The 90,738-nt window shown below is 47.7% G+C and carries 70 protein-coding genes, 2 tRNA genes and 4 pseudogenes; 49 read left to right on the top strand and 27 right to left on the bottom strand.

All coding sequences use genetic code 11. The features are described 5' to 3' along the window. Nucleotides 1-122: pseudogene (locus NC996_RS17610) on the bottom strand (photosystem II D2 protein (photosystem q(a) protein)); the annotation flags it as partial. A 428-nt stretch (nt 123-550) separates the two neighbouring features. Here NC996_RS17610 and NC996_RS17605 point away from each other — a divergent pair. From NC996_RS17605 to NC996_RS17585, 5 genes are all read left to right on the top strand, one after another. Next, nucleotides 551-817 carry a hypothetical protein gene (locus NC996_RS17605; RefSeq protein ID WP_190411751.1) on the top strand — a complete coding sequence of 89 codons (267 nt, stop codon included), beginning with the start codon at nt 551-553 and terminating at the stop codon, nt 815-817. A gap of 23 nt (nt 818-840) precedes the next feature. Further along, entirely contained in the window at nt 841-1,518 is a 678-nt protein-coding gene (locus NC996_RS17600) for an ABC transporter ATP-binding protein (protein ID WP_190411754.1), read from the top strand. A 121-nt stretch (nt 1,519-1,639) separates the two neighbouring features. After that, complete coding sequence (locus NC996_RS17595) at nt 1,640-2,188, top strand: NYN domain-containing protein (protein ID WP_190411750.1); 549 nt, start codon at nt 1,640-1,642, stop codon at nt 2,186-2,188. Nucleotides 2,189-2,298: 110 nt separating this feature from the next. Next, nucleotides 2,299-2,370, top strand: a tRNA-Asn gene (locus NC996_RS17590). 29 nt (nt 2,371-2,399) lie between these two features. After that, the gene (locus NC996_RS17585) at nt 2,400-3,647 is read left to right on the top strand and encodes an aminotransferase class V-fold PLP-dependent enzyme (RefSeq protein ID WP_190683709.1); all 1,248 of its coding nucleotides are present in this window, start codon (nt 2,400-2,402) and stop codon (nt 3,645-3,647) included. A gap of 524 nt (nt 3,648-4,171) precedes the next feature. Here the strand turns inward: NC996_RS17585 and NC996_RS17580 are convergent. Next, entirely contained in the window at nt 4,172-5,500 is a 1,329-nt protein-coding gene (locus NC996_RS17580; protein ID WP_190683706.1) for a tetratricopeptide repeat protein, read from the bottom strand. Nucleotides 5,501-5,650: 150 nt separating this feature from the next. Between NC996_RS17580 and NC996_RS17575 the strand changes: the two genes are divergently transcribed. Both NC996_RS17575 and NC996_RS17570 read left to right on the top strand, forming a co-directional pair. After that, nucleotides 5,651-6,829 carry an esterase-like activity of phytase family protein gene (locus NC996_RS17575; protein WP_339380219.1) on the top strand — a complete coding sequence of 393 codons (1,179 nt, stop codon included), beginning with the start codon at nt 5,651-5,653 and terminating at the stop codon, nt 6,827-6,829. Nucleotides 6,830-6,948: 119 nt separating this feature from the next. Continuing rightward, on the top strand, nt 6,949-7,329 hold the full coding sequence (locus NC996_RS17570; RefSeq protein ID WP_190527540.1) for a surface-adhesin E family protein: 381 nt from the start codon (nt 6,949-6,951) through the stop codon (nt 7,327-7,329). A 171-nt stretch (nt 7,330-7,500) separates the two neighbouring features. Here NC996_RS17570 and NC996_RS17565 read toward each other — a convergent pair whose 3' ends face one another. Further along, nucleotides 7,501-8,415, bottom strand: a complete 915-nt coding sequence (locus NC996_RS17565) for an ADP-ribosylglycohydrolase family protein (RefSeq protein ID WP_190683700.1) — start codon at nt 8,413-8,415, stop codon at nt 7,501-7,503. A gap of 82 nt (nt 8,416-8,497) precedes the next feature. On the opposite strand from NC996_RS17565, the gene NC996_RS17560 reads away from it, so the two are divergent. From NC996_RS17560 to NC996_RS17540, 5 genes are all read left to right on the top strand, one after another. Next, nucleotides 8,498-9,088: a chromophore lyase CpcT/CpeT gene (locus tag NC996_RS17560; RefSeq protein WP_190411745.1), complete on the top strand. Its 591-nt coding sequence runs from the start codon at nt 8,498-8,500 to the stop codon at nt 9,086-9,088. Nucleotides 9,089-9,176: 88 nt separating this feature from the next. After that, entirely contained in the window at nt 9,177-9,362 is a 186-nt protein-coding gene (locus NC996_RS17555) for a hypothetical protein (RefSeq protein ID WP_190411744.1), read from the top strand. Nucleotides 9,363-9,401: 39 nt separating this feature from the next. Then, nucleotides 9,402-10,556 carry an NAD-dependent epimerase/dehydratase family protein gene (locus NC996_RS17550; RefSeq protein WP_190683698.1) on the top strand — a complete coding sequence of 385 codons (1,155 nt, stop codon included), beginning with the start codon at nt 9,402-9,404 and terminating at the stop codon, nt 10,554-10,556. Between the two features lie 241 nt (nt 10,557-10,797). Then, nucleotides 10,798-11,907, top strand: a complete 1,110-nt coding sequence (locus NC996_RS17545; protein WP_190437605.1) for a glycosyltransferase — start codon at nt 10,798-10,800, stop codon at nt 11,905-11,907. A gap of 386 nt (nt 11,908-12,293) precedes the next feature. After that, nucleotides 12,294-14,990, top strand: coding sequence for a GAF domain-containing protein (locus tag NC996_RS17540; RefSeq protein ID WP_190683695.1), 2,697 nt, complete (start codon nt 12,294-12,296; stop codon nt 14,988-14,990). A 56-nt stretch (nt 14,991-15,046) separates the two neighbouring features. Here NC996_RS17540 and NC996_RS17535 read toward each other — a convergent pair whose 3' ends face one another. Further along, entirely contained in the window at nt 15,047-15,310 is a 264-nt protein-coding gene (locus NC996_RS17535; RefSeq protein WP_190411740.1) for a hypothetical protein, read from the bottom strand. A 401-nt stretch (nt 15,311-15,711) separates the two neighbouring features. Between NC996_RS17535 and purC the strand changes: the two genes are divergently transcribed. The 6 genes from purC (at nt 15,712) to lpxB (ending at nt 22,914) form a co-directional block, all read left to right on the top strand. Next, nucleotides 15,712-16,452 carry a phosphoribosylaminoimidazolesuccinocarboxamide synthase gene (gene purC, locus NC996_RS17530; RefSeq protein WP_190683692.1) on the top strand — a complete coding sequence of 247 codons (741 nt, stop codon included), beginning with the start codon at nt 15,712-15,714 and terminating at the stop codon, nt 16,450-16,452. 89 nt (nt 16,453-16,541) lie between these two features. Further along, nucleotides 16,542-19,049, top strand: a complete 2,508-nt coding sequence (locus NC996_RS17525; protein WP_190683689.1) for a BamA/TamA family outer membrane protein — start codon at nt 16,542-16,544, stop codon at nt 19,047-19,049. 79 nt (nt 19,050-19,128) lie between these two features. Further along, nucleotides 19,129-19,974, top strand: a complete 846-nt coding sequence (gene lpxC / locus NC996_RS17520) for a UDP-3-O-acyl-N-acetylglucosamine deacetylase (protein WP_190683686.1) — start codon at nt 19,129-19,131, stop codon at nt 19,972-19,974. A 66-nt stretch (nt 19,975-20,040) separates the two neighbouring features. Next, nucleotides 20,041-20,577, top strand: coding sequence for a 3-hydroxyacyl-ACP dehydratase FabZ (fabZ, locus tag NC996_RS17515; protein ID WP_190411736.1), 537 nt, complete (start codon nt 20,041-20,043; stop codon nt 20,575-20,577). Nucleotides 20,578-20,829: 252 nt separating this feature from the next. Next, nucleotides 20,830-21,636, top strand: coding sequence for an acyl-ACP--UDP-N-acetylglucosamine O-acyltransferase (gene lpxA, locus NC996_RS17510; RefSeq protein ID WP_190535668.1), 807 nt, complete (start codon nt 20,830-20,832; stop codon nt 21,634-21,636). Nucleotides 21,637-21,759: 123 nt separating this feature from the next. After that, a complete protein-coding gene (gene lpxB / locus NC996_RS17505; RefSeq protein WP_190683684.1) occupies nt 21,760-22,914 on the top strand; it encodes a lipid-A-disaccharide synthase in 1,155 nt (384 codons plus the stop codon). A gap of 145 nt (nt 22,915-23,059) precedes the next feature. Here the strand turns inward: lpxB and NC996_RS17500 are convergent, their stop codons facing one another. After that, on the bottom strand, nt 23,060-23,269 hold the full coding sequence (locus tag NC996_RS17500; RefSeq protein ID WP_190527586.1) for a hypothetical protein: 210 nt from the start codon (nt 23,267-23,269) through the stop codon (nt 23,060-23,062). 69 nt (nt 23,270-23,338) lie between these two features. Here NC996_RS17500 and NC996_RS17495 point away from each other — a divergent pair. Together NC996_RS17495 and NC996_RS17490 are read left to right on the top strand one after the other, a co-directional pair. After that, nucleotides 23,339-23,644, top strand: a pseudogene (locus NC996_RS17495) (glycosyltransferase). 230 nt (nt 23,645-23,874) lie between these two features. Beyond that, nucleotides 23,875-26,346 carry a PAS domain-containing protein gene (locus NC996_RS17490; RefSeq protein ID WP_242037481.1) on the top strand — a complete coding sequence of 824 codons (2,472 nt, stop codon included), beginning with the start codon at nt 23,875-23,877 and terminating at the stop codon, nt 26,344-26,346. A 167-nt stretch (nt 26,347-26,513) separates the two neighbouring features. Here the strand turns inward: NC996_RS17490 and NC996_RS17485 are convergent, their stop codons facing one another. The 6 genes from NC996_RS17485 to yidD form a co-directional block, all read right to left on the bottom strand. After that, entirely contained in the window at nt 26,514-27,242 is a 729-nt protein-coding gene (locus tag NC996_RS17485; protein ID WP_190411733.1) for a response regulator transcription factor, read from the bottom strand. Nucleotides 27,243-27,449: 207 nt separating this feature from the next. Continuing rightward, nucleotides 27,450-29,774, bottom strand: a complete 2,325-nt coding sequence (locus tag NC996_RS17480; protein WP_190683682.1) for a hypothetical protein — start codon at nt 29,772-29,774, stop codon at nt 27,450-27,452. A gap of 422 nt (nt 29,775-30,196) precedes the next feature. Then, on the bottom strand, nt 30,197-31,222 hold the full coding sequence (locus tag NC996_RS17475) for an ABC transporter permease (RefSeq protein ID WP_190412954.1): 1,026 nt from the start codon (nt 31,220-31,222) through the stop codon (nt 30,197-30,199). 150 nt (nt 31,223-31,372) lie between these two features. Next, the gene (locus NC996_RS17470; RefSeq protein ID WP_190683680.1) at nt 31,373-33,022 is read right to left on the bottom strand and encodes an ABC transporter substrate-binding protein; all 1,650 of its coding nucleotides are present in this window, start codon (nt 33,020-33,022) and stop codon (nt 31,373-31,375) included. 85 nt (nt 33,023-33,107) lie between these two features. Beyond that, on the bottom strand, nt 33,108-34,124 hold the full coding sequence (locus tag NC996_RS17465; protein ID WP_190412956.1) for a TOBE-like domain-containing protein: 1,017 nt from the start codon (nt 34,122-34,124) through the stop codon (nt 33,108-33,110). Nucleotides 34,125-34,405: 281 nt separating this feature from the next. Further along, the gene (gene yidD / locus NC996_RS17460; protein ID WP_190437572.1) at nt 34,406-34,882 is read right to left on the bottom strand and encodes a membrane protein insertion efficiency factor YidD; all 477 of its coding nucleotides are present in this window, start codon (nt 34,880-34,882) and stop codon (nt 34,406-34,408) included. Between the two features lie 183 nt (nt 34,883-35,065). Here yidD and chlP point away from each other — a divergent pair, with 183 nt between their 5' ends. Beyond that, nucleotides 35,066-36,286: a geranylgeranyl reductase gene (gene chlP, locus NC996_RS17455; protein ID WP_190412958.1), complete on the top strand. Its 1,221-nt coding sequence runs from the start codon at nt 35,066-35,068 to the stop codon at nt 36,284-36,286. Nucleotides 36,287-36,487: 201 nt separating this feature from the next. Here the strand turns inward: chlP and NC996_RS17450 are convergent, their stop codons facing one another. From NC996_RS17450 to mnmA, 7 genes are all read right to left on the bottom strand, one after another. Beyond that, the gene (locus NC996_RS17450) at nt 36,488-37,291 is read right to left on the bottom strand and encodes a phytanoyl-CoA dioxygenase family protein (RefSeq protein ID WP_190683678.1); all 804 of its coding nucleotides are present in this window, start codon (nt 37,289-37,291) and stop codon (nt 36,488-36,490) included. Between the two features lie 171 nt (nt 37,292-37,462). Next, on the bottom strand, nt 37,463-38,485 hold the full coding sequence (locus NC996_RS17445) for a hypothetical protein (protein WP_190683676.1): 1,023 nt from the start codon (nt 38,483-38,485) through the stop codon (nt 37,463-37,465). 300 nt (nt 38,486-38,785) lie between these two features. Continuing rightward, the gene (locus NC996_RS17440; protein WP_199302961.1) at nt 38,786-41,251 is read right to left on the bottom strand and encodes a caspase family protein; all 2,466 of its coding nucleotides are present in this window, start codon (nt 41,249-41,251) and stop codon (nt 38,786-38,788) included. Nucleotides 41,252-41,353: 102 nt separating this feature from the next. Continuing rightward, the gene (gene sat / locus NC996_RS17435; RefSeq protein ID WP_190683674.1) at nt 41,354-42,568 is read right to left on the bottom strand and encodes a sulfate adenylyltransferase; all 1,215 of its coding nucleotides are present in this window, start codon (nt 42,566-42,568) and stop codon (nt 41,354-41,356) included. Nucleotides 42,569-43,079: 511 nt separating this feature from the next. Continuing rightward, complete coding sequence (locus NC996_RS17430) at nt 43,080-44,219, bottom strand: hypothetical protein (RefSeq protein WP_190683672.1); 1,140 nt, start codon at nt 44,217-44,219, stop codon at nt 43,080-43,082. Beyond that, a complete protein-coding gene (locus tag NC996_RS17425; protein ID WP_199302959.1) occupies nt 44,216-44,737 on the bottom strand; it encodes a DUF4365 domain-containing protein in 522 nt (173 codons plus the stop codon). The genes NC996_RS17430 and NC996_RS17425 overlap by 4 nt, the downstream gene beginning before the upstream one ends. A 266-nt stretch (nt 44,738-45,003) precedes the next feature. Continuing rightward, the gene (gene mnmA, locus NC996_RS17420) at nt 45,004-46,059 is read right to left on the bottom strand and encodes a tRNA 2-thiouridine(34) synthase MnmA (RefSeq protein WP_190683670.1); all 1,056 of its coding nucleotides are present in this window, start codon (nt 46,057-46,059) and stop codon (nt 45,004-45,006) included. A 246-nt stretch (nt 46,060-46,305) separates the two neighbouring features. On the opposite strand from mnmA, the gene NC996_RS17415 reads away from it, so the two are divergent. The 3 genes from NC996_RS17415 to NC996_RS17405 all read left to right on the top strand — a co-directional run bounded on the left by NC996_RS17415 (nt 46,306) and on the right by NC996_RS17405 (nt 49,351). Continuing rightward, entirely contained in the window at nt 46,306-47,127 is an 822-nt protein-coding gene (locus NC996_RS17415) for a hypothetical protein (RefSeq protein ID WP_190683665.1), read from the top strand. Nucleotides 47,128-47,223: 96 nt separating this feature from the next. Continuing rightward, on the top strand, nt 47,224-48,819 hold the full coding sequence (locus NC996_RS17410) for an NAD(P)H-hydrate dehydratase (protein WP_190683663.1): 1,596 nt from the start codon (nt 47,224-47,226) through the stop codon (nt 48,817-48,819). A gap of 46 nt (nt 48,820-48,865) precedes the next feature. After that, the gene (locus NC996_RS17405) at nt 48,866-49,351 is read left to right on the top strand and encodes a gluconokinase (RefSeq protein WP_190683660.1); all 486 of its coding nucleotides are present in this window, start codon (nt 48,866-48,868) and stop codon (nt 49,349-49,351) included. Between the two features lie 51 nt (nt 49,352-49,402). On the opposite strand, the gene NC996_RS17400 is transcribed toward NC996_RS17405, so the two are convergent. Both NC996_RS17400 and NC996_RS17395 read right to left on the bottom strand, forming a co-directional pair. Beyond that, nucleotides 49,403-50,005 carry a hypothetical protein gene (locus tag NC996_RS17400; RefSeq protein WP_242028977.1) on the bottom strand — a complete coding sequence of 201 codons (603 nt, stop codon included), beginning with the start codon at nt 50,003-50,005 and terminating at the stop codon, nt 49,403-49,405. 189 nt (nt 50,006-50,194) lie between these two features. After that, nucleotides 50,195-51,022 carry a fasciclin domain-containing protein gene (locus NC996_RS17395; RefSeq protein WP_190535695.1) on the bottom strand — a complete coding sequence of 276 codons (828 nt, stop codon included), beginning with the start codon at nt 51,020-51,022 and terminating at the stop codon, nt 50,195-50,197. Nucleotides 51,023-51,721: 699 nt separating this feature from the next. Here NC996_RS17395 and NC996_RS17390 point away from each other — a divergent pair. From NC996_RS17390 to NC996_RS17370, 5 genes are all read left to right on the top strand, one after another. Then, nucleotides 51,722-51,991: a GlsB/YeaQ/YmgE family stress response membrane protein gene (locus tag NC996_RS17390; RefSeq protein WP_190412970.1), complete on the top strand. Its 270-nt coding sequence runs from the start codon at nt 51,722-51,724 to the stop codon at nt 51,989-51,991. Between the two features lie 355 nt (nt 51,992-52,346). After that, nucleotides 52,347-53,147: a glutathione S-transferase family protein gene (locus NC996_RS17385; RefSeq protein ID WP_190412971.1), complete on the top strand. Its 801-nt coding sequence runs from the start codon at nt 52,347-52,349 to the stop codon at nt 53,145-53,147. Between the two features lie 144 nt (nt 53,148-53,291). After that, nucleotides 53,292-55,031 carry an ATP-binding protein gene (locus tag NC996_RS17380; RefSeq protein ID WP_190412972.1) on the top strand — a complete coding sequence of 580 codons (1,740 nt, stop codon included), beginning with the start codon at nt 53,292-53,294 and terminating at the stop codon, nt 55,029-55,031. A gap of 563 nt (nt 55,032-55,594) precedes the next feature. Then, nucleotides 55,595-56,584 carry an RNA polymerase sigma factor, RpoD/SigA family gene (locus NC996_RS17375; RefSeq protein WP_190412973.1) on the top strand — a complete coding sequence of 330 codons (990 nt, stop codon included), beginning with the start codon at nt 55,595-55,597 and terminating at the stop codon, nt 56,582-56,584. A gap of 570 nt (nt 56,585-57,154) precedes the next feature. Then, entirely contained in the window at nt 57,155-57,673 is a 519-nt protein-coding gene (locus NC996_RS17370; protein ID WP_348260008.1) for a hypothetical protein, read from the top strand. A gap of 142 nt (nt 57,674-57,815) precedes the next feature. On the opposite strand, the gene cobO is transcribed toward NC996_RS17370, so the two are convergent. Then, complete coding sequence (gene cobO, locus NC996_RS17365; protein ID WP_190412975.1) at nt 57,816-58,490, bottom strand: cob(I)yrinic acid a,c-diamide adenosyltransferase; 675 nt, start codon at nt 58,488-58,490, stop codon at nt 57,816-57,818. 207 nt (nt 58,491-58,697) lie between these two features. Here cobO and NC996_RS17360 point away from each other — a divergent pair, with 207 nt between their 5' ends. Both NC996_RS17360 and NC996_RS17355 read left to right on the top strand, forming a co-directional pair. Beyond that, nucleotides 58,698-60,302 carry an ATP-binding protein gene (locus NC996_RS17360; protein ID WP_190683654.1) on the top strand — a complete coding sequence of 535 codons (1,605 nt, stop codon included), beginning with the start codon at nt 58,698-58,700 and terminating at the stop codon, nt 60,300-60,302. A 212-nt stretch (nt 60,303-60,514) separates the two neighbouring features. Next, the gene (locus tag NC996_RS17355; RefSeq protein WP_190527486.1) at nt 60,515-61,606 is read left to right on the top strand and encodes a response regulator; all 1,092 of its coding nucleotides are present in this window, start codon (nt 60,515-60,517) and stop codon (nt 61,604-61,606) included. A 200-nt stretch (nt 61,607-61,806) separates the two neighbouring features. Here the strand turns inward: NC996_RS17355 and NC996_RS17350 are convergent, their stop codons facing one another. Next, nucleotides 61,807-62,247, bottom strand: coding sequence for a hypothetical protein (locus NC996_RS17350; protein WP_190437524.1), 441 nt, complete (start codon nt 62,245-62,247; stop codon nt 61,807-61,809). A gap of 68 nt (nt 62,248-62,315) precedes the next feature. On the opposite strand from NC996_RS17350, the gene NC996_RS17345 reads away from it, so the two are divergent. From NC996_RS17345 to NC996_RS17310, 8 genes are all read left to right on the top strand, one after another. Continuing rightward, entirely contained in the window at nt 62,316-62,834 is a 519-nt protein-coding gene (locus tag NC996_RS17345; protein WP_190683651.1) for an O-acetyl-ADP-ribose deacetylase, read from the top strand. Between the two features lie 272 nt (nt 62,835-63,106). Beyond that, the gene (gene speY, locus NC996_RS17340; protein ID WP_190412981.1) at nt 63,107-64,300 is read left to right on the top strand and encodes a deoxyhypusine synthase; all 1,194 of its coding nucleotides are present in this window, start codon (nt 63,107-63,109) and stop codon (nt 64,298-64,300) included. Between the two features lie 354 nt (nt 64,301-64,654). After that, nucleotides 64,655-65,872: a response regulator gene (locus tag NC996_RS17335; protein ID WP_190683646.1), complete on the top strand. Its 1,218-nt coding sequence runs from the start codon at nt 64,655-64,657 to the stop codon at nt 65,870-65,872. Between the two features lie 29 nt (nt 65,873-65,901). After that, the gene (locus NC996_RS17330; RefSeq protein WP_190412983.1) at nt 65,902-66,267 is read left to right on the top strand and encodes a response regulator; all 366 of its coding nucleotides are present in this window, start codon (nt 65,902-65,904) and stop codon (nt 66,265-66,267) included. A 35-nt stretch (nt 66,268-66,302) separates the two neighbouring features. After that, nucleotides 66,303-66,890 (top strand): chemotaxis protein CheW, encoded by a 588-nt coding sequence (locus NC996_RS17325; RefSeq protein ID WP_190437513.1) that lies wholly within the window; start codon nt 66,303-66,305, stop codon nt 66,888-66,890. A gap of 122 nt (nt 66,891-67,012) precedes the next feature. Next, the gene (locus NC996_RS17320; RefSeq protein ID WP_190683643.1) at nt 67,013-72,436 is read left to right on the top strand and encodes a GAF domain-containing protein; all 5,424 of its coding nucleotides are present in this window, start codon (nt 67,013-67,015) and stop codon (nt 72,434-72,436) included. A gap of 213 nt (nt 72,437-72,649) precedes the next feature. Next, on the top strand, nt 72,650-76,477 hold the full coding sequence (locus NC996_RS17315; RefSeq protein WP_190683641.1) for a response regulator: 3,828 nt from the start codon (nt 72,650-72,652) through the stop codon (nt 76,475-76,477). A 111-nt stretch (nt 76,478-76,588) separates the two neighbouring features. Beyond that, nucleotides 76,589-77,146 (top strand): chemotaxis protein CheW, encoded by a 558-nt coding sequence (locus NC996_RS17310; protein ID WP_190683638.1) that lies wholly within the window; start codon nt 76,589-76,591, stop codon nt 77,144-77,146. Between the two features lie 158 nt (nt 77,147-77,304). Here the strand turns inward: NC996_RS17310 and NC996_RS17305 are convergent, their stop codons facing one another. The 3 genes from NC996_RS17305 to NC996_RS17295 all read right to left on the bottom strand — a co-directional run bounded on the left by NC996_RS17305 (nt 77,305) and on the right by NC996_RS17295 (nt 79,818). Then, nucleotides 77,305-77,937, bottom strand: a complete 633-nt coding sequence (locus tag NC996_RS17305) for a hypothetical protein (protein ID WP_242032559.1) — start codon at nt 77,935-77,937, stop codon at nt 77,305-77,307. Nucleotides 77,938-78,000: 63 nt separating this feature from the next. Next, on the bottom strand, nt 78,001-78,405 hold the full coding sequence (locus NC996_RS17300) for a hypothetical protein (protein ID WP_190527464.1): 405 nt from the start codon (nt 78,403-78,405) through the stop codon (nt 78,001-78,003). 15 nt (nt 78,406-78,420) lie between these two features. Next, on the bottom strand, nt 78,421-79,818 hold the full coding sequence (locus tag NC996_RS17295; RefSeq protein WP_190683635.1) for a hypothetical protein: 1,398 nt from the start codon (nt 79,816-79,818) through the stop codon (nt 78,421-78,423). Between the two features lie 282 nt (nt 79,819-80,100). Between NC996_RS17295 and NC996_RS17290 the strand changes: the two genes are divergently transcribed. Together NC996_RS17290 and NC996_RS17285 are read left to right on the top strand one after the other, a co-directional pair. Then, nucleotides 80,101-81,450, top strand: coding sequence for an inorganic phosphate transporter (locus NC996_RS17290; RefSeq protein WP_190414760.1), 1,350 nt, complete (start codon nt 80,101-80,103; stop codon nt 81,448-81,450). A gap of 640 nt (nt 81,451-82,090) precedes the next feature. After that, the gene (locus NC996_RS17285; RefSeq protein WP_190683632.1) at nt 82,091-83,848 is read left to right on the top strand and encodes an EamA family transporter; all 1,758 of its coding nucleotides are present in this window, start codon (nt 82,091-82,093) and stop codon (nt 83,846-83,848) included. Nucleotides 83,849-84,152: 304 nt separating this feature from the next. Here NC996_RS17285 and NC996_RS17280 read toward each other — a convergent pair. Further along, nucleotides 84,153-84,237 (bottom strand) — tRNA-Ser (locus tag NC996_RS17280). A 63-nt stretch (nt 84,238-84,300) separates the two neighbouring features. Between NC996_RS17280 and NC996_RS17275 the strand changes: the two genes are divergently transcribed. From NC996_RS17275 to NC996_RS17240, 8 genes and pseudogenes are all read left to right on the top strand, one after another. Continuing rightward, nucleotides 84,301-84,669: a 2Fe-2S iron-sulfur cluster-binding protein gene (locus tag NC996_RS17275; RefSeq protein ID WP_190414758.1), complete on the top strand. Its 369-nt coding sequence runs from the start codon at nt 84,301-84,303 to the stop codon at nt 84,667-84,669. Continuing rightward, on the top strand, nt 84,659-85,216 hold the full coding sequence (locus NC996_RS17270) for a thermonuclease family protein (RefSeq protein WP_190527456.1): 558 nt from the start codon (nt 84,659-84,661) through the stop codon (nt 85,214-85,216). The genes NC996_RS17275 and NC996_RS17270 overlap by 11 nt, the downstream gene beginning before the upstream one ends. Nucleotides 85,217-85,276: 60 nt before the next feature. Then, the gene (locus NC996_RS17265; RefSeq protein WP_190683630.1) at nt 85,277-86,101 is read left to right on the top strand and encodes an inositol monophosphatase family protein; all 825 of its coding nucleotides are present in this window, start codon (nt 85,277-85,279) and stop codon (nt 86,099-86,101) included. Between the two features lie 113 nt (nt 86,102-86,214). Continuing rightward, nucleotides 86,215-87,189 carry a J domain-containing protein gene (locus NC996_RS17260; protein WP_190683626.1) on the top strand — a complete coding sequence of 325 codons (975 nt, stop codon included), beginning with the start codon at nt 86,215-86,217 and terminating at the stop codon, nt 87,187-87,189. A gap of 140 nt (nt 87,190-87,329) precedes the next feature. Beyond that, complete coding sequence (locus NC996_RS17255) at nt 87,330-88,553, top strand: ATP phosphoribosyltransferase regulatory subunit (protein WP_190534162.1); 1,224 nt, start codon at nt 87,330-87,332, stop codon at nt 88,551-88,553. 178 nt (nt 88,554-88,731) lie between these two features. Next, nucleotides 88,732-88,956, top strand: a complete 225-nt coding sequence (locus NC996_RS17250) for a 4Fe-4S dicluster domain-containing protein (protein ID WP_190414753.1) — start codon at nt 88,732-88,734, stop codon at nt 88,954-88,956. 90 nt (nt 88,957-89,046) lie between these two features. Beyond that, nucleotides 89,047-89,775 carry an ABC transporter ATP-binding protein gene (locus NC996_RS17245; RefSeq protein WP_190534160.1) on the top strand — a complete coding sequence of 243 codons (729 nt, stop codon included), beginning with the start codon at nt 89,047-89,049 and terminating at the stop codon, nt 89,773-89,775. Nucleotides 89,776-90,153: 378 nt separating this feature from the next. Beyond that, nucleotides 90,154-90,570: pseudogene (locus tag NC996_RS17240) on the top strand (M67 family metallopeptidase); the annotation flags it as partial. 69 nt (nt 90,571-90,639) lie between these two features. On the opposite strand, the pseudogene NC996_RS17235 reads toward NC996_RS17240, so the two are convergent. Beyond that, nucleotides 90,640-90,738: pseudogene (locus tag NC996_RS17235) on the bottom strand (IS982 family transposase); the annotation flags it as partial.

The following is a 90,738-nucleotide window of genomic DNA, read 5'->3' as shown; positions in this document are numbered from 1 at the left end:
GCGCAGGGGAATAGCAGTAGGCCGGACCAGCCGACAAATACGAAGCGATCGCGCTTGAGCCAGTCGTCAATGGCGTCAAACCACCCTCTTGAACTTGGCGCGCGTCCGACTGCGATAGTCATGACAGCAAATCTCCAAACAGGTTAGTTATAAGTACAGTCATCGCGATTTCTGCTGGCTCCACCTGTAACTAGATGGGCTACGCAGAAAACAAACTAGGATGTCAATCTAGTTTACGATTCTTTACTGAGTTTAATCTTATTATGTCCAAGTTGCACAGTTTTGGGTAAATTTATTTAACTCATTTTAATATTTAGCGGTAGGGGCGACAGATGCGATCGCAGATGTTCATCACTCGCGACAGTTCAGGAAGTGTGTGCGCTTAAAGTCCAGGCTAGGAAAGGAATTGCGAAACTTACCAACGCCAAGATAGAGGCGAAGATGAAATCCTTTCTCCCCTGCTCAACGAATTTTCCCATCGGGCAGCAACTGGCTCGCGTCTGAGATACTAGGGATGTGGAGCCGATATTTAATTGCAATTGCTTAACTCATGTTTACAATCGACCTAATTTTGAAAAATACGCCGATGTCGTTGTCGGTGCAACGGAAGTCAGACGAAGATGCCCAAAGCGTTTACCAAGAAATTCTGAATGCAATCCGCTCTGGCAACGCGCAACTGTTAGAACTCACTTGCGAACGCCAGCCGGAGAAAAAAATCGGCATTCTCAGTAGCGAGATTGTTGCCGTTCAGATATCTCAGAAATCCAGCACAGCATCGGCTGGAAGACCTCCCGGCTTCTTCGCCCTCGCTGAATGAACACGTTTCCTGCTGGTGTCGAAATGGTCAAGCCTGCCATTCAAGTCAAAGACCTTTGCTTCAACTGGCCTAAAGGGGAGAAAGTCTTAGATTCCTGTTCTCTGGAGGTGCCCAAGGGTGAATTCTGGATGCTTTTGGGCACCAACGGCAGTGGAAAATCAACATTGTTGAGATTACTGGCTGGGCTGTTGCGTCCCCAAGCAGGAGAAATTCAGATATTAAACCCAATTGGCTTTGTCTTCCAGAATCCCGATCATCAGTTGGTGATGCCGACAGTCGGGGCTGATGTTGCCTTTGGGCTGGTGGAGGAAAATCTCTCGCCCGCTGAGATACGCGGGCGGGTGGAGCAAGCACTGGCAGCGGTTAATTTACTCGCGCTGGAACGACGCCCCATCTATGCTCTGAGTGGGGGTCAGAAACAGCGAATTGCCATTGCCGGTGCGATCGCCCGCCGATCGGAAGTCTTACTATTAGATGAACCCACCGCCCTGCTCGATCCGGATTCTCAGTTGGATTTAGTCGCGCAAGTGCAAAGCTTGGTGAAAAGCCGGGGTCTGACTGCCCTTTGGGTCACGCATCGATTAGATGAGTTAAATTATGCCGACGGGGCATTCTTACTAGAGCAGGGCTGCGTAGTGGATCGAGGAGAACCCAAACGCTTAAGACAACGCCTCCTGCAAACCCAAGATTCCTCCTTGTAACCAAAAACTATTTTTGGGCAGGCTTTGCCTAGTTCTGCAAAAAGGACGACAGAACTGACTTGACTATATTGTTAAGATGATGAAATAGTTATTTTCACCTAAAAAATCTTGGCTTAAAACAATGCAACGCCCATCCCCGCAGGCTGTTTTGCTCGTTGACGGCTACAACGTCATTGGACTATGGTCTTACCTGCAAAGAACCCGCGATCGCAATGGGCTAGAAGCCGCTCGTCTTGAATTAATTGAGGCTTTGGTCAATTACAGCGCTTTTAAGGGCTTTGAAACTCAAGTTGTATTTGATGCCCAGTATCAAGACACACGCAGTAATTGTGAATCTATCACCCACGAGCTATCAGTCTATTACACGGATTTTGGGCAGACAGCAGATACTTACATCGAAAAAACCTGTGCCTCCTTTCGTTACAATCCCTACAGATCGGCACGGCGCTTGATTGTCGCTACATCAGATCGGGCGCAGCAATTAACAGTAGTGGGGTATGGCGCAGAATGGATGTCAGCGCAACAGCTGGGTTACGACGTAGAATTAACCGCTCGTGCGGTTATACGCAAAAATAGACCCAAGAAACATTCGTCGGGGCGTTTTTTAGCGAATTCCCTGGATGCTAAAGCTCGCGAGCGTCTGGCTGAGTGGCGTTTGAACCAGAAATAACTGAACATCCATTCGGCTCAAAAAAATTTCTCAGAAAACTATAAAAGGGCTTGACAAGTTATATTGGCACTCGCTAATATTAGTAACTGTTGAAAAGATTGAGTGAACGATCCTCAGTAGCTCAGTGGTAGAGCGATCGACTGTTAATCGATTGGTCGCAAGTTCGAATCTTGCCTGGGGAGTTTAATTAATTTAATTGTAAGGATGAAGCATGAAAGAGAAAATTTCAGACTTCATCCTTCGCCATTCAGAATTTCAGAAGTTATGGTCGCTTGACCCAGCCGTAACGTTCCTGAATCATGGTTCGTTTGGTGCTTGTCCGCTGCCGGTTCTGGAAGCCCAACAACGCTACCGGGCGCAACTGGAAAGGGAACCTTTGCGATTTTTTGTGCGCGAGTTTGAGCCGCTGCTGGATGCTGCACGGGATGAGTTAGCTCAGTTCGTGGGTGCCGATCCAGAAGAGTTGGTATTTGTCCCGAATGCGACAACTGGAGTGAATGTGATATTGCGATCGCTTGGCTTAGCCGATCCGAGCGATGCATCGCTTGCTTTCTCCCCAGACGACGAATTACTGACAACAGATCAGGAATACAATGCCTGCCGCAATGCGCTCAATTTCATTGCCAGTCGGACTGGGGCGCGGATAGTGGTGGCGACAGTACCTTTTCCCATCACATCGCCAGAACAAGTCATCGAAGCCGTGATGGAACAGGTTTCACCCAGAACAAAGCTAGCGCTGCTAGATCATGTAACCAGCCAGACAGGGCTAATTTTTCCTATCCAGCAACTCGCTCACCAACTGGCAGAGCGCGGCGTCGATACACTGATAGACGGTGCCCATGCGCCAGGGATGCTGCCGCTGAATCTGCGGGAAATCGGAGCGACTTATTACACTGGCAACTGTCATAAGTGGTTGTGTTCCCCGAAAGGAGCCGCATTTTTATATGTGCGGCGCGACAAGCAATCGGCAATTCGTCCGCTAACGATTAGTCATGGTGCCAACTCGCCCCGAAAAGAGCGATCGCGCTTTCATCTAGAATTCGACTGGATGGGCACCGACGATCCCAGCGCTTATCTGTGTGTCGCAGAGGCAATTCGGTTTTTGGGTTCGCTGTTGCCGGGGGGATGGCGCGAATTGATGGCGCGTAACCGAGCAATGGCATTAACAGCACGACAACTACTTTGCGAAACGCTACAGGTGTCGCTACCGTGTCCCGATGAGATGATTGGTTCGATGGCAACCGTGCCATTGCCGGATGAAATACCGGACAGCCCAGGAGAAATGCAAATAACGCCGCCACTACAAGATGCGTTATGCGATCGCTTTGGGATTCAGGTACCGGTGATTTATTGGCCTGCACCTCCTAAACAGCTGATTCGGATTTCAGCTCAACTTTACAACACTCCGGCGCAGTATGAATATCTAGGTAAAACGCTTGTGGAATTACTGTCTAGCTGACGAAAGACAACTGATGTAAGCCACTAAAACATCCAGAAAACCTTCCTGGAAGATAGAAATTAACCTTACCTTTACAGTTTTTTTCTTGATTTCTATAACCGTGACTTAACTCACGCTTGCATTTTTACAAAAGTAAGATGTACTCTTTTTGTGATAAAAAAACGAACCAAGCATTTCTACTTGGCTCTAAGAGCAAACACCAAATCACAGAAGTCTATAACCAAGGGAGAAAGACTATCTCAGGAAGGGAGATAATTTTGATAGCAGTTCTAATATTTAATATTTAGGCTCAGAACCGCGCTGTCTTTATGTTTATAAAGTTATCAATTTCCAAAACAAACAGAATCAATCTTCGGTGGGAAACTTCCTGAGGTCTTAGCTCTCTCTGAAGGAATATAAAACTTTCTGTTTTGCTGGGACAAACGCCTGTAAGGGCAGAATGCCCAGTTGACCATTTTTGATTGGGGATTGGAAATGCTTGCGGCTTATAGATAACAAGAGATCGCTTTTCTCTGAACCGATATCTACTGCGAACCTTGCTGAGTCACTCGCACTAGCTGATTGGCAAAGTAAGTTTCCTGATACTTTAACGACTTTGCTAATTCCAACCCTTGTTCAAACGCTGCTTTTGCTGGCGCTAAGTCCCCGCGTTCTAGATAAATCTGACCGATTTGGTCGTAGGTTTTCATCAAGTTATAGTAATCGTAGGACTGCCGCTCTACCTGCAAAAGAGTTTGATAAACCTGCAAAGCATATTCAGGTTGTTTATAAGTTCGGTAGAGATCTCCTAGTTTTTTCAAAGCTTCGCTGGCAGAAGCGAACTGCTGTAAAGACCACGCTATATTATAGGCTTCTTGGTAGTTTTTACTCGCTTCGTCTGGTTGTTTGAGAGCTTCGTAATCAGTAGCGATCGCTATCTTCAACGCTGGTATCTGAGTTAAATCATTAATGGCGAGGTAACTTTCTGCCAGCCGTTGCTTCACTTTTAAAGAATTTTCCGGTTGCTTCGCCTTGTCGTAAATGTAAGTCAGCTGTTGCAGATAAACCACTTGGTTGACCGTATCGCCCTGTTGAGTGGCAAAACTCAGCAATTCCTCATAAGTTGCCGCTGCCTTAGGATAATCAAACCAGTTCAGGTGCAATTGGGCAATGATTTTCAGCATTGCCTCTTCTGTGGCTTTATCTTGGCGCTGCCGTGCATCAGCCAGCAACAGCTGATAATCCTCCAGCGCGGGGGCTGGCAGTCGTATCTGCTGGTAAGCTTGACCCAAAGCTTGCAACAGCTTTATGTCCACTGCCGAGACAGGGGAAGACAAAACAATTTCTTCAGTTTTGCCTCCATTCAGGTTTGTTTGCTGGCGCGGCGTTTTGCCTTTCGGCTCTGGTGTCCTGCCAAAAGCCCGATCCTGAATTGCTTGCAGACGCTTGGTGATGATTTGCAAATCAAGTTTTTGATTATTTTCCCACGCGATCGCGCCAACCCGTCCTAGCGCTTCTACCTCTTCCACCGTCCCTAGCGATCGCCGCAATCGCAATTCCCGATACCAAATTTCAAACGCTGCCGGTGCATTACCGGCTTTAAGCTGAGCAGCTGCCTGAGCATTTAATTCATCCAGAGCCTGCCTGAATTGGCTGATTTCTCCAGGAGTCAGGGGACGATCTACTTGCGGCTGCGGCAGCAGCGGATCGGGTGTCGTTATCTCTAAGGGGTTGGGTTTGGGTTTATTATCCGCCGCAGTTGCTGCCCATCCGGCAGAACCAGAACACAGTAGGAACAAAACGGCAGCAATTCCCAGTCCTAAAGCGCTTGAGCGACGTTGCTGCAACCACAGACGAGCAAGCAAATTCTGCATAATATTTTTAGCGCGAGCAGTTTAAATTGTTAATAACAAACTATACAAGCAGACCTGGTTAATATCAGAAGTTGTAGCGTTTCTCACCCACCTGACTGCTACAGTAAAGCGATAGTTTCCGCGCTTGTTGTGAAGTTTAGGAGAAAGCTGGTGAACGGTGGGCAATTTAGACCGCGATCTTGGGTGCTGGGGATAGCGATCGCCTTATTGACTTTTGTCACTTCCTGCGGAGTCCAGCCAGGAATGACACAAGATCGAGTTTTTCTGGATCTATCCCTCGACTTTTTAGGGGAATACCAGCTACCCAAGACGAAATTTAAGGATACACCTGTTTCTGGCTTATCGGGGCTGACCTACGACCGGAAGCAGAACCGTTTTTACGCAATTTCAGATGACCGCAGTAAGTTTGCCCCAGCCCGGTTCTACACTCTCAACATGGTTATCGATGACGCCAGCGATGGCAAAATTGGCATCCAGAAAGTAGAAGTTGAGAACGTTACCTTTCTAACCAAGGAAGATGGCAACACCTATCCCAAGAGTACGGTGGATACGGAAGGGATTGCTCTGTCTCCTCAACAATCGGTATTTATCTCTAGCGAAGGGGTCGCCCGCGATGGCATTGCCCCCTTTATCGGGGAGTTTGACTTAAAAACTGGACGTCTGCGGCAGAACTTACCCATCCCGGAACGCTATCTTCCCGACGTCAGTGGCAATACAACCCAGACTCGTGGCATCCAGAATAACCTGGGGTTTGAAGCCCTGACCCTCAATCCCGTCGGTACTCTCCCAGCAGCCGGGGAACCGTTTCGTCTATTTACTGCCACTGAGTCATCATTGATGCAGGATAGCGAAGCAATTAGTTCAAAGCAGGGAGCAAAATGTCGGATCTTGCACTATTTGCTCAGCGATGGCCCACCGCTGTTGATTGCCGAACATTTATATGAAATGGAACCGCCTCCAAGTGGGGCACTCAAAGATGGCTTGCCGGAATTTTTATCTTTAGATGCAGGGGGGCACTTCCTCACCTTGGAACGTTCTTTGAGCCTGTTAGGTTACAGGGTGAGAATTTATCAGGCAGCAATGGGCGGGGCAACAGATATTTCTAGTGTTCCCAGCCTTAAAGGTGAGCTTACCGGCATTGAGCCAGTGAAGAAAAAGTTGCTGTTGGACTTGGATGAAATAGGCATTCCGTTGGGCAATTTGGAAGGCATGACTTTTGGCCCCCGCTTGCCGGATGGCAGCCAAAGTTTACTTCTAGTCAGTGATGATAATTTCCAAGATAAACAGACGACTCAGTTCCTATTGTTCCGACTCAAAAGTAAGCGTTAAAAACAGTTGACGCTTGCATTTATCACCCTTTAATTCATCTCGATAATCTTTGCAATCCCATGACTAAGTTGTTTACCTTTCAACATTCGCGTCTCGCTATAGTATCCGGGATCAGCTTGATGACAATGATTGCTACGTCAAGAGCGATCGCGGCTTGGGTGCCCGTAAGCAAAACCCTCGACAACACCCCTATCTATATCGACGATGCGCGGATTGTGCGTCAGGGAAATCTTGTAGAATTCTGGCGACGGAATCTGTTTCAAGCTCCGGAAGCAGATGGTGCGATTGGGGTGGACAATTATCATGCAATAGAGTGTAAAAAAGGCTTATTCCGATGGCGTCGGTCTATTCGTTTTGACCAAAGCGGTCGGATTGTCGGGGATATCGATGTAGGTAAAAACGACAAGCTGCTAGAAGCAAAAATTCAATCGGGAAGTATCATCGGGGATTTTTATCAAGCAGTGTGCCCAGCCCAGATAGAGGAACCTAAAAAAAAATAACAAAAAGGGAATTTTTTCTTCAGCTTAAACCTATTTGAATGCGATAAGAAAAACTTCACACTTAGCCACTCGACCTTCACGGAGAGGGGAGCAAGAAAATCTTGTGTGTATCTCCTGTGCATCTACCTAAAACGGGTAGCGCGTTCAGTTTTTTAACTTGATTTTGCATTTTTAATAACTTTCGCCAGCAAAAATGCTTGAAAAATTATCTGGCAACGGTTCCCTCGCCTGAATCCACGGGGTAGGGACTCCTTTTTGGCGTGCGGAAAGGGCAACAATCCCGCCTACAATGGCGCAGTTTGTGTCCATGTCGCCTAAACCGCTAATTGTCGCCCAGAAAGCTTCCTGGTAGTCTTCCAAATGATGGGCAGCACACCACAGGGCAAAAGGCACCGTATCTTGAGCTGAAATTTTGTAGCCGGAACCCAGTTGTTGCGCTACCACAGGTGGAGAGCGATCGCTCGGAATATCTATCGCTTGCCGAATGCTGCTCTGAATCTCGCTTTCCGGGACATTCAGAGCAACCTGTTGGAGAAATTGCTCTCCAGACATAAATTCACCTTCACCCACCCTGTAAGCGATCGCAGCAGCAACTGCAACAGCGATCGCTCCAGCAATTCCCTCTGGATGAGCGTGTGTTGGTTGCGCTGAGAGTATCGCGTTTTCTCTCACTGCGTCTAGATCGTGAGCAAAATAAGCGCCTAATGGTGCCACCCGCATCGCCGCACCATTGCCATAAGAACCAGTACCTCCGAACATCTCTGAAGCTTCTGTGCGCCAGTCTGCGCCCCATTGCAGCCTTGTCAGCAGCTGCTGCGCCCCTGCACCATAGCCGCGAGAAAGGTTGAAGCGTTCGGCAAATGCTGCGGCAAGGGCATCGGGATCGATTCGTCCGTAGCGCCACAGCGTCTCCACAATAGACAGTGCCATCTCGGTATCGTCACTGTAGCGCCAGAGTTTTGGAGGAATTTGACGCCTTTGTATTCTTTCGCTTAGGTGCTCTCCCAACCCAAAAAACCTTTCACCCAAGGCATCTCCGACAGAAAGCCCCGTCAAAGACAACTGCATTCGTTCTAATGGCTTCATCGTTTCAAGAAACTTTAGGAGGAGCGATCGCGCATCTTAAAATAAGGGGGATCATTTCTCAACAACGGCATTTTAATAAACAATGACGCATTCTACTGATATTGCTACCTTAGCTCGCTGGATGGCAGCAGATTTCAGCAACCAAGCACAAGCATTTGAAAATCCTCCCATCTTTGCCCATATCCGCGTCTGTATGCGTCCTCTACCCCTGGAACTGTTGTCGGGCGTGAGTTTCCTGGTGGAACAAGCGTATGACTATATGATTAATGACCCATATCGGCTGCGGGTTTTAAAGTTAATTACGAATGGCGATCGCATCGAAATTGAAAACTACACAGTTAAGAATGAAGAACAATTTTATGGTGCCTCCCGCGACCCCAAGCGCCTGCACAACCTCAAAGCAGACCAACTGGAAAAATTACCAGGCTGTAACATGATCGTCGAATGGACAGGTCACAGCTTCAAAGGTTACGTCGAACCCGGTAAAGGTTGTATGGTGGTTCGCAAAGGTCAAAACACCTATCTCGACAGCACCTTTGAGATTGACGAAAACAGGTTTATCAGTCTCGATCGGGGACGCGATCCCGAAACCGATGAGCATATTTGGGGATCGGTTGGGGGTCCTTTCGAGTTCGTCCGTTGGGGAAGTTTTGCCGAGGAAGTGAAGGTGTAAAGGGTTCAAAGCTAAAGGTTGAAGGTTCCTTGTCGCTAGGAACCTTCAACTTTCAATCTGGAGGTCTTGGAGACACTTTCACATCTGATTGCTAGGTCGCCCTGATTGCTGGGTCGCCGCCACTGGGACAACAACGCTTTCCTCCCAAAGATTGATGACGAAGGAGGGAAGAAATACGAGAAAGAAGCAAACGACTACAAGCTCGATGGGGTGTACCGGCGATCGCTCAGAAGGAATTCACTTCGATGGTCTAGAAGGTACCATTACCTGGTAAATTTACCGAGTGTTGGCAAGCAAGATTAATTGAACCCGTATGAAAGTCTTGGTTATTGGCGGTGATGGCTACTGCGGTTGGGCAACCGCGCTTTATCTTTCCAGTCGAGGATACGAAGTCGGCATTCTAGACAGCCTGGTGCGGCGTCACTGGGATATGCAACTAGGCGCAGATACCCTAACCCCTATTGCACCCATTCAACAACGCCTTCAGCGTTGGAAGGACCTCACCGGCAAATCCATAGACCTATTTATTGGGGATATCACTAACTACGAGTTCCTCCAGTCAGCGCTGCACAAGTTTGAACCACAGACAATCGTTCACTTTGGAGAACAGCGTTCGGCACCCTTCTCGATGATTGACCGAGAACACGCTGTCGTCACCCAAGTGAACAACGTGGTGGGGACGCTGAATCTGCTGTATGCTATCAAAGAAGATTTCCCCGACTGTCACCTCGTCAAATTAGGAACGATGGGCGAGTATGGGACGCCCAACATTGATATTGAAGAAGGTTACATTACTATCGAACACAACGGGCGTAAGGATACTCTGCCGTATCCGAAGCAGCCCGGATCGATGTATCACCTCAGCAAAGTTCATGATAGCCACAATATCCACTTTGCTTGCCGGGTTTGGGGACTACGCGCCACCGACTTGAATCAGGGCGTCGTGTACGGCGTCTTGACAGAAGAGACGGGCATGGATGAGCTGTTAATTAACCGTCTGGACTACGATGGAGTCTTTGGGACGGCACTCAACCGCTTCTGTATCCAAGCAGCAATTGGGCATCCCCTGACCGTGTATGGAAAAGGCGGTCAGACGAGAGCCTTTTTGGATATTCGGGATACAGTGCGATGTATGGAACTCGCGATCGCTAACCCCGCCCAACCCGGCGAATTCCGCGTCTTCAACCAATTCACCGAACTATTTAGCATCGGTGACTTAGCCGCAATGGTGAAGAAAGCCGGGAATTCCTTGGGACTGAATGTTGATATCCACAACCTCGACAATCCCAGAGTCGAGAAAGAAGAACACTACTTCAACGCCAAAAACACCAATTTGCTCGATCTCGGCTTACAACCTCATTATCTCTCCGACGCCCTACTCGACTCGTTGCTCAACTTTGCCGTGAAGTATCAGCACCGCGTCGATAAAAATCAGATCATGCCCAAAGTTTCTTGGCACCGTCAGTAATCAGGATTGAGGACTGAGGACTGTTAGCGAAGCGGTGCGAAGCACGGACTGAGTGAAAAGAGAGATGGAGGAGAGAGTGGCAGCTGGCAAGCAATTTGCTGGGTTGAATTGTTGCATTGAAAAGACAGATAAACTTTAATAACTCCTCAGACTTGACCGTTCATTGAGTCCTTAGCCCTCAGTCGCGATCGCGCTTAAATCTATCACTCAGCCCTCAGTCCTCATCCCTCAGCACTGAATTATGCGAATTGCTCTTTTTACCGAAACCTTTTTGCCCAAGGTTGACGGCATTGTGACGCGCCTGCGCCACACCGTTGAACATTTACAGCGCAGCGGCAACGAAGTGCTGATTTTTTCCCCAGATGGGGGGTTAACCGAATATAAAGGAGCCAGGATCTACGGAGTCTCTGGCTTCCCGTTGCCTTGGTATCCAGAGTTGAAAATGGCTTTTCCCCGCCCCTCCATTGGTTATCAACTAGAGAAGTTTCAACCGGATATCATTCATGTTGTCAACCCAGCTATTTTGGGACTAGCGGGTCTGTATTACGCCAAAGCGATGCAGATTCCCTTACTAGCGTCTTATCATACCCATTTACCCCAGTATCTCCAGCATTACGGCTTGGGAATGTTAGAAGGTGTGCTGTGGGAATTGCTCAAATCAGCCCATAACCAAGCGCGGCTGAATCTCTGTACTTCTACGGCGATGGTGCAGGAACTTACCAGTCATGGCATCCAGCGAGTGGATTTGTGGCAGCGGGGGGTAGATACAGAATTATTCCAGCCCCACTTATCAAGCCGAGAAATGCGATCGCGTCTTAGCCAAGGACACCCGGAAAGCCCTTTATTACTCTACGTAGGGCGTCTGGGCGCAGAAAAAGAAATTGACCGCATTAAGCCCGTCCTAGCAGCCATTCCCAACGCGCGTCTCGCCTTAGTGGGAGATGGCCCCCATCGACAAGCCTTGCAACAACACTTTGCCGGGACACCCACCCATTTCGTCGGCTATCTGACCGGCGTTGAACTCGCCTCAGCCTTTGCCTCAGCAGACGCCTTTATTTTTCCCTCGCGCACCGAAACTTTAGGATTAGTGCTGTTGGAGGCGATGGCAGCCGGATGTCCCGTTGTCGCCGCGCGTTCCGGAGGGATTCCCGATATCGTTACCGATGGCGTTAACGGTTATTTATTTGACCCAAAAGATGAAGAGGGAGCGATCGCTGCTACCAAGCGCCTTTTGGCCCATCAAGAAGAACGGGAAACCCTACGGCAAAATGCCCGCCTCGAAGCCGAACGCTGGGGTTGGGCTGCCGCCACCCGCCAGTTGCAAAATTACTACGAATCAGCGATTCATTAACAATCAATCATTAGCAGTCAGGGTTCAGCAGTCAGGGTTTCCGAAAAACAACTGATAACTGAACCCTGAAATGCTCCTATTTAATACATATTCCTAAACACTACGGATGAGGATTTTAGGTCTCCGAGGTTAAATTAAGTTAGTGGGTGCTTATTTTTTAAGCGTTAACGATTAGCTCAGTAGGTGGAGACCAAACAAACCCAGATTGAACAACGCTTTTCCCCGTAAAGATGCGAAAATTTGCGTTTTTCGGCTAGTTTTTACAGAATTAATCGCGATTTTAGGCTTTTACGGGTATTTTGACTAAATTGAATCTAAAAAAAAGTGTGAATCGCATACTAATAACAGCTAACAGCTAAAACCACAGCTTGCAAATGCTTCTCCCCATGACACTCTCTAATACCGGCAGCGTTCTGGCTACGTTAACTCAGCTTACGCAACTCAATCGTACTAGCGCCCTGACCTCGCGCGTCAAAGACCTGTCATTCGGCGAATTTATCTGCTTACTCGACTTTATTACCGCTGAGTTCCAGCAGTTTCTGCGGGCGATCGACATGATCAACAACGAAGCGCTGGAAACCATGCTGGAGCAGGTCATGGACGCCTTTACCCTCAAAATGGGTCAGATTCTGCAAGCAGACCTCACCACTATTTTTTTAGTAGACGAAGAAAAAAATCAACTTTGGTCAAAAATTCCCGATACGGAGACTGGGAGAGCCACCAAACAAATCCGGATTCCCATTAATATTGGCGTTGCCGGTCACGTCGCCAGCACCGGCGAATCTTTGAATCTTCCAGACCCTTACTCTCACCCACTCTTTAACAAAGAAGTTGACGAGCGACCGGGCTACCGAACCCGCAGTCTGCTTTGTATGCCGATTTATAGCAGCAAAAACCAGATTGTTGCGGTCGTTCAGCTATTAAATAAAGCTGGGGATGGGCCGTTTACCGAGGAGGATGAGCAGGGATTCCGCGACTTTGCTGCCTCTATCGGCATTATCCTAGAAAGCTGCCAATCGTTTTATATGGCGGCACGCAAGCAGCGGGGGGCAGAGGCACTGTTGCGGGCAACCACCTATCTCGGTCAAAGTCTTGACTTGGAAGCAACTCTGCGCTTTGTGATGGAGCAAGCGCGGGATCTGATGCAGGCGGATCGCAGCACCCTATTTATGCTGAGCAAAGAAACGGGAGAACTCTGGACGAAAGTTGCCAACAAAGATGGTACGGAGATCATCCCGATTCGCATTCCTTCTAACAAAGGAATTGCCGGTTATGTTGCCTCCACTCGTCAGCCGCTAAATATCCCGGATGCTTATAAAGATCCGCGTTTCGATCCCAGCGCCGACCAACGGACGGGTTATTTGACACGCAATATTCTGTGTATGCCGGTGTTTAATTCATCAATGGAATTAATCGGCGTTACGCAGTTAATTAACAAGCAACCCGGCAGCTTCACGAGTTCAGATGAAGAGTTTATGCAGGCATTTAATATCCAGGCGGGAATTGCGCTGGAAAATGCCAAGCTCTTCGAGAATGTGTTGTTGGAAAAGCAGTATCAAAAAGATATCCTGCAAAGTCTCTCAGATGCAGTCATCTCTACAGACATGCAGGGACGGATTGTCACGATTAACGAAGCTGCACTGGAGTTGTTAGGGTGCCCAATTCGGGAAACCACGGGTAAAAACAACAAGCATCTGTGGGAGCAGAAACTAATCGGTCGTTTCGTTTGGGATGTAGTGCCCATCGAACATCTCCAGTTTCGCCTCCAGGATAGTCTGAAGACGGGTGCCAAGCAATATGTGCCGGAGCAAACCCTGACAGTGGGTTTGTATGTAGAGAAGAACCACCAGCCGTCAGTAGCAGCGGTAGGAGCAATGGCAGAATTATCTGTGCAGGCACAATGCACCCAGTGTCAGCAGGTAGCAGAAGTTCTCAATTCGGAAGCGACTCACTCGGAGGGAGAACCCACGGGAGTCCATATTCTGGCAATTCGCGATCGCATCAATCCAAATATCTTCATTCCCTGGAATGAATCATGCAGTCCTGGCACTGTCGCCACTCACAGTTGTCATCAGATTTTGAGCGCCGATCAAGTCCAGGAAATTGAACGGAGTATGAATCTCACCGTTAATCCCCTTACCAACCCGGAAGGAGGCGTCAGAGGAGGCTTGGTGGTCTTGGAAGACATCAGCCACGAAAAACGGATGAAATCTACCTTGTATCGCTACATGACGCCTAGAGTGGCAGAGCAAGTCATGGCACTGGGCGATAAAGCGCTGATGATGAGCGAACGCAAGGAGGTGACAATTTTATTTTCTGACATCCGGGGCTACACCACTCTGACGGAAAATTTAGGGGCTTCGGAAGTGGTTTCGCTGCTGAATCAGTATTTTGAAACGATGGTAGAGGCAGTCTTTAACCACGAAGGCACCTTAGATAAATTCATCGGCGATGCCTTAATGGCGGTGTTTGGTGCGCCCCTGCCTTTGGCAGAAAATCATGCTTGGATGGCGGTTCAGTCGGCGTTGGATATGCGCCGCCGGTTGGCAGAGTTTAACCGTCGCCGTTTATTTGGAAACCAGCCGCAAATTCATATTGGCATTGGACTAAGTTCTGGAGAAGTCGTTTCCGGCAACATTGGTTCCCACAAACGGATGGACTACACGGTGATTGGGGATGGGGTGAACTTGAGTTCTCGCCTGGAAAGCGTCACCAAGGAGTACGGCTGCGATATTATCTTGAGCGAGTTTACCTACAACTTGTGCCGCGATCGCATCTTGGTGCGAGAGTTAGACAAAATCCGCGTCAAGGGCAAAAATACCGCCGTTAGTATTTACGAGTTGATCGGCGACCATCGACAGCATCTCGACGACTCCACGAAGAAGTTTCTCGATCTCTATCATCTTGGGCGTACAGCCTACACGGGAAGAAGCTTCCAGAAAGCGATCGCCTACTTTGAGGACGCCTACAGCCTACGACCCACGGATCAGGCAGTCACCGTCCACTTGGAACGGTGTAAGAACTACCTTCGGCAACCGCCTTCAGATGCCTGGGACGGAGTCCACACGATGACCAGCAAATGAGGTTAATCGCTATTCGCGAATTGGTGTAAATTCTCTAGACGCTGCCCTTTTGCATCTCACCTTTCCGGATTATCCTCTCCACTCTGGAAAGGGTTCTCACCGATGGCGAGTTGCTTTTTGGTTTTTTTCAACTGCTTCCAGAGACTCTTAATTTGTTCGTAGGCTTCGGAGGATGAAATTTTCCCCCCAGTTTCCAGGTTGCAGATGAAATTCACCCGTTGAGCAAATTCCTGCAAATTTGCGTTAAAAACCAGGTTTTCTGGCTTGACTTGACCGTAGTAACGACTACGAGGATACAGAAAATCAGAGCGGTCTGCCATAGATTACCTCCTTGGGATAAACTACTCAACCTACTGGCGTGAGAAACGAACCAATCGTTAATCCTGTTTTTTGCCCAAGCTGGAAAAGCTAGCAACAGAAACAGGGAGGTATTCCGACCGTTGCCCGATCCACCTTGGAGTCGGTAGAACTTTCTTGCGATCGCCCGCTGTTGGAATCAGGATTTACCGGGTGTTTTGTTCGAGTCTTGACCACTATTGTGATCTTTGCACAAAGGGCTGCGCTTATTTTAATTACAAATTAATCAAAATTTAACCTTATCTTAATCAAAGATTATGCCAGTTACTCGCAGATGCCCAGATGTTGACGCCATTCGGCTCCTAAGGCATTAAAATCTTCTGTGCTGCTGCCGACGATCCATTAATACAAATAACGACTCTCCATGTCCGCCCAATCACCCAACCTTTACGAAGGCAAAGCCAAGATTCTCTATACCACGGACGATCCGGACATTCTGCTGGCTCACTTCAAAGACGACGCTACCGCCTTTAATGCCAAAAAGCGCGGTCAGATTATCGGCAAAGGTGAAATTAACTGCACCATTGCCGCTTATTTGTTCCAGGTTTTGGAAGCATCGGGCATCCCAACCCACTTCATTGACTGTCCGGCACCCAACCAAATGCGCGTCCAAGCGTTAAAAATTCTGCCCCTAGAAGTGGTGGTCAGGAACATTGCTGCGGGAAGTCTGTGTCAACAAACAGGGTTGCCCGTAGGTACCGTCCTGCCCGATCCGCTGGTGGAATTTTATTTTAAAAATGACGATCTCGGAGATCCTTTGTTAACACGCGATCGCTTGATGTTATTGAAATTAGCGACACCAGAACAGCTTGACCAATTACAAAGTAGCGCCTTGCGGATTAACGAAATCCTCAGAGACTTTTTTCACCAATGCCGGATTACCCTAGTGGATTTCAAGTTGGAGTTTGGCGTTGACCGGCATGGCGAGATACGACTGGGAGACGAAATCAGCCCCGATACCTGCCGTCTTTGGGATGAGTCTGAAGACGATCCCGACCGGCGAGTGCTAGATAAAGATCGGTTCCGTCGGGATTTGGGGCAGGTGGAAGACGCCTACCAGCAAGTTCTAAAAAGAGTTCTCGAACAGGTAAATCGTAAAAAGTAAAAGCAAAAACATTCTTTCTTTGACTTTTTGCTTTTTTACTTTTGTCTCTATTTTCAATGTGTGTGGAAGTGTCGAAAACGAGTAAAAGAATGCGCTTATCTCCCTTTTTATTGACGATTTTGGCTGCCTCATCTGCCTGCTGTGTAGCATTTCCTGCCAGAGGGCAAACGACAAATTCTTCGTCGGACACCTCCGAGAGAACAGCTTGGTATGGCGATTATATTGAGCAGACCCAGGCTGACGCAGGACGCGATCGCCCAGAATCTCAACCAACCAATAACGTAGTCGTCAATGCTGTGAGTGCCCCAGAGACGACACCGCCTGGGAGGGCGCTTAGACCATCGTCCAGCCTCACAGAGATTGTTACACGCTCCACCACCGCACCCGCCCCAGTTAACGTCCCAGTTAACGTCCCAGTTAAACCGGAGCGCGTAGAGGTCGCCAGTAGCAGTCGTCGGGAACCGCCACCCGCCAATAACGTGGTGGTTAACACCATGAGCGTTCCAACAACAAAAGAGCCTGTAGGGGCAAAATCCCCCTCATCCGTACTCAGCCAAACTCCCACAACCCAATCTCCATCCTCTCCCACGCCGGAAACAGAGCCAGTGGTTCCGCGCACCGGCGAAGAATCAACACCGCAACAAGAAACGCCGGATACCATTGAATTCGATCTCACGCCAGGGACGACTGGTGAGCCGAATCTTGAGTTGCCAGAGCCACGGGAACAACCTGTACCAACCCCTGAAGGTGGACAACCTGCAACAACGCCTGAAACGGTACAACCTGCGCCTACCGACCAGCCAGAAGCCAGAGTGCTAGTGGGTGAAGTCGTTGTTACTGGCGTAGAAGGGGATCTTGAAAACGAAGTTTATGAGGCAATTCGCACCCGACCCGGACAAACGGCGACCCGGAGCCAGTTACAGGAAGATGTGAATGCCATCTACGCTACAGGTTTTTTCAGCAACGCCAGAGTAGAGCCACAGGATACCCCCCTGGGTGTCCGTGTCGTCTTTGTAGTAGAACCTAACCCAGTTTTGCGTCAGGTAGTGGTTGTCCCCGTCCCTGCCGACCAAAATCAGCGGGCACTCCCCCAAAAGGTAATCGATGACGCCTTCGCGTCTCAGTATGGTCGCACCCTCAACATCCGCGAACTGCAAGAAGGCATTAAAAAAATAAACCAGTGGTACAAAGAAAACGGCTATGACTTGGCACAAGTAGTTGCTGCACCCCAGATTGCTGAGGATGGTACGGTACGTCTAGAGGTAGCAGAAGGACTGATTGAGGATATTGAAGTCCGCTTTCTCGACAAAGACGGACAACCCGCAAATGATGAGGGTCAACCCATCCGGGGTCGCACCCGCGATTTCATCATCACGCGAGAAATCGAACTGAATTCTGGAGAAGTCTTTAACCGGACGAAAGCGGAAAGGGATCTGCGCCGAGTCTTTCGCTTAGGCATCTTTGAAGATGTGCGACTCTCATTCAGACCGGGGCAAGATCCGCGCAAAGTGGTGGTGGTCGTGGACGTGATTGAGAAGAACACCGGCTCAGTGGCGGCGGGTGCTGGGATTAGTTCCGCCAGTGGATTATTCGGCACCATTAGCTATCAAGAGCAAAATCTGGGGGGCAATAACCAGAAGCTGGGGGCAGAGTTGCAGGTCGGTCAGCGAGAACTGCTATTTGATGTCAACTTTACAGATCCCTGGATTGCTGGCGATCCTTACCGGACTTCCTACACCGTCAATGGGTTCAGACGCCGATCCATTTCGCTGATTTTTGATGGCGGTGACACAGAGGTGGAATTACCCGATGGAGACAGACCCCGCGTCCTGCGATTGGGGGGTGGCGTCACCTTTACCCGTCCGCTTTCCCGAGATGTTTTTGCAGATCCGGAATGGAGAGCGAGTCTGGGCTTGCAGTATCAACGGGTTTCGATCCGAAATTCCGACGGCGACATTAGCCCGAAGGATGAGCTAGGCAACGACCTGAGCTTTAGTGGGGAAGGGAAAGACGACTTGTTGACCCTGCAATTTGGGGTTGTGCGCGATCGCCGGAACAGCGCCGTAATTCCGACCTCTGGATCTCTACTGCGCCTAGGCGTTGAACAGTCTCTCCCCGTAGGTGTGGGAGGGATTCTGTTTAACCGTCTGCGCGGTAGCTATAGCTACTATCTTCCTGTCAGATATACGAACTTCTCCCCAGGGCCACAAGCGCTCGCCTTCAACGTTCAAGCCGGAACCGTCCTCGGCGATTTACCTCCCTATGAAGCTTTCTCTCTAGGCGGTAGTAACTCGGTGCGGGGTTTTGAGGAAGGAGATGTCGGCAGCGGTCGCAGCTTTATCCAAGCGACCGCAGAGTATCGCTTCCCGATTTTCTCGATTGTGGGTGGTGCTTTGTTTGTCGATGCCGCAACCGATTTCGGGACTGGTAGCACCGTGCCCGGAGATCCGGCTGGGGTGCGGGGTAAGCCCGGAAGCGGCTTTGGTTATGGTCTTGGCGTCCGCGTGCAATCTCCCCTCGGCCCGATTCGTATCGACTATGGTTTTAATAACGAAGGGGACAGCCGCCTCCACTTTGGAATTGGGGAGAGATTCTAAAAATTAAAAATGTAAAATTAAAAATTAAAAATTAGGAGAATTTCTTCAATTTTTAGTTTTTAATTTTTAATTTTTAATTATGAAACAACACACGCTAAAAGGATCTTTTGAACAATCTGGCGTCGGTCTACATAGCGGCGTCCCTACCCATGTCCGAGTGCTACCAGCGGCGGCTGGAGAGGGACGTTACTTTGTGAGAGTTGACCTGGCTGGGGCACCCGTGATTCCAGCGCGGGTGGAAGCAGTCAGTCAGACAACCCTCTCCACCGAACTTGCTAGCAGTGGAGAGGCGCGGGTTCGGACTGTGGAACACCTGCTAGCCGCTTTAGCAGGCAGCGGTGTCGATAACGCTCGAATTGAGATTGATGGTCCGGAAGTGCCCCTGCTGGATGGCTCAGCGCTGATTTGGGCGGAAGCGATCGCGCAAGCAGGGATTGTCGGTAACGATGAATTCATTCCCGATTCCACTTTTAAGCTAGAAAAGCCGGTATGGGTCTATCAAGGCGATGCTTTTGTCGCCGCCCTACCAGCGCCAGAGTTGCGCTTTTCCTACGGAATTGACTTTGACTCGGCGGCGATTGGCAACCAGTGGCACAGCTGGACGCCGGGGCGAGAAAATTTTGCCGAAGTGATCGCACCCGCCCGCACGTTTGGTCTGGCGCACCAAATTGAGCAGTTACAAGCCGCAGGTTTAATCAAAGGCGGAAGTCTAGAAAACGCCCTGGTTTGCGATTCACAAGAATGGCTTAATCCTCCCTTAAGATTTTCAAATGAGCCAGTGCGTCATAAACTTTTAGATTTAGTAGGGGATTTAAGTTTACTGGGATATTTCCCGCAAGCTCATATCCTCGCCTACAAAGCCAGCCATCACCTGCATATTCAACTCACCCAGCAGTTACTCCCTTTTGTGAGTGGCACTGAGTGAGCCTGTGTAAAGTGGCTGCGCGATCGCAACTCTAGCCCCTAGCCTCTAATCCCTGTCATACAGCCCATGTCCACACTGATTGAAGTCAATACACCCGATGCTGAGACTGCGACGCCCCAAGCCAAGAATGTCGGGGAAGAAACAGCACAAAACAGCCAGTCTGCTGCCAAAACCATCCTGACGATCGAAGACATTCAAAAATTGCTGCCCCATCGGTATCCTTTTGCATTGGTGGATCGGATTATCGAGTACGTGCCCGGAGAAAGGGCTGTGGGCATCAAAAATGTCACCTTTAACGAACCCCATTTTCAAGGGCATTTCCCCGGTCGTCCGATTATGCCTGGGGTATTAATTGTGGAAGCAATGGCTCAAGTGGGCGGGATCGTATTGACCCAACTCCCAGATATTGAAAGCGGCTTATTTATGTTTGCTGGCATTGATAAAGTCCGCTTCCGTCGTCCCGTAGTACCGGGAGATCAGCTAGTCATGACCGTGGAACTGCTGTGTGTCAAACGGCGTCGTTTTGGAAAGATGCACGCCCGTGCCGAAGTCGATGGTCAATTGGCTACAGAAGGCGAACTGATGTTTTCCATCGTTGACTAAAACAGTCATGAGGACTGAGGAGTGTTCGCTTAGCGCTACTCTATTCGCAGGCTAAAAAACAGGTTTGAGAAAAGAAGTTTGATGGCACATTAGTTGAAGAAGCTGATGGTTAAATTCTGACTCATAACTCCTAACGCTAACTTTATTCCTCATTCCTCAGTTTTGATTTGTGACTTGTCACTTTTGTTTACTCAGTCCGTGCTTCGCTAACAGTCCGCGCGATCGCGCCGAAGAGCGCTAACAGTCCTGTATATGATTCATCCCACCGCGATAATTCACCCTGATGCTCAACTACACCCCAGCGTGCAAGTTGGGCCTTATGCGGTGATTGGAGAACAAGTAAAAATTGGTGCTGAAACCACGATTGGCGCTCATGTTGTAATCGAGGGACCAACGGAAATTGGTGCACAAAATCACATTTTTCCGGGGGCAGCGATTGGCTTAGAACCCCAAGACCTCAAGTATGATGGGGCTAAAACCTGGGTAAAAATTGGTGATGGCAATCGAATTCGAGAGTATGTCACAATTAACCGGGCAACTGGCGAGGGTGAAGCGACGGTAATTGGCAATGGCAACTTGTTGATGGCTTATGTCCACGTTGCTCATAATTGCGCGATCGCAGATAAAGTGATTATTTCCAATGCGGTGTCGCTCGCTGGGCACGTCCAGATTGATTCGCGGGCGGTGATTGGTGGCGTCCTAGGGATTCATCAATTTGTCCACATCGGGCGAGGCGCAATGGTGGGTGGGATGAGTCGCATTGACCGCGATGTGCCTCCTTATCTGCTCGTAGAGGGAAATCCATCGCGGGTACGCAGTCTCAACTTGGTGGGACTTAAACGCGCTGGTTTATCTGCCGCTGAGTTGGGAATTCTCAAAAAAGCTTTTCGGATTCTCTATCGTTCTGGATTACCCCTGAATCAATCCCTAGAACAACTGGATCTGCTCCCAGATAACGAATACTTGCAACACCTGCGCCGGTTCCTGCAACTTTCTCAAGCGCCAGGGCGGCGCGGTCCGATTCCAGGGAAAAGAACGAAGAATAAGGATGAAGAGTAATTGGGAAACAAGTTGTAGAGACGCCCTAAACCGCGTCTGAGTTTTGAGTTCAAAGTAATTTGTTTCATTCAAAACTCAACTCAAAACTCAAAACTCGATTACCCATTACTGATTACCAAATTAATGCGTATATTTATCAGCACTGGTGAAGTTTCAGGGGATCTGCAAGGGGCGCTACTGATTGAGGCACTTTATCGACAAGCACAGGCAACTGGCTTGGAATTAGAGATCGTTGCCTTGGGGGGCGATCGCATGGCGGCGGCGGGTGCGACTCTCTTGAGCAATACCAGCGGGATTGGTTCGGTGGGGCTTTTTGAATCTCTCCCTTATGTGTTACCGACCTTACAAGTCCAGCGTCGAGCCAAACAGTACCTCCGAGAGAACCCACCCGATCTGGTGGTGCTAATTGACTACTTAGGCCCAAATATTGGCGTTGGCACTTATCTTCAGCGACAGATGCCGCAGGTGCCAGTCGCGTACTACATCACGCCGCAGGTATGGGTTTGGTCGCCCTTTAAGCGCGACACCACTCGAATCATCGAGATTAGCGACCAAGTGTTGGCGATTTTCCCAGAGGAAGCGCAATATTTCCAAAAACGGGGGGCATCGGCTGCCTGGGTCGGGCATCCCTTGGTGGATCGGATGCAAAAGGCTCCCAGCCGAGAAGCGGCACGAAGAATCTTAGAGATAGAGCCAGAACAAATTGCGATCGCGCTTCTCCCTGCCTCTCGTCCTCAAGAACTCAAGTATCTCATGCCGGTTATGTTTGAGGCGGCGAAAGCGATCCAAAACAAACTGCCTCAAGTTCATTTCTGGATTCCTTTGTCTCTGGAAGCTTATCGGCTCCAAATTGAAGCGGCGATTGGACGTTATGGTTTAAATGCAACTCTGGTTTCTGGTAAAAGTCAGGAAGTTCTGGCGGCGGCTGATTTAGCGATCGCTAAGTCGGGGACTGTAAATCTGGAACTTGCCCTTTTAAACGTGCCGCAGGTGGTTCTCTACCGCGTTAGTCGCTTTACCTATTGGATTGCCCGTAATATTCTAAAATTCTCGATTCCCTTCATGTCGCCAGCCAACTTGGTAATGATGCGGTCGATTGTGCCAGAATTGCTGCAAGATCAAGCTACGCCAGAAAACATTGTCCAAGAAGCTTTAGAACTCTTACTCAATCCCGAACGTCGCCAGCAAACTGTTGCAGATTATCAAGAAATGCGCTCCTCCTTGGGAAAAGTGGGAGTTTGCGATCGCGCTGCCAAAGAAATCTTTCAAATGCTTTGAAAATTTTTATTAAAACTTCCTTTAACTACTGACATCATTCCTTCCTAAAACCCGAATTTCATCAATTTGTAAGGTTCTATAGCACTCCTTGTGAGATTCCAGGGGTTCAGATCCCGACTTCCGTAAGAAGTCGGCGAACTCGCCTTCACAAATCATTTAGGATTGCGATATCAGGAACAGTTTCCTCAATTTTGGCATCTTGACGATAGGGAAACTTACACGGGGCGACTGACAGCCTAGCCTGGACAATCTGTTGCTTCCAGCTCATCAGTAGCAAGAAGGTCGCTTTGTGGTGGCAGGGCCACAGTATCCGAATAATATTAACTTGCCCAAAAATGTTGAGCAAATCGAGCATTTGCCACCTGCTCGACACCGCTAGTTTTACCCTTTCCAACTGTTCACTCTTAATATTACACGGACTGATATGGTTCAAGCGGGTTATTCTCCCAGCGTGCGTTTATTTGAAGCATCTGCATGTGGAACTCCAATGATTAGTGATTATTGGTAGGGGTTGGAAACAATTTTTGAAATGGGTAAAGAAATTCTGATTGCCGAGTCGCCTGCCGATACTTTACAGGATCTTCAAGAAACTCCGGAAGCTGAGAGAATTGCAATCGGCGATCGCGCTTGGACTCGCGCTTTGGCACAACATACGGCAGCCCATCGAGCCTCTAAATTGGAAGGCTACGTCTTGGAGCGAATCACTTTGTATTCTTCCTTTAAAAATTAATACTGGCTGTAATTTTTTTACCGACTGCTAGGCTTTTGTGGCAATTTCTCGATTCTGGGAAATTCCCGATTTTGCTTTGTTTTGATGAGGCTTAATTTTAGAGATTATCTTGGCAAAAATGCTTTATTTATGATAGAAAAGCGGGGGATCTATCTTCGGGAATATTTAAGTTATTTTTAATATTGATTTATCTTGAAGAAAGGCTGTTAACGTTCGGTTCTTAAATTCTGATGGCAAGCCAGCAAGCTAGATGTGGGGAGTTCCAAGACCTCACGGGGCACCAAGGGGACAAGGGGACATTAAGGCTGTATGACCGAGCGATGGCAGCAACCAGCTGTGGCATCGTCATTAGCGACGCCAGTCTACCAAATAATCCAATTATCTATTGCAATCCCGCCTTTGAAAAAATAACCGGGTATTCGACCGCCGAAGTCTTAGGACGAAACTGCCGATTTTTGCAAGGAAATGATACCGATCCAGCCGCAATTGAGCAAATTCGTCAAGCCTTGCAAACAGGGAAGGAATGCCAGGTGGTTCTCAAAAACTATCGCAAGGATGGAACACCTTTCTGGAATGACCTGAGTATTTCGCCGGTATATGACGAAGAGGGTCGGGTGACGCAATTTATCGGCGTCCAGACGGATATTACCGAGCGTAAAGCCGCCCAAGAGGCGCAGTGCGAAGGGGAAACGCGGCTGCGGCTGGCTCTGGGTGCGGCAAGTATGGGGGTTTGGGACTGGGATCTGGGAACCAATCGGGTGACTTGGTCTGAAGAGGTGGAAGGGATTTTTGGTCTGGCTCCTGGTTCCTTTACTGGCACCTACGAGGCTTATCTCCAATGCATTCATCCTGAAGATTGCTACCGCGTGGGACTTGAGATTGCGAGCATCGTAGAAGTCGGGAAAGACTTAAAGATGGAGTATCGCGTCATTCGTCCTGATGGAATTGGCTGGGTGGCGTCACGGGGTGCCGTTGTGCGCGACAACACGGGGAAGTGCGTGCGGATGATGGGAACGGTGATGGATATTACCGAACGCAAGCAAGCAGAGGAAGCATCGCGACAGCAATTTTTGAGAGAACGGCTGGTCGGAGCGATCGCTAAGCGCATCCGTCAGTCTCTAGATTTAGAAGAAGTTCTCAATACAACTGTGGCAGAAGTGCGCCATTTTCTCTCTACTGACCGGGTACTCATTTACCGCTTCGATCTAGATCGGAACGGAGTTGTGGTTGTAGAGTCGGTCGGTGAGGATTGGACGCCTATTTTAGGAACCAGCATCCAAGATCCTTGCTTTGGGAAAAGCTATGTCTCGCCATACCAGCAAGGTCGGGTTCGAGCGATTGACAATATCTATACTGCTGGTATCCAACAATGCCATATTGATTTACTTGCCCAGTTTCAGGTGAGAGCTAACTTGGTAGTTCCGATTCTGCAAGGGGAAAATTTATGGGGGTTGCTGATTGCCCATCACTGTCGAGAACCCCGAAAATGGCAAGAATCAGAAGTAGAATTGCTCAAACAGCTGAGCGTGCAGCTAGCGATCGCAATTAAGCAATCCGTTCTCTTCCAACAGCTAAACGCCGAACTGGTCGAACGCAAACAGGCAGAAATCGCTTGGCTGAAATCAGAAGCCCAGCTAAAAGAACAAACAACCCAACTAAAACGAACCTTGGGAGAATTGGGACAAACCCAATCTCAGCTAATTCAGAGCGAAAAGATGTCCAGTTTAGGGCAGTTGGTTGCAGGTGTTGCCCATGAAATTAATAATCCAGTCTCCTTCATCTACGGCAATCTCGACCATGCGAATCAGTATGCTCATGACCTGCTGAACCTGTTAAATCTCTATCAAAAGCACTTTCCCAAACCCCCTACCGAAATTCAAGTTGCAAATCAGGATATCGATTTAGATTTCTTGGTGGAAGATTTTCCCAAACTACTGACTTCCATGAAAATGGGAGCCGACCGCATCCGCGATTTGGTCTTGTCGCTGCGGAATTTCTCCCGCCTGGATGAATCCCAGAAGAAGGCGGTTGATATTCATGAGGGCATAGATAACACGCTGTTGATTTTGCAGCATCGGTTGAAAGAAGACAGCTCCCATCCCAAAATTCAGATTATTAAAGAATACGGCGATTTGCCCAAAGTAGATTGTTACGCTGGGCAACTCAACCAAGTGTTTATGAATCTCCTCAGTAATGCAATTGATGCTTTAGAAGAATACAATGCCCAGCAAGTCTCCGCAGGAGGAGCATCGCTGACGCCGGAGGATCTCAAAGCCAACCCCAGCCAGATTACCATTCGCACCTCTTTGAAGGATGAAGGAATCAGGATAAAGGATGAATTCAATGCCAATCCTCATCCCACCCTTCGAGAAGGGCAAAGCCCTACATCCCTAAGTCCCAATCCTGCCTCTGTTGTCATCAGGATTGCGGATAATGGCCCTGGCATTCCCGAAGCAATTCAGAAACAAATTTTTGACCCCTTCTTTACGACGAAAGCCGTGGGAAAAGGGACTGGCTTGGGCTTGTCCATTAGCTACCAAGTTGTAGTTGAACGTCACGGGGGTCAACTCGAGTGCGTGTCAACACCGGGAAAGGGAACAGAGTTTATTATCGAAATTCCGATCCAGAAGGTAGAAGAGGAATCTCTTTTAGGGGCGCATTGCCCAATTCCTCTATCTATACAGCCCCATCGGGTGGCTTAACACTCCCTTATGCTTGGCACTCCCTGCTTGCCAAGGTCGGTTTTTTTGCTTTCTCCGGGAAGCTTAGAACCGTTCCATTTTCTTCAAGCAGACCTTCCCCACCTAGGAAGAAAGGGCTGTTGATGAACACATCTTGATGAACACAACACAGGCAAATCAACAATCAATCAGCTTGCGTCTGTGCTAACTTGCTCTTCAGTCGGCAACTCCAGACAGTAGCCCGCACCATAGACGGTCTTAATATAGCGCGGGTGGCGGGGATCGGGTTCTAGCTTCGTTCTCAAGTGCCGAATATGCACCCGAATCGTTTCAATGTCATCGTCGGGATCGTAGCCCCAAACTTCCCGCAGGATTTCACTAGGAGAAACGGTTTGACCATGACGCTGGAGTAAGCAGTGCAGTAATTCAAACTCCAGATGCGTTAACTTCACTGTCTGATTGAACCAAATAGCCTCAAAGCGTTCTGGGACTAAGGTTAAAGAGCCATAGTGCAAGATTTCCGAGTGTTTGGCGGCTTGGGGAATACGGTCTGTTCGTCGCAGCAAGGCTCTGACCCGTGCCAGCATTTCTTCGAGTTCAAACGGCTTGGTCAGGTAATCATCGGCTCCGGCATTAAAGCCTTCTACCTTATCTTGAGTCTGACCCAGTGCTGTCAACATTAACACCGGAATATCGGCAGTGCGTTCATCCCGCCGCAACCGCTGGCAGACGGTGAAACCGTCCACATTGGGCAGCATTAGGTCAAGCATAATGAGGTCTGGTTGCAGTTGCAAAGCCAGTGCCTGACCTTTAATGCCATCTGGTGCTTGGCTGACATCGTATCCAGCCATTTCCAGATTGATGGTAACTAATTCTGCGATCGCAGCGTCGTCGTCGATGACGAGTATCCGGGGCATCACTACTAAATTATTGCTACAGTATTTTAAAGTTTCTATAAGAACCTTTATCGGAATCCAAAGATTCCTGTACAGATTATACGCAAGGATTCTAAATTCTTTCTAAAGAAAACCTTGGATTATCAAGAGAGTTGGCGATCGCACAAACACGCAGAGCATTCTATCTGCCCCACCAGAAAGGATCGTGACTGGGCGAAATGCACTCGTTTAGCTTTGAGCGTCAATCCAATCTCCCAGTGCCTTGCCCATCTTTTTTAGCTGAAGAGGGCGCTTGTAACTGAAATTAGAAAGTTGGGCTGCGGGCTTGATAATACCCCGATTTTTCTCACCGTCACACCAGTACGAGTTTGGAGCAGATTGTGGCGTATCAATGAGGGTAAAGTGCAACAAGCCAATCAATCCAGCGTTTTGCAGTTCTAAGGAGCGCTGTTGTAATTCCTGGTAAACTTTCGCGCCTCCCTCGTCCCAATCGGTGCCAGCATCAGCCATCAGGAAAAAGTAATCGATCAGAGACGGCTTTTGCAGTTGTGTTTGAATGAATTGGGCGATCGCAATTACTCGGTCGGGCATATCATAAAGCTTCGCTTGATCGGGGGTTAAGCGTTGGCATCCGTTTCCGTCATTCCGCCAGGGGCCTTGGGTTACTTGAAACCCAAAGAAATCGACTCCCGGTGCAGCCGCCTTCAAATCAGGTAAATAGTTTTGCAGACCCGTGGGGGAGGCATTGAAGTCACCGAAAGCCAAACCCACTTTCAAATTCAGTCCCGGAACCGAACTCGCTGAGGTACGTAATCTTTGGGCAGCTTCAGCCATTAACAGCCCGAACTTCTGCGGAATACTGGCATCCCACCCATAATTCGCATTGACGGGATCGCGGAGCGTTCCTACCAGATTATGCTCCGGTTCCAGCGATACATATACCGTCCCTTGGGTCTTAGAGAGTACATCTTTCGCGAGGCGATCTAACTCCGAGAAGTACCAACTCTTTCTGGCTTCAATTTCAGCCCAAGTTTTTTTACTTTGGACATCGTGGGTAATCAAGTTAACGATAAAGACGGGGACAACCCCTTCTTTAAACATTCGGTCTGTCGTCGCGCAAGTTTTCTGACCAGCCACACAACCAAACCAAATGGGTTGCCATCCCACCTCCACCCCAAGCGATGCAGCTTTCGGTTTGGGTAAACCGACTTCTTTGGCAACGTCAAGGCTGTGCATCCAAGTTCCTTCTACGTTGCTAGTGTCGCCACCAAAACCAATTAGCAATGGATTACTGGTTTGGGGAGTGTTGGGTACGGGTTGAGGAGTTGCGGGGGTTAGGGGAGGAGTTGCGGGTGTCTGAGCAGTTGTCGGAGGAGTATAGAGGGCCTGACCTTGACCCATCAGCTTTTTCTGACTCAGAACCATCCGGAACCAGTTTTGAAAAATCACTTGGGTTCCGTTTCGCTGCCTCGTGGTTCTCCGGAGTTGAGAGTTTGCATTCCCATTCCAAACGATCAGCTGCCGTTTGCGGGTTTCCACATAACGGATTGAAGAAACGCGATTTTTTTGCCCATCCACCAAATAAGCAAATACAAGACCGTAGTTAGGATTACTGCGTTCAACTGGAATCCAATACTCCCGACCGCAGGCGGCAGGATTCACTTTGTCTGGAACTCGATTGAAGTGATGGAAAACATAGTAAAGGCGACCATCCTTATCAACTCCTTTACCGGGTTGAGTTAGCATCCCAGAGCCACAATAGTTTTGAGCTGCTGTTTTGCTGGTTTGAGGGTTTGGGGAGGCAGGAGTAGAGGCGGTTTGGGCTGCTGTAGAAGCTTGGTTCTGGTTATTTATAAGGGTTTGGGGGATAGAGGCAGTCTGAATGCGCCTTAGCTGCCTCCAATTCAGAATCCGCGCGATCGCATGAGAAAGGGCTTGGTTTCCATCTTGCCGCGTCAGGATTCTTCTCAGTAGAGGATTGACTGGATTACCATCCCAAACAATGAGTTTCCCGTTGTTCGTTTCCACATAACGAGTGGCAGAAACGCGATTTTTGTATCCATCCACCCAATAAACAAATACAAGCCCGTAGTAAGGATTGTTTTGCTCGGTTGGAATCCAATACTCCCTACCACAAGCGGCAGAATTCACTGACTCTTGACCTCGGCTGAAGTCATAGAAAACAGAATAAACTCTCGTGTCTGTATCGATTCCGCTAGTGGGTTTAGTGATGGTGCCAGAACCACAGTAATTTGTCAGAGCAACCTTCTCAATGCTGGGTTGGCTTGCGAGGGTTTGCTGTGGTTGAGACTCAGAAGCAAATTGATTCAGCGTATCCTTAAATACAGCAGTTTGAATGGCAGGTGGGTGAGCAGCAACGGCAACAGAGGCAGAATCGGCATTGGGACTGCTAATACCCAAATTCAGGGTAAAAACAGTGCTTAGCGCTATTGAGAGAAGGCGGTGCAGCAATGTTACCGGGTCAAAGAAGGAGCCTACTAGAGTCGCAACAAAGCTGATGGTAGCTAAAGCAAGCAGCCGAATTCTACGCATTATGCAGCCGGAAATCTAAATAGATTATTGGCTGCTTCCTTTCCCTACTTCATCGGGAAATTTGCTGGATATCTCATTAACTGGCATTTGGCTCTCAGTGCGATCGCGGAGTTCCCACCTTCTCAAACACCGTTACTGTCCGTTAATCAACCTAAAATGAGGCTGCATATCAGAAACCCGGTTTCTTAAGAAACCGGGTTTTCAACCACTTCCATCACTTCTGCGTCACCATACTTCACCTAATCGTTTCAACAAGTGAAGGTTGTCGCTCGCTCAATACCGTATCTGAGGCACCATAAAGTTCCTAATAGTGCTGAGCTTTTGGCAACAAGGGCAGCAGCCAATCAAGATGGCTGAATTAATTTCCCCCTATCAACCCAAAGCAATTAATTTAGCCATTCTTGTTGTCTTAGTTGCCGGTTTTAGTAACGAATTCGAGGGTCAATGTAAGCATTGATGATATCAATCAAAATGCTAGCGACGACTACAATTGACGCAAAAAATACCATGATTCCCTGCACGGTAGGGTAATCTCGTAAAGAAATTGCTTCATAAAGTCGATTTCCTAAACCAGGCCAAGAGAAGGTAACTTCTGTTAAAACTGCGCCGCCAAGCAATGCGGCTAAAGTCAGCCCCAGGACGGTAATCACTGGAATCATGGCATTTTTTAGGGCATGGGCAAAGAGAATCCGCGATTCTGGAATACCTCTAGCTCTAGCAGCTTCTACATAATCCGCTTTAAGCGTTTGCTTCAAGTTCACCCGTACAATCCGCTCGAAAATTCCGCTGAGGAGGATTCCGAGGGTCAAGCTGGGGAGGGCGAGATAATGCAATGCGGTGAAAAAATGCTCAAAGTTACCGCTGAGGAGACTATCAATCGTATAAAGACCCGTGATGAGTGGCGGGGGTGCTGTAGTTAGGGGAAAGCGCGATCCTAAGGGAAACCAGCCTAGCTGAACGGAGAAAATCAACTGTAGAATCATCCCTACCCAGAATATCGGGAGCGAGTAGGTGATGATGCCAAACAAACGACCGCTAGCATCTAAAGCCGTGCCGGGACGGGTGGCGGAAAGGATACCAACGCCGACGCCGACCAGGAAAGCGATCGCCATACTAAATACTGCCAATTCTACTGTCGCGGGAAAGTATTTCTGAATCTCACCCCAAACATCTTGACCCTGACTGGTCAGCGAAGTCCCCAAGTTCAAACTGAGTAAAGAACCCAGATAGCGAATATATTGCAACGGCAAGGGATCTGATAGCCCCAACTGTTGACGATATTGCTCTTTGACGCTTTCTGGGGCGCGACCGCCTAAAACTGCATCCACCGGGTCGCCTGGGGTGGCACGGAGGAGCAAAAACACTAGGGTGATGATGATCCATAGCATCAAGGGTGCTAGGAGAAGGCGGACGAAAATGTAAGACTGTAGGGCTTTGGAGCGTGACATTACTGTTTTAACACAAAGGTTCGCAGAGGTTTACGCAAAGGTAGCGCTGTCGCGCCGCTTGGCTAACGCAGAGTTAGACCTCTGCGTAACAAAAGCGCTTCCCTTTGTGTTCCTCTGCGTTTAAAAGGGAATTGTAAAACTAAGCGATCGCTACTTTTTAATTGTCCAGAAGGCGAAATCCTGGGTGGGGTTGATGCGGAGACCGCTGACGCCTTTTTGGGTAAAGGCGAAGTCTTTACTTTGCCAGAGTGGAACGTAAGGTACGTCTTTCGCCAGTAGGTCTTGAATATCCGCAAAAATCTTCTTGCGGGCTTCGGGGTTTTGCTCTTTTCGTTCTTGGGCAATCAGCTGGTTCATGCGATCGCTGTAATAAAAGGAACCCTGATTCTGGCTTGCGCCGTCTTCACAGCCGTTTGCCGCCGATCCTTTCGGACACTCCAGAAATGGCTGAACATAGTTGTCAGGGTCGAGAAAGTCTGGATACCAATCCAGTAAGACGGTCTGATAAAGACCTTGGGAGACGCTTTTAAAGAAGGTAGCAGAGTCTACGGTGTTGACTTCAAATTGCAGCATTCCTCCTAGCTGTTGATCTGCCACTGCTTTGAGGGTACTAGCAGCGAGTCGGCGAGTCGGTGAACTAGAAGGATACCAAATTTGCAGTTTCAAGGGATTGGTAGGAGAGTATCCCGCTTGCTGCAACAGTTGTTTTGCTTTTTCGGTATTGCCGTCCCCGTATTGGTCTTTAAATACTGGCTTGTAGACATCAAAGGTAGTGGGCACCATGCTGTAGAGAGGTTCAGCTTGATTTTTGAGCGATCGCTCATTCACCAAAGGTCGGTTGACGATGGATGCGATCGCACCGCGCACGACTGGGTTATCTAGCGGCTTACTCTTGGTGTTCAGCACCAGAAAGCTAGCAGCACTCCCCTGAGACTCGATCGCTTGCCAGCTCCCTTTGGTCGCCCCATCTTTCAAGCTGGCAATTTGGTCGGGATCGAGGGATAGGTAGGCGACATCCACGCCTCCCGTGCGAAATGCGTTAAACAAGTTGGCTGAATTACTCAGCACTTGCACGTCAATTCCTTTATTTACTGGTTTCTCGCCCCAGTATTGGTCAAAAACATCCAATCGCTGCGACTCACTGCTAAACTGAGCCAACTTGTAAGGGCCAGTACCCACAAATGTGTTTGGCTTGAACTTTCCAGCGCCAATTTCATAAGCTTTCGGTGAAACCGCAGCGGCACCGGAAAATGCCAGCAGGGCGGGAAAAGCAGCAAACGGCTTTTTCAGCTTAATCGTTAACTCATAGTCGCCAGTTGCCTTCACTGAGTCCACCGCATCGCCGAGAAGAAATGACGGCTTTCCTTTATTTTCGATAAAGCGTTGCAGGGAAAATTCCATCGCTTTGGCGTTAAAAGGAGTGCCATCGTGGAAGACGACGCCCTGACGCACAGGAATGGTGTAAGTTAACCCGTCTGGACTCACTTTCGGCATTGCCGTCGCCAGTTGCGGCTTGAGTTGGGTGCTTCCCAATTCGTAGGTATACAGGCGATCGCTCAGGTTATAGAGCAAGTAGACGGCTGCTAGCTCGTAATTATCTGCCGGGTCCATCGTCCGTGGCTTCTGGGTGGTGCCGATGGTAATCCGACCGGAATTGGCACCACCAGGACTAGGAGAAGTCGCAGAATCAGACGCCGGTCGCTTCCCACAGCTGATGGCTAAAAAACAACAAAGACAGAATAGACAAAAGAATTGTCCGATGAACCGCCACCGATGAATAGACAGGCGTCCCCACTTCATAACTTAACTATGCGCTCTTTCAAATCGACTTAGATATCTAATTAAAGCCGATTAAGCTGAAAGCTGAGTGTTGACGCCTGAAGTGCTAGATCGAAAAATACAGCGGGAAAGATTTCGCATCCTTTGGTTTGACGAATACTCGCTGTTGCGGCTCCAAATTTAACTCATCGAACCGCTCTCGCGTGATATGAGCCATGACGACCTGACCATCGTCTAAGATTAATTCTGCCTGAATTTCCCAGCCGAGATGAATCAAGCGGTTCACTCGTGCGGGTACGGAGCTGCCGTTGGGATTCGTCTCTACGACGACATCATGGGGACGCAGGAATATCTCAGCTTGGGTCGAATCAAACCCGTTTGCCTCGAAAATGCGGGAAGTGCTGGGCAACACATTCACCGGGCCAATGAAACTCATGACAAACGGTGTCGTTGGGCGATCGTAAATCTGAGCGGGTGTGCCGATTTGTTCGACTCTGCCTTTGTTCATCACTACAATTTCATCGGAAACTTCCATCGCTTCTTCTTGGTCGTGGGTGACGAACACGGTAGTGACGTGGACTTCATCGTGCAGGCGTCGCAACCAAGCCCGCAAATCCTTACGCACTTTGGCGTCTAAGGCTCCAAAGGGTTCATCTAGCAGCAATACTTGGGGTTGAACTGCTAGCGCTCTGGCTAAGGCAACTCGTTGTCGCTGACCGCCGGAGAGTTGGGAAGGGTAGCGATCGCCTAGTCCGCTTAGTTGCACTAACTCCAGCAATTCTTCTACCCGCGCCTTTACTTTGCCTTTGGGAGTTTTTTGAATCTCTAAGCCAAAGGCAATATTTTTGCGGACGGTGAGGTGTTTAAATAGAGCATAGTGTTGGAATACAAACCCGATGTTGCGGTCTTGAACGCTCTGATGAGTAGCATCTTGACCAGTCAACCAGATTTTCCCGCTATCTGGCATTTCCAGACCGGCGATCAGTCGCAGCAGTGTAGATTTACCAGAACCAGAAGGTCCTAAAAGCGCGACCAAGGAGCCTGATTGAATTTCTAAGTTGACTTCGTCAACGGCTTTAAAACTGCCGAACTCTTTAGAGACGTTTTCAACAACAATGCCCACTACTTTCGACCCCTAGACAAGAATATTTTTTTAGCTATCCTAATCTGGGTTTTCATTGACCCATCAAAGTTCAGGATAGACAAATCTCCGGTTTATCGATGAGATTAACGTACATATATACCATACCTAAAATCTATTTGCATTAATTGACATTTGCTAGAAACCTGGGGGTCAACAAAACTGGCAGGCAAAATGAGAACAGTTAGATTTTGCCTGCTCTCCCCCACAGCATTCTTAAATTAAGTTGAAGTCGGGGGGTAACAAAAAGAAGGATGAATGTTTTATTCTCCGCAACTCCCGCAATCTGCGACTCCACAATCTATCCCAGAGCCACAATCTGCGACTCCACAATCTAAGGAAGCAAAATCCATTTCAGAGAAACAATCTAGCGCTTCACAGCTCAGCTCTGAGACACCTGAGACACAATCTACAGCACCATAATCATCACAGTTGCAGCCCCAGTTTCTATTTCTGCGTTCGCGCTTGGAGCGATCGCTATCAGCTTGACTGCTATACCTGGCTTGCAAAATTTGGTTTGCGATTTTACAAGCTCGGAATCGTTGGCGCACCGTGGCGATCGCCGCTACCAAACCCTGTTGTGCAATCATGCGCTTGGCGTACTGCGAGCAAGATTCCCCCTTGTAAAGCAATCGATGAGCGCAAGAAAACCCTTTGCGGGGTGAAATGTGCCTCTGATAGCCGCCGATAGAAGCGATCGCGATTTGCCGAATTGCAGAATCGAGGGAAGGAGCATTCATAGAGTTGGAGCAAAAATCTCTGGAGTGATTGGGAGTAGCTACAACCCCAGGAACCGCGATTTAGTTTTCAATGTGTTAAGCTCTGTTGCAATTCAGTCACAACCTGCACGATCCTGCTGGGACAACCGAAAAGTCCGTGATACCATCTCACCTTGTAGCCGTAAGAGAATCGGGAGAATAGCTTTGGTACTACGGGTTGCTGTTGTGGGATCGGGTCCGGCGGGTTCCTCTGCTGCCGAAACGCTAGCAAAAGCTGGAATTGAGACTTACCTGTTTGAGCGCAAGCTAGACAACGCAAAGCCTTGTGGCGGGGCAATTCCGCTATGCATGGTGAGCGAGTTTGACCTACCGCCTGAGATTATTGACCGGCGGGTTAGAAAAATGAAGATGATCTCACCTTCCAACATTGAGGTAGATATCAACATTGAAAAAGAACATGAATATATCGGTATGTGTCGCCGCGAGGTATTGGATGGATACCTACGCGATCGCGCAGCTAAATTGGGTGCAAATTTAATTAACGGCACTGTTTATAAACTCGATATTCCCACGGGCAATACTGACCCTTACACCTTGCACTACGCCGATCACTCGAACGGTAGCGCTGAAGGGGAGATGAAAACCCTGAAAGTCGATCTGGTGATTGGGGCAGATGGGGCGAATTCCCGCGTTGCGAAGGCAATTGACGCCGGGGATTACAATTATGCGATCGCCTTCCAAGAGCGCATTCGCCTGCCAGAAGACAAAATGGCTTATTACAACGACCTGGCAGAAATGTACGTCGGGAACGATGTTTCCACCGATTTCTACGCCTGGGTATTCCCCAAATACGACCACGTCGCCGTTGGCACCGGCACCATGAAGGTGAACAAAGCCGACATCAAAAATCTGCAAGCAGGCATCCGCAAGCGTGCCGCTAGAAAACTCGCAGGCGGCGAAATCATCAAAGTAGAAGCTCACCCAATTCCAGAGCATCCTAGACCCCGCCGCGTTGTCGGTCGCGTTGCTCTAGTGGGAGACGCCGCCGGAACGGTTACGAAGTCTTCTGGTGAGGGAATTTACTTTGCCGCTAAGTCGGCGCGGATGTGTGCAGAAACCATTGTCGAAACTTCCAACGGTGGCACCCGCATCCCCACAGAAGCCGACCTGAAGCTGTACCTGAAGCGTTGGGATAAGAAATACGGCATCACCTACAAGGTGCTAGACATTCTGCAAACCGTCTTCTATCGCTCTGATGCCACTCGCGAAGCCTTTGTGGAAATGTGCGCCGACAAAGACGTGCAGAAGCTTACCTTTGATAGCTACCTGTACAAAACAGTCGTTCCGGCAAATCCCTTGATTCAGATGAAAATTACTGCCAAAACGATTGGTAGCCTGTTGCGGGGTAACGCGCTAGCTCCTTAGTGGTTTCTATCGGTAAGCAGAATTTGAAAAGCAAAAAAACCTAGAACATTAACAAATGGTTTTTCAGCCAGCGTTGGATCTTAAGAATCCAACGCTGGTTTTTTAATCCTCGTAATATTCAGATAGCGCTCCTCTGAGAGTTTTGATTGACGACAGAAGAAGACCGACCGCTACTTGAACTTAGAACAGTCACAACTAAACTTAGTAAGCAAACGATTGATAAACCTCAACCTCGGATTTATCGTCTACGGATTCCACAATCGGATTAAAACGCAACAAGTGACGGGCGCGTTCGGAGAGTGTATCTAGGGTTGCACGCGGAATATTAATCGACACCTCAGGACGAAACATCCAGCGACGACTATAGCCAATTACAACCATCGGACGCGGTATTTCCGTGTAGTTAGGAGTGCCCCTGTGCAGACCCCGCACATCCCGGATCATTACATCACCTAGTTGCATTGTGACAGGTTCTAACTTGGCTTCTCCAGACTCCATGCGGCGCAGTCCTTCCTCTTTAGAAATCATGTGCGTACTGCGCGTAATCTCCATTGGCCCGTTTTCCAGAGTGATATCTACGAGTGGAAAGTTGACAGCTAACTGGAATGGCGGCGTTTCTGTACCCACTTCGGGGAAAAGTGGCGGCGCATCTCGATGCACGTCTTGATATTCAGACCCCAGCAAAGGTGTGTCAGTTGCTAGTTGGCACATCACTGCATCTTTGCCTACTAACAACTCTACAAGTGCCAGAATATCGTCATCTTCGTAAATACTAGGATCGGCAAAAGGAGCAGTGAAAGGAAGGGTTACATAATAGCGGGCTGAACCGCGATTGCGAAGCTTTCCTTCCCGGACAATGTGATCTTCTAGCAAAGGCGTGAAAGCTTCACGCCAAGAATTAAGTGTTACCGGAGAAAAGTGATTGGGCAACACACAATAGCCATCGTTCAGAACCCCTTGGGCGAACGATTCGATTTGTTGGTGGTTATAGCGCTTTGTCATCATCTTTTGATTTTAGCGATTGAGTATAGCGAATGGCTGTAGTTTAAAGTTTTATTTATGATAATTAATAATCAATAATTAGGCGCTTTAAAAACTTGCACATGGAGGTGCAGCGTATCTTTTTATAAAATTAAATTTTTAATGAATAAACCTATAAATAGAAATTAGAAAAATCTACTCATCTACTACTTTTCTAAACATCTCTTCTCCTCGAATTGCGCTGAAAGCCTCGTCGTTTTTTGCGATATCTTTATACCTAGGCTCAATATCAATTGCCCATTGTAGGTTCCCGACTGCTAGATTGAGGCGGTATTGCATTGCATAGCAGCGAGCATTATTATATCGAGCTTCCGAAAAGTTTGGTTCAATCTTAACCGCTAAGTTGTAAGATTGATTTGCCTCTAAATATCGACCTTCAGAGAAGCAAGAATTGCCTAAAATCAAGTAATCATTGGCATTTAAATCAAGATTTTGATTGACAGATTCTGTTTCTGTTACTCTTTGCTCAGACACTGCATCGTTTGTTTGGGCTACAGGCTCCGATAGGGTATCGGAAAGTAGTTCATGATTGTGACAAGAATGCTCAAAGTTAGAGGTTTCAATTTCTCTATCTATAACGGTCGGAATTTTAACAGTTTGTGCGTACCTAAATTTTGCAATTTCTTGTTGTACACTTTCTTTCTGTTCTTTTAAGTCTTCTAATATAATCTGAGCTTGGGTTAAAATTGTATTTAATTGACTTAAAGTATCCGTTTTCAAGAGATTAGCTTCTTGCGGTAAAGCAGATTGTTCTAATTTTAGGTTAGCCTTGGCGGTCTCTTCTATTTGTCTAATAAGTTGCTCTTGTAGCTGCGCGAGTTCCTTTTGAGCATCTGAAATTATTTGATTTGTCATACTGCGACGAAGCAGAACTACACTAACAGCGATCGCAATCGGAAACAGCGTCAGAACAAGTACCAAAGTATTGAGCAGCGTGGTGGTGCGACTAAAAGCGCGATCAACTTCAGCTTGGACGCGATCGCGTATTTCTTTCTCTTGCCGCAGTCGTTCTAGTTCCTCTCGTTCTTGATTCGACAAGGTTGGAGGTGAATTAGGCTGGGGTTGGGCAGTGGTAGCAACGGCAGATACTAGCAGGGAAGAAAGCGCCAGTGCAGGAAGCGCAAGCTTTGCGATCGCAACCAGATTGGGAATTTTCATTTTTCATCCTGTTAGCTTTCAGTCTTAGTATTCCCAATCCGTGCCAAAACTATCAGCCGATGTGCATTTAATTTGCAGATTAGTCGCAGAGGATTGGAAATGGGGAATGGGTAAAGACTTTTTGAGTGATAACCCTTGGCTTCGCTCAATGCCAGGGGTTTGAATTTTGAATTAAAGAATGCTCTTCTCACTCAAAACTCAGACGCGATTTATCGCGTCTCTAAAACTCAAAACGCTAATTTCCCCTTCCCAGTCCCAACCCATCGGCACATCTGAAATGTAAAGGTAGGGCGATCGCTTTTAAACCACCTGATAAATAAAGCTGAGTGTTGCCCAGCTTCGCACATCTAGGGCGTAGGAGTCAGAAGAGATAGCAATCGTTTCGGCAGGGACTGAAGCGATCGCTTCGGTTTCCCCTTCATGCCGCTTCCCTAACGTACTCGCCTGATGCAAGTCTTGCAGCACCGCCTGCGCCACATTCAGCGGCTTAAACAACTCGCCCACTCCCTCTCCCTTCAACCCGCGAATTGATGCTACAGCCGCCATCGTCTGGGTAAAGGGTGCCGAGGAGCAAATTAGAAGAGTTTCTTCTAACCCACTAGGACCGTGAATCGTCAATTCAAAAGAGCCAGAAGGTTGTGGCACGATCAGGGTAGCACCCGCCTCGACGACCAGCTCTTTGATCGTTGGTTTCGCATCCGGACTGTCCCCGATTTGGGGAAATTGCAACGGATAGAGAGCAACACCAGCACCGCCGCTATCAACGCCGATAAGCATCAAATAGATCGGGCGATCGCTATAATTTTGAACTCGGTACTGGATGCGGCTACCGATGGGGATGGCGGGGATGCCTCCCTCAGAAGTAATTTTTGAGTTGTCGAGACGCGATGACTCGCTTCTGGAATTAGAATCCACAACGGCGTCCCCTGTCATCCGCAGCGTTTCTCGGTTTAGCAGCACCTTTTGGTTGGGATAAATCATCTCCAACGTTGCTCTCACTCCCAAGCGGGAAGACCCTTCATTGATCGTCAGACGCAATAATTTCGCTGTCAGCAACATTTTCAGTTTGGGCACTAACCGATTCACAGCCGCCTTCACCGCCTCACCCGATTCCCCAACGGTATTGGGAATCAAATCCCGACCGAGAGAAAATAACCCATATCCCCCCTGATAATCGGGTGTCTGCGCCTTGCCAAACAAATAATCGGCGGGTTGCTCTCCTGCCGTTACCACGGATGATACAGAGCGAACGCTGGCAAAAGCACTGGTAGCATCCACCCGTTCAATTCGCTCCAGTCCGGCATCTAAGGCAATTGTCAAACCAATATTTTTGGGCAACACCCGGACGGATTCGTGAACCAGTTGCCCCACTTGGAGGCTAGAGAGGCTAGAAGTGTCTGTGCTGCCGATAACTCGCGCCTTGGCGGTGAGACCCTCCTTGGAACGAATGTGTAGTTGCAGTTGGGTCGGAACTGATGAAACTTCACCTGTCACGTTGCTGTCTGGAGTCTGAGCTTCCGAGATGGGTAGGGAAGCACTCAGCTGAGAATTCACTCCGTAGTATTCCAAAACGGGTGCAGGTAATCCTGCTAGCCACAGATGTACCGTTTTACCGCCCTCTTCCACCGCTGTAACGACGCCATCCGCACCGATACTAATTTCCGGCTGATAGGGTAACAAGGAAGGCTGGTTACTTTTTTGACCGCTCAACTGGGGTTGTTGCTCTTTCCCCGCCAGCTGCTCGACGATCCCAGCCGCTCGACTGAAACTGACTTGAACCGTAGTGGGAGGAGTCGCCTGCCAGAGATGTTGCGTCAGGGCATAGGTGAACAATCCAGCGCTGAAACCGCCCCAAGGAGCCTCTGCCGCCAGTTGACTGGGACCAGCCGCTGCCAGCACGATTCCAGGCATCTGACCGGGCTTATACTGCTTATTGAGCTGTTCCCGCGAAGATTTGAGACGCAGCAGGAGTTTTTCCTGAAAAGCGAGTTCCTCGTCACTCGCTTGCTCTGCTAGCGGTTGTCGGGCAGAACGAATCCGCAAGTTGCCTTGGAGGAGAGTATCGGCGTCAGTGTAGCTGGTATCCAGTACCGTTGTGACTTGGTCTGTGGGAAGCGATCGCAACAGCAACAGCAGAGTCTCTTCCAACAAATCATTCGCCGGTGCCCCTTTCGTCAGCAGCACCCCATCTACTGGCACCAAACTATTTTGAGTGTTGAAGACTGTAGGCGTTAGCTGTGCAGCCGCAACCCTTTCCCCGTCCCCAAGGGTAGACTCAGGACTGAGTGAAGATTTATCGGCACCCAAAGTCCTCAGTCCATTCTCCTCAGCCCCGATTCTGACGCGGCTACCGCAGCCGCTGAAGTGGAACAAGACAACATCTCCCGCCGCCGCCTGCTCTGTGAGATGCTCCAGAAAAGCAGTTTCAATATTCTGCCGCGTTGCTTGGCTATCTGTCAGCGTCAGAATATCGCTAGGGTGGAAACCAAAGCGATGAATCAAAAGTTCCCGTTGCAGTTCTACATCTGTGACACAACCTTGGAGAGACGGAAGCGATCGCGTCTCTGTCCCACGCGGGTACTGATTAATTCCGACCAGTAGCGCCAACTTCCGTCCACTCGGTTGTGCCAGCGCCTGATAATAGCGATCTAGCAGAGGCACCGCAAAGCTTTGATCTCCCAGTAGAGATAGGGCCGTTTCGCTTACGCCCAGCGCCGCTAGCGCCAACCCCGCCCGTTGCAGAAAACTTCGCCGATTCAATCCCATATCAGCCATTAGCCATTAGCCAGTACTCGATCAGCCTATCAGGGGCTAGGCTTTAGAGAATAGAAAGAATGGCAAATTTTCAAATTTAAGTTGCCTCCCCTCTCAAATTTCAAATTTGAAACTTGCAATCTTAAATTTGCTTGCTTCCTCTGGCACCTGCATCGCCCTTGCCAATTCTGCCGCAACTTCTGGGCGAGAAAACTCTGGTGGTGGCAATTCACCCCGACGTAGCATTTCTCGCACCTTCGTTCCCGATAAGTGAATGCGTTCAGAGGGATTGCTGGGACTGGTCTTCGTCGTCGCCATTGTCTGCGTGCGCGTGCAGTAGAAGGCGTGTTCAAACTTCATCGGCGTGATGCCCAATTCACCCGGCTCAAACTCATCAAAAATGTGCTGAGCATCGTAAGTTCCATAATAATCGCCGACACCTGCATGATCGCGCCCAACGATGAAGTGCGTACAGCCGTAATTCTTGCGAAGCAGAGCATGGAAAATTGCCTCTCTAGGGCCAGCGTAGCGCATCGCGGCGGGATTAATTGCCAAAATTACCCGGTCTTGGGGGTAGTAGTGTTCCAGCATAATCTCGTAGCAGCGCATCCGAATCTCTGCCGAGATGTCATCATCTTTGGTGACTCCCACTAAGGGATGCAAGAACAAGCCATCTACGGTTTCTAAAGCGCACTTTTGGATATATTCATGCGCTCGGTGAATGGGGTTGCGAGTCTGGAAGCCGACAATCGTTTTCCATCCCCTTTCTTTGAACATGGCGCGAGATTGAGCGGGATCGATTTGGTAATTAGGAAATAAAGGATGAGAGTCGCGTTGCAACAGCCAAACTGAACCCGCGAGATTTATTTCTCCTTGCTTGTAGACAACCTTAACGCCTGGGTGTTTTTCATCCTCAGTGCGATAAACATTCACCGCCTCGCGGGTTTTATCATAGCGATATTTTTGTGTGAGTTCCATGACACCGACAAATCTACCCGTCGGGTCATCCAGACGCACCAAACTGCCTTCTTTTAGATTCGCCGCAACCGACTCATCCACCGAAAGCGCCACAGGAATTGCCCACGGTAGACCATTGGCAAGCCGCATTTCAGTCACTACGCGATCGTAGTCTGCCTGTTCCATAAAGCCAGTCAGCGGACTAAATCCACCAATGGCAATCAACTCTAAATCCGATGTTGCTCGTTCATCGAGTTGCACTCTGGGCAGAAAGTCGGCTTTATCGAGAAATACTTGTCGTTGTTCTGGTGTTGCGATGCGATTAATTAGCTGACCGCCGTGAGGTGCTATGCCGTCTGGACGCTGACTCATATCGAATTGTTAATTTTAGCTGCAAAATTTATCGTACCAATATATACAACTAAGCGGTGAAAAACCTAACCCCCTCTCCCCTGCCCTTCCTTGGTAGGGCAGGGTGGTTTCATTTATTAAAAAAAGTTCTGTAACGTTGATTTTGGCTGGCGGTAGGGGCTTTTTGATTGCCATACCCCTACAAAATGTCGCAATGCATCGATATTTTCTAAGGGTTGTATGAAAATACCCTGCTTCCCTACCAGGGAAGGGGAAGTCAAAGTGACTTCTAACTACAAATTTTCTTGTTCCCTCTCCTTTCAAGAGAAAGTTAAGGAGAGGTTCTTCAAGTTTGCACTGAAAATTCCTCTGGAGCGACTCTCTAATTTACCCATAACCTCCTCTCTTTAGCTGATTAAACATTAGATAGTACAGGCAAGGCGTGGATTCTTGCCAAGCTAAGTCAGGTTCTTTTTACATAATTATATATTGGCTTTATTTTAATCCCAAAAAATAACATTTCAACTCTTGATTACCGGCGTTTTTTTAAATTGGGTATAACTACTGGGTTTTCCAATGTTTCGTTATATTGTAATATTTCTATAATTGTACATTCAATTTTCTCTTCTCCAGTAGCAGGATTTATTGAAGTGATTTCTTGTATGGTGGTAGAGTAAAATTTTCCTATGGTTAATTCAACCTCCGTATTATTTGCGATTTGTTCAGAAATCTTAGCTGAATATTTTTTGCTATCCTCAAAACTCTGAATCTCAATACTATTTTTTATTTTACTAGCAGAAAGTAACTCTCCAATAATTTTATATTCTTCGGGGGTTTCTGCTTCCATTTTGTTGATAAAATCCACAGTATTAACTGTGTTATCAAAACTTAATTTAGCTTGACCACCTTTGTCTGGATTTTGAGAACCCCAATCAATGAACAAATCAGCTTCGGAACTTATAAGGGACATCAGAAATTTGCGGTATCTAGAAGCAGATCTTCTCTTTAACCTAAGTAAAAATTCTTTTAACTTTTCTTTATCACTATTGTTACTTCGTTTTATTAATTCTAAAAAGCTTTCGCTTACTTTTTCAGCAAGAGGACTTTCAAAAATCTCTAATTGTTCTGGATTTGGAGCTAATGCAAGTTTTACACCAAAAGATCCTTTAAAAGTTTCAAATACTGAAAGTTCTGTTTTTTCAACTATTTCTTTTTGAATCTTACCAGTATCTGAAAATTTGCCGGTTTCAGCTTGACCTACTGCATCGAATAAATCTTGCAACGATGTTAAAACCATCCCCATTTTTTTTGCAGGAAATTGTCTTTTCCCTTGCTCAAATATAAAATTAAACTTTATTTTTAAGATTTCACGATTTTTGTCTTTAGCTATTCCAGATACATTTTTTAAAGGACTAAGTATTTCTGATAAAGGTCTTTGCTCTACAACTTCCAGAGTCCTAAATACTTCATACATACGTGAAGAAAAATCAGGAAGTTCTGTATCTAATGGCAATAAAACTGAGCATTTTTTATTGTTTTTTGTTTTTGTCCATATAGATGCTCTGGTATCAATTTTTTCTTCTTCTAGCCAGCCATTTTCTTGAAGATAATTAGCTACAGATATTGGCTCTATAGACTCAAAAGTATTAATGCTTATCCCAGGTAAATTCATAACTCTTCTCTTCGTGAAATTTTTTTCATTATTAATGAAAGCGTTGATGGAGTAAACAAATTTATACGTGGTATTTCTACAGTAATATTATCACTATTTTCTGTGGGAGGCATACCTTTGAGCGATATCCAGTATCCGCACTTTTTCATTAAAGTTTCCTCTTCTGATATATTGATCCATCCCTTTATCTCACGAGGAACTACAACAACAATTAAAATTTGAGGAACCAAAGGATTTTTATGTATTAATTTATTGTAATTTTTAACCTTAAGAGTAAATTTAATAACCTTGGGGTTTTGAAAAACATCTAGAGACGATGTACATTTTACTTGGGCATCAAACTTAGGGAATAATACAGTTTCTAGTTCTCCAGGGACTACAATAGTTAAATCAATTCCAGCATTATCCATTGGTCTTGATTTCAACTCAACTGCATACCCTGCTACTGAAGCAACTACACGTACATAGGCATAACTAAATTCCTCTTTTTGAGTATTTATATCCATTGATAATGTCATATCAACCCTTATTGAAGATAACAACAACTACAATAACTCAAGTAAGTCAACTTATCGTAGTAATACTAAAGAAATACTTTCATCATTACAAATTTTGCAGCCCACAAATAGGTCGTCAAAGCTGGCAGCAGAAAGTCCAAAAGAGTCGGCTAGCCCATTTGTATATTTTTGTTCATTTTTTAATTGGCTAATTATTAAGTAAAAATTTTCATAAAAAAAGAGGCAAAAGTAAAGTCTTTTGCCCCTTTTTTATACTTCGTTACTATTTACTCAAACCTTTCAATAATGCCGCCGCCGAGTACGATATCCCCATCGTACAAAACCGCAGCTTGTCCAGGGGTAATCCCGAACTGAGGTTCATCGAAGACAAGCTTGATGCGCGAATCTTCCAGGGGAATTACGCTGACTGGAACTGCCTTTGAACGATAGCGGACTTGCACTTCGGCGCGGATGGGACTGGTGGGTTCGGGAATTGAAACCCAGTTTAACCGCGCTGCGGTGCATTCAGGCTTGTGGGTGCTAGCGCGATCGCCTACAATCACTCGATTCCGTACCGCATCCAACGCCACCACATACAGCGGTTCCGCCGCCGCAACACCAATTCCCTTCCGCTGTCCAATGGTGTAGTGATGGATACCCGTATGCTGACCTAACACCTTCCCGGACTGGTCAACAATGTCACCCGTTTGCTGAGAAATGTACTTGTCTAGAAACGTCTGCATGGAACCGTGGGATTCAACCAAACACAAATCCATACTTTCCGGCTTATCAGCGGTTTTTAAGCCGAATTCTGCGGCGATACGCCGAGTTTCTGTCTTGTGTAGTTCTCCCAACGGAAACATCGATCCCGCTAGCATTTCTTGGCTCAAATCGTACAAAAAGTACGACTGATCCTTAGATAAATCTACAGCCCGACGCAGCTGATAACGTCCCGTTTCTGCGTCATACCCGATCCGCGCATAATGACCCGTGGCAATTTTATCAATCCCCAACTCTTCAGAGGCATAGCGCAGCATCGGGCCAAATTTCACCGCCTTATTGCACTGAGAACAAGGCAACGGAGTAATCCCCGATTCGTATCCGACAACTAGGTAATCGACAATATTTTCCTGAAAAACATCCCGGCTATCAACAATGTGATGGGGAATGCTCAACTGTTCGCAAAGAGAAGCCGCATCGACCATTCCCTCAGAACAGCATTGACCTTTACCCTTCATTAGCCAGAGGGTAAGACCAACAACTTCATATCCTTGATGATGGAGGGTAGCAGCTGCGACGGAACTATCAACTCCACCGGAGAGGCCGACGACGACTTTATTCATAGAACGAAAAAGTGAATGACTGAATTATCAGTTTTTTCTTTTCTAGACTAACACTTTGATAATCGTCATTCGTCTAGAGTGATTAGTCCTTTGTCTGTAGGCGTTATCAAGTTAGAACGTTCCAACCTGACAATATTCCAACGTTTTAATCACTAATGATGAAGGACTGATGACTAATTATGCTAGATTGACTACAAATTTTGTCCGCACAATTCCTGGAAGATCGCCGAGGAGAGCTGATTTTAAATGAGGAGCAATCAGCAGCGTTTACTCACTCATGGCAACAGAGAAAGAAAAACCTGTTGGCTGTTGTCCCTTGCCTCGTGCTTGTTCTGGGGTGGATATTTGCTCATTCCACACCCGATTCCAGCAGCAGCCAGACCTCTCCCTACACCACCTGATGTGCTTCCTGGCTTACCTACATCACCAAATACTCCGCCAGCGTTTCCTCAAGATACTTTGCCCTCGATTTCACCGAATCCTTCGGGCAGGCGTGAGATTGAATTTGAGGCACCGCCGCCAATTACACCCAGTAGAAGCACCGATGAGAATCCTCGCCCGGTGCGTCGGGATTCTCGTCTCTACGGGGTTTTTATTAATGGAGATAGTCCGCTGTTGTTAGCGCAAGTCCGAAGGATAGAACCCGAAGCTTTTGTGCGGTACGGCGGGGGTGTTATCCAAGCGGGAGTATTTGCTGATGAATTTAAAGCCCAGCAGCGGGTTCGGGAGCTGGAAGAATGGGGCATTCGGGCGAAAATCAGTGGTTATTCTGAGGAGAATTTCGATGCTGATGCAGAGAATTTCGATTCTCGTCCAGTCACCCGTAGGGAAGAAGTGGAGGAAGTTACCTATTTCGTTGTGATTCCAGGGAGTCAGGAGTATTTACCTGACATTGCTGCCCACATGATCCGGCTGGGGTTCTCCGAAGATGCGGTGTTTCAAAGAGAGGTACCACGCGGACCCCACGTTGCAGTCGGCCCTTTTGAGAATCAGTCACAAGCAGAACGCTGGAGTCGCTTTCTTCGGTCTAATGGTATGGATGCGCGGGTTGTTTATTTCGGTCAATAGCGCGCCCCTGCGTAGGGGCGGGAAGACCTTGCCCGTGCTTATGCTGAATAAGATAAAACTTAGAACTCACAGAAATCAGCACTGAAATTGGCACAGATGCAACAAAGGCAGGAAAAGATTCAGCAACTGGTGGTGACTGCCCAGCAGATGCGCGAGATTGAAGGGCGCATCTTTGCGGCTGGAATGCCAGTGGCGGCTTTGATGGAAAAGGTCGGGGGTCTGATTGCTAGTCGAGTTCAAGCGCTTTATCCTTGTTTGCCCCCCTTATTCCCCTCGTCAACGGGGGGAGGGAAAAATGGACTGCGTGTAGGCGTTTTGGTGGGACCGGGTCATAATGGGGGCGATGGGTTGGTAGTCGCCCGCGAGTTGCATTTTCAGGGTTATGAAGTTGTTATCTATTGTCCGATTGCCAAGCTGAAAGAATTAACTTCGCAACACGCCCAGTATGCTGAGAGTTTGGGCATTCCCTGTGTTGAGGAGATTGAGCCGCTACAAGAATGCGATCTCATTATTGATGGTTTGTTTGGGTTTGGGTTGGAAAGAGCGATCGCAGAACCGATATTTTCTGCGATTCATCAACTTAATCAGTGGTCTAAGCCAGTCATTAGTATCGATTTGCCTTCCGGTTTGCACACCGATACTGGGGAAGTTCTGGGAACGGCGGTTCGTGCAACTTACACGTTTTGCTTGGGCTTGTGGAAATTAGCATTTCTGCAAGATCGAGCCTTGGAATCTGTTGGAAAAGCCGAACTGATTGATTTTGGTATCCCGGTGGCGGATATCTCGGCGGTACTAGGTGAGACGCCCAACATTCAGCGGGTGACACCGGCAGTTGCGATCGCGCATCTTCCGATTCCTCGCCCCGCAGTTACTCACAAGTATAAACAAGGACATCTGCTGTTGATTTGCGGTTCTCGCAAGTATGCTGGAGGCGCGATTCTATCCGGTTTGGGAGCGAGAGCAAGTGGTGTTGGGATGCTCTCAATTGCGGTGCCAGAATCGCTGAAACTTTTGTTGGTGGCTCAGTTGCCAGAAGCGCTGATTATCGGTTGTCCAGAAACCGAGACAGGTGCGATCGCATCTTTGCCAGAAGAAATTGATTTGAGTTCGTATAATGCGATCGCTTGTGGTCCCGGTTTGACAAAAGATGCCACGTCAGTCGTGGAAAAAGTATTAGAAAGCGATTTGCCGATTGTTTTAGATGCTGATGGCTTGAATATCCTCGCCCAGTTCAATACAATTTCAACCCTATCTAAACGACAAGCACCCACTGTTCTCACCCCTCATACAGGTGAGTTTAAGCGTTTGTTTCCAGATGCACCCGATGCCACGAAAGATCGGGTCAGTGCCGTTCGGGAAGCATCCCAGCAGAGTGGGGCAGTGGTACTCCTGAAGGGTGCAAGGACTGCGATCTGCCATCCTGGTGGCTCAGTATGGATTGTTCCCGAAAGCACTCCCGCTTTAGCCCGTGGCGGTAGTGGAGATGTGCTAACGGGGCTAATGGGTGGATTGGTCGCAACGGCATCTCAGCAAGAGTTACCCATCGCAGAGATGGTGCAAAGTGCGGCTTGGTGGCACGCTCAAGCGGGAATTTTGGCAGCTGAGGAGCAGACTGAGTTAGGAGTTGATGCGTATACTTTGACACAGTATTTGATGGCAGTCGTGCGATCGCATAGTAGATCGTCCCTTTGAGCGAGATCGCACTGTAAAATCCCTGAATCCGGCTGATTGACGAAAGATGATTATTCTCGTTATGGGCGTATCTGGTAGCGGCAAATCAACGGTCGCCCAACTACTCGCACAAGAACTAAACTGGAATTTTAGCGACGCCGACTGCTTCCACACGAGCGCTAATATTGAAAAGATGAGCCGTGGCATTCCCCTCACCGATGCCGACCGAATGCCGTGGTTGCAGGCAATGCAACACGCCATCGACCAATGGCTACAGGAAGGCAAGAATCAGGTACTCGCGTGTTCTGCCTTAAAAGAATCCTATCGTCAGATGCTGTGGCGAGATCACCAACAGATGCGACTTGTTTATCTCAAAGGGAGTTTCGAGGCGATCGCGCAACGGCTGGAAGCACGTCAAAGCCACTTTATGACCAAAACACTCCTGCAAAGCCAGTTTGACACCCTTGAAGAACCACAGAATGCCATTCAGGTGGACGTTTCCGAGCCGCTAGATGTAATCGTGCAGCAGATTCGCAGGCATCTAGAAATCTAAAACGAGCGATCGCAAATGATTCCAACTCCGCTGTCTTGTCACAGGCAATCCCTAAAATCTCAAACCCACACCACCCTGGACTGAAACAGCCGTACCGCCGCCATCGCGGTAGGCATCAAAAGCAATAATCGCATTGCCAAACAGAACAGCATTGCTGTTGGGAACGACGTAATCAATCCCCGGTTGGATCGCAAAACTGGTTTTATCCCCCACCGGCGAAGGCGTCCGATTCCCACTGCCAAAAGCAACGCCTGCACCCACATAGACATCTGTTTGCCAGTTGAGGGGGATATCATAGGAAATCGTTGGCACAACCGCTGGACTCGCCCCAATTAACGCTTGTGCCCTTAAGGAAAGGGGAGCTTGCAGGAGTTTGTAGCGTACAGCAACCACCCCACCGATTTGGCGACCTTCTCCAAAATCATTATCATTAATCCCCACGGTAGCACCAACACCCACATAGCTGCCGTATGCGGCTTGAGCCGATGCTGGCTGACAAAAAGCAAACCCTATCTTACCGGAAGCCGAATCGGTTACGGGAAGCAAAAAGTAAAACGCAAAAAATAAAAAGTAAAAAAGGCTTTTTTTTACCTTTTTCCTGTCACCTTCTAAGGCGACTCCTTCTTGCAGAAATAAATCCTTGAAACGCTCCATTTCCCCACTCCTCAGCGCCCATGAAGCAAAATGCTCCATGTTTGTGTCGATTGTATTCTAATTTATCCTGAATTTCCTCAGTACCAAATTATTCATAGCCAGAGATAAAAAACACCGCCCCAAGCTTTCTCGGAACGGTGTTTATTCTTTTGAAACGTTAGCGTTACAAACGATGACTCTGTTTCACATCTACTTGGTCGGCATCGGTGGCATAATCACCTTGTCAATCGCATGAATGATGCCATTAGTGGCTTCGATGTTAGCCTGAGAGACATTGGCGTTGCCCACCATCACGCCATCGTTTCCAACCTTAACGGTGACTGGGCTGCCTTCAACTGTCGTCACTTCTCCAGATTTCAACTGGGAAGAACTCACTTTGCCGGGAATGACGTGGTAGGTCAAAATCTGAACCAGCATCGCTTTATTTTCTGGTTGCAGTAACTTTTCGACAGTGCCTTCGGGTAAAGCTGCAAATGCTGCATCAGTCGGTGCAAAAACCGTGAACGGTCCTTGTTGTTCGAGGGTTTCGGTCAAACCTGCGGCTTCCAAAGCAGCAGTCAGAATTTTGAATGAACCATTTTGGGCAGCAAGCGCAACCAAATTGCTACTTGAGGGCATCGTCCCTTGTGTAGCAGCCGGGTCAGGACCTTCGCCGGGGGCTGGCATCATCCCTTCTGTGGCAGGGGGCTGAGTGCTGTTGCTGGGGGATTGCATCATCCCTTCTGTAGCAGGGGGCTGAGTGCTGTTGCTGGGGGATTGTATCATCCCTTCTGTAGAAGATGGCTGCGGCTGAGCGCCTTGGCTAGGGATAGCGGTAGGGGATGGTACAGTTCTTGGGGTTGACTGAGCGCTGCGATCGCGATTGTAGGGCGGCTTGCTGAAAACGTCTGATTGAAGAATTTCAGGGTTGGGATTCACCTGGGCACCAGCTGGCAGACCCATAAGGGTACTAGCACCGATAACTCCCATCAGGCTAGCCAGTTGTTTAATCAAACTGTTGCGTTTTTGATTGGTCATTGCTAAGGGTTTCCCTAAAAACTTAGACTTAGTTAAGTTCACATTTTGTTACATATGTTTACCTCTGCCTAAAGTGTGAGTTCCTCTGCCAACCGATGGGGAAACCGGGACAACACAGGGGGATTGAACAATCTAAGTAGCTAAATAGGCGAAAAGGTGCAACTTATTTCTTATTAAGAATGTCAGCGTTAGCTTTCTTCGTGGCGGCTTGTTAAGAGTTAGAGGTTGCAAGGCGGCTGGTATGCTCTTCAGACTAAAAGGAGAATTTTGTTGCGATCGCGCCTACGTTTACCCACGCTCATCTAGGCAGAAACTATTTCTATTTCGTAGCGATTCCGGCTTTTCTCCCTCCTGCCTACTTTCTGTTGGGGGGAGTAAAAAGTTCGCGTGCCTGACTAAATAGAGCTTTGTTCTCCGCTTTGCTGAGGCTAGCACCGCCCTCTCCACTGGGCGAGTTGAGTCATGATTGCCGTTTCTGGCTTCAACCGCCCTCAGTCAGCCAAAATTTATTGCAATCGAGTTAATTAACTGGAAATACTACTTCTTTATATATAAACAAACTTAAGCAATAGCTTCATTATCTATGCCTTTTGATTATACCCTCTGATAGAGGTGGACAATTAAGCCAGCTTGTTATTCTAATAACAACAAAAAGATAACAACATCAACAAAAAACATTAATAAGAACGGAGCAAAAAAATGGGAATTATTGCTTGGATTGTTTTAGGTCTGATTGCAGGTGCGATTGCTAAAGCTATTTATCCCGGTCATCAAGGCGGCGGTATCCTCGCCACAATGGTATTAGGTATTTTAGGTGCCTTGGTTGGTGGTTATTTAGGCCAAGTTTTACTGGGGTCGTCGGGAGGCGCAGCCTACGGAGCGTTGACAGTACCGAGTATTGCTTTTGCTGTTCTAGGCGCAATGGTTCTGCTATTCCTGTGGGGCTTGTTAACTCGCCAGAGAGCTTAATTAAGGGTTCCCTTTTATTACCATCTAGCATTTAGAAAGCACCCCAGCTTAGCCTGGGGTATTTTTATTGGGTCTATTTTGTGTTACAGCCGTCGTTATTTGGCTGCATTTAATAGAGCCAATTTGCTCATTTTTCATTAAGAATAAAAATAAAGCCATTTGAACTAATTTTTTAATTTGGTAAAATTGTAATTTTCCAAGTTGGATTTTTTATCAGTAAAAATAAGTAATTCAATAAGTGTAACTGCCCAAAAACAATAACTTTTGCTTTTAGTTCCAGCGATGCAAATAATAACAATAGTAGGCTAAAAACGTTAGATTAACAGTGTTACTTAAAAATAGAAGGAGATAAAAAATGCTGGAGTTGTACCAATTTGAGCTATCCCACTACTCCGAAAAAGTGCGACTGCTGCTGGATTATAAAGGTCTGCCCTACCGCAAAATTGAGGTAACGCCAGGAGTGGGACAGGTAGAATTGTTCCGCATGTCTGGTCAACGACAGGTACCTGTCCTGAAGGATGGCAACACAGTAATTGCTGATTCGACAGCGATCGCTAAGTACCTCGACAAGCAATATCCCGACCGACCCCTGATCCCCGTTGACCCGAAACAAAAGGGACTGTGCTTACTGATTGAAGCCTGGGCAGATGAATCTATCGGTCTCAAAAGTCGTAAGGTGTTGTTTGGGGCACTCAGCCAAAATCAGAGCTTCCGCACCTCGATTTTACCCAGCAACACGCCAGATGCTCTCAAGACTCTCGTGGGGGCACTGCCTGGTGAAGTGCTGAATCTCCTGGGTCTTGGCGTCGGATACGGCCCCGATGCCGTACAAGCGGCGACAGAGGATCTTCAGCAAGACCTAGAGAGCCTATCCCTGCTACTATTGGAAAGCCCTTACTTAGTCGGCGACTATCCAACCTTGGCAGATTTTGCCGTCGCTGGGCTGAGTATGCTGATTAAATTTCCCTCTGGCCCCTATCTTGACCTTCCCGAAACCCTTAGAGGCAAAGGAATCCCTGGTTTGGCTGACCGTAGCGCTTACGAGACATTTTTCAACTGGCGCGATCGCCTTTATGCCGATTATCGCAAACCCCTAAGTGCCAACACAACCGCCGGAGCCACAGGCTCAACGCCAACATCAATTGAGATAGATTAGGAAATCCATTTTAGATTTTAGATTTTGGATTGGTTGAAAAATCCAAAATCTAAGATTGAGCGAATAGTTAGGCTCCGAGAATTAGGGTAAACTTTGGATGCCTAAGTGTTCTGAAGCAACACTAAAAAGACTCCAGAAGCGATTATGGAAATGCCATTAGGGTCGGTAATTCAAGGCTCCCTCAGTCAGGGACTAGAAGTAAGACTACATCCCGATATTTCTGTAGAGGATATGCGGGTTGGCAAATTTCTGGTAGTCAAAGGTGCCCGTTCAGACTTCTTCTGTATGCTCACAGACGTTTCGCTGGGCACCTCCAGTCAGCGAATTGTTGCCAATCCTCCCAGTCCAGAGGACACTTTTTTGCAAGCGGTTTTAGCAGGGAGTGGCACCTATGGCACCATCAATCTGACGCCGATGTTAATGCTGACACGAGAAGCAACAAAGTCAGTAGGCGCTTATGTGGTGGGTGCCGAAAATCCTAACTCCAACGGCAAATCCAACGGTGCAACTCTGGGATCGTTTCAACTACAAAGCAGTGCTGATACTGAGATGGAGTTGATGCCCGTTAAGACAATTCCCAGTCATTTCAGCCAGGTTTATGATGCGACGGAACGCGATTTTCGCGCCGTCTTTGGCTGGGAAGATGACCCCACTCGGTGCAACTTCGCCATCGGTCAACCTTTAGATATGGATGTGCCCGTATGTCTAGATTTACACCGATTCGTGGAACGCAGCAATGGCGTCTTCGGAAAATCTGGCACCGGCAAATCCTTTCTCACCCGCTTACTCTTATCTGGCATCATCCGCAGACAAGCAGCGGTCAATTTAATTTTTGATATGCACTCGGAATATGGCTGGGAAGCTGTCCGCGAAGGCAAACACTTCAGCACTGTCAAAGGCTTGCGACAGCTATTCCCAGGACAGGTGCAAATTTACACCCTTGACCCCCAATCTACCAAGCGGCGGGGGGTGCGTGACTCTCAGGAACTGTACCTCAGCTACGACCAAATCGAAGTCCAAGACATCATGCTGGTGCGGAATGAGTTAGGTCTTTCCGAAGCAGCTTTGGACAATGCCAATATTCTGCACGCCGAGTTTGGCAACTCCTGGATTGTCCAACTGTTGAATATGACCAACGAGGAAATCCAGCTGTTCTGCGAGGAGAAGAAGGGTCATAAGGGTTCAATTATGGCGTTGCAGCGCAAGCTGATGCGCCTGGAAAATCTCAAATATCTGCGAACTGCCTGTCCCCACAACTACGTCAATCAAATTTTGCAATGCCTTGATGCAGGTCAGCACGTGGTGATTGAGTTTGGTTCTCAGTCAGATATGCTCTCCTATATGCTGGTGACGAATATGATCACCCGCCGCATTCACAAAGCTTATGTAAGTAAGTCTGAATTGTTTTTGCAGACCAAAAACCCCATCGATCGTCCTCAGCAGCTAGTCATTACGATAGAAGAAGCCCACCGCTTCCTTGACTCCGCCATCGTGCAAAGTACCATTTTCGGTACGATTGCCCGCGAGATGCGAAAATACTTTGTCACCCTTCTGGTGGTAGATCAGCGTCCCTCTGGAATTGATAATGAGGTGATGTCCCAGATTGGCACCCGCATCACTGCTTTGCTAAACGATGACAAAGACATCGACGCCATTTTTACTGGCGTCTCTGGCGGCATGAGTCTGCGTTCCGTTCTAGCAAAATTGGATTCCAAGCAACAAGCTTTAATTTTGGGTCACGCGGTTCCAATGCCTGTGGTGGTGCGGACTCGTCCTTACGATGAAACGTTCTACAGAGAAATTGGCGATACTTGCTGGGAAGAGATGCCAGACGATGAAGTGTTCGCTGCGGCTGAAGCCGCTAAAGCTGATATTGGTTTTTGATCGTGGTTTTTAATTCGTAGTCAATAGTCCAATGACTATTGACTACGGACTTCTAGGCAAAAATAGTTCGGTTATCCCACAAGGACTAGAGTACCCGTTGAAGGGTTTTCCGTGGATGATTATATGTATAGGACACAGATAGGACGCTTTTAGCTAATGATTTTCCGGGTGGTACTCAAGGGTTAACAGGAATTTGCCAGAGCAGCAAGTTTAACCCAATCGGATGAACCTTTCAACCTGGAGCGTCGTCTATCATTAGTGATACGATAGAAATGTAAAACAAACTCATACCGACTTTGACTTTTTAGCCTTGATTACTTATCAGGAGTGGCTAAATGGGGGTCGATACCAGCTCTTTAAGGCATCCCCCAGCCGAAAGGTTTGACGATTAGCTTTTTGTGTGTTATGTTTGCCTATTCAATTGGGTAGGCGATCTTTACAACTTTTGCAGGATGTGTTCCACTAATTGACCTAGCTACTCTCATTGTAAGAGCTGGCAATCTCCCGCTAAGGTCAACCCCTGCTACAGAATTGTTGCTTGTTTACGGAGTCACCACTCACTCATGCCCACTGCCAACACCCTAAAAAAGACGACTAAACAACCCACGTTTACGGCTGATATGGTTCGCACCTATCTGCATGAGATTGGGCGCGTGCCCCTGCTGACCCACGAACAAGAGATTGTCTTCGGCAAGCAGGTGCAGCAAATGATGGCGCTGCTGGAGGCGAAGGAGACCTTGGCTGAGACATTGCAGCGAGAACCAACTCATCAAGAGTGGGCAGACCATGTTAGCTTGAGTGAACCCGAACTTGACCGGATAATCAAACTGGGAACGCGGGCAAAGCGCAAGATGATAGAAGCTAACTTGCGTCTAGTGGTCGCGATCGCGAAGAAGTACCAGAAGCGTAACATGGAATTCCTGGATTTGATTCAGGAAGGTACTCTCGGCTTGGAACGCGGCGTCGAGAAATTTGACCCGATGCGCGGTTACAAGTTTTCGACCTACGCCTACTGGTGGATTCGCCAAGCGATTACTCGCGCGATCGCTCAACAAGCCCGTGCGATTCGTTTGCCCATCCACATCACCGAAAAGCTTAATAAAATTAAGCGGGTGCAACGGGAACTAGCTCAGACGCTTGGTCGCAGTGCTACCCCCGGTGAAATCGCTAAGGCGCTGGACTTAGAACCCGCGTTGATCCGCGAGTACTTGAATATCGCCCGTCAACCAATTTCTCTGGATGTGCGCGTTGGCGATAACCAGGATACCGAACTGCAAGACCTTCTGGAAGACGAAGGGCCAACCCCTGACCATTATATGACTCAGGAGTCGCTGCGGCAAGACCTGGACGATCTTCTGGCAGAACTAACCCCACAGCAGCGGGAAGTGCTAACTCTGCGCTTTGGCTTGGAAGATGGTAACGAGCTATCTCTAGCAAAAGTCGGCGAACGCCTAAGCCTCAGCCGCGAACGGGTACGCCAGCTAGAACACCAAGCCCTCGCCCATCTGCGCCGTCGTCAGGCGAATGTCCGCGAGTATATCGCTGCTAGTTAATTGTAGAGGCGGGATCGACCCGCTATGCTCCTGCCTCCCACATCATCCTATAGCGATCGCTCCTAAAACCCGTCCTTACAGCTAAGTAAGGGCGGGTTTTTCAGTCATTTCAATCCCCGCTTTTAGCCCCTGTCGAGTAGATGTGTCTACCTGTTGAAGTTTTTTGTAGACATCTAAAATCTTTTACTGCTCTTTTTTTATATTTTTGTAAAGTTTCGTAAAGCAGTTCGGGAACTCGAACGGGTGCCAGTGAAGTCATCCACAGTTAAGGAACAAGTACTACAGACAAGCCCACACTGACCCAATTTGGGAAAGCTCATAAAACGGGTGAATAAAGTGAGTATAAATACGCATTTTGATTTTAGAAGGCAATTTAATAACCGGGAATCAAAGATGAATGCGTTGCTTGTCTTAACAAAAAAAACTCCTTTCGGATGACCTACGGTTCATTCAAATGGGTGAAGCTTTACACCTAAGGAATTAGGTACTTTGTAATTAGATGCTTGAGGGTGTCTGCTCGTAATTGCTAGGGGGGAAAAAACGGTGCTTAACAAGTTTTATCAGCAATTTATGTCTCGGCTTCCGCTTGAAGTACCTGCCCTAGGATTACTTCTAACGATGAGCTTCGCAACCAGCACAGTTGCATTGCAAGCACCAACATCCTTCAGTAAAACGGGAATCGTTGGCACAAATTCCGTTTCCCTTGCACAAATGCCAGCATCAGACACTTCAGTGGCTGACGGTATTTATTTGTATGGTAGCTCCCAAAAGACAGAACAGATTGGTCAAGAATATATAGTATTTGAGGCGCGTCAGGGAAAGGTAAGGGGTGCGTTTTATATGCCTTCCTCAGAATATAGTTGTTTTTCCGGCAAGGTTGGGGCACAGCAAATCAATCTAACCGTTCAAGATCCCTACGACAGTACAACCTATTCTCACTCAATAGCCCTCAGCGAAGCCCCCCCAGTCGCCTCTGCCGATAGTCGGTTGCCCATTGAAGATAGTTTACGACTCCAGGGCTATCACCCAATTAACAAAATTAGCGCTAACGACCAGCAAATCTTGAACGCTTGTAAAGTTAACTTCTAACAATTAGTAAGCTTTGGCGGTGCAAATCAAGGTAGTTGTCAGTAGTTTGTTGCTACTAACCAAGGACTAATCACCAAAAAACAATTAACTCCTCTAAAAACCCGTTTTCTTGAAGAAAACGGGTTTCTTTATTTTTTGAACTTCAAAACTCGATTCCTGGCTGCGCTTTGACGCCCTGTTCCCGGAACGGATGCTTAACGAGGGTCATTTCCGTTACCAAGTCGGCTCGTTCAATTAGGGCTGCTGGGGCACCTCTGCCGGTGAGAATAACGTGAGAATCCGCAGGCTTTTCCTCCAACCCAGCTAGCACTTCCTCAACGCTCAAATAGCCGAGTTTTAAAGCTACGTTGATTTCATCCAACAGCACTAGCTTAAATTCAGGATTGCGGATAAAGCTGAGTCCAGTTTCCCAAGCCTGATGCGCTTTCTGGATATCTCGCTGTTGGTCTTGAGTTTCCCAAGTGAAGCCTTCTCCCATCGCGTGGAACTCTAGCTGACCTTCCCAGCGACCGAGGACAGCTTTCTCAGCGGGTTCCCAGGCTCCTTTAATGAATTGTACGATCCCGACTCGATAGCCGTGACCAAGCGATCGCATTACCATTCCCAAAGCAGCAGTGGTTTTTCCCTTGCCATTGCCTGTATTAACAATAATTAAGCCTTTCTCCTGAGATGCCTTTGCCACCCGCTGCTCTTGAACTTCCTTGCGCCGCTGCATCTTGCGCTGGTATTGTTCTGGAGTTAGTGATGATGTTTCTGTCTCCAGTAAGTCAGCAGATTCTAAATTTTTATTTAAATCAGTCGGGGTAGGAGTTGTCATCAAGTCTGCCTAGAAAAAACTTTCACACCTATTAAAATAGCCCCAAAGGGATATGCATCAGGATAAGCCATCGGCAATTCCTTCTAATTGCAGGGAATCGCTCCCAGCCATCACTTCAAGACAGAGGGCATAACCCCCCTTCCATTTTGCCTATAGATTCAGCAACACTGATTTCAGTATAAATTTACTTACCTTCTTTTAAGATTTATGTCTTTAACCTTATCAATCTCTTCTGAACAAGGTGCAGAGCAACTTAATCTGAATTTGGAGTCTACATTGCAGGGATTAACCCTGTATGAGGCTTGCATTGAATACAACCACACAGCCGCAGAGGTTCTCAGGCTTTTCGAGGAAAAACCGCTACTACCGGGTTTAATCCTCATGGATAAAAACCAACTGGTCGGGATGATCAGTCGCCGGCGTTTTTTTGAATATCTAAGCCGTCGTTACAGCTTAGAGTTACTGTCGAAACGAAGTTTGCGATCGCTCTATCAATTCAACCATACCGAAATTCTAGTTTTTCCCAGTTATACTTCCATTACCGCAGCGGTGCGGGAGTCTTTGAAGCGATCGCCTGAATTGATCTATGAACCGATCATTGTACAAACGGCACCCGGAATTTATAAATTGTTAGACGTGCATCAACTTCTGCTGGCTCAGTCAGAGGTGCATGAAATTACAATGGCAGCATATAAGCAAATGGGATTGGCGCTGCAACAGGCAAAAAACCAACTTTTAGCCGTCTTAGATGCCGTGCCTGGATTTGTCTCCTGGATTAGCTCGGATTTACAATACCTGGGCGTCAACCAGCATTTAGCTGCATCCTTTAACTTGTCTTCAGAGGAATTTGTCGGTCAGGAACTTAGCTGTTTTGACAGTAGCCCCAACTTTAGTGAATTTGCGGAGCAATTCTTTGCTTCCCCGACGAAAACAACTTCTCAGGAAGTGACCGCAGAAGTTGACGGCAATATCAAAAATTATCTCATGGTGGCGCAGAAATACAACCAAGATCAAGCTGCGGTCACAGTAGGAATTGATATTACCGAACGCAAGCGACTAGAAGAAGAACTGCGAGCATCGCTTGAGCGAGAAAAAGAACTCGGCGACCTAAAATCCCGCTTTATCTCCATGACTTCCCACGAATTCCGCACTCCCCTGAGTACGATCCTCTCTTCTGCCGAATTATTGGAACATTACAGCAACAATTGGTCTGAAGAGAAAAAACTCATCCACCTGCATCGCATTCAATTTGCGGTTAAGCACATGATTGGACTAATTGATGATGTATTAATCATTGGTAAAGCTGAAGCCGGAAGGTCGGACTTCCAACCTGAACCGCTGCATCTGGAAGAATTTTGTATTGAATTAGTGAAAGAATTGCAACTGAATGAAGGCAATTCCCGTGCAATTAACTTGATTAATCATTGCAAATCTACCTCCTTTAGTCTAGATGAAAAATTGCTGCGACATATTCTCAGCAATCTCCTTTCAAACGCGATAAAATATTCACCTGAAGGGAGTCCAGTCAGATTTGAAATTACCCTACAAAAAGATGCAATCGTCTTCCAAATTGAAGACAAAGGAATTGGGATTCCTCTGCAAGAGCGTCAGTGCTTATTTGAAGCATTTCATCGATCCGCGAATGTCGGCAACATCCCTGGAACTGGTTTAGGATTAGCAATCGTTAAGAAGTGTGTGGATCTTCACGGGGGTGAGATTACCGTTAAGAGTAAAGTGGGTGTGGGCACTAAATTTAAAGTAAGACTACCCCTGAAGAGTGCTGTAGAGGCAAGGTCTACCCGCCCGTGCTAAGGTAAGCTTTCTTGCAAGATAAAGTCTAAAGTCTTTATTTAAAAGGAAAGTTTGGGTGTATAGAAGAAAGTGCCCCGAACATACTCAAACCTTATTAAAGCTGCTCGGTTGTTGTGCATTGAATTTGGACAATCCTAGCGAACATCTTGTTTGCAGTCCTGGGAGCTGACATTTTTAATTTTTAATTGCTTACCTGCTAGGCGATCGCTGATATGGCAAAGATTCTGGTAATTGAAGATGAAATATCTATCAGAGAGAACATTCTAGAGTTGTTAGAAGCAGAGGGATTTGACGCTATTGCAGCCGAAAATGGTCAAATAGGGTTGCAGTTAGCTCAAGCAGAAATCCCCGATTTAATTCTCTCCGATGCGCTAATGCCGGAACTCGACGGTTATGGCGTTCTGAAGGCACTTCGCTCTAACCCTGTCACGGCAACGATTCCCTTTATCTTTCTCACTGCCAAAGCAGCGAAAACCGATTGGCGTCAAGGGATGGAATTGGGTGCAGACGACTACCTCACCAAGCCATTTACGAGAGCGGAATTACTGGGAGCGATCGCAGCGCGGATGGAAAAACAGGCGGCGATTGAGCGACATTCGCAAAAAAAACTCGATGATTTACGCAGCAATATCTCTTTCTCCCTCCCTCACGAACTCCATACTCCCCTCAATGGCATTTTGTGTTGTTCGCAAATGTTAATTGATGAAGCCGACTCCCTAGAACCGCAAGAAATTCTAGAAATGGCAGTCGATATTCGTACCTCTGCGGAACGTTTATCTAAGTTAGTCCAGAATTTTTTACTCTTCGCTCAATTAGAGCTAATCGGAACCGATCCGCTTCAGATAGCGGATCTTAGACAAAACAGCCGAACTGATTCAGCGAAGAGCGCGATCGCAGAAGCGGCGATTAAAAAAGCCAAGCAAGTTTGTCGGGAAATGGATTTGGAATTAGACCTCCAAGAAGCTACCGTCTTAATTTCAGAGCCAAAATTGCGAAAAATTGTGGAAGAACTAATCGATAATGCCTGTAAATTTTCGTCTCCCAACACCGCAATTCGCGTTGCCACTCGATGTAAAAATAGCACTTTTGTACTGTCCGTGAGCAACTTCGGACAGGGGATGACACCAGAGCAAATTGCGACAATTGGAGCCTATATGCGATTTGAGCGCAAACTCGCTTCACAGCAAGGCTCTGGTTTGGGCTTGCTCATTGCTAAACGCCTAGCCGAACTACACGCTGGCGAATTATCAATTGAGAGTATTCCCACTCAAAAAACCATTGTGCGTGTTGCCCTGCCCATGTGAATGAATTTAAAACTATCTGCAATTTATAGCACAACTGTTATCAGTAAATAGATATAAATAAACTGCTAAATTAAATCTCTCCCCTTGCTGAGGAAAAATCAAAGTTTTGATTTTACATCTCTAATTGAGAGCCGATCGCTAATCGCCCATAACTATTAACAATTAGCCACGAGCGATTAGCCATTAGCGATTATCTGGTCTTAATTCAACCACGGAAACTGGCTGGAAGTAGCATCGGGTTCTTCAACTAAATGAGCCATATCGCCCTGGTAGTTCTCGTTAATGAAAACCGCTTTACTCTTCAAATGTTCGGGTACATAGCGGAGGTTGACAGGGATACCATGCGCCAGCAGAAATTCTGCCAGATGATCGGGATGAATGTACAAACCTTCTGCATGAAGCCGTTGCAACATTTCCTCAAAATTAGACCAATGATTATGGTGCTGACTCTGAGATGCTGATTGAACTCTAACTGGATTGCGAGAGGAAAGATTGCTTGCCATCTTGTCATATTGACTGGACTGAGACAAAATCCTTCTCTGGATTAAAGCCATGAGAATGACCTTTTTCCAGTTTACAAAAATTTGAGATTTATCGAATTGTGGCGATCGCTTTTGCGATCCCCGCAGGGAGCTTTGCAACACCCCTATGATGGCAATTATGACTCAGCCGGTCTTGGTCAGTTTTTTGTGCTAAGGGAAAAAATCCCATGATTTTAGGCAAAATTGCAATCGTTCAAGGCGATATAACTCAGCAAAAGGTAGATGGGATCGTCAACGCAGCGAATACCTCCTTACTCGGTGGTGGCGGCGTCGATGGGGCGATTCACCGCGCCGCTGGACCAGAATTGTTGTCAGAATGTCGCCAGTTGAAGGGCTGTGCCACTGGTGAAGCAAAGATTACAAAAGGTTACAATCTCCCCGCCAAGTGGGTAATTCACACAGTTGGCCCAATTTGGCGAGGGGGCGATCGCCAGGAAGATGAGCTGCTAGCTAGATGTTATCGCAATTCTCTTGCTTTGGCGGAGCAATACGAGATACGCAGCATTGCCTTCCCAGCTATTAGCACGGGTGTCTATGGGTTCCCGATGGAACGCGCCACCAGAATTGCTGTAACTGAAGTTAAAAAGTTTCTAGAGGGCGCTACCTCAGTAGAGCAGGCGATTTTCGTTTGCTTTGGGGATACTGCCTATAATTCTTACTCGGCTGCGATAAAAGAAATTATTTAAGACAAGGTAGCGATCGCCTGAAAAAATCCTAAGTGCTGTAAGGGCAAAAAGACCCCACCGATACTGAGTAGAATTCAATCAGATAAGGGATGGCGCGATTGCGTTCGCTGCTCACCCGACAAAATTATCTGCGTGAGGATGCAATGAGTGCGATCGCTCTAGCGCTCATTTATCTTTTCCCCACACTTATATTTTTCCTGCTCCAGTTGGGTTTCTGACTTGCTTTTGCTGGTTATAGTTGACAATGCGGTTCATTCTTTTAAAAGTAAAAAATGTCACAACTGCCCGGTAACAAAATCGCACCCGCCCCCATGCCGACAGCAATTAATGTTGTCGATCTAATTGATGGTTACTTCAGCGCCTACAACTCAGCTCGTCTGCGGGAAATGTGTCACTTGCTCAGCCGAGAGGTCATGCGCGAGGGCGTCACCGTCGGAGTCAGCCTATCAGGCGCGATGACCCCCGCTGGGATGGGTGTGGGAATTTTGGCTCCCCTGATTCGCCACGGTTTTATTGACTGGATGATCAGCACGGGTGCCAATCTTTACCACGATATGCATTTCGGGCTGGGTTTCGACCTTTACGCAGGGAATCCGTTTGCAGATGATGTGAAACTGCGCGAAGAAGGCACCATTCGCATTTATGACATTATCTTTGGCTACGATGTGCTGCTGGAAACTGATGCCTTCATCCGAAAGATTTTGCAAGCAGAACCGTTCCAAAAGCGGATGGGAACTGCTGAATTTCACTACCTGCTTGGAAAGTATGTTCGGGAAGTGGAAAAGCAGTTAGGAGTGAAAAATTCCTGCTTATTGGCGACAGCTTATGAATGTGGTGTGCCTATTTATACTTCTTCGCCGGGGGATAGTTCGATTGGGATGAACGTAGCAGCATTGTCCCTAGAAGGCTCAAACTTAGTGCTAGATCCAGCCATTGATGTGAATGAGACAGCTGCGATCGCCTACTGCGCTCGTGAAACCGGCAACCCAGACGTAGAAGGCAAAAGCGCCGCCGTGATTATTGGCGGTGGTAGTCCCAAAAACTTCCTGCTGCAAACTCAACCGCAACTTCACGAAGTGTTGGGATTAGAGGAACGAGGTCACGATTACTTCGTACAAGTCACCGATGCGCGCCCTGATACCGGCGGACTCTCTGGTGCAACACCCAGCGAAGCCGTTAGCTGGGGCAAGATTGACCCCGAAGAGTTACCTAGCACCATTGTCTGTTACACCGACAGCACAATTGCCCTGCCTCTCATCGCCGCCTACGTGATGAACCAATGTCAGCCCCGCCCCCTGAAGCGCTTGTACGATCGTCGAGAAGAGATGTTCTCAAAATTGCGGACGGACTATCAAGCAGCAAAAACCCAGCCTTCCGATGAAATTCCTGCCGCTGTTGTCGAAAATGCTTCTGAACAACCTGTAGCAACTTATCCCTGCGGCAGGCTAATTCCTAATACCCAATAGCAGGCTGCTTTTGGATCAAATCCCCCAAGTTGCATCAACCTGGGGGATTTTTTATTCCGTTTTATGCTCAATAAACTATCTTAATTTTTACTCAACTAAGACTCAATTTACTATTATCAAAGCGAAATCAAATTGTTTGCTCGTATCTTAATAAAAATTATTAAAATAGGGGGGTTTCGTAAATTTACGGAACGCCTAAAATTCTAAAAATATTTCAGTGAAATTACTGAGACTTGTTATTTCTATATAGTGCTATTAATTAAATTAATAGGCTTTTTTATCAGAAATATTTATAAATGTAAACTCTGGTTTTCGCTAAAGTCAAGCGAACTTTGCAAGAAGGAATCAAGAATTATGACCGCCCAACCTATGACGATTACTGCTTTTGCTAGCAAGCTGACTACTTTGAAGGAAGCTCGCTTTAGTGGGCGGCTGTTCCTGAAAGGTACTTTGGGGCGAGAGTGGATTCTTTACTTCTACCTGGGTCGGATTTTGTACGCAACTGGAGGAACTCATCCGGTTAGAAGGTGGCAAAGACATTTAGGAATAAATTGTTCTAATGTTAGTCCGAATCAACTTAGTTTACAAACTGATATTTCTGAAACTTCTTCCGATCTTAGCAAAAACTGTCGAGAATATTATTTGTTATGTTTATGGCTGAAGCAGCAAAAAATTACCCGCGAACAAGTTGTAAAAATAATTCAAGGCATTGTTCTTGAATTATTGTTTGACATTACTCAAGAAGTACCAAAAGCATTACAAATCAAGCAAGAAAATGCCTTAGCCCCCCAGTTGTTATTGATTGATGCCGAACAAGCGATCGCGAAAACTCAAGAAATTTGGCAAGCCTGGAAAATCGCTAAAATTTCTGATGTGCTTCCCAATCGAGCGCCATCGATCAAGCAACCAGAACAACTCCAACAAAAAACCTCGCCTACCGTTTATAAATCTCTGACATTGTTATTAGATGGGCAAAGAACCTTACGAGATATTGCGGTTCAAACTAAGCGCAATGTTGCGGAAGTAACCCGATCTCTATTGCCTTACCTTGAAACTGGATTAGTAGAGTTAAATGATATTCCTGATTTAGCAAATCCGGTTTCCCCGACTTCTTCAGAATTACCTGCTAAGAATCTTCCGACTTCTTCAGGCAAAACACCCGCTCAAGCGGCAACTCGAAAACCACTCATTGCTTGTGTGGATGATAGCCCGTTGGTTTGCAAAAATATGGAAAAGATTCTTACGTCAGCCGGGTATCAATTTTTGGCAGTACCAGATTCGATGCGAGCGATCGCTACTTTATTAAACCGCAAACCTCATATCATCTTTTTAGACTTGGTAATGCCCAATACGAACGGCTATGAAATTTGTACCCAATTGCGTAAAGTTTCTGCTTTCCGAGATACCCCAATTATTATTTTGACAGGAAATGACGGTATCATTGACCGAGTCCGAGCTAAGGTTGTCGGAGCTTCAGATTTCATGGGGAAACCAGTCGATGCAGAAAAGGTGCTAGCGATAACCAACAAGTACCTCAAGCACCTCAAAAACAGTTCCCTCGTGGTCAGTTGATTTTTGTTTTTCCTAGGAGCCTTAATACAATGCATACTGCTTTAATCGTTGAAGATACCCTAACTGAAAGGGAAACTTTTGCTAGCTGCTTGCGACGAGGTGGATTAAATGTTTTAACAGCCAATACTGGAGAAGAAGCCTTAGAAAAAATCAGTAGCCATAAACCTGATGTGATCATTTTAGACGTTGTATTGCCCGGTCGTAGCGGCTTTGAACTCTGCCGCGAACTCAAAGCAGATGCAGAAACCAGCAAAATTCCAGTCGTGATGTGTTCCACCAAAAGCACTGATATGGATAAATTTTGGGGTATGAAACAAGGAGCAGATGCCTACATTCCAAAACCAGTCGATCAAGAGGAACTACTGCGTACTGTTAATCAATTAATTAAAGGTTAGGAAAAATCTTCGTCAGCACCGTCAAGAGACAAGCAATGGAATCTGAATTTTTGTCTGGAAACAAAGCTTTAATTCAACAATTTGAAATCCCAACCGCAGAACATAAAGCAGTCGTGGGAGAGCAATTTTTGCGGTTTCATCTTTTTCCTGACATTACCGCACTATTCCCCATGCACCAAATGACAGAGGTGCTGACAATTCCAGTTAGTCAGATTGTCCCCATTCCTCATATGCCAGCTTGGGTGATGGGAGTTTATAACTGGCGCGGTGAGATTTTATGGATTGCGGATCTCGGTCATTTGGTAGGGCTGACTCCCTTATACTTACAGGCAATTAACCGATCAACCTACACAGTCATTGTGATTCATGGGGAACAGCAAATCCTTGGTAAACAGCGAACTGGTAGCCAAATCACAGGAAAAAAGATGCTGGGATTGGTAGTGAATCGAGTCGAAGACATCGAAAGCTGCGATCCAGATTTAATTCAATCTCCTCCACAATCATCTGTCACCCCGGAATTGGTGCCATTTTTACGGGGATATTGGCTGAAATCAAATGGTGAAATACTGGTGGTTCTAGAGGGAGAATCCATCATGGCTGGAATGCCTAAGCCAGAAGTTTGAATGGCTGTTTGAATATCCAGATGTCTTTCTTTGGGTCTGGAATTTCAATTTTTTAACCTCTATCTGTATCCCTTAATCAACTCAACTCGCCACACTCATCTACCTTTAGCAAAGTTTAAACTATGAAGACGCCTTCCGATCCTCAATCAGATACAACAAAAGCCAATATTAAGCGTCGTCTCCGGGGTCGCAAGACAGGTGTTAGCCATCAACCCCCTCCTCTTAAGCTCATTCCGAACCAACAAGATTTAAACGGCTCTCAAAATCTTGAGCAAAAGGTAGAGAACAAGGGAAAAGAGCAGCTAGAGCAAACAGAGCAAGACCAGCTTAACCCGCCGTCTCCACAACTGAATCTATCTAAAAGTCCCACGCTCCGCAGCCAATTGTTGAGGACAATCTTACCTGTGGTACTAGCACCGCTAGCGATCGCAGGTATCGTGAGCTGGGGGATGACGAATTATCAAGCATCTGGGCGCACCGAGACGAAATTATGGAATGACGCGCTGCTATCCTCCAACTTGGCTGGCGTAAAGGTCAAGGATGCTTTGATTTCGTCGTCTTTGACAGAAAATTCCTTAACTATTGATGTTGCGCGTGCTGCTAACTTTGACGAACTAGCGGTGCCGTTGGAGCATGTGGGACTGAGTAACACTGAAAAAATTCAGATTTTGGCTCCGGCAAGCAAAGCCGTTATTAGTACCATTACATCTAACGGAGCGATCGCGCAGAAAGAAGTGTTGGGTGGCGATGCGGTTTTACAAACAGCCACCGCTCTGTTAGCCGAACTAGAAGTACAAAAGGCTAATTTTGGGGAAAACGCTCCCCTTGGGAAAAAACCAAGCTACGTTGCCACTACAGGTCAACTCCAGGGACTTACCATTGTCCCTTACGTTCGCCAAGAGGGACAATTAGTTCTGAGTACTTCATTCGATCGGGACGGCAGAAAGTATAGCCTTGCCGCAGTTCCTGGCATCGATTTGGTCAGTGTCACCTCAATTGAACTTTCGGAAATTGCTGCGGCTGGAAATGAGCATGGACTAATTTTTGTCCTAATTTTTCTTTCCTTGGGAGCCGTAGGTGCAGGCATTGTGGTGAGTTTAGCACGTCGCTGGTCTGCTCCTTTGAAAGAATTGACGGGTACATCAGAGCAGGTTGCTGCTGGAAATTTGGATGCCTACGTTGAACCTCGCGGGACTACTGAAACCCAAACTCTAGCTGTCAGCTTCAATAACTTGGTGGCACGAGTTAAAGACTTATTAAGCAAGCAAGAAGTTGAAGGCAAGCGATTACAACTGTGTGCCGATATTGCTACCAGTGCCAGAGAATCTCTTGATATTCACGAAGTATTCAAGAAAGCAGTTCAAGGCACGCAACAAATCCTGAATGCAGAACGAGTATTCATCTATCGCTTCAATCCTGACTGGAGTGGCTATGTTGTTGCCGAAGCGGTAGCGCCCGGATTGCCGACCTGCATGAAAATCAAGGTAGCTGATACCTACTTCACCTCTTCCAAGGTGGGAGTAGAACTCTATCGGAAGGGCCGCGTTTTTGTCATTGATGACATCTACAAAGCCAATCTCACCCCTTGCCACATTGAATTATATGAGCGATTAAAAATCAAAGCCAATGTAATTACCCCGCTGATTAGCGGAGACAAACTACTCGGCTTGATGTGTACGCAGCAGTGTTCTAATCCTCGGACTTGGCAGCAGTCTGAAGTCGATTTCTGTACCCAGGTGTCCACTCAATTAGGGCTAGCCATAGATCGGATTGGCTATTTGCAAAAGCGGGAAGTTGAAGCTAAACAACAAGAAGTTGAAGCCAAGCGATTACAGTTGTGTGCCGATATTGCCACCAGCGCTAGAGAATCGTTAGATGTCAAAGAAATTTTCGAGAAAGCCGTTCAAGGAACTCAACAAATCCTCAAAGCAGAACGGGTGTTTTTGTATCGCTTCAATCCAGACTGGAGTGGAGATATCGTCGCGGAATCTATTGCTCCAGGTTGGCCTTCCTGCTTAAAAATGACCGTCACGGATACCTACTTCACCGACTCTCCCGCAGGGGTAGAACGATACCGCAATGGTCGCGTGTTTGTCATCAATGACATCTACAAAGCCAATCTTACGGGTTGCCACATTGAGTTGTATGAGCGATTAAAAATCAAAGCCAATGTGATTACCCCGATTGTCAGCGGTGATAAACTATTAGGTTTGCTGTGTACGCAGCAGTGTTCAAATTCTCGGAATTGGCAGCAGTATGAAGTCGATTTTTGCTCCCAGTTGTCTACTCAAGTCGGCTTAGCTCTAGACCGAATCAGTTTCTTAGAACAGAAGGAAGCTGAAGCAAAACAGCAAGAAGTTGAAGCTAAGCGAATTCAGTTGTGTGCTGATATTGCCACCAGCGCTCGTGAATCTCTCGATGTCAAGGAAGTATTTGAAAAAGCCGTTGTTGGCGCTCAACAAATCCTGAATGCGGAACGGGTGTTTTTATATCGCTTCAACCCAGATTGGAGTGGGGATGTAGTTGCTGAATCAGTAATGCCGGGTTGGCCTTCCTGTCTAAAAATGACTGTTACCGATACTTACTTCACCGACTCGAATGTGGGGGTAGAAAGATATCGCAATGGTCGCGTATTTGTCATTAATGATATTTATCAATCTGGTTTGACTTATTGCCACGTTGAGTTGTATGAGCGATTAAGAATTAGAGCCAATGTGATTACCCCGATTGTCAGCGGTGATAAACTATTAGGCTTGCTGTGTACGCAACAGTGTTCTACTCCTCGGAATTGGCAGCAGTATGAAGTAGACTTTTGCTCGCAGTTATCTACTCAAGTCGGCTTAGCTCTAGACCGAATCAGTTTCTTAGAACAGAAAGAAACTGAAGCAAAACAGCAAGAAGTTGAAGCCAAGCGCATTCAACTGTGTGCCGATATTGCTACTAGCGCTCGTGAGTTGCTAGATGTCAAGGAAGTATTTGAAAAGGCCGTTGTTGGCGCTCAACAAATCCTGAATGCGGAACGGGTGTTTTTGTATCGCTTTAACTCGGATTGGAGTGGAGATGTTGTTGCGGAAGCGGTGACAACCGGCTTACCTTCGTGCCTGAAAATGACCGTGACCGATACTTACTTCACCGACTCGAATGTGGGTGTAGAAAAGTATCGCAAGGGTCGTGTATTTGTCATTAATGACATCTATCAAGCCAATCTTACAGGTTGTCACATTGAGCTGTACGAGCGATTAAAAATCAAAGCCAATGTAATTACCCCGATTGTCAGCGGTGACAAACTATTAGGCTTGATGTGTACGCAGCAGTGTTCTACTCCTCGGACTTGGCAGCAGTATGAAGTAGATTTTTGCTCGCAGTTATCTACTCAAATCGGCTTAGCTTTAGACCGAATCAGTTTCCTCAAACAGAAGGAAGCGGAAGCCAAACAGCGAGAAGTCGAAGCCAATTTGACACAATTGTTTGCAGATATTGCCAACAGCGCTCGTGAATCTCTCGATGTCAAAGAGGTTTTCGAGAAAGCAGTGATTGGCGCTCAACAAATCCTGAATGCGGAACGGGTGTTTTTGTATCGCTTTAACCCGGACTGGAGTGGGAATGTAGTTGCGGAAGCGGTGACGCCCGGATTACCGACCTGCATGAACATGAAAGTAGCAGATACCTATTTCACCGACTCAGAGGCGGGGGTAGAGTTGTACCGCAAAGGTCGCGTGTTTGTTATCGATGACATTTATCAAGCGAATCTCGCCCCTTGTCACGTTGAGTTGTACGAGCGATTAAAAATCAAAGCCAATGTGATCACCCCGATTGTTAGCGGTGACAAACTACTGGGCTTAATGTGTACCCAGCAGTGTTCAACCCCTCGGACTTGGCAGCAGTCTGAAGTCGCTATCTGCACGCAGTTGTCCACTCAAGTTGGTTTGGCGATAGACCGCATCAGCTATCTGGAACAGAAAGAAGCTCAAGCCACGCGATCGCAACTTTTGTCAATGATTACCCTCCGCATTCGGGAATCTCTGAAGCTGGAAGACATTCTGAATACAGCGGTCGAAGAGGTGCGACGCGCGTTTAAAACAGATCGCTTAATCGTCTATCGCTTCGATGCGAACTGGGATGGGACGGTAATTGCAGAATCTGTAGCGATGGGTTGGATGCCCACTCAAGGCGTCAAAATCGAAGATACCTGCTTGAAAGAGACGCAGGGGGGAAGCTACAACAAAGGGCGCATTCGTGCCATTGAGGATATTTATCAAGCGGGTCTGAACGAGTGTCACATTAAAATGTTGGAGCGCTTTCAAGTCAAAGCTAACTTGGTCGTGCCCATCGTAGTAGATAACGAGCTATTCGGCTTGATGATTGCTCATCAATGTTCGGGGACTCGCATTTGGCAGAAGGGTGAAATCGATTTGTTCACCCAGTTGACAACTCAAGTGGGTATTGCCCTCAACCAAGCGACGCTGCTGGAACAGATTCAAACTTTGCTGGCGGCGCAAGAGGAAGCGACCCGCCAACAATCTGCAAATGCCGAACAGCAAAGGTCAGCCAAGGAAGCCCTGCAAAAACGAGCGCTGGAACTGCTGCTGGAAGTCGATCCTGTCAGTAAAGGAGACCTCACCATTCGGGCGCAGGTGACTGAGGATGAAATCGGCACGATTGCTGACTCCTACAATGCCACGATCGGTAGCTTACGGAAAATTGTTAGCCAGGTGCAAACCGCCGCCAAACAAGTGGCAGCAACCACCAGCAGCAATGAAGTCTCTGTTCAAGAGCTATCGGCAGAAGCTTTACGGCAATCAGAGGAAATTTTAGCTGCTCTGGATCGAATTCAGGAAATGTCCACCTCGATTCGAGCGGTTGCTGCCAATGCCGAACAAGCGGAAGCTGCGGTTCAACAAGCGACGCAGATTGTGAAGGAGGGTGACGCTGCCATGAACCGCACGGTGGACGGGATTCTAGCGATTCGGGAAACTGTTGCAGAAACCTCTAAAAAAGTCAAGCGTTTGGGCGAATCTTCGCAAAAGATTTCCAAAGTGGTGAACCTAATTGGCACCTTTGCCGCTCAAACGAACTTGTTGGCGCTCAATGCTTCAATTGAGGCGGCACGCGCTGGCGAAGAGGGTCGAGGCTTCGCCGTCGTTGCGGATGAAGTGCGATCGCTAGCGCGGCAATCGGCGGCAGCAACGGCGGAAATCGAAAAGCTGGTTGCAGGCATTCAAGCAGAAACTAATGAGGTGGTAGCGGCGATGGAAGCGGGCACCGAGCAGGTCGTTACAGGGACGAAACTGGTGGATGAAACCCGCCAAAGCCTGAACAAAATTACGACTGCCAGCGCCCAGATCAGCGCCTTGGTGGAAGCGATCGCCCAAGCGGCTGTCGTGCAATCCAAAGCTTCCGATGCAGTCACCAAAACCATGACCGATGTGGCAGCGATCGCCACCAAAACCTCAACGGGAGCCACCGATGTATCGGCATCCTTTAAGGAATTGCTAGCGTTGGCGCAAGAACTGCAAGCAAACGTGGGTCGATTTAAAGTTAGCTAATGGGTAATTGGTAATGGGTAATTGGTAATGGGGTAATTGGTAATGGGTAATTGGTAATGGGTAGTTGGTAATGGGTAGTTGGTAATGGGAAGAATCCAGCCAACTATCAATTACTAAACCCCTTTTCCCCAATTATCAATTACCAATTCCCAATTCCCATACGCCTATTCCCCAATTACCAATTACCTAATTACCAATTACCAATTCAGTATTATGGCACTCGACTCTGATATCCGCGACCAAGCCTATCAGTTCTTCATTCAAGAAGCTCCAGAGCTGTTGCAGGTCATCGAATCGGAACTGCTGACGCTCAAGACAGAGCGGACTACTGCTAAAATTCACAGTCTCATGCGTGCGGCTCACTCGATTAAAGGGGGATCTGCTTGCGTGGGACTCGAAACAATCAAAACGATAGCTCACCGCCTTGAAGACATCTTTAAGGCGCTCCACAACAAAGAGTTAGAGATTGATGCCGAACTAGAAAGCTTATTGCTGCAAGCCTATGATTGTCTCCGCCTCCCTTTAACGGAGCAGATTCTGGCGGGTCATTTCAACGCAGAACAGGCGATCGCGATCGCCGAACCCGTGTTTGCCAAAATTGAAGCACAATTAGGAGATTTCCTCACCGGAGAGGAAGTTTTACCCAATGCGGTGGAATTGGGAATTGATATAACCTTATCGATATTTGAAGTGGACGTGGCGCAGGAACTAGAGCGCCTCACCCATGTTTTAGCCCATCCTGAAAGCAATCAAGTAGCCGGAGAATTGCGGGCACTCGCTGATGTATTTACCGGAATCTCAGAATTATTAAGTTTGCCAGGATTTGGAGCGATCGCGCAAACTACTTTGGCGGCGCTCGATGCTCATCCCGAACAAGCCTTGCAGATTGCTCAACTGGCATTAGCTGATTTTCAGGCAGGGAGAGAAGGCGTACTCGCAGGCGATCGCTCGCTTGGCGGTTCTCCCTCTACCACTTTAACAAAACTTGCTACTTCTCCTGTTCAAACTTCGCCCGTAGCAACGGTTACAGGCGTCCAACGGGCTCCCGAATTAGAGCTACTGACACTGACTGAAGATGAAGAGGAATCAGCGCTCTCCTTTTCCTTTTCTTCTATTGAAGATATTTTTGGTAGCTCTGCCCTCCCTTCTGAAATCAATGAAGATTTCCTAGACGTTTCGGCACTATTCACATCTGAAGAAATTTCCGAAACAGAGTTAGGCATTCCAGGGGAAACGCTAACTTCTATCGCTGCTTTCGACGAAATTCTTGATTTCTCAGATTCCAGCCTATCAACTCAAAATCAACTCCCTCTTCTCAAAGTTGATGAACCTGAGCATCTAACCTTAACTACAGATGAGGAAAGTCTCAAACCAAACTTAGACGAGCGAAAACAGAAACAAACTTCAGATAAAATTTTTAAGGATTCAAAATTAACAGCAGAAACTACAGATTTTTATAATAATTCATCTTTCGACGGGCTGAAACTTCCGGCGCTACCAGCAGCTAATCTAAATCAAGAATTTGAGTTAATCGCTCAAGAAGAAATCCTCGCTTCCCCTCCTTCTCTAGATGAAGTTTTTGGTAGTTTTGCCTCAAATTTACCAGGGATAGAGATTGAAAATTTATCCTCTTTTGAAGTAGCAGAGGCGATAGCGCAGGTTGAGGAAATTCCTGAATTAGAGCTAGCTATTGAAGAAACTAACCTAGTTACTATTTCACCGCCAGCTCCAGAAATACACTCAGAATTAATTGAAACAAAATCCCCAACGAATATTCAAGCAGTTGTTCAGAAAATCGAGCAATTATTTGAGACTTTACCTTCCGTAACCGAGCTTCCGGTCAATCTAGCCAACCCAGAAAATTCGCCTCAGCTAATTCAGGCTGAAATCGACAAACTAGGATCTAAAACCTCTAAACCCGCTAAATTGCCTGCTGCCAAAGACAAGAAGGAAACCATCGCCCCTACCAATTCTACTCCCCAACTTTCTGTTCGCGTTGACTTAGATCGACTGGAACGAATGAATAACTTGGTGGGTGAACTTGCCATTAACCGAAACGGTCTTTTCCTCCAAAACGAACAACTGCAAGCAACGGTGCAAGAACTGCTGCGGCGGTTTACTAAATTTCAGGAAATCGCCAATCATCTGCGCGATTTATCAGACCAGATGATAGTGGCTCCAGAACGCCATTCTATTGCGTCAGACCAGCAAACTTTCATACCTCGAAAAGCAGAAAAGCCGGATGTAAAAACGCGATTTCCTGCGTCTGAAACTGAGCAAAATACAGAGCCAAATACTCTTTCTTCCAGCACCTCTACACCCCTAACTTCTTCGTTTGACTCCCTAGAGATGGACAGCTATGGAGCATTGCACTCAATGGTGCAAGAGAGCCTCGAAGAGATGGTGCAACTCGAAGAAATCGTCGGGGATGTGGCACACTTAGCTGGACAGTCAAGCCAAACTTTAGAAAGTCAACGTCAAATGATCGCCCACTTGCGGGATGATTTGATGTGGGCGCGGATGCTTCCCCTGCGCGAAGTGTTGAGTCGCTTTCCTAGAGTTTTGCGCGACCTTTCCACAAAATACAAAAAGCCAGTCGAGCTGAAATTAAGCGGGACGGGAGTTTTAGTTGATAAAGCCGCTTTAGAAAAACTCAACGATCCTTTACTGCACTTGCTCCGCAATGCCTTCGATCACGGGATTGAGCCACCAGAAGTACGCCGTCAGCAAGGGAAACCGGAGCGGGGTCAGATTGAAATTCAGGCTTATCATCAGGGGAGTCACACGATTATTGAAGTACGGGATGACGGTCAAGGAGTCAACCTAGAACGCATCCGTTTGAAAGCACTAGAGTTGGGGTTGCTTTCACCAGAACAAGTGGTTACAACTTCAACCACTCGACTTTTAGATTTACTATTTGAGCCAGGATTTTCCACTGCGGCTCAAGTCAGCGAACTGTCGGGTCGAGGTGTGGGATTAGATGTGGCGCGATCGCAACTGCGATCGCTCAAAGGCACCATCACCGTCACGACCACGCCTGGAAAAGGTACCACCTTTACCTTACGCATCCCGCTGACGCTGACGATTGCCAAATTACTCGTCTGCTTGGTTGGTTCCACTGCTTACGCCTTCCCCGCGGACAGCATTGAAGAGATCGTCATTCCGAAAACTGACCAGATGAAGCACTCTGGAAAACAGAGATTCTTGCACTGGCGCAAGCGAATCGTTCCTGTCTATCACTTATCAGAATTACTGGACTATAGTTGTCCGTTGCCTGAATCAATTCCCAGCCAAGCTTTAGTCGCCGTTCCCACTCCCGAAGCTTGGGCACCACCGATGCTGCTAATCCGCCGAGATAACCAAATTCTTGCCTTAGAAATCGATCGCTTGGTCACAGAGCAAGAATTGGTGATCAAACCCTTTGGTGCAGCGATCGCGCCTCCAAGTTATATTTACGGTTGCACGATTTTAGGAGATGGGAGCCTGATTCCGGTAATTGATGGGGCAACGCTTCTCACCCAGATGGTTGGGCAAAATAAGAACGCGATCGCTACGACTACTTTCACCGATCTGCCAACTGCTTCCCCCATCCAAACTGCATCAATTGACAAAACTAAAGTATCCGTAAACACAGCTAAATCGCCTTTGATATTAATCGTAGATGACTCCATTACCCTGAGACAAACTTTAGCTTTAACACTCCAAAAAGCAGGATACCGCGTTTTACAAGCAAGAGATGGACGGGAAGCCATCGAACAGTTACAGCAAAATTCCAACATTCAAATGGTCGTTTGCGATGTAGAAATGCCAAATCTAAATGGCTTTGAATTTCTCAACCATCGTCGTCAAGATCCGCAGCTATCAAAAATACCCGTAGCGATGCTGACTTCCCGCAGCAGTGAAAAACATCGACAATTAGCCACTCACTTGGGAGCCAGTGCTTACTTTAGCAAACCTTACTTAGAGCAAGAATTCTTAGCAGCCCTCAAAGCCCTTTTTGAAAAAAGTGGGTCTTTAGGAGCTGCCGTTCGTAGCTCATAATAATGGGAGCATCTCAATGTTTTTAAAAACATCAATTACAGTCCAGAAACCCACCCCACCCCTCTGGGTGAATCGGGAGGGATGAATCCTACTTTCCCCTGAAAAAAAGGCATGAACAGCACTTTAATCAACTCAACCCCCCCAGATTTCGATCGGTTAGATGTTTCCGCGTCTGTACCCGCTATTAAAGTGCTTGTGTTTAGCATTGGTAGCTTAAACTTGGGTTTGCGGATTGAGTCTATCTACAAAGTGCTGAATTCTACCCAAATTTTTGGCAGCGAACTGAATGGAGTCGGTATTGCTCATGTAGGCGATCGCGAAGTGACTGTTTTGAATCTACAGCAGCGGTTATTTTCATCCAACTCAACCCACGAAACCCCTCAGGGAGCCTACCTGATCGTTCTTCAAAATACCGAAAGAGAGTTGTATGGTATCCCCGTTGAAACCGTTCCCGCTTTGATAGATGTACCCTTATCCACGATTCGAGTCTTACCCGAATCCTTTCGTCACGCTAATACCCTAGGGATAGCCAGTCACGTTGCTGTCATTTCTCAACCAGAAACTTCTCTAACCTTATTTCTGTTAGATATTGATACAACAACAAAACTTTCTGGGGGCAATTTCGCTCTGCCACCTGCTACGGACGAGGAGACACGGCAGCATCAATAATACTCGGTTGGAATAGGTAGGAGTTAGCGATCGCATCCTCATCTCTTTTCAGCGCGATCGCTCTCGTTAATTGATATTGACTCACAACAAAATCCCCCAAATTTACCCCCTTAAAAAGAGGAGGTAAATTTGGGGGAGCAAAATAATGAAATTGTCGATTAGCGGATTGGCGGACAGGGAACGGGTGGAAAACCTCCCGCCTCAATCACGAAGTCATCGAAATCCTCATCTTTTCCTGGTTGGGGTAGCCCTGTATCATCCCAGGCGATGCGAACACCAGTAATTTCTTCGTTCGTGCCCCCATCCAATCTGCCATTAAACGCAGCTGCTAGGTTGGTGGTGGATCTGACACTGCGGCGAGTTTGACCTGTAGGGCTAACAGATTCCAGGTAGAAAGCATACCGGGTATTCGCTTTAAAAGTATATTCGCTGAGTCGATTTTCTACAGCTCCCCCATCAACTGTCCCCAGAAAATCGATTGCCGTGCCAATATTATTTTGACCGGGCGAGGAAGGCTGAGGCTGTTCGCTTCCGAAGCCGTCATAGGGTTTGACTTCCTGAAACAGCACCGTCTCTTCACCCGTATCTAAATTGACAACGCCAAGCGTTGATCGATAAGCTCCGTGGGACTCTTTGAATTCAAATTCAATCGTCGTATCCACCGGGAACTGGACAGCTTCATTGCCAAACAAATCTTCAGCGTGAACGGGCGTTGCCACGCCCATAAACCCAGCCGCGATCGCTCCCAGCAGCCACTTGAACCCGGCGGTTCTACCGTTTTTACGCTTCATCTGCCTCATCGTATTCTTGCTCCTGCTCACACTAAAATGACTCTGCAACTGACAACCGAACCGCTACCAAGTCCGCAAACCGGAGTTGGCTCTGGAAAGGTCTTTTTGCTGCAAAGTCGTTCTCAAGTTTTCTACTTCTGTCCTTAACTCCTCTAGACGCTGACACGCCTGCGGAACAGGGGGTGGTGTTTGAGGCTGTCGAGTAAACCGGCGGGTACCAGGAGTTTGTTCCGTCAGAGCAGCCCCGCAGGCTTGAAAGGCTGTTTCTGACTCTTGGTTAAGCCGGGTAATATTTGCCGTTAGTTCCGGATCTAACTTGTCATCAGTATCAAAAACGGGTGCCGTATTGTTCCAGATATTCGTTCCCGTGATATCAGAATAACTACGGTCGGCTCTCGCAGGCGCAGCCATACCCAGCGCCACAATTGATAAGCCAACAACCCAACCCAGAGATTTTATGGTGTGCATTTGGGGTACTCCTCCTTAAAACTTCAATGCTGTCCCAACACCTAATACAAATCGAGAGCCATCACCCGCACCCGCAACATCGCGCAAGGCTGGAGTAATCACAAAAGGAAAGTTTTTGAAGGGAGCGATGGAAAGACCCAATGCTAAGTCCTGTCCTGTCCATTCCGCAATCAAACTAACAGGTCGAACAACTCGAACTGCCAAATTTCCAAACACGTTGATATTGTTTTCGCCAGCATCAACCGCACCGTTGGAACGGAACTGTCCATCGCCGACACCAACCGTAAAAGCAACGCGGCTGAAAGCATCATTGAGAGATTCTCGCGTTCGGAATACTTTGGTAACAACTCCATATTTGGATTGTTCAAAGTCGTTGTGACCAATATTTAAAAATCCATTCCAGCCTAATGCTGCTGATACATCTCCCCCAAATCGACGATGCAGTTTGCCATTAAAACCACCTTCGCCGAAGCTATCATTTGTTGCTAAAGCGTAGGAGAGTTCTACCCCCACGGCTTTATCGGCATTGCCTAAGCCGATGCCGATTCCCGCAGCCCCTACAGAACCGCTATCTTCTCGCACGTTGGGTTGATAGGTGCCGCTGATAAAGGCGGTGTTTCTATCGGCACCATAGCCAACTGGGATATAAATACTCAGGGCTGGGGAAGCTTCAAATTCCTCAATGGGTGCTGGCAACGCTAGCGGCGCAACAGGTTCCGGACTCGGACAGGATTCTGTCGCCGGTGTGGTTACTTCTTGAGCAACTTGATAAGTTGCATTATCTAAGGATTTAACGTTCTTGGTTCTTTGGGAGGCACAGGTATTCCCGGCTTTCGGTTCCGTTGCCATTAACTGGCTGGTTTGTACCGTTGACGAGTTAGCGATCGCCCGATCTGGACGCAGTGCTTCAGCCTTGGATGTAAATGCACTTTCACCGGGTATCGTTCGTTCATTTACAGCCGCTTCGTTAACAGTTTCCCCGTTTCGGAAGGAAGCTAAGTCAGAAGCTTTCCTCCCGGATTCCTCAGATGCAGACTGGTTAATGTCAGAAGCTCTTGATAACTGGGAGAGGAGGTTATTTGAGGGAAGCGCCGCAGTTTCAGGGATTTCTTGCAAATCAGTTTGGGGAGCAGCCGTCAATGCCGGAAGTTGCCTTGCAGCGAATCCTGGGGCATTCTGAGAAGGCGATCGCGCAAATTCCTGCCTGGATGCCAATCGTGGTTCTGGTTGGATTTCTGGGGCAGCGATCGCTGTCATACTTCTAGGAGTCACCATCGGGGTGGCAACACTCCCCTCATCGGTCACGGCTGCCTGGGGAGAACCCTCGGAACTCGGACTTTCACTTGCTTGGGCTGTCATCCCTCCAGCCACAAAAGCAGCTAAAGTACAAACAGCAACATGAGGAAAACGCATAAATTAGCCCTACTAAACTCACACCGCTCCAATTGAGAAGTCGGTCTTCCCAAATCGTTGAATAGATACTTATACAGAGTTGGGCGCGTGTATCCGCAGTGATAATCGCGCAAATTTTGCCTCGATTTGTAAAAATCATCGCTTCAAATCCCGATCGCCGCTTCCTCTCCCCTCAGCGCGATCGCGTTAGAGAAGCGAGGCGTTAGCCGCACGCTGACTTCTCAGTTCGCTCCCCTATCCCTCACCGGATAAACTAGCTGTGTCGATATCTATATTTACGGCATGATTGTTTTTGTTGCCCTGCTAGCTTTCTACGTTGCCTGGAATCTGGGCGCAAACGACGTTGCTAACTCGATGGGAACGTCGGTGGGATCGAAGGCTGTCACCCTACGGCAGGCATTGGTGATTGCCGGAGTGTTGGAATTTACAGGTGCCGTGCTGTTTGGTCGTTCTGTATCGGAGACGCTGGCAACCGGGGTTGTCAATCCAGAACTGTTCGCTGCCGTACCTCAGATGCTACTGATTGGCATGGTTTCGGTATTGATAGCCTGTGGCGTCTGGCTGCAAATTGCCACCAGTCTGGGCTTGCCAGTCGCATCATCTCATGCGGTAGTCGGCGCGATCGCCGGTTTTAGCTGGGTGGCGGCGGGTGTCGGTGCCATTGATTGGTCATTAATTGGTCTAATCAGCTTCGCCTGGGTGATAACGCCGATCATCAGTGGCACGATTGCCGCGTTATTCTACAGCGTTGTCAAGCGTTGGATTCTCGATCAACCCAACCCACTTTTTCAACTGCGCGAATGGATCCCCTGGTTGAGCGTGACGTTGCTGGGCGTCTTTGGGGTGATTGTTCTACCCTCTGTGAGTCAACCCATCGATACCTGGCTGACAAATCGTTTCGGCATCAACCTTCCTGCCCACGATATCCCTCTGTTGATTGGCGCGATCGCATCAGTTGGCCTTACCCGGTTCATCTGGCGACAATTAGCCCGCGAGGAAGCAGAGCAGCTTGTAGACACAAGAGTTATCGCGGGAGCCAATGAGACGGACAACCGCGAAATCCCAAACTCCCAATCTAAAATTCTCAATCCCATTGAGCGCCAGCTAGCACGGTTTCAGCTATTAAGTGCCTGCTTCGTCGCCTTTGCCCACGGTTCCAATGATGTTGGCAACGCGATCGCTCCCTTAGCGGCGATCGTTTATATCAATCGCACAGGTTCCGTTCCTATCACTGGCTTTAGCATTCCCCTCTGGATTCTAGTATTGGGCGGTGCCGGTATCGTTGCCGGTCTTGCCGTCTGGGGCAAAAAAGTCATTGCGACAATTGGAGAAGGCATTATTGCCCTCCAGCCGAGCGGTGGATTCTGCGCCGAACTCGCAACCGCTACGACCATCTTGCTTGCTTCCCGGCTCGGCTTGCCCGTCTCCACCTCCCACGCCCTTGTCGGTGCTGTGGTTGGCATTGGTGCAGTCAAAGACTGGAAATCCATCCGGTTCCAAACGCTGCAATCGATTGGACTCGCTTGGCTAATTACCCTTCCCATTAGTGCGGGTTTGGGGGCAATTATCTTTTTAGTTATCCGTCAGATAGGGGGACAATTCGGAATTTTCCACTTGATGGATTCAATTTAAAACTTTACATCCCCTCTCCGGTTGCCCGATTGGGATACACTCTTTCTGGAAGGAGTTTCTAGGCGGCGGCTGCTACCCTGTTGGGGAAAATGCGTCCGCGTCCAAAAACTCGATCCTAAATGCCAGCGATCAATTGGCTTTCAGGCAGGGAGACACGGCGCTGTTTCATCCGCGTATTACAAAGCTCAAACCTCTGCTTCTAAACGTGGCGCGAACTTTCTTCCCCCTTTTATTGGGGCTTTAGGGATCAAAATATTAGACTTCTTGCAAAAGTTGTCTGAACCCTCCAAAAGTCTCTCGCTCGCGGGAAGAAGAAACTCCCTCTTTGTTCTTCAATATGTCGAGGGAGGATAGTGTCTAAGTAGTTTTTCTTGCAGTCACTGCAAGATTCAACAGTCTAGAACAAAATTAAATTCACCAGAAAAATCTCTTAAAAATCACCAGAATTTTGGAGTAATCTGTCAGGATTGATGACAAAACATCAAACACTTTCCTTCATCAGAGAAACAACACCTAGTTGAGCAAAATCACATCCATCAGAAAGTGTATCTGCCAAAATATCAGAAATACTAACAAGACTTAAGTAGACTAAGTTAAAACTACACTTCGTTATAGCCAATCGTACCGAGGTTATACGCTAATGGGGCAACTGGACAATCTACCGGAAAATCACAACACCGGAAATGCTACGGCAACAGAGGCTCTTTTGAGGGCGATGACGCAGGAACTTGAGAACCTGAAGCAAAATCTCATCGTCCAGTTGAATCAAGACGTTGAGCGACTCCAGGCTGAGAAATCCCGGTTGGTCAATGAGATCAATCATCTACAAGCTCAGCGTCAGCAATTACCCTCGTCCCAAAGCTCTCTGCCTCAAGAACAAATTGATCAGGATCAGCAGCAATATTTAGTTGGGCAACTCACCCAAGCGATCGCAGAACACCTGCAAGATCTGCTGATGCAACGGCTGTCCCAGCAACCAGGTAGCTCCTATCACCCGCTGGGTGGCACTAGCAGCGCCAATTTGCCGCCCTCGGCAAATGACTACAACGACAGTGCCTACCGAATCCTCTCTTCCTTGGATACAACCCTAAGAACAACTTTTAAAACACTGCAACAAGACATCAGCAGCTATCAAAGTTCGTTCTCCCAGCAGCTGTCGCGGATGCACGGCTTGGAGCAACAAGGAGAAGCAATTTTAGAAACTCTCGTCAATCGCCTGCACGAACAACTGCAAGCAGAAAGCGATGCGCTGCCATTAGTACCATCCGAGTCAGAGGTGGGAGGACAAGCTTATAGCGATCGCAAACAGCCTCCAGAAGCGAATGCGATTCCGTTCTCGGTTCCGGCTGCCCCGCTACCACCGCCACGCCAACCTAAACCAAGCTCCCAAGGTCAGTTAGGGTTATTGTTGATTTTAATTTCTACCGTGGCGCTGTCGGTTCATAACGTGGTTGTCCAAATCATTGGCAGAGAAAGTCAAATTTTTAACTTGTTTTCCTTGGGAGGATTCATCAAGCTAGGTTTGGGCAACTCGCTGTTAATTTTGTGGTTCCGGATGATGGTGGTGCTGCCTTTAATGGCTTTACTTGCCATCGTTCTCTATCCCAACGTGTGGAGGGATATTAAGAAGTTTTTATTAGATCCAGACCGGCGCGGACTTTTAACGGTAGTCGGGAGTGGCTTCTTCCTGTTTTTGTCGCAAGTCCTGATTTATATCGCCATCCCCCAAATTGGCCCAGGGGTTGCAGTGACAATTCTGTTTATGTATCCAATTATTACAGTCCCGCTGGCGTGGCTGTTTTTTGGCGATCGCCCCACCTTCCTGCGCGTTGGAGTGATGTGCACGATTTCCTTGGGTGTTATCCTCGCAGCTTGGCCTAAAATCTTCCCGGCGGTTAATAGTGGGGTGGCAAGCATTTCTGGGGTGGGAGTTGGCACCGCCGCCGCCTCAGGAATCGCCTTTGCCTTCTACCTGATTTTTATGCAGCTTGGCTTTCAAAAGCTTCACCCCGTCCCCGTCAGCTTGGTTCAGTTTACAACCATCTTTGTCCTGGCTAGCATCAGTCTGATGTTGCCATTACCAGAAAGTTTGGCTGTTCAGGTCATCCCGGATAAGCGCCTGGGTTTGATTATCGGCGGCGTTGTCTTGGGGATATTAACTCTAGCGGGCTATTTGTTAAATAACTTTGGCGTTCGCTTCTTGGGTGCCGCACGAGCCTCGATTATCGCTTCTAGTGGCCCTGTGTTAACAGCAGTTTTGGCATTTTTGATTATTCCGAGCGCTCAGAATGCTTTACAGCCGATATCAATTTTCGGCATCGTACTGGTGACGCTGGGAGTGTTTGCCCTAAGTTTTGAGCGGCTGCTGGTTCAAAACAAGGCGCAACCCGCAAAATAAACGATGCTGTTGGTTAATTGATTCGTCTTAGGGTGGGCAATGCTCACCCTTTTTTTATTGTTTGTTATTGGGCACTTCTAATTTATTCAAAAGGCGCGATCGCGTCTTTCTCTCTAGTCAAATTTGAATCCGATCGCTCTTACCCCACCAACGTCAACACTCCTGCTGCAAAATCAAATACCAATCGCTTTTTCTGCTGGGGATTCACGCGCTGATACTGAAGCGCTCCCCAAAAATAAATATCGCCCCAGAGGATACTTCTAGGGCGATAAGCCTCTCAGCAATGCTGAGTTTTGATTTTCAACGGAGAGGGTGGGATTCGAACCCACGTTAAGTTGCCCTAAACAGCATTTCCAGTGCTGCGCCTTCAACCACTCGGCCACCTCTCCAGAGGTTTATTTATTTTGAAATGTGCAACTCAAAGCTGCGATTTTTAATAATACACTAAAACTATGACGAATTACCACACCATTCGGATACGCAATCGCCAAACCGGCACTCACCATGACCTTCAGGTGCCAGAAGATCGCTATATCCTATCTAGCGTCGAGCATCAGAGCGTCGAGTTGCCTTTTTCCTGTCGCAATGGCGCTTGTACCACCTGTGCCGTGCGCGTCCTCTCAGGGGAAATCCATCAGCCAGAAGCAATGGGGCTTTCTCCGCAACTGCGCGACAAAGGCTATGCTCTACTATGCGTAAGTTATCCTCGCTCCGACTTGGAAGTAGAAACTCAGGATGAGGATGAAGTTTACGAACTCCAGTTCGGTCGCTATTTTGGCAAGGGCAAAGTCCGTTTCGGTTTACCGCTGGATGAAGAATAACCAAAGGCGATCGCGAAAAACAAAAAGGCAAAAGAATTTTCTCTTTTGCCTTTTGGCTTTTGGCTTTTGGTTTTTCTTGGTCGGTTGCCAAGCGAAAGAAGTTCCGACAGGCGTCACCGTGAAGGTGGAGCGGGTTGTCACCGGACAAACCCTGGAAGTGCTGGATACCAGCAAGCAATCCGCTTTGGTAGAGCGAGTGCGGCTGCTGGGAATCGAGGCACCCGACATGAAACAGCAGCCTTGGGGATCGGCGGCTCAAGAGCGGCTCAAGCAGTTGATTGGCGGACAATCCGTTTTGTTAGAGTCGGATGGATCGAGCAAAGACCAGTTTGAGCGCCGGTTAGCTTATGTGTGGAAAGATGGGGTATTGCTGAACGAGCAGATGGTGGTAGAAGGGTATGTGTTTGTACCGCGATCGCTCAACAACAAATATGACCAACGGCTCACCACCGCTCAAGAATATGCTCGAATTATGGGCAAGGGCATTTGGAACCCAGAAAAACCCATGCGCTGGACTCCAGCAGAGTTTCGGCGTCAAAATCGCTAACGGCTCATTGCGAATGGCTAATTATTCATTGTTCAATGCCATTAGCTATTAGCCACAAATATGACACACCATACCCCTGACCAACTGCAAATTTTTCTAGATATTGCCACCGAGGCGGCGCTAGCTGCTGGTGCCGTCTTGCAAAGCTACTGGGGCAAATTAGAAGCCGTTGAAGAAAAAGGACGTCCAGGCGATCTCGTAACCGAAGCAGATAAAGCCGCCGAAGCCACCATTCTTTCAGTCATCAATCGCCATTTTCCCCACCATCAAATCCTGGCAGAAGAATCCGGGCAACTGGGAGATACTAACAGCGAATACCTCTGGGCAATCGATCCCCTAGATGGCACCACAAATTATGCTCATCAGTATCCCTTTTTCTCCGCCTCAATCGGGTTACTGATTGACGGAGTTCCCCAAGTCGGTGTCGTTTACGATCCATTTCATCAGGAGTTGTATCGGGCTGCCAAAGGCTTAGGAGCCACTTGCAACCGGAGGAGCATCCGAGTTTCCAAAACAGCCGAGTTGAGCAAAAGCTTGCTTGTCACCGGCTTTGCTTACGATCGACGCGAAACCGCAGACAATAACTACGCTGAATTTTGTCACCTTACGCATCTCACTCAGGGTGTCAGGCGCAGCGGTTCCGCATCCATCGATCTCGTTCATGTTGCCTGCGGACGCCTGGATGGCTACTGGGAAAGGGGTTTACAGCCTTGGGATCTGGCAGCCGGAGTGGTAATCGTGGAAGAAGCGGGGGGCAAAGTCAGCGCCTATGATGGGAGTCCTTTAGCGATTCATTCCGGTCGGATTTTGGCAACAAATGGTTATCTACACCCACAGCTCAGTCAAGAACTGTTGCAAATTACACCTCTAAGTAGATGGCAATAAGTAGATGGCAAAGTGCTAAAAATCAGGCTTCTCTGTAAGCAAGGTCACACATAGGTTTCGCAAGGGAAGTATATTAGAAAGAATATTCGGCTCTGACGGTGGGACAGCGGGCTATGTCATTTCGGATCGACCGTGGACTGTTCAAGTTTGATTTCACAGACCACCACGCAATTTTAGGGGTGCCAGTAGATGCAGGCGTCAATGACATCCGCAAACGGTATCTCAAAATTGCCCGGAGATTGCATCCGGATAGTTGCAAGGCTGAAAACGAAGCAGAAAAACAGCGTGCCAGCCAGATGTTGTCAAAATTGGTAAATCCTGCCTACGAGCAACTGTCTCAGGATCGCACGCGGGCAGAATACGTGGTTATGGTCGGGCGCATGGGTAAGCGCTTGGCTGGGGAAGGGGCGAACGCTCAACCCCAAGGTGAAACCGCGAAACAGTTAGCTCAAGCGGGGGGCGATTTAGAGCATTCCTATAAAACGGCACTGCAAAAGCTAGCACAAACGCAATATGAATCTTTGAGCCAAGTCCTAGAAGTGACGGCTCAAATCAGCGAACTGAATATGGTTTATCTGAGGCGGAAGGGGGGTTCTGGGGTAGCAACCCCGATGATGTCAGATAAACGTCCTGTCACGGGGGCTGCTGGCGGAAATGCATCGCCGCCCCCACCGCCGCCCCCACCGCCATCAACACCAACACCATCATCAGTGGCGGAACCCTATTTCCGTCGTGCTGATGAGTTGATAACGAAGAACCAGTTTGCGAAGGCGGAGATAGAGTTGCGGGAAGCCCTGAAAATGGAGCCGAACAATAGCCGTTGCCATAGCTTATTAGGGATGGTTTATTTGAAGCAAACTCCGCCTAAGGTGACAATGGCGAAGGTACATATCACCCAAGCTTTGAAATTAAACCCTCAAGATCCGATTGGGATAGAGGGCAAACAGGCACTAGACAAGCTGGCACAAAAAGTTGCGGGTGGCAAGACAACGACGCCGCCTAAGCCAGGGCAGGGCAAGCCAGGGCAGGGCAAGCCGGAGGATAAGTCTGGAGGCGGTTTATTTGGTATGTTTGGTAAGAAGAAATAAGAAAGCGATTTCTTCGATTAGGAACTCGGCTATTAGATGTTTGGAAGTTCTCGGTGAGAGCTAGAGTCAAACCGTCAACTCGCTAATCGTGAATACTTCGCTTGAAAATCGCTTGTCAACTAACAAAAAACAACGACTGAATGGTTTATCAACCCCCGGCAGGCGCGAGGGATTTGCTGCCTCTCGATGTCGCTCAAAAAAGCTGGATTGAAGATCGGTTGCAGCAGGTGTATCACCGCTGGGGCTATCACCGGATTATCACCTCCACTCTAGAGCGGTTGGATACTTTGATGGCAGGCGGAGCAATCCAGCGCTCCACAGTGATTCAAATACAGGATGCTGAGGAGGGGACGCTGGGACTGCGCCCAGAACTGACGGCTTCGATCGCCCGTGCATCTGTGACGCGGATGGCTGGTGTTACTTATCCGCAACGCCTCTACTACAACGCAAATGTATTCCGCCGTTCGCAGGGCAGTAATTACGGACGTCAGCAGGAATTTTACCAGGCAGGGGTAGAGCTGTTGGGTGCGGGGGGTGTCTTGGCAGATGCAGAAGTGCTGTTGTTGCTGGGAGACTGCTTGAAGTGTCTGGGGTTAAGCCAGTGGCAGGTAATTTTGGGAGAAGCGGGGTTAACGCGATCGCTTTTTTCCCCGTTTCCAGTTCATCTGCAAGAAAAAGTGCGACGGGCGATCGCGCATCTCGATCGAATCGCACTGGAAACTCTGCCCCTTTCCCCCGAATTGCGAGAACGAGCTTTATTTCTATTTGAGCTGCGGGGACATCCTGCTGATGTGCTGCAACAAGTTTCCACGCTAGATTTAGCAGAATCTGAGCGGCAAACAGTCAATACTCTGAAATCCCTGATCGATCTTCTCAGTGAAGGCTGTTCCCATCAGCAAAGCTTCCCCGTGACTCTGGATCTCAGCTTGATCCAAACCTTTAACTATTACACCGGCATTGTGTTTGAAGTCGTTAGCGATACAGACACTCAAGCACGGGTTTTAGCTCAGGGGGGACGCTATGACCAACTGCTGGGACTCTATCATCCCCAGGGGCAAACTTACCCCAGTATTGGCTTTGCGCTGAATATTGAAGACTTATATCAAGTCTTGCTCTCGAAGGCTGGGATGCCCCGCGAAACGCCTGCGAGTGATTGGTTAGTCGTTCCTTCATCTCCCCAAGCCTATCTGGCAGCGTTTGCCTACGCCCAAACCCTGAGAGATTCTATTCATCTGGTACGGGTGGAAATGGATTTAGGGGAGCGATCGCCTGAAGATGTGCGAGAATATGCCCGTAGCCGTCACATCCGTCGCATTGCCTGGGTGGAAGCTGAGGGTGCTACTAAAATTGAGACGCTGAGTTAGATTTTTTAACGCAAAGGTACGCGCAGAGGTACGCAAAGGGGAGGCGATTTTTCTTGCAAAATTTCACCTTTATTTGCATATTTTTGCATTTAAAAAGTCTCGTTTCAGCTATCAGCTTTCAAAAGACTTTGGTAGGCTATAGAAGCAGCCGTCTGCCAATCCCAAGAGAGAGAACACTGTGCCGCATACGATTGTTACTAATACCTGCGAAGGCGTCGCTGATTGTGTCGATGCCTGCCCTGTTGCCTGTATTCACGAAGGACCTGGCAAAAACACGAAGGGGACTGACTGGTACTGGATTGATTTTTCCACTTGCATTGACTGCGGCATCTGCCTACAAGTCTGCCCCGTGGAAGGCGCAATTGTCCCCGAAGAACGCCCCGATTTGCAAAAAACACCCTAATTGTTGATTATTCATGGTTCATGGTTGATGCAGGAATTGCAATACATCATGAACCATAAAAAATAAATATTAAATAATAAATAAGAACGAATGACTAATGAACCTTTATTAGAAGTTGAAGATGTTTGGGCGGGATATGTCAAAGATTTGGATATCCTTCAAGGGGTGAATTTCAAGATATATCCAGGTGAATTAGTTGCCGTAATTGGCCCTAATGGTGCCGGGAAATCAACATTAGCAAAGACTATTTTTGGGCTTTTAAACCCTCATAAAGGCAAAATTACTTTCAAAGGCGAGAATATTGCTGGCTTAAAGTCGGATCAAATTGTTCGCCGAGGAATGTGCTACGTGCCGCAAATCTCGAATGTGTTCCCATCGCTGACAGTGGAAGAGAATCTGGAGATGGGCGCGTTTATTCGCAATGTCCCTTTGCAACCGCTCAAAGATCATATCTTTGCCACCTTTCCGGTTCTGGCTCAACGGCGGCATCAGCGGGCTGGAACTCTGTCAGGGGGAGAACGGCAGATGCTGGCGATGGGAAAAGCTTTGATGTTGGAACCTACTCTGTTGCTGCTGGATGAACCTTCTGCGGCGCTGTCTCCCTTATTGGTCAATAACGTTTTTGAGCAGATTCAAGCGATTAATCAAACGGGCAAAGCAATTGTCCTGGTGGAACAAAATGCCCGGAAAGCTTTAGGCATGGCACACCGGGGTTATGTGCTGGATACAGGACGCGATCGCTTCACAGGTCCCGGCTCCGAACTCTTGAACGATCCGAAGGTAGGAGAACTGTATCTGGGCGCAGGTAAAGCTCACTGACGCATTGAGCGATCGCTGCTAAAAATTAAAGAAATTGGCACTATACAAATATTGTTCGCTTTGGTACTATATTTTTTATAATTGGAATCTATGCGCCCATATATATTGCTGAAATTTAGAACAATACAATTAACTTCTGGAATTTTACAGCAACCCTCCGGAAATTAAAAATATTTTTGATTGAATTCCCGATAAAATTTGTCGTTTCAATCTCAACGAATTGATAGACAAGGCAGCAGCGAGAAGAGAGAAGATTTTCTTCAAAATTCCTATAGAAGCAAGGCTGTTGTGAAAGAAAAGCAGATAGTCAGACAATCAAAACGAGAGACATCTGTGGCATACAATAGTTCCACGTCTCGCGCAGGATGATTTGGCATCTTGGCAGTATTAAAACTCCACCCTCAGCATTTGCAAGCCATCCGCACCCATGCCGAAAGCACCTATCCCGAAGAGTGCTGCGGCTTACTGCTGGGTAAACTGGCGGAAGATGGCAAAACCGTAGTGGAAGTTATGCCAACCGAGAATCGCTGGAATGCAGAAGCAGTAGAAGTATTTCAAGAAATTGAAGGTTCCGCCAAACTGGGTTCAGATAAGCGAGACAGATACGCGATCGCTCCCAAAGATATGCTAAAAGTACAAAAGCTGGGACGCGATCGCCAACTTGATATCATTGGGATTTACCACTCCCATCCCGACCATTCAGCAATTCCTTCGGAATTCGATCGGGCATGTGCGTGGTCAGTGTACTCGTATATTATTGTCTCTGTTCAACAAGGTAAAGCTGGCGATCTCCGCAACTGGAGTCTCGACGACGCCCACCAGTTCCAGCCTGAAGAAATGATAATTGTTGAACGTGAGTTCGGGTTAAGCAGGCAAGGCAGCATCGTTGATCAGGGAGGGCTTCTTGGGCTGGTGGCAGTAGGCAATTAAGCCGGCTATCAAATTGACGGCAAAGTTGACAGG

The organism is Trichocoleus sp. ST-U2 (assembly GCF_039961875.1).
Classification (GTDB): domain Bacteria; phylum Cyanobacteriota; class Cyanobacteriia; order Cyanobacteriales; family FACHB-T130; genus FACHB-T130.
Note: the sequence above shows the minus strand (reverse complement) of the source record. Positions and strands in the feature narration are given on the sequence as shown.

Excerpts from the sequence above, each read along its gene's own strand:
- NC996_RS17605 (WP_190411751.1), top strand. The coding sequence starts at position 551 with ATGTTTACAATCGACCTAATTTTGAAAAATACGCCGATGTCGTTGTCG.
- NC996_RS17600 (WP_190411754.1), top strand. The coding sequence starts at position 841 with ATGGTCAAGCCTGCCATTCAAGTCAAAGACCTTTGCTTCAACTGGCCT.
- NC996_RS17595 (WP_190411750.1), top strand. The coding sequence starts at position 1,640 with ATGCAACGCCCATCCCCGCAGGCTGTTTTGCTCGTTGACGGCTACAAC.
- NC996_RS17585 (WP_190683709.1), top strand. The coding sequence starts at position 2,400 with ATGAAAGAGAAAATTTCAGACTTCATCCTTCGCCATTCAGAATTTCAG.
- NC996_RS17580 (WP_190683706.1), bottom strand. The coding sequence starts at position 5,500 with ATGCAGAATTTGCTTGCTCGTCTGTGGTTGCAGCAACGTCGCTCAAGC.
- NC996_RS17570 (WP_190527540.1), top strand. The coding sequence starts at position 6,949 with ATGACAATGATTGCTACGTCAAGAGCGATCGCGGCTTGGGTGCCCGTA.
- NC996_RS17565 (WP_190683700.1), bottom strand. The coding sequence starts at position 8,415 with ATGAAGCCATTAGAACGAATGCAGTTGTCTTTGACGGGGCTTTCTGTC.
- NC996_RS17560 (WP_190411745.1), top strand. The coding sequence starts at position 8,498 with ATGACGCATTCTACTGATATTGCTACCTTAGCTCGCTGGATGGCAGCA.
- NC996_RS17550 (WP_190683698.1), top strand. The coding sequence starts at position 9,402 with ATGAAAGTCTTGGTTATTGGCGGTGATGGCTACTGCGGTTGGGCAACC.
- NC996_RS17545 (WP_190437605.1), top strand. The coding sequence starts at position 10,798 with ATGCGAATTGCTCTTTTTACCGAAACCTTTTTGCCCAAGGTTGACGGC.
- NC996_RS17540 (WP_190683695.1), top strand. The coding sequence starts at position 12,294 with ATGACACTCTCTAATACCGGCAGCGTTCTGGCTACGTTAACTCAGCTT.
- NC996_RS17535 (WP_190411740.1), bottom strand. The coding sequence starts at position 15,310 with ATGGCAGACCGCTCTGATTTTCTGTATCCTCGTAGTCGTTACTACGGT.
- purC (WP_190683692.1), top strand. The coding sequence starts at position 15,712 with ATGTCCGCCCAATCACCCAACCTTTACGAAGGCAAAGCCAAGATTCTC.
- NC996_RS17525 (WP_190683689.1), top strand. The coding sequence starts at position 16,542 with ATGCGCTTATCTCCCTTTTTATTGACGATTTTGGCTGCCTCATCTGCC.
- lpxC (WP_190683686.1), top strand. The coding sequence starts at position 19,129 with ATGAAACAACACACGCTAAAAGGATCTTTTGAACAATCTGGCGTCGGT.
- fabZ (WP_190411736.1), top strand. The coding sequence starts at position 20,041 with ATGTCCACACTGATTGAAGTCAATACACCCGATGCTGAGACTGCGACG.
- lpxA (WP_190535668.1), top strand. The coding sequence starts at position 20,830 with ATGATTCATCCCACCGCGATAATTCACCCTGATGCTCAACTACACCCC.
- lpxB (WP_190683684.1), top strand. The coding sequence starts at position 21,760 with ATGCGTATATTTATCAGCACTGGTGAAGTTTCAGGGGATCTGCAAGGG.
- NC996_RS17500 (WP_190527586.1), bottom strand. The coding sequence starts at position 23,269 with ATGCTCGATTTGCTCAACATTTTTGGGCAAGTTAATATTATTCGGATA.
- NC996_RS17490 (WP_242037481.1), top strand. The coding sequence starts at position 23,875 with ATGGCAAGCCAGCAAGCTAGATGTGGGGAGTTCCAAGACCTCACGGGG.
- NC996_RS17485 (WP_190411733.1), bottom strand. The coding sequence starts at position 27,242 with ATGCCCCGGATACTCGTCATCGACGACGACGCTGCGATCGCAGAATTA.
- NC996_RS17480 (WP_190683682.1), bottom strand. The coding sequence starts at position 29,774 with ATGCGTAGAATTCGGCTGCTTGCTTTAGCTACCATCAGCTTTGTTGCG.
- NC996_RS17475 (WP_190412954.1), bottom strand. The coding sequence starts at position 31,222 with ATGTCACGCTCCAAAGCCCTACAGTCTTACATTTTCGTCCGCCTTCTC.
- NC996_RS17470 (WP_190683680.1), bottom strand. The coding sequence starts at position 33,022 with ATGAAGTGGGGACGCCTGTCTATTCATCGGTGGCGGTTCATCGGACAA.
- yidD (WP_190437572.1), bottom strand. The coding sequence starts at position 34,882 with ATGAATGCTCCTTCCCTCGATTCTGCAATTCGGCAAATCGCGATCGCT.
- NC996_RS17450 (WP_190683678.1), bottom strand. The coding sequence starts at position 37,291 with ATGATGACAAAGCGCTATAACCACCAACAAATCGAATCGTTCGCCCAA.
- NC996_RS17445 (WP_190683676.1), bottom strand. The coding sequence starts at position 38,485 with ATGAAAATTCCCAATCTGGTTGCGATCGCAAAGCTTGCGCTTCCTGCA.
- NC996_RS17440 (WP_199302961.1), bottom strand. The coding sequence starts at position 41,251 with ATGGGATTGAATCGGCGAAGTTTTCTGCAACGGGCGGGGTTGGCGCTA.
- sat (WP_190683674.1), bottom strand. The coding sequence starts at position 42,568 with ATGAGTCAGCGTCCAGACGGCATAGCACCTCACGGCGGTCAGCTAATT.
- NC996_RS17430 (WP_190683672.1), bottom strand. The coding sequence starts at position 44,219 with ATGAATTTACCTGGGATAAGCATTAATACTTTTGAGTCTATAGAGCCA.
- NC996_RS17425 (WP_199302959.1), bottom strand. The coding sequence starts at position 44,737 with ATGACATTATCAATGGATATAAATACTCAAAAAGAGGAATTTAGTTAT.
- mnmA (WP_190683670.1), bottom strand. The coding sequence starts at position 46,059 with ATGAATAAAGTCGTCGTCGGCCTCTCCGGTGGAGTTGATAGTTCCGTC.
- NC996_RS17415 (WP_190683665.1), top strand. The coding sequence starts at position 46,306 with ATGAGGAGCAATCAGCAGCGTTTACTCACTCATGGCAACAGAGAAAGA.
- NC996_RS17410 (WP_190683663.1), top strand. The coding sequence starts at position 47,224 with ATGCAACAAAGGCAGGAAAAGATTCAGCAACTGGTGGTGACTGCCCAG.
- NC996_RS17405 (WP_190683660.1), top strand. The coding sequence starts at position 48,866 with ATGATTATTCTCGTTATGGGCGTATCTGGTAGCGGCAAATCAACGGTC.
- NC996_RS17400 (WP_242028977.1), bottom strand. The coding sequence starts at position 50,005 with ATGGAGCGTTTCAAGGATTTATTTCTGCAAGAAGGAGTCGCCTTAGAA.
- NC996_RS17395 (WP_190535695.1), bottom strand. The coding sequence starts at position 51,022 with ATGACCAATCAAAAACGCAACAGTTTGATTAAACAACTGGCTAGCCTG.
- NC996_RS17390 (WP_190412970.1), top strand. The coding sequence starts at position 51,722 with ATGGGAATTATTGCTTGGATTGTTTTAGGTCTGATTGCAGGTGCGATT.
- NC996_RS17385 (WP_190412971.1), top strand. The coding sequence starts at position 52,347 with ATGCTGGAGTTGTACCAATTTGAGCTATCCCACTACTCCGAAAAAGTG.
- NC996_RS17380 (WP_190412972.1), top strand. The coding sequence starts at position 53,292 with ATGGAAATGCCATTAGGGTCGGTAATTCAAGGCTCCCTCAGTCAGGGA.
- NC996_RS17375 (WP_190412973.1), top strand. The coding sequence starts at position 55,595 with ATGCCCACTGCCAACACCCTAAAAAAGACGACTAAACAACCCACGTTT.
- NC996_RS17370 (WP_348260008.1), top strand. The coding sequence starts at position 57,155 with ATGTCTCGGCTTCCGCTTGAAGTACCTGCCCTAGGATTACTTCTAACG.
- cobO (WP_190412975.1), bottom strand. The coding sequence starts at position 58,490 with ATGACAACTCCTACCCCGACTGATTTAAATAAAAATTTAGAATCTGCT.
- NC996_RS17360 (WP_190683654.1), top strand. The coding sequence starts at position 58,698 with ATGTCTTTAACCTTATCAATCTCTTCTGAACAAGGTGCAGAGCAACTT.
- NC996_RS17355 (WP_190527486.1), top strand. The coding sequence starts at position 60,515 with ATGGCAAAGATTCTGGTAATTGAAGATGAAATATCTATCAGAGAGAAC.
- NC996_RS17345 (WP_190683651.1), top strand. The coding sequence starts at position 62,316 with ATGATTTTAGGCAAAATTGCAATCGTTCAAGGCGATATAACTCAGCAA.
- speY (WP_190412981.1), top strand. The coding sequence starts at position 63,107 with ATGTCACAACTGCCCGGTAACAAAATCGCACCCGCCCCCATGCCGACA.
- NC996_RS17335 (WP_190683646.1), top strand. The coding sequence starts at position 64,655 with ATGACCGCCCAACCTATGACGATTACTGCTTTTGCTAGCAAGCTGACT.
- NC996_RS17330 (WP_190412983.1), top strand. The coding sequence starts at position 65,902 with ATGCATACTGCTTTAATCGTTGAAGATACCCTAACTGAAAGGGAAACT.
- NC996_RS17325 (WP_190437513.1), top strand. The coding sequence starts at position 66,303 with ATGGAATCTGAATTTTTGTCTGGAAACAAAGCTTTAATTCAACAATTT.
- NC996_RS17320 (WP_190683643.1), top strand. The coding sequence starts at position 67,013 with ATGAAGACGCCTTCCGATCCTCAATCAGATACAACAAAAGCCAATATT.
- NC996_RS17315 (WP_190683641.1), top strand. The coding sequence starts at position 72,650 with ATGGCACTCGACTCTGATATCCGCGACCAAGCCTATCAGTTCTTCATT.
- NC996_RS17310 (WP_190683638.1), top strand. The coding sequence starts at position 76,589 with ATGAACAGCACTTTAATCAACTCAACCCCCCCAGATTTCGATCGGTTA.
- NC996_RS17305 (WP_242032559.1), bottom strand. The coding sequence starts at position 77,937 with ATGAAGCGTAAAAACGGTAGAACCGCCGGGTTCAAGTGGCTGCTGGGA.
- NC996_RS17300 (WP_190527464.1), bottom strand. The coding sequence starts at position 78,405 with ATGCACACCATAAAATCTCTGGGTTGGGTTGTTGGCTTATCAATTGTG.
- NC996_RS17295 (WP_190683635.1), bottom strand. The coding sequence starts at position 79,818 with ATGCGTTTTCCTCATGTTGCTGTTTGTACTTTAGCTGCTTTTGTGGCT.
- NC996_RS17290 (WP_190414760.1), top strand. The coding sequence starts at position 80,101 with ATGATTGTTTTTGTTGCCCTGCTAGCTTTCTACGTTGCCTGGAATCTG.
- NC996_RS17285 (WP_190683632.1), top strand. The coding sequence starts at position 82,091 with ATGGGGCAACTGGACAATCTACCGGAAAATCACAACACCGGAAATGCT.
- NC996_RS17275 (WP_190414758.1), top strand. The coding sequence starts at position 84,301 with ATGACGAATTACCACACCATTCGGATACGCAATCGCCAAACCGGCACT.
- NC996_RS17270 (WP_190527456.1), top strand. The coding sequence starts at position 84,659 with ATGAAGAATAACCAAAGGCGATCGCGAAAAACAAAAAGGCAAAAGAAT.
- NC996_RS17265 (WP_190683630.1), top strand. The coding sequence starts at position 85,277 with ATGACACACCATACCCCTGACCAACTGCAAATTTTTCTAGATATTGCC.
- NC996_RS17260 (WP_190683626.1), top strand. The coding sequence starts at position 86,215 with ATGTCATTTCGGATCGACCGTGGACTGTTCAAGTTTGATTTCACAGAC.
- NC996_RS17255 (WP_190534162.1), top strand. The coding sequence starts at position 87,330 with ATGGTTTATCAACCCCCGGCAGGCGCGAGGGATTTGCTGCCTCTCGAT.
- NC996_RS17245 (WP_190534160.1), top strand. The coding sequence starts at position 89,047 with ATGACTAATGAACCTTTATTAGAAGTTGAAGATGTTTGGGCGGGATAT.